General features: G+C 37.5%; 102 protein-coding genes and 1 tRNA gene (2 of these 103 only partly in view). 87 read left to right on the forward strand and 16 right to left on the reverse strand.

Going from position 1 to position 115,343, the window contains the following annotated elements; all coding sequences use genetic code 11:
• The 22 genes from P0092_RS09750 to P0092_RS09855 form a co-directional block, all read left to right on the forward strand.
• Window positions 1-1,795, forward strand: partial view of a YgiQ family radical SAM protein gene (locus P0092_RS09750; RefSeq protein ID WP_004620256.1) — the 3' portion only. It extends 260 nt beyond the left edge of the window; the window shows 1,795 of its 2,055 coding nt (coding positions 261-2,055); the start codon falls outside the window, past its left edge; its stop codon occupies window positions 1,793-1,795.
• Window positions 1,796-1,848: 53 nt separating this feature from the next.
• Window positions 1,849-2,703, forward strand: a complete 855-nt coding sequence (gene folD / locus P0092_RS09755; RefSeq protein WP_004620258.1) for a bifunctional methylenetetrahydrofolate dehydrogenase/methenyltetrahydrofolate cyclohydrolase FolD — start codon at window positions 1,849-1,851, stop codon at window positions 2,701-2,703.
• Between the two features lie 447 nt (window positions 2,704-3,150).
• Complete coding sequence (rny, locus tag P0092_RS09760) at window positions 3,151-4,719, forward strand: ribonuclease Y (RefSeq protein WP_004620259.1); 1,569 nt, start codon at window positions 3,151-3,153, stop codon at window positions 4,717-4,719.
• A gap of 181 nt (window positions 4,720-4,900) precedes the next feature.
• Window positions 4,901-5,695, forward strand: coding sequence for a TIGR00282 family metallophosphoesterase (locus tag P0092_RS09765; protein ID WP_004620261.1), 795 nt, complete (start codon window positions 4,901-4,903; stop codon window positions 5,693-5,695).
• A gap of 11 nt (window positions 5,696-5,706) precedes the next feature.
• Window positions 5,707-6,534, forward strand: coding sequence for a peptidoglycan editing factor PgeF (gene pgeF / locus P0092_RS09770; RefSeq protein WP_004620264.1), 828 nt, complete (start codon window positions 5,707-5,709; stop codon window positions 6,532-6,534).
• A gap of 42 nt (window positions 6,535-6,576) precedes the next feature.
• Window positions 6,577-8,190 carry a peptide ABC transporter substrate-binding protein gene (locus P0092_RS09775; protein WP_004620266.1) on the forward strand — a complete coding sequence of 538 codons (1,614 nt, stop codon included), beginning with the start codon at window positions 6,577-6,579 and terminating at the stop codon, window positions 8,188-8,190.
• 34 nt (window positions 8,191-8,224) lie between these two features.
• Window positions 8,225-8,716 carry a signal peptidase II gene (gene lspA / locus P0092_RS09780; protein WP_004620268.1) on the forward strand — a complete coding sequence of 164 codons (492 nt, stop codon included), beginning with the start codon at window positions 8,225-8,227 and terminating at the stop codon, window positions 8,714-8,716.
• A 29-nt stretch (window positions 8,717-8,745) separates the two neighbouring features.
• The gene (locus P0092_RS09785) at window positions 8,746-9,660 is read left to right on the forward strand and encodes an RluA family pseudouridine synthase (protein ID WP_004620270.1); all 915 of its coding nucleotides are present in this window, start codon (window positions 8,746-8,748) and stop codon (window positions 9,658-9,660) included.
• Window positions 9,661-9,917: 257 nt separating this feature from the next.
• Window positions 9,918-10,454 carry a bifunctional pyr operon transcriptional regulator/uracil phosphoribosyltransferase PyrR gene (pyrR, locus tag P0092_RS09790; RefSeq protein WP_004620272.1) on the forward strand — a complete coding sequence of 179 codons (537 nt, stop codon included), beginning with the start codon at window positions 9,918-9,920 and terminating at the stop codon, window positions 10,452-10,454.
• Between the two features lie 13 nt (window positions 10,455-10,467).
• A complete protein-coding gene (locus tag P0092_RS09795) occupies window positions 10,468-11,409 on the forward strand; it encodes an aspartate carbamoyltransferase catalytic subunit (protein WP_004620274.1) in 942 nt (313 codons plus the stop codon).
• Entirely contained in the window at window positions 11,393-12,679 is a 1,287-nt protein-coding gene (locus tag P0092_RS09800; protein WP_004620276.1) for a dihydroorotase, read from the forward strand. Before P0092_RS09795 ends, P0092_RS09800 begins: the two co-directional genes overlap by 17 nt.
• Window positions 12,680-12,732: 53 nt before the next feature.
• Window positions 12,733-13,671: an orotidine-5'-phosphate decarboxylase gene (gene pyrF / locus P0092_RS09805; protein ID WP_004620278.1), complete on the forward strand. Its 939-nt coding sequence runs from the start codon at window positions 12,733-12,735 to the stop codon at window positions 13,669-13,671.
• A gap of 24 nt (window positions 13,672-13,695) precedes the next feature.
• Window positions 13,696-14,778, forward strand: a complete 1,083-nt coding sequence (locus P0092_RS09810) for a carbamoyl phosphate synthase small subunit (RefSeq protein WP_004620280.1) — start codon at window positions 13,696-13,698, stop codon at window positions 14,776-14,778.
• Window positions 14,779-14,800: 22 nt separating this feature from the next.
• Window positions 14,801-18,016: a carbamoyl-phosphate synthase large subunit gene (carB, locus tag P0092_RS09815; protein ID WP_004620282.1), complete on the forward strand. Its 3,216-nt coding sequence runs from the start codon at window positions 14,801-14,803 to the stop codon at window positions 18,014-18,016.
• A 17-nt stretch (window positions 18,017-18,033) separates the two neighbouring features.
• The gene (locus P0092_RS09820; protein ID WP_004620285.1) at window positions 18,034-18,810 is read left to right on the forward strand and encodes a dihydroorotate dehydrogenase electron transfer subunit; all 777 of its coding nucleotides are present in this window, start codon (window positions 18,034-18,036) and stop codon (window positions 18,808-18,810) included.
• Between the two features lie 15 nt (window positions 18,811-18,825).
• Window positions 18,826-19,749 (forward strand): dihydroorotate dehydrogenase, encoded by a 924-nt coding sequence (locus tag P0092_RS09825; protein WP_004620287.1) that lies wholly within the window; start codon window positions 18,826-18,828, stop codon window positions 19,747-19,749.
• A 53-nt stretch (window positions 19,750-19,802) separates the two neighbouring features.
• The gene (locus P0092_RS09830) at window positions 19,803-20,486 is read left to right on the forward strand and encodes a histidine phosphatase family protein (protein WP_004620289.1); all 684 of its coding nucleotides are present in this window, start codon (window positions 19,803-19,805) and stop codon (window positions 20,484-20,486) included.
• Between the two features lie 24 nt (window positions 20,487-20,510).
• Complete coding sequence (locus tag P0092_RS09835; protein WP_004620291.1) at window positions 20,511-21,368, forward strand: phosphoribosyltransferase; 858 nt, start codon at window positions 20,511-20,513, stop codon at window positions 21,366-21,368.
• A 71-nt stretch (window positions 21,369-21,439) separates the two neighbouring features.
• Window positions 21,440-22,132, forward strand: coding sequence for a DUF1287 domain-containing protein (locus tag P0092_RS09840; RefSeq protein ID WP_004620294.1), 693 nt, complete (start codon window positions 21,440-21,442; stop codon window positions 22,130-22,132).
• A gap of 21 nt (window positions 22,133-22,153) precedes the next feature.
• Window positions 22,154-22,630, forward strand: a complete 477-nt coding sequence (gene ybaK, locus P0092_RS09845) for a Cys-tRNA(Pro) deacylase (RefSeq protein ID WP_004620296.1) — start codon at window positions 22,154-22,156, stop codon at window positions 22,628-22,630.
• Window positions 22,631-22,642: 12 nt separating this feature from the next.
• The gene (locus tag P0092_RS09850) at window positions 22,643-22,918 is read left to right on the forward strand and encodes a hypothetical protein (protein ID WP_004620298.1); all 276 of its coding nucleotides are present in this window, start codon (window positions 22,643-22,645) and stop codon (window positions 22,916-22,918) included.
• A gap of 91 nt (window positions 22,919-23,009) precedes the next feature.
• Complete coding sequence (locus P0092_RS09855) at window positions 23,010-24,851, forward strand: WD40/YVTN/BNR-like repeat-containing protein (protein ID WP_004620300.1); 1,842 nt, start codon at window positions 23,010-23,012, stop codon at window positions 24,849-24,851.
• 46 nt (window positions 24,852-24,897) lie between these two features.
• Here the strand turns inward: P0092_RS09855 and splB are convergent, their stop codons facing one another.
• From splB to P0092_RS09870, 3 genes are all read right to left on the reverse strand, one after another.
• Window positions 24,898-25,917, reverse strand: a complete 1,020-nt coding sequence (splB, locus tag P0092_RS09860; protein ID WP_004620302.1) for a spore photoproduct lyase — start codon at window positions 25,915-25,917, stop codon at window positions 24,898-24,900.
• Window positions 25,918-25,983: 66 nt separating this feature from the next.
• Entirely contained in the window at window positions 25,984-27,234 is a 1,251-nt protein-coding gene (locus P0092_RS09865; RefSeq protein WP_004620305.1) for a YibE/F family protein, read from the reverse strand.
• An 11-nt stretch (window positions 27,235-27,245) separates the two neighbouring features.
• Window positions 27,246-27,599, reverse strand: coding sequence for a DMT family protein (locus tag P0092_RS09870; protein ID WP_004620307.1), 354 nt, complete (start codon window positions 27,597-27,599; stop codon window positions 27,246-27,248).
• Window positions 27,600-27,836: 237 nt separating this feature from the next.
• Here P0092_RS09870 and P0092_RS09875 point away from each other — a divergent pair, with 237 nt between their 5' ends.
• From P0092_RS09875 to P0092_RS09885, 3 genes are all read left to right on the forward strand, one after another.
• Window positions 27,837-30,407, forward strand: coding sequence for an EAL domain-containing protein (locus P0092_RS09875; RefSeq protein WP_004620308.1), 2,571 nt, complete (start codon window positions 27,837-27,839; stop codon window positions 30,405-30,407).
• A gap of 154 nt (window positions 30,408-30,561) precedes the next feature.
• On the forward strand, window positions 30,562-30,945 hold the full coding sequence (locus tag P0092_RS09880) for a DUF134 domain-containing protein (protein ID WP_004620310.1): 384 nt from the start codon (window positions 30,562-30,564) through the stop codon (window positions 30,943-30,945).
• On the forward strand, window positions 30,905-32,218 hold the full coding sequence (locus P0092_RS09885) for an iron-sulfur cluster carrier protein MrpORP (RefSeq protein ID WP_276187184.1): 1,314 nt from the start codon (window positions 30,905-30,907) through the stop codon (window positions 32,216-32,218). The genes P0092_RS09880 and P0092_RS09885 overlap by 41 nt, the downstream gene beginning before the upstream one ends.
• A 73-nt stretch (window positions 32,219-32,291) precedes the next feature.
• On the opposite strand, the gene P0092_RS09890 is transcribed toward P0092_RS09885, so the two are convergent.
• A complete protein-coding gene (locus tag P0092_RS09890; RefSeq protein WP_004620315.1) occupies window positions 32,292-33,299 on the reverse strand; it encodes a YeiH family protein in 1,008 nt (335 codons plus the stop codon).
• Window positions 33,300-33,420: 121 nt separating this feature from the next.
• On the opposite strand from P0092_RS09890, the gene P0092_RS09895 reads away from it, so the two are divergent.
• The 3 genes from P0092_RS09895 (at window position 33,421) to P0092_RS09905 (ending at window position 35,454) form a co-directional block, all read left to right on the forward strand.
• On the forward strand, window positions 33,421-34,320 hold the full coding sequence (locus P0092_RS09895; RefSeq protein ID WP_004620317.1) for a LysR family transcriptional regulator: 900 nt from the start codon (window positions 33,421-33,423) through the stop codon (window positions 34,318-34,320).
• Window positions 34,321-34,429: 109 nt separating this feature from the next.
• Complete coding sequence (locus tag P0092_RS09900; protein WP_004620318.1) at window positions 34,430-35,080, forward strand: 4Fe-4S binding protein; 651 nt, start codon at window positions 34,430-34,432, stop codon at window positions 35,078-35,080.
• A gap of 26 nt (window positions 35,081-35,106) precedes the next feature.
• Window positions 35,107-35,454 carry a C-GCAxxG-C-C family (seleno)protein gene (locus tag P0092_RS09905; protein ID WP_004620320.1) on the forward strand — a complete coding sequence of 116 codons (348 nt, stop codon included), beginning with the start codon at window positions 35,107-35,109 and terminating at the stop codon, window positions 35,452-35,454.
• Between the two features lie 32 nt (window positions 35,455-35,486).
• Here P0092_RS09905 and P0092_RS09910 read toward each other — a convergent pair whose 3' ends face one another.
• On the reverse strand, window positions 35,487-36,290 hold the full coding sequence (locus tag P0092_RS09910) for a PrsW family intramembrane metalloprotease (protein ID WP_004620321.1): 804 nt from the start codon (window positions 36,288-36,290) through the stop codon (window positions 35,487-35,489).
• A gap of 183 nt (window positions 36,291-36,473) precedes the next feature.
• On the opposite strand from P0092_RS09910, the gene P0092_RS09915 reads away from it, so the two are divergent.
• The 4 genes from P0092_RS09915 (at window position 36,474) to P0092_RS09930 (ending at window position 39,982) form a co-directional block, all read left to right on the forward strand.
• Entirely contained in the window at window positions 36,474-37,121 is a 648-nt protein-coding gene (locus P0092_RS09915; protein ID WP_004620324.1) for a TetR/AcrR family transcriptional regulator, read from the forward strand.
• A 152-nt stretch (window positions 37,122-37,273) separates the two neighbouring features.
• Window positions 37,274-38,551 (forward strand): MFS transporter, encoded by a 1,278-nt coding sequence (locus P0092_RS09920; protein ID WP_004620325.1) that lies wholly within the window; start codon window positions 37,274-37,276, stop codon window positions 38,549-38,551.
• Window positions 38,548-39,282 (forward strand): ABC transporter ATP-binding protein, encoded by a 735-nt coding sequence (locus P0092_RS09925; RefSeq protein WP_004620327.1) that lies wholly within the window; start codon window positions 38,548-38,550, stop codon window positions 39,280-39,282. The genes P0092_RS09920 and P0092_RS09925 overlap by 4 nt, the downstream gene beginning before the upstream one ends.
• Complete coding sequence (locus tag P0092_RS09930; protein WP_004620329.1) at window positions 39,275-39,982, forward strand: ABC transporter permease; 708 nt, start codon at window positions 39,275-39,277, stop codon at window positions 39,980-39,982. Before P0092_RS09925 ends, P0092_RS09930 begins: the two co-directional genes overlap by 8 nt.
• Before the next feature lie 83 nt (window positions 39,983-40,065).
• Here the strand turns inward: P0092_RS09930 and P0092_RS09935 are convergent.
• Both P0092_RS09935 and P0092_RS09940 read right to left on the reverse strand, forming a co-directional pair.
• A tRNA-Lys gene (locus P0092_RS09935) sits at window positions 40,066-40,141 on the reverse strand.
• 156 nt (window positions 40,142-40,297) lie between these two features.
• Window positions 40,298-40,420 carry a hypothetical protein gene (locus P0092_RS09940; protein WP_004620331.1) on the reverse strand — a complete coding sequence of 41 codons (123 nt, stop codon included), beginning with the start codon at window positions 40,418-40,420 and terminating at the stop codon, window positions 40,298-40,300.
• 245 nt (window positions 40,421-40,665) lie between these two features.
• Here P0092_RS09940 and P0092_RS09945 point away from each other — a divergent pair, with 245 nt between their 5' ends.
• The 4 genes from P0092_RS09945 to P0092_RS09960 all read left to right on the forward strand — a co-directional run bounded on the left by P0092_RS09945 (window position 40,666) and on the right by P0092_RS09960 (window position 43,984).
• Window positions 40,666-41,433 (forward strand): DUF2087 domain-containing protein, encoded by a 768-nt coding sequence (locus tag P0092_RS09945; RefSeq protein ID WP_004620333.1) that lies wholly within the window; start codon window positions 40,666-40,668, stop codon window positions 41,431-41,433.
• A 64-nt stretch (window positions 41,434-41,497) separates the two neighbouring features.
• A complete protein-coding gene (locus P0092_RS09950; RefSeq protein ID WP_004620337.1) occupies window positions 41,498-42,028 on the forward strand; it encodes a flavodoxin domain-containing protein in 531 nt (176 codons plus the stop codon).
• A 78-nt stretch (window positions 42,029-42,106) separates the two neighbouring features.
• The gene (locus P0092_RS09955) at window positions 42,107-43,141 is read left to right on the forward strand and encodes a threonine aldolase family protein (RefSeq protein ID WP_004620339.1); all 1,035 of its coding nucleotides are present in this window, start codon (window positions 42,107-42,109) and stop codon (window positions 43,139-43,141) included.
• Window positions 43,142-43,219: 78 nt separating this feature from the next.
• Window positions 43,220-43,984, forward strand: a complete 765-nt coding sequence (locus P0092_RS09960) for an SDR family oxidoreductase (RefSeq protein ID WP_004620341.1) — start codon at window positions 43,220-43,222, stop codon at window positions 43,982-43,984.
• 46 nt (window positions 43,985-44,030) lie between these two features.
• Here the strand turns inward: P0092_RS09960 and P0092_RS09965 are convergent, their stop codons facing one another.
• Entirely contained in the window at window positions 44,031-44,576 is a 546-nt protein-coding gene (locus tag P0092_RS09965) for a DUF6512 family protein (protein WP_004620343.1), read from the reverse strand.
• A 192-nt stretch (window positions 44,577-44,768) separates the two neighbouring features.
• On the opposite strand from P0092_RS09965, the gene P0092_RS09970 reads away from it, so the two are divergent.
• From P0092_RS09970 to P0092_RS09985, 4 genes are all read left to right on the forward strand, one after another.
• Window positions 44,769-46,487 carry an ABC transporter ATP-binding protein gene (locus tag P0092_RS09970; protein ID WP_004620345.1) on the forward strand — a complete coding sequence of 573 codons (1,719 nt, stop codon included), beginning with the start codon at window positions 44,769-44,771 and terminating at the stop codon, window positions 46,485-46,487.
• Complete coding sequence (locus tag P0092_RS09975) at window positions 46,487-48,355, forward strand: ABC transporter ATP-binding protein (protein ID WP_004620347.1); 1,869 nt, start codon at window positions 46,487-46,489, stop codon at window positions 48,353-48,355. The genes P0092_RS09970 and P0092_RS09975 overlap by 1 nt, the downstream gene beginning before the upstream one ends.
• 59 nt (window positions 48,356-48,414) lie before the next feature.
• On the forward strand, window positions 48,415-49,056 hold the full coding sequence (locus P0092_RS09980) for an FMN-dependent NADH-azoreductase (RefSeq protein ID WP_004620349.1): 642 nt from the start codon (window positions 48,415-48,417) through the stop codon (window positions 49,054-49,056).
• Window positions 49,057-49,536: 480 nt separating this feature from the next.
• Window positions 49,537-51,231: a S8 family serine peptidase gene (locus P0092_RS09985; RefSeq protein ID WP_276187186.1), complete on the forward strand. Its 1,695-nt coding sequence runs from the start codon at window positions 49,537-49,539 to the stop codon at window positions 51,229-51,231.
• A gap of 66 nt (window positions 51,232-51,297) precedes the next feature.
• Here P0092_RS09985 and P0092_RS09990 read toward each other — a convergent pair whose 3' ends face one another.
• On the reverse strand, window positions 51,298-52,926 hold the full coding sequence (locus tag P0092_RS09990; protein ID WP_004620352.1) for an S-layer homology domain-containing protein: 1,629 nt from the start codon (window positions 52,924-52,926) through the stop codon (window positions 51,298-51,300).
• A gap of 175 nt (window positions 52,927-53,101) precedes the next feature.
• Here P0092_RS09990 and cobU point away from each other — a divergent pair, with 175 nt between their 5' ends.
• The 12 genes from cobU to rpoN all read left to right on the forward strand — a co-directional run bounded on the left by cobU (window position 53,102) and on the right by rpoN (window position 68,809).
• A complete protein-coding gene (cobU, locus tag P0092_RS09995; protein ID WP_004620354.1) occupies window positions 53,102-53,674 on the forward strand; it encodes a bifunctional adenosylcobinamide kinase/adenosylcobinamide-phosphate guanylyltransferase in 573 nt (190 codons plus the stop codon).
• Between the two features lie 20 nt (window positions 53,675-53,694).
• Window positions 53,695-54,447: an adenosylcobinamide-GDP ribazoletransferase gene (cobS, locus tag P0092_RS10000; protein ID WP_004620355.1), complete on the forward strand. Its 753-nt coding sequence runs from the start codon at window positions 53,695-53,697 to the stop codon at window positions 54,445-54,447.
• Window positions 54,448-54,489: 42 nt separating this feature from the next.
• Complete coding sequence (cobT, locus tag P0092_RS10005; protein WP_004620357.1) at window positions 54,490-55,548, forward strand: nicotinate-nucleotide--dimethylbenzimidazole phosphoribosyltransferase; 1,059 nt, start codon at window positions 54,490-54,492, stop codon at window positions 55,546-55,548.
• A gap of 83 nt (window positions 55,549-55,631) precedes the next feature.
• On the forward strand, window positions 55,632-55,817 hold the full coding sequence (locus tag P0092_RS10010) for a DUF4177 domain-containing protein (protein ID WP_004620358.1): 186 nt from the start codon (window positions 55,632-55,634) through the stop codon (window positions 55,815-55,817).
• Window positions 55,818-56,066: 249 nt separating this feature from the next.
• Window positions 56,067-58,130: a methyl-accepting chemotaxis protein gene (locus tag P0092_RS10015; protein WP_004620360.1), complete on the forward strand. Its 2,064-nt coding sequence runs from the start codon at window positions 56,067-56,069 to the stop codon at window positions 58,128-58,130.
• Between the two features lie 362 nt (window positions 58,131-58,492).
• Window positions 58,493-60,091 (forward strand): dockerin type I domain-containing protein, encoded by a 1,599-nt coding sequence (locus P0092_RS10020; protein WP_004620363.1) that lies wholly within the window; start codon window positions 58,493-58,495, stop codon window positions 60,089-60,091.
• A gap of 181 nt (window positions 60,092-60,272) precedes the next feature.
• Window positions 60,273-63,122: a glycosyl hydrolase 115 family protein gene (locus P0092_RS10025; RefSeq protein WP_276187187.1), complete on the forward strand. Its 2,850-nt coding sequence runs from the start codon at window positions 60,273-60,275 to the stop codon at window positions 63,120-63,122.
• A 235-nt stretch (window positions 63,123-63,357) separates the two neighbouring features.
• Window positions 63,358-63,813: an IS200/IS605 family transposase gene (gene tnpA, locus P0092_RS10030; RefSeq protein ID WP_004616633.1), complete on the forward strand. Its 456-nt coding sequence runs from the start codon at window positions 63,358-63,360 to the stop codon at window positions 63,811-63,813.
• A gap of 247 nt (window positions 63,814-64,060) precedes the next feature.
• The gene (gene dgt, locus P0092_RS10035; protein ID WP_004620365.1) at window positions 64,061-65,317 is read left to right on the forward strand and encodes a dGTP triphosphohydrolase; all 1,257 of its coding nucleotides are present in this window, start codon (window positions 64,061-64,063) and stop codon (window positions 65,315-65,317) included.
• 217 nt (window positions 65,318-65,534) lie between these two features.
• On the forward strand, window positions 65,535-66,854 hold the full coding sequence (locus P0092_RS10040) for a sigma-54 interaction domain-containing protein (protein WP_004620366.1): 1,320 nt from the start codon (window positions 65,535-65,537) through the stop codon (window positions 66,852-66,854).
• A 136-nt stretch (window positions 66,855-66,990) separates the two neighbouring features.
• Window positions 66,991-67,371 (forward strand): RidA family protein, encoded by a 381-nt coding sequence (locus P0092_RS10045; protein WP_004620367.1) that lies wholly within the window; start codon window positions 66,991-66,993, stop codon window positions 67,369-67,371.
• 79 nt (window positions 67,372-67,450) lie between these two features.
• On the forward strand, window positions 67,451-68,809 hold the full coding sequence (gene rpoN / locus P0092_RS10050) for an RNA polymerase factor sigma-54 (RefSeq protein WP_004620368.1): 1,359 nt from the start codon (window positions 67,451-67,453) through the stop codon (window positions 68,807-68,809).
• A 99-nt stretch (window positions 68,810-68,908) separates the two neighbouring features.
• Here the strand turns inward: rpoN and P0092_RS10055 are convergent, their stop codons facing one another.
• A complete protein-coding gene (locus P0092_RS10055) occupies window positions 68,909-69,205 on the reverse strand; it encodes a hypothetical protein (RefSeq protein WP_004620369.1) in 297 nt (98 codons plus the stop codon).
• Between the two features lie 90 nt (window positions 69,206-69,295).
• Between P0092_RS10055 and P0092_RS10060 the strand changes: the two genes are divergently transcribed.
• From P0092_RS10060 to P0092_RS10085, 6 genes are all read left to right on the forward strand, one after another.
• Window positions 69,296-69,805, forward strand: coding sequence for a GNAT family N-acetyltransferase (locus tag P0092_RS10060; RefSeq protein ID WP_004620370.1), 510 nt, complete (start codon window positions 69,296-69,298; stop codon window positions 69,803-69,805).
• A 148-nt stretch (window positions 69,806-69,953) separates the two neighbouring features.
• The gene (locus tag P0092_RS10065) at window positions 69,954-72,314 is read left to right on the forward strand and encodes a helicase C-terminal domain-containing protein (protein WP_004620371.1); all 2,361 of its coding nucleotides are present in this window, start codon (window positions 69,954-69,956) and stop codon (window positions 72,312-72,314) included.
• 8 nt (window positions 72,315-72,322) lie between these two features.
• Entirely contained in the window at window positions 72,323-74,410 is a 2,088-nt protein-coding gene (locus tag P0092_RS10070) for an ATP-dependent helicase (RefSeq protein ID WP_004620372.1), read from the forward strand.
• Between the two features lie 83 nt (window positions 74,411-74,493).
• On the forward strand, window positions 74,494-75,060 hold the full coding sequence (locus P0092_RS10075; RefSeq protein ID WP_004620373.1) for a YqeG family HAD IIIA-type phosphatase: 567 nt from the start codon (window positions 74,494-74,496) through the stop codon (window positions 75,058-75,060).
• Between the two features lie 18 nt (window positions 75,061-75,078).
• Complete coding sequence (aroE, locus tag P0092_RS10080) at window positions 75,079-75,963, forward strand: shikimate dehydrogenase (RefSeq protein ID WP_004620374.1); 885 nt, start codon at window positions 75,079-75,081, stop codon at window positions 75,961-75,963.
• Between the two features lie 60 nt (window positions 75,964-76,023).
• Window positions 76,024-76,290 (forward strand): late competence development ComFB family protein, encoded by a 267-nt coding sequence (locus tag P0092_RS10085; protein ID WP_004620375.1) that lies wholly within the window; start codon window positions 76,024-76,026, stop codon window positions 76,288-76,290.
• Window positions 76,291-76,298: 8 nt separating this feature from the next.
• On the opposite strand, the gene P0092_RS10090 is transcribed toward P0092_RS10085, so the two are convergent.
• Together P0092_RS10090 and P0092_RS10095 are read right to left on the reverse strand one after the other, a co-directional pair.
• Window positions 76,299-76,943: a DedA family protein gene (locus P0092_RS10090; RefSeq protein WP_004620376.1), complete on the reverse strand. Its 645-nt coding sequence runs from the start codon at window positions 76,941-76,943 to the stop codon at window positions 76,299-76,301.
• Window positions 76,944-76,961: 18 nt separating this feature from the next.
• On the reverse strand, window positions 76,962-78,092 hold the full coding sequence (locus P0092_RS10095) for an LCP family protein (protein WP_004620377.1): 1,131 nt from the start codon (window positions 78,090-78,092) through the stop codon (window positions 76,962-76,964).
• A gap of 273 nt (window positions 78,093-78,365) precedes the next feature.
• Here P0092_RS10095 and iorA point away from each other — a divergent pair, with 273 nt between their 5' ends.
• The 4 genes from iorA (at window position 78,366) to P0092_RS10115 (ending at window position 82,584) form a co-directional block, all read left to right on the forward strand.
• Window positions 78,366-80,102 (forward strand): indolepyruvate ferredoxin oxidoreductase subunit alpha, encoded by a 1,737-nt coding sequence (iorA, locus tag P0092_RS10100; RefSeq protein WP_004620378.1) that lies wholly within the window; start codon window positions 78,366-78,368, stop codon window positions 80,100-80,102.
• Between the two features lies 1 nt (window position 80,103).
• Window positions 80,104-80,679 carry an indolepyruvate oxidoreductase subunit beta gene (locus tag P0092_RS10105; protein WP_004620379.1) on the forward strand — a complete coding sequence of 192 codons (576 nt, stop codon included), beginning with the start codon at window positions 80,104-80,106 and terminating at the stop codon, window positions 80,677-80,679.
• Between the two features lie 123 nt (window positions 80,680-80,802).
• Window positions 80,803-82,104, forward strand: coding sequence for a phenylacetate--CoA ligase family protein (locus tag P0092_RS10110; RefSeq protein ID WP_004620380.1), 1,302 nt, complete (start codon window positions 80,803-80,805; stop codon window positions 82,102-82,104).
• A gap of 48 nt (window positions 82,105-82,152) precedes the next feature.
• Window positions 82,153-82,584 carry an ACT domain-containing protein gene (locus P0092_RS10115; protein ID WP_004620381.1) on the forward strand — a complete coding sequence of 144 codons (432 nt, stop codon included), beginning with the start codon at window positions 82,153-82,155 and terminating at the stop codon, window positions 82,582-82,584.
• 50 nt (window positions 82,585-82,634) lie between these two features.
• Here the strand turns inward: P0092_RS10115 and P0092_RS10120 are convergent, their stop codons facing one another.
• Complete coding sequence (locus P0092_RS10120; RefSeq protein ID WP_004620382.1) at window positions 82,635-83,327, reverse strand: 4'-phosphopantetheinyl transferase family protein; 693 nt, start codon at window positions 83,325-83,327, stop codon at window positions 82,635-82,637.
• Between the two features lie 196 nt (window positions 83,328-83,523).
• Between P0092_RS10120 and P0092_RS10125 the strand changes: the two genes are divergently transcribed.
• Window positions 83,524-84,231, forward strand: coding sequence for a thioesterase II family protein (locus P0092_RS10125; RefSeq protein ID WP_004620383.1), 708 nt, complete (start codon window positions 83,524-83,526; stop codon window positions 84,229-84,231).
• A 72-nt stretch (window positions 84,232-84,303) separates the two neighbouring features.
• Here the strand turns inward: P0092_RS10125 and P0092_RS10130 are convergent, their stop codons facing one another.
• Window positions 84,304-85,311 carry an SDR family oxidoreductase gene (locus P0092_RS10130; RefSeq protein ID WP_004620384.1) on the reverse strand — a complete coding sequence of 336 codons (1,008 nt, stop codon included), beginning with the start codon at window positions 85,309-85,311 and terminating at the stop codon, window positions 84,304-84,306.
• A gap of 288 nt (window positions 85,312-85,599) precedes the next feature.
• On the opposite strand from P0092_RS10130, the gene P0092_RS10135 reads away from it, so the two are divergent.
• The 17 genes from P0092_RS10135 to ltrA all read left to right on the forward strand — a co-directional run bounded on the left by P0092_RS10135 (window position 85,600) and on the right by ltrA (window position 102,991).
• On the forward strand, window positions 85,600-86,847 hold the full coding sequence (locus tag P0092_RS10135) for a competence/damage-inducible protein A (protein WP_004620385.1): 1,248 nt from the start codon (window positions 85,600-85,602) through the stop codon (window positions 86,845-86,847).
• A gap of 51 nt (window positions 86,848-86,898) precedes the next feature.
• A complete protein-coding gene (gene murJ, locus P0092_RS10140) occupies window positions 86,899-88,491 on the forward strand; it encodes a murein biosynthesis integral membrane protein MurJ (RefSeq protein ID WP_004620386.1) in 1,593 nt (530 codons plus the stop codon).
• Window positions 88,492-88,586: 95 nt separating this feature from the next.
• Window positions 88,587-89,633: a recombinase RecA gene (recA, locus tag P0092_RS10145; protein ID WP_004620387.1), complete on the forward strand. Its 1,047-nt coding sequence runs from the start codon at window positions 88,587-88,589 to the stop codon at window positions 89,631-89,633.
• Window positions 89,634-89,759: 126 nt separating this feature from the next.
• Window positions 89,760-90,380, forward strand: coding sequence for a regulatory protein RecX (locus P0092_RS10150; RefSeq protein WP_004620388.1), 621 nt, complete (start codon window positions 89,760-89,762; stop codon window positions 90,378-90,380).
• A 161-nt stretch (window positions 90,381-90,541) separates the two neighbouring features.
• Window positions 90,542-91,882 carry a 30S ribosomal protein S12 methylthiotransferase RimO gene (rimO, locus tag P0092_RS10155; protein WP_004620389.1) on the forward strand — a complete coding sequence of 447 codons (1,341 nt, stop codon included), beginning with the start codon at window positions 90,542-90,544 and terminating at the stop codon, window positions 91,880-91,882.
• On the forward strand, window positions 91,866-92,486 hold the full coding sequence (pgsA, locus tag P0092_RS10160) for a CDP-diacylglycerol--glycerol-3-phosphate 3-phosphatidyltransferase (protein WP_004620390.1): 621 nt from the start codon (window positions 91,866-91,868) through the stop codon (window positions 92,484-92,486). Before rimO ends, pgsA begins: the two co-directional genes overlap by 17 nt.
• A gap of 261 nt (window positions 92,487-92,747) precedes the next feature.
• On the forward strand, window positions 92,748-93,332 hold the full coding sequence (fapR, locus tag P0092_RS10165; protein WP_004620391.1) for a transcription factor FapR: 585 nt from the start codon (window positions 92,748-92,750) through the stop codon (window positions 93,330-93,332).
• A gap of 57 nt (window positions 93,333-93,389) precedes the next feature.
• Window positions 93,390-94,418 (forward strand): phosphate acyltransferase PlsX, encoded by a 1,029-nt coding sequence (plsX, locus tag P0092_RS10170; RefSeq protein ID WP_004620392.1) that lies wholly within the window; start codon window positions 93,390-93,392, stop codon window positions 94,416-94,418.
• Complete coding sequence (locus P0092_RS10175; RefSeq protein ID WP_004620393.1) at window positions 94,402-95,400, forward strand: beta-ketoacyl-ACP synthase III; 999 nt, start codon at window positions 94,402-94,404, stop codon at window positions 95,398-95,400. Before plsX ends, P0092_RS10175 begins: the two co-directional genes overlap by 17 nt.
• Before the next feature lie 45 nt (window positions 95,401-95,445).
• Complete coding sequence (gene fabD / locus P0092_RS10180) at window positions 95,446-96,378, forward strand: ACP S-malonyltransferase (RefSeq protein ID WP_004620394.1); 933 nt, start codon at window positions 95,446-95,448, stop codon at window positions 96,376-96,378.
• 41 nt (window positions 96,379-96,419) lie between these two features.
• Window positions 96,420-97,157 (forward strand): 3-oxoacyl-[acyl-carrier-protein] reductase, encoded by a 738-nt coding sequence (gene fabG / locus P0092_RS10185; RefSeq protein ID WP_004620395.1) that lies wholly within the window; start codon window positions 96,420-96,422, stop codon window positions 97,155-97,157.
• Window positions 97,158-97,272: 115 nt separating this feature from the next.
• Window positions 97,273-97,500 (forward strand): acyl carrier protein, encoded by a 228-nt coding sequence (gene acpP / locus P0092_RS10190; RefSeq protein WP_004620396.1) that lies wholly within the window; start codon window positions 97,273-97,275, stop codon window positions 97,498-97,500.
• A 109-nt stretch (window positions 97,501-97,609) separates the two neighbouring features.
• Window positions 97,610-98,845: a beta-ketoacyl-ACP synthase II gene (gene fabF / locus P0092_RS10195; protein WP_004620397.1), complete on the forward strand. Its 1,236-nt coding sequence runs from the start codon at window positions 97,610-97,612 to the stop codon at window positions 98,843-98,845.
• Between the two features lie 132 nt (window positions 98,846-98,977).
• The gene (gene rnc, locus P0092_RS10200; protein WP_004620398.1) at window positions 98,978-99,688 is read left to right on the forward strand and encodes a ribonuclease III; all 711 of its coding nucleotides are present in this window, start codon (window positions 98,978-98,980) and stop codon (window positions 99,686-99,688) included.
• 50 nt (window positions 99,689-99,738) lie between these two features.
• Window positions 99,739-100,719, forward strand: coding sequence for an elongator complex protein 3 (locus tag P0092_RS10205; RefSeq protein ID WP_479692163.1), 981 nt, complete (start codon window positions 99,739-99,741; stop codon window positions 100,717-100,719).
• A 136-nt stretch (window positions 100,720-100,855) separates the two neighbouring features.
• Window positions 100,856-101,116 (forward strand): stage V sporulation protein S, encoded by a 261-nt coding sequence (locus P0092_RS10210; protein WP_004620400.1) that lies wholly within the window; start codon window positions 100,856-100,858, stop codon window positions 101,114-101,116.
• A gap of 456 nt (window positions 101,117-101,572) precedes the next feature.
• Window positions 101,573-102,991 (forward strand): group II intron reverse transcriptase/maturase, encoded by a 1,419-nt coding sequence (ltrA, locus tag P0092_RS10215; RefSeq protein WP_004618377.1) that lies wholly within the window; start codon window positions 101,573-101,575, stop codon window positions 102,989-102,991.
• 63 nt (window positions 102,992-103,054) lie between these two features.
• Here the strand turns inward: ltrA and P0092_RS10220 are convergent, their stop codons facing one another.
• Together P0092_RS10220 and P0092_RS10225 are read right to left on the reverse strand one after the other, a co-directional pair.
• A complete protein-coding gene (locus P0092_RS10220) occupies window positions 103,055-103,738 on the reverse strand; it encodes a superoxide dismutase (RefSeq protein ID WP_004622281.1) in 684 nt (227 codons plus the stop codon).
• Between the two features lie 135 nt (window positions 103,739-103,873).
• A complete protein-coding gene (locus P0092_RS10225; protein WP_004622282.1) occupies window positions 103,874-104,269 on the reverse strand; it encodes a hypothetical protein in 396 nt (131 codons plus the stop codon).
• A 221-nt stretch (window positions 104,270-104,490) separates the two neighbouring features.
• On the opposite strand from P0092_RS10225, the gene P0092_RS10230 reads away from it, so the two are divergent.
• The 7 genes from P0092_RS10230 to P0092_RS10260 form a co-directional block, all read left to right on the forward strand.
• Window positions 104,491-105,255, forward strand: a complete 765-nt coding sequence (locus P0092_RS10230) for a nitroreductase family protein (protein ID WP_004622283.1) — start codon at window positions 104,491-104,493, stop codon at window positions 105,253-105,255.
• The gene (locus tag P0092_RS10235; RefSeq protein WP_004622284.1) at window positions 105,249-106,439 is read left to right on the forward strand and encodes an aldo/keto reductase; all 1,191 of its coding nucleotides are present in this window, start codon (window positions 105,249-105,251) and stop codon (window positions 106,437-106,439) included. The genes P0092_RS10230 and P0092_RS10235 overlap by 7 nt, the downstream gene beginning before the upstream one ends.
• 262 nt (window positions 106,440-106,701) lie before the next feature.
• Window positions 106,702-107,157, forward strand: a complete 456-nt coding sequence (gene tnpA / locus P0092_RS10240) for an IS200/IS605 family transposase (RefSeq protein ID WP_004616633.1) — start codon at window positions 106,702-106,704, stop codon at window positions 107,155-107,157.
• A 202-nt stretch (window positions 107,158-107,359) separates the two neighbouring features.
• The gene (gene smc / locus P0092_RS10245) at window positions 107,360-110,932 is read left to right on the forward strand and encodes a chromosome segregation protein SMC (protein WP_004622285.1); all 3,573 of its coding nucleotides are present in this window, start codon (window positions 107,360-107,362) and stop codon (window positions 110,930-110,932) included.
• 85 nt (window positions 110,933-111,017) lie between these two features.
• On the forward strand, window positions 111,018-111,926 hold the full coding sequence (gene ftsY, locus P0092_RS10250; RefSeq protein ID WP_004622286.1) for a signal recognition particle-docking protein FtsY: 909 nt from the start codon (window positions 111,018-111,020) through the stop codon (window positions 111,924-111,926).
• A 27-nt stretch (window positions 111,927-111,953) separates the two neighbouring features.
• Window positions 111,954-114,782: a UPF0182 family membrane protein gene (locus P0092_RS10255; RefSeq protein ID WP_004622287.1), complete on the forward strand. Its 2,829-nt coding sequence runs from the start codon at window positions 111,954-111,956 to the stop codon at window positions 114,780-114,782.
• 253 nt (window positions 114,783-115,035) lie between these two features.
• Window positions 115,036-115,343 carry the start of an APC family permease gene (locus tag P0092_RS10260; protein ID WP_004622288.1) on the forward strand. The gene runs 1,573 nt beyond the window's last position, so the window shows 308 of its 1,881 coding nt (coding positions 1-308); the start codon lies at window positions 115,036-115,038; its stop codon lies off the right edge, out of view.

Consider the following 115,343-nt stretch of genomic DNA (forward strand, 5'->3'; position numbering starts at 1 on the left):
CCACTATACCACCAGTAAAAAGAAAAGATCCTCTGATTTGTATTCTCCGGGAGGAAAAGCCGGATACAGACCTGACAGAGCTGTTATAGTCTATGCAAATAAGATAAAAGAGATATTTAAGGATACTCCCGTTATAATAGGAGGACTTGAAGCAAGTCTCAGGAGATTTGCACATTATGACTATTGGGATGATAAAGTAAGGAGATCAATTCTTGTAGATTCCAAAGCCGATCTTCTGGTATATGGAATGGGTGAAAAGCCTATAACTGAGATAGCCAAATTGCTGAAAAAAGACGTTCCTGTCCATAGTATAAAGAATTTACGAGGCAGTGCTTACCTTGCAAGATACGAAGAACTTCCCGCCGAAATAAGAGAGGCAATTGATTCAAATGGGAATAAGAAAGTAGCTGTATTGCCAGCATTTGAAGCAGTACAGGAAAGTAAAAAAGTATATGCAGAAGCTTTCAAAATTCAGTATAACGAGCAGGATGCAATAAACGGAAGAACCTTGGTACAACCCCACGGTGACAGATATCTGGTTCAGAATCCTCCTATAATGCCTTTATCAACTGCCGAATTAGACAGGGTTTATGCCCTTCCATACGAAAGGACATACCATCCGGTTTACGAAAAGTACGGAGGGATTCCTGCAATTAACGAGGTGGAGTTCAGCATAACAAGTCACAGAGGCTGCTATGGAGGCTGTTCTTTTTGTGCACTGAATTTTCATCAGGGTAGGGTAATTCAAAAAAGAAGTCAGGCATCAATATTAAATGAGGCAAAGAAACTAACCTGGACACAGGGCTTTAAAGGATATATACACGACGTGGGAGGTCCTACAGCCAACTTCAGGAATGTTGCCTGCGAAAAACAGGTTAAAAACGGCGTCTGCAAAGAGAAACAATGCCTGCATCCTGAACCTTGTAAAAACCTCATAGTAGATCATTCTGAGTATCTGGAACTATTACGTAAACTCAGGACACTTCCTGACGTTAAGAAAGTATTTATCCGCTCAGGAATACGTTATGACTATCTGATGCTTGACAAAAATGACGACTTTTTTACTGAATTATGCGAGCATCACGTCAGCGGACAGCTTAAAGTTGCTCCGGAACATGTAGTGGACAGAGTTCTTGATAAAATGGGAAAGCCAAAAAGACAGCTATACGACCGATTTGTAAAGAAATTTTATGAAATAAACGAAAAAATTCATATGGAACAATATCTTGTTCCATATTTAATTTCCAGCCATCCGGGCAGTGATTTGAATGCTGCCGTAGAATTGGCTGAATATTTGAAACAGCAGGGATATATGCCTGAACAGGTTCAGGATTTTTATCCGACACCGGGAACACTTTCAACCTGTATGTTCTATACAGGCTATGATGCAAGAAATATGAAGAAGGTATATGTGCCGAAAACACCCAAAGAAAAAGCCATGCAAAGGGCACTGTTACAATATCGTAAAAAAGAAAATTATCATCTTGTAATAGAGGCGTTAAAGGAAGCACATAGGGAAGACCTCATCGGATTTGGCCCAAATTGTCTTGTAAAACCATTAAGAGGGAAACAATATGGGAATACACCCAATAAGGAAAAAACAGCGGTGGAAGGCGGCAAGGGAAGAACTAAAAGAGGGGAAAATAAGACAAGTAATACAAAAGGCGGGAAATCCACAAAGCAAACATTTAGGGAAAATAGTAACAAAAATAGAAAACAAAGTAGCAAGACAGCCTATTCAAATGCTAAATCAAAATCGGGTGACATGAAAAATTTGACAAGAAAAAAACGATAAAATAAAATGTAATAGTTACAAAAAATACTCAGGAAAAAGGAAAGGAAGAAACCATGTCTGCCAAAGTTTTGAATGGAACTGAGCTTGCGGCAAAAGTTAAGTCTGAGCTAAAAGCAAAAATAGACGAATTGAAGTCAAAGGGTATAAATCCCGGACTTGCAGTTATTATTGTAGGCGATGACCCTGCGTCAAGGGTATATGTAAACCACAAAAAGAACGATTGTGCTGAAATCGGTATTAAATCATTTGAATACGCACTTCCTGCAAGTACTAAAGAAGAAGAATTACTTGGCTTAATAGAAACCTTGAATAATGATGCTGCTGTAAATGGTATACTTGTCCAGTTGCCGATACCAAAGCACATAAATGAAGATAAGGTTATTGCAGCCATAAGCCCCGACAAGGATGCTGATTGTTTCCATCCTATGAATGTTGGAAAGCTCATGATTGGAAAGCCTGAATTTCTTCCATGCACTCCCGCCGGAGTTGTGGAATTGCTGGAAGAAAATGATATAGAAATATCGGGAAAAAACTGTGTTGTAGTTGGCAGAAGCAATATAGTAGGAAAGCCACAGGCGATTTTGCTTCTTGCAAAAAATGCAACCGTAACCATATGCCACTCAAAAACTGCCAATATTCAGGAAGTATGCAGAAGCGCAGATATTTTGGTAGTTGCTATTGGGAAATCAGAGTTTATCAAACCGGAATATGTAAAACCCGGCGCTATTGTTATTGATGTAGGCGTATCAAGAGGAGCAGACGGGAAATTAGTAGGGGATGTACAGTTTGCAGAGGTTTCGGAAATAGCATCTGCCATAACGAAGGTAACAGGTGGAGTTGGGCCTATGACCAGAGCTATGTTGATGAAAAATACCTACAAGGCGGCATTGTTGCAAAACAGTCTGTAATTTCCTTGGTCAATAATTACAAAAACAAAGGAATAGCCTTTGTATTTTTCATTCTTGACATAAAAATTAAATAAGTTTACAATTAAATTGATTATGGAATAAGAGCCAGTTCGTATTGTAGAGTTATATTTAATTGATTATTAAGCTATTTAGGCTAATATATATATGCAGGTTTGTTTTATTAATGTTAGAAAAGCTTCAACTGGGATTATTGTAAAAATTCTGGTATTATGCGTAGTTTAAATGACATATTTAGTAAAACGTCTCATATGTTTGAGTATTATACATTATTTGTATCAGTCATAGCCATATACCGCTTAGTTATTATTATATTGTGCTATTCTACAGTACATAGGCCTTTATAGGTTCATTTCTGCTTTTATTCCAATATTATTATGGTTATTGCGAATTATGAAATTTGAGCTTTGAAAACTGAATAAGGAGGAGGTGTTTAAGATAATAATTAACATTTTAATTGGATTGGCCTGCGGATTAATTATTGCAGTTATTGCTTCTAAAATATTTTATGATAGAGGATTTGAGGCCAGAAAAAAGCAGGCAGAAGCCCAAATAGGCAGTGCCGAGCAAGAGGCCCAAAGAATTGTTGGAGAAGCTTTTAAACAAGGCGAGAATAAGAAGAGGGAAGCACTTCTTGAGGCTAAGGAAGAAATTCATAAAAGCAGAGTAGAACTTGACAGAGATATCAAGGATAGACGAAATGAGTTTATGAGGCAGGAAAGAAGGCTCGTTCAGAAGGAAGAAACACTCGACAAGAAAGTAGAAGCACTTGAACAGAAAGATGAAGCTTTAAATAAAAAGCTGAAGGATATTGAAGTTTTACAAGAGCAATCCCAAGAGCTTGTTAAAAAGCAAACTGAGGAACTCGAAAGAATTGCCGGATTATCTGTAGAAGATGCTAAGGAATACTTGCTTCGTAACATTGAAAACGAAGTAAAACATGAGGCTGCGGCACTTATAAAGGAAATTGAGTCTAACGCCAAACAGGAAGCAGATCGTAAGGCAAAGGATATATTGGCAACTGCAATACAGAAGTGTGCTGCTGATCATGTATCTGAAGCTACTGTTTCTGTAGTACCTTTACCTAATGATGAGATGAAGGGAAGAATTATCGGTCGTGAGGGTAGAAATATAAGGACTCTTGAGACCTTAACAGGAATTGATTTGATTATTGATGATACACCGGAAGCTGTAATATTGTCTGGATTTGATCCTATACGCAGAGAGGTTGCCAGATTAACTCTTGAAAAGCTTATTCTTGATGGAAGAATTCATCCTGCAAGAATCGAAGAGATGGTTGAAAAGGCTAAAAAAGAGGTTGACAACACTATTCGTCAAGAAGGTGACAATGCAGCATTTGAGACAGGCGTGCACGGCTTGCATCCGGAACTTGTAAGACTTTTGGGTAAACTTAAGTTCAGAACAAGTTACGGGCAGAATGTACTTAACCATTCCATAGAGGTATCTCACCTTGCAGGTATAATGGCTGCTGAACTTGGTGTTGATGTTCAACTTGCTAAAAGAGCAGGTTTGCTTCATGACATCGGAAAGGCTATTGACCATGAGGTGGAAGGTTCCCATGTTACTATCGGTGCTGATGTAGCTAAGAAGTACAAGGAAAGTGCTGACGTGGTAAATGCCATTCTTTCTCACCACGGCGATGTAGAGGCAACAAATGTTGTTTCAGTACTTGTACAGGCTGCGGATTCTATTTCAGCTGCAAGACCGGGTGCTAGAAGGGAAACACTGGAATCCTACATCAAGCGTCTTGAGAAGCTTGAAGAGATTGCAAACTCCTTTGAGGGAGTTGAAAAGTGTTTTGCAATTCAGGCAGGAAGAGAAATAAGAATTATGGTTAAGCCTGATGTTGTAAATGACGCAGATATAGTTCTGAAGGCAAGAGAAATAGTCAAGAAGATTGAAGATGAGCTTGAATATCCCGGACAGATTAAAGTTACTCTGTTAAGGGAAACTAGAGCTATTGAATATGCAAAATAATTAATTAAAATAAAATAAAAAAGCGTGGATTCCACGCTTTTTTATTTTTAGCATGTATCTATTAAGTGTTACTTTTTATTGATATATGTATTATAATTGTTATAGATTATGGCATTACGTACTTAAAAATAAATGTCTGTACATAATAATAATAGCTTAATTAAATTTTGGAGGCAAAGAATTGAAGATACTTTTTATTGGTGATATTTTTGGAAACCCGGGAAGAAAGGCTGTAAAAGAATTTGTACCACAGCTGAAAAGGGAACTGGGAATTGATTTTTGTATTGCCAACGGCGAAAATGCAGCTGCAGGAAGCGGCATAACCTATTTAATTGCTCAGGAACTTTACAAGTCAGGTGTTGACTGTATTACGCTTGGAAACCATACTTGGTCAAAGAAGGAAATCCTGAATTTTATAGACTCTGATGAAAATATTATCAGGCCGGCAAACTTACCCGGAAATGTGCCGGGTAAAGGATATACCATATTGAAATCTAATGGTAAAGAACTGGCTGTATTAAATATTATGGGCAGGGTATATATGGATAGCATTGACTGTCCGTTTCAGGTTGCTGACAGAGAATTACAGGAAATAAAAACTAAAACAAAGGCGGTTTTTGTAGACATGCATGCGGAAGCTACATCTGAAAAATGTGCTCTTGCATGGTATCTTGACGGAAGAATATGCTGTCTGGCAGGAACGCACACACATGTCCAAACTGCAGATGAGAGGATTTTGCCATGTGGTACTGCACTGATTTCTGACGTTGGAATGACAGGGCCGTATGATGGAGTAATTGGTGTAGACAAGGAATTGATAATTGAAAGATTTATAACCAGAATGCCTCAGAAATTCGATGTTGCTAAGGGAAGAGTGCAATTTTGTGCTGTTCACTTAGAAGTTGATGAAAAAACAGGAAAATGTATTAGCATTGAGCGTATATTTAAAGTAGCAGATTCCTTTGATGGAAAATAGTGGGGGCATGAATGATAGAAAGCAATGAAAAAATTACTTTGATACAAAAGAATGATTTAAAATATGTTCAGTTTCAAAACCTTAAGCAGTATGAGCACATACTTACACACTGCTTTACTACAAGACTCGGCGGTGTAAGTCAGGGGCCATTTTCTTCTTTGAACCTTAGCTTTAACAGGAATGACGTAAGAGAAAATGTTTGTGAAAACTATAGGCGGCTGGCAGATGCAATTGGAGTTGATTATGATAAAATTGTTCTGTCAAACCAGATACACGACAATAAAATTAAAATAGTTAGTACAGCAGATGCCGGGAAAGGTTTGACTGCAGAAAGCGATATTGTTGGTTTTGACGGGCTTTCAACAAATCAGCCGGGGATTCCTTTGGTAACTTTTTATGCTGATTGCGTACCTGTACTATTTCTCGATCCGGTAAAAAAGGCTATAACAGCAGTTCACTCCGGTTGGAAAAGTACGGTAAAAAATATATCATACGAAGCATTAGTGCTTATGAAAAATACCTACAACAGCAAATATGAAGATATTATTGTGGCAATAGGGCCATCCATATGTATGAATTGCTTTGAAGTGGGTAAGGAAGTATATGACAGCTTTAAGGAGAAATTCCACTGGTGTGATATATATACGGAATACAGAAACGGAAAGTACTACATGGATTTACAAAGAATCATAAAGCATGTTTTGCTAAAGACAGGTGTTCCGGAGAAGAATATTCTCATAAGTGATGTTTGTACGAAATGCAATACTGACCTTTTTTTCTCCTATAGGGGGGATAAAGGGAAAACGGGTGGTTTGGCAGCTGTTATGATGCTTAAATAAAATAAATATGTATTTGATAAGATTATTTGTTGGAGAAAAACAATGACAAAATCCTTGAGACTTATTTCTTTACTGATAATTACAGGGCTGGTGCTTTCAGCATGTACTGTTAATCTTGATAGAAAATCTGCAAATCCCATTGAGGATATTTATGAAGGAAAATATGACGTCTTGGACAAAGGCCCTGAAAAAGGCGGTTCAGTACGTTTGTTCAGTACACCTGTAGATACACTTAATCCAATTGTGACAAAAAACCAGTATGTTCAGGATTTTTTGGGTTTGGTGTTTGAGGGACTTTATAAATTAGATGAGAAACAGCAACCTGTGCCTGTTTTAGCTCAAAGTGCAGTAACCTCGGCTGATGGGCTAAAAATAACAATACCTTTAAGAAATGGAGTTAAGTGGCACGATGGCGCTTCCCTTCAAGCCGGAGATGTTGTGTTTTCAGTAAATAGTATATTGGATGCCAAGAACAACAGTGTGTATGCAGCGGGTTTACAAAATATTGCATCTGTGGCAGCAGGTAATAATAATACGGTTATAGTTAATTTAAAAAAACCTGATGGGCTGACGTTATACAACCTGACTTTTCCAATTATACCGGCACATCCAAAGAAAAATTCTGTAGCTGTGGGTACCGGGCCTTATGCTTTTGTATCCTATAATGCTAAAACAGAGGTGAAGCTAAAAGCCAACGATAATTGGTGGAAAAAAGGTGACTCAAAACTTACGATTCCATATATCCAATCTGTGGAAGTCAAGATATCCCAGAATACCGGAAATGCAACTAATGCTTTTCAGTCCAGAGATGTTGATATTGTAACGGCTGATTACACTGAGTTCAAAAAATATATTGGCCGGACGGATATTTCTCTTAAACGTTACCCCGGTAAAAACTATGAATATCTGTCACTGAATATTGCAAAAGGGCCAATGGCAAATAAGACTTTGAGGAGTGCCATAGCAGGTTTTATCGATAAGAAAAAGCTTATCGATGCGGCCGCATATGGCGTAGCTGTTCCTGCTGAATTACCCGTTTCTCCCAACTCATGGATAAACCGACTGGTAAATAGTGAGCAGTATTCAGATGCAAATAAGGCAAAACAGTTTATGACACAAAACGGATATGTTCTCTCACAGAATAAATATGTAAGTAAGAACAACAGTAAAGCATTTGTATTAAAGCTAATTGTAAATCAGGAAAATTTATTAAGAGTAAATACTGCTAATGCAATAGCCTCTCAATTGGGTAAGAATGGAATAACTGTACAGGTTGAAAAGCTTACTTGGGAGAATATACAGGGTAGAATAAAATCCGGTGCATATGATATGGCGTTACTGGGGTATAGAATTTCAACAAAACCGGATTTATCTTTTGTTTACTCTTCGGAAAACATAAAGACCGGGCTTAATACTGCAAAATACAGCAATCCTGCGGTTGACGGGTATCTTCAACAGATTTTGATTCAACCCGATGTTGAAAAACAGAAAGGTATATATACTAATCTCATAAAAACTGTTTTGGATGAAAGGCCATACATAGGCTTGTATTTTATTAATGAGGGTGTAATGTGCAGTAAAAATATAAAAGGGGCTGTAAATCCTAATACTTGGAGCAGCTATAATGATTTTTCACGGTGGTATGTTCCGCAATAATTATATATTTTGAAGAAATGGATGGAGGACTAATATGCTTTGGGCGTTAATTATTATAGTAGGCTTCGCAATGGACAGACTAACAAAAGTTTGGGTGCTGGATAAAATTGTAGGCAATCCCATAACGGTTATAAAAGACTTTTTTTACTTAAGGCATCTTGAAAATCAAGGGGCTGCTTTCAGTATTTTGCAGGGTAAAACTATTTTTCTTGTTTTAATGGTATCCATAGTATCTTTGGCAATGTTATACTTTCTCGTAAAGCATAAGCATAAGTTTTTACGTCTTTCTTTGTCACTTATTCTTGGAGGTGCCTTGGGAAATCTGTACGACAGGATTTTCAGCAACGGAAGCGTGGTAGATTTTTTGGAGTTTCATTTTGGCTCCTACGTTTTTCCTACTTTTAATGTTGCAGATATATTAGTTGTAGTTGGAACAATTCTTCTTGCCATATATATATTGTTCCTGTACAAGGAAGAAAAGCCTGAAGCTGCTAAACAAGAACAGGTTCAGGATGAAACAAAATAATCAAATCATACATGTTCACGGAGGTTGCTTTGAAAGAATTTATTTTAGAATGTGATACAGATGGAGTAAGAATTGATTCATGGCTTGCGGGAAATCTTGAAGATTATTCAAGATCCTATATTCAGAAGCTCTGTTTGGATGGGAATATATGGGTAAATGAAGTGCAAGCAAAGTCAAATTATAAGGTAAAGCCCGGTGACAATATAAAAGTGAGTGTTCCCGACGCCGAAATTCTTGACGTAGAGCCGGAAGATATTCCTCTTGATATTGTATATGAGGACAAGCATATAATAGTTATAAATAAGCCAAAGGGAATGGTTGTGCACCCTGCTGTGGGAAACTACTCGGGAACCTTAGTTAATGCCTTAATGAAACACTGCGGAGATAGTTTGTCCGACATAAACGGTGTTATAAGACCCGGAATTGTCCATAGAATTGACAAGGATACATCCGGGCTGCTTGTGGTTGCCAAGAGTAACATTGCTCATGAAAGGCTTTCTGAGAAGCTTAAAACCCATGATATAAAAAGGGAATATATTGCACTTGTTGACGGTATCATATATGAAAACAGCGGAAAGATTGATGCACCTATCGGAAGGCATCCCGTTGAACGAAAGAAGATGAGTGTTAATACTCAAAACGGAAGGAATGCTATTACTCATTTCAAGGTACTGGAGAGGTTCCCAAGTGCCACTTATGTTCAATTGAAACTTGAAACAGGAAGAACCCATCAGATAAGAGTTCATATGTCCTATATAAATCACCCAATAATCGGTGATATGGTTTATGGCAGAAGAAAGCAAAAGTTTAAAACAAAGGGGCAGGTGCTTCATGCATGGAGACTTTCGTTCCAACATCCTGTAACAGGTGAAGATATGAAGTTTGAAACTGCTGTGCCGGAATATTTTCAAAGTATTTTAAGTCAATTGAGAGAAAATCTATAGACAATTAGTTATTGTTATGGTATTATTTCATGTAAAAAGAGAGTTACCTTTAAATTAGTCCAGAGAGGCTATAAGGTGAGATATTAAAATATACTTGCATTTATGTATAATCATCGAAAGTATGGTTGTATTTGTATATGTTAAGCTTCTTGCCTAAGGCAGGAAGCTTTTTTAGTACACAGACAAAATTGGCGAATCAATTGCATGTAAAAGTTTATATTAAAATATATGCTGTAAAAATGAGAGGAGACGACCTTATGGGACATACCGAGTTAATGGATGAAAGCGCAATAGCAAGAGCTATAACAAGAATTTCCCACGAGATTATTGAAAAAAATAAGGGAGTGGATAATCTGGTACTGATTGGAATTCAGAGAAGAGGAGTTCCTCTTGCAGCCAGAATAGCAAATAAAATAAAAGATGTTGAAGGCAGGGAAATTCCGGTAGGCATTCTGGACATTACACTATATCGTGATGATCTTAGCCTCTTAAATGAGCATCCCGTTATAAACGGTACAGAAATAAACTTTGATATTGCAGGAAAGAAACTTGTTCTTGTGGATGATGTAATCTATACGGGAAGAACCGTAAGAGCAGCCATAGATGCTCTGATGGACATTAACAGACCTCAGATGATTCAGCTTGCGGTGCTTATTGACAGAGGACACAGAGAACTTCCCATAAGAGCCGACTATGTAGGAAAGAACGTACCTACATCAAGAAGTGAGATAGTACACGTTAATCTCTTTGAAATTGACGGTTTAAATAATGTTACTATAACGGGTAAGGAATAGGAGAAAAAGAAATATGAACTTGAAATCCAAAGATTTACTGGGACTGAGGGATATTTCGGCAGAAGAAATAGAGTATATTCTGAATACCGCTAAAACAATGAAATGTATTGTTACATCAAACAACAAAAAAACAGCACATCTTCAGGGAAAATCAATCATTACACTGTTTTATGAAAACAGTACAAGAACAAGACTTTCATTTGAACTGGCTTCAAAATATATGGGGGCCAGCGCCGCAAATATATCCGCATCCAGCAGCAGCGTACAGAAGGGCGAAACTTTAATAGACACAGGAAAAACAATTGACGCTATGGGTTCGGACATTATAATAATGAGGCATCCCATGTCCGGAGCACCTCATCTTTTGGCTAAAAACGTAAAATCCTCAATAATAAATGCCGGAGACGGTATGAATGAACATCCCACACAGGCTTTGCTTGACATGTTTACGATTCAGGAGAAAAAGGGTACATTAAAAGGCCTGAAGGTGGCAATTATAGGAGATGTACTCCACAGCAGAGTTGCCAGAAGCAATATATGGGGGCTGACAAAAATGGGTGCTGAGGTTAATGTATCCGGTCCCGCTACGCTGATGCCACCTGAGATTGAAAAAATGGGTGTGAATGTTTTCAGTACTGTTCAAGAAGCAATGCTTGATGCTGATGTGGTCATGGGCCTGAGAATCCAGTTGGAGCGTCAAAAGAAGGGCTTGTTCCCCACAATAAGAGAATACGCAAGGTTTTTCGGAGTTGACGATAAGAGGTTAAAGCTTGCCAAGGAGGATGCAATAGTGCTGCATCCAGGCCCTGTAAACAGAGGAGTCGAGCTTTCTACCTCAGTTACTGACGGACAACAGTCTTGTATAAACGAACAGGTAACTAATGGAGTTGCAGTGAGAATGGCGCTGCTGTATCTTTTAACAAGGAGGGGAACCGCAAATGAAGTTACTGATTAAAGACGGAAACATTATGGACGTAAAAACCGGTTTAGACAGTGTTCAAGACATATTGATAGTGGATGGAATTATACATGATATAGGAAGCGAAATAGATGAAGCCGGTTGTGAAGTAATTGACGCAAAGGGCTTGCAGGTAATACCGGGTCTGGTAGATGCCCATTGTCACCTGAGAGACCCCGGATATGAGTATAAGGAAGATATTGAGACAGGAACAAGAAGTGCGGCTAAAGGCGGTTTTACCTCAGTTGCATGTATGCCTAATACCAATCCGGTACTGGACAATGAAGCAATGGTAAAGTATGTAATAAATAAGGCGAAAATCGACGGTATTGTAAATGTATTTCCTATTGGAGCTTTGTCAAAAGGTCTAAAGGGAGAGGAACTAAGTGAAATCGGGGAGCTCAAATTTGCAGGTGCGGTTGCACTCTCAGATGACGGCAGACCTGTAGGTAACTCCTCATTAATGAAAAAGGCAATGCAATACGCCTCAATGTTTGATATAACAATTATTTCACACTGTGAAGACCTTGACCTTGTAGACGAAGGGCTCATGAATGAAGGCTTCCAGTCATCAATTCTCGGGCTGAAAGGCAATCCTGCCCCCGCTGAAGAAGTAATGATTGCAAGAGATTTGATACTTGCAGAATATACAAAGGCAACAATACACATAGCTCATGTAAGTACGGAGTTGGGAGTTGACTTAATCAGAAATGCCAAAAAAAGAGGTGTAAGAGTTACTGCTGAAACATGTCCCCATTATTTTACACTCACTGATAGTGCATGTGAAGGTTTTAACACAAATGCAAAGGTAAATCCTCCATTAAGGACGCAAAAGGACGTTGATGCAATAATTCAGGGCTTAAAGGACGGCACTATAGATATTATTTCAACAGACCATGCACCCCATCATATAGATGAGAAAAATGTAGAATTCAAAAATGCTGCAAATGGAATGGTCGGTTTTGAAACAGCATTTCCACTGGCAATTACTTATCTGGTCAAACCCGGACATCTTACTCTCAAAGAACTTGTATATAAAATGAGTTTTAATCCGTCACAAATGCTGGGTCTTAACAAAGGTACCATTGAAGTCGGAAAACTGGCTGATTTAATGATATTTGATATAGATGAACAATATAAGGTGGATATCACCAATTTCGAATCAAAAGGCAAAAATTCACCCTTTAACGGGTTTTCATTATACGGTCAGCCTCAGTATACCATTGTAGGCGGAAGCCCTGTGGTCAGAAAAAAGGTACTGTTGTAAAATTATTATGCATTGGGTAATAATTTTAATATTGCCCGGAAATGGAGATAAAAATGTTTATTGACAGACTTATTGAGAGTATCCAAGAAAAGAATAATCCAACGGTTGTAGGATTGGATCCCAAAATTGAATATGTTCCGGCATTTATTAAAGAGAGAGCCTTTAAAGAGTATGGCAAGAATTTAAAGGGAGCTTCTGAAGCTATTATAGCCTTTAATAAAATGCTAATTGATTCAATATACGATGAGGTTCCGGCAGTTAAACCCCAGCTTGCTTACTATGAAATGTATGGGATAGAGGGATTAATTGCTTTCGATGAAACCTGCAAATATGCAAAAAGCAAGGGTTTGATTGTTATTGCAGACGGAAAGAGAAATGATATTGGCACAACTGCAGAGGCTTATTCAAAGAGTTTTTTGGGTGAAACGGAAATAGACGATGGAGTAACGCAAAAGGCTTTCGATGTGGATGCCCTTACAGTTAGCCCATATCTGGGAATTGATGGTATTAAGCCTTTTATTCAGGACTGCACCAATTTTGACAAGGGAATATTCATTCTTGTAAAGACATCCAATAAGTCCTCAGGGCAGTTACAAGACCTTGTAACTGAACAATGCAAAAGTATTTATGAAGTTATGGCAGGATATGTACATGAATGGGGAAAACCCCTCACCGGGAAATATGGCTACAGTAGTGTTGGAGCCGTGGTGGGAGCGACATATCCAAATCAGGCCAAATTGCTAAGGTCAATTATGAAAAATGCATATATTCTGGTTCCGGGCTACGGAGCGCAGGGGGGAACAGCGAGAGATTGTGCAAATTCCTTCAACAGAGACGGATTAGGTGCAATAGTGAATGCATCCAGAAGTGTAATGTGTGCATATAAATCGGAAACATGGAAGAATGAATATACAGAAGAGAAGTTTGCAGAAGCCGCAAGGGCAGAAGTTCTGAGAATGAAGGAAGATTTGAATGCTGCACTTGGCAGATAATTAATAAGACACAGAGGTGAAAATATGAAGGCTTTTTTATTACTGGAAGACGGTACGATATTCGAAGGCAACAGCTTTGGAATGGAAGGAAAGGTAGTTGGAGAGGTAGTTTTTAACACAGGTATGACAGGATATCAGGAAGTTCTGACAGACCCGTCATACTGCGGACAAATAGTATGTATGACTTATCCATTAATAGGAAACTATGGTGTGAATATAGATGATATTGAATCTTTGAAACCTCAGGTAAAGGGTTTTATAGTCCGGGAGCTTTGTAAAACTCCAAGTAACTGGAGATCTATCGAAACCCTGAATGAGTATTTGAAAAGAAATGAGATAACAGGTCTTGAGGGTATTGATACAAGAGCCTTAACTAGGATTTTGCGCGATAACGGTACTATGAAAGGTACTATAATTACAGCAGAACAGCTGGAAAATATACAAGAAGAGCTTTCAAACGTAAACAGCTATACAATTAACAACCCTGTATTACAAGTAACAACAAAAGAAATAAAGCATTACAAGGGAGAAGGCTATAAAATAGCTCTTATGGATTACGGTTTAAAGCAGAATATTGTAAGATCCTTGTTAAACAGGGACTGCGAAGTATATATATTCCCTGCAACAGCAACAGCGGAAGAAGTTTTGAAAATAGAACCCGACGGGATAATGCTTTCTAACGGACCGGGAGACCCTAAGGATTGTCAGTTCCAGATAGAGACAATTAAAAAACTCATAGGTAAAAAGCCAATGTTCGGAATTTGCCTTGGACATCAGTTGACAGCATTAGCAAACGGAGCCAATACAGTAAAACTTAAATACGGGCATAGAGGCTGCAACCACCCGGTAAAGGATATAGCAAAGGATCTCACCTACATTACTTCCCAAAACCATGGGTACACTATTGTGGAAGAATCACTCGACAGAGAAACCATGACTGTAAGTCATATAAATATGAATGATGGAACTATCGAAGGAATAAAGTACAAAAATGCTCCGCTTTTTACAGTGCAATTTCACCCCGAAGCATCACCGGGACCGGGTGACACAGCATATTTGTTCGACGAGTTCATTAAAATGATAGATTATTCAAAAAGTAGTATATAAAAGAAGCTGGAGGATATAACACATGCCTAAACGTAATGATATACATAAAGTATTGGTTATCGGGTCCGGTCCGATTATAATCGGTCAGGCCGCAGAATTTGACTATGCCGGAACTCAGGCGTGTCAGGCTCTCAAAGAAGAAGGAATAGAAGTTGTGCTGGTAAACAGTAATCCTGCTACCATAATGACTGATACGAATATAGCTGATAAGGTTTATATAGAACCCCTTAAAGCTGAAGTAGTAAAAAATATAATAAGATATGAAAAACCTGATAGCATTTTACCAACACTGGGAGGCCAGACAGGCCTGAACTTGGCAATGGAACTTGCAGAATCAGGTTTTTTACAGGAGCAGGGAGTAAAGCTTCTGGGAACAGCTACCGAAGCAATAAAAATGGCTGAAGACAGACAGGATTTCAAGGACACAATGGAACGTATAGGCGAGCCATGTATTGCCAGTAAGGTTGTTACCACAATAGAAGATGCAGTAGAATTTGCCCGTGAGATTGATTATCCGGTTATTGTAAGACCTGCATACACCCTTGGAGGTACCGGCGGAGGAATTGTATACAATGAAGAAGAACTGAGGGAAACAGGAGAAAACGGACTAAGACTCAGCCGTGTTCATCAGGTTCTGATTGAGAAATGCATATCAGGTTGGAAGGAAATTGAATACGAAGTAATGAGAGACAGCAAGGGTAATGTTATAACCGTGTGTAACATGGAAAACATTGACCCTGTTGGAGTCCATACCGGAGACAGTATAGTTGTGGCACCTTCCCAGACACTTGCGGACAAAGAATATCAAATGCTTAGAACCTCTGCACTGAAAATAATATCAGCACTGGGAATACAGGGAGGCTGTAATGTACAATACGCCCTGCATCCAACAAGCTTTGAATATGCAGTAATAGAAGTAAACCCAAGAGTTAGCAGATCATCTGCACTTGCTTCTAAGGCTACAGGATACCCGATAGCAAAGGTTGCTTCAAAGATTGCAATAGGCTACGGTCTGGATGAAATAAAAAATGCCGTAACAGGAAAGACATATGCTTGCTTTGAACCTACACTTGACTATGTTGTAGTAAAAATACCAAAATGGCCTTTTGACAAATTTGTAAAGGCAAAGAGAACACTGGGAACGCAGATGAAGGCAACAGGAGAGGTAATGTCCATAAGCAGCTCATTTGAGGCTGCTCTGATGAAAGCCATACGTTCACTGGAACTGGGTATATTTACACTTGAACAGGATATTTACAAAAATCTTGAAGGCAGTGAGATACTAAAAAAACTTCATGATATTAATGACGAAAGAATATTTGTCATAGCAGAAGCAATAAGACGTTCTATAACAGTTGAAGAAATTCATGAAATAACCAAGATAGATTATTTCTTCCTATGCAAGATTAAAGAACTCGTTCTAATGGAAGAAAAGCTTAAAACCGTAAATAAGGAGCAGCTTGATAAGGATGTTTTGAAAAAGGCAAAGAAGATGGGTTTTACAGACAGAATAATCGCCAAGCTGTCCGGAGTTTCCCAAGAAGAAATAACCGAACTCAGAAAGCAGAAAAATATTACTGCGGCGTATAAAATGGTTGATACTTGTGCTGCTGAGTTTGAAGCTGTAACACCATACTATTACTCAACCTACGATGACCATTCTGAGGTTAAGAAATCCGATAGAGAAAAGGTTCTGGTTCTGGGTTCGGGACCAATAAGAATAGGTCAGGGAATAGAATTTGACTACTGCTCCGTACACTCTGTATGGGCATTGAAAGAGCTTGGGTATGAAACAATTATTGCAAACAACAACCCTGAAACCGTAAGTACTGACTTTGATACAGCGGACAGACTTTACTTTGAACCGTTGACGCCTGAGGATGTGGCAAATATAGTTGAAGCAGAAAATCCAAAAGGAGCTATAGTACAGTTCGGCGGACAAACTGCTATCAAACTCACTAAGTCTCTGGATGATATGGGAGTTAAGATATTTGGTACTGAAGCAAAAAATGTAGATGCGGCAGAAGATAGGGAGAAATTTGACGAGATACTTGAAAAGACAGGTATTCCAAGACCTCAAGGAAAAACTATATTTACTCTTGAGGAGGCAATAGCAGCGGCTAACGAGTTGGGATACCCTGTACTGGTAAGGCCTTCCTACGTCCTTGGAGGGCAAGGGATGGAAATAGCCTACAATGACAAGGATGTCAAAGAGTTTATGGAGATAATAACCAGAACTGTTCAGGAACATCCCATACTGGTTGATAAATACATGATGGGTAAGGAAATAGAGGTTGACGCAATCTGCGATGGTGAGGAAATACTTATACCGGGCATAATGGAACACCTTGAAAGAGCAGGTGTTCACTCAGGGGACAGTATATCCGTATATCCTTCACAGACACTTACAGACAAGGTTAAAGAGGTTATTGTAGATTATACGGTAAAACTTGCAAAAGCCTTGAATGTAATCGGAATGGTAAATATACAGTATGTTTTATATAATAATCAGGTTTACGTAATAGAAGTGAATCCAAGGTCAAGTCGTACTGTTCCATATATCAGTAAGGTTACGGGAATTCCAATGGTAAATCTTGCAACCAAAGTCATGATGGGTAAAAAGCTTAAGGATTTCAAGTATGGAACAGGCTTATACAGAGAACCGGGCTATGTTTCGGTAAAAGTTCCTGTATTCTCCTTTGAAAAACTCCATGAAGTAGACACAAGCCTTGGGCCTGAAATGAAGTCTACCGGTGAAGTACTTGGAATAGCTGATAATTTCCCGGAAGCTTTGTACAAAGGTATTATAGCATCAGGAATAAAGCTTCCAAAGCCCGGGGATGGAATACTTATGACAGTCAGAGACACTGATAAGCCTGAACTGATTCATATTGCAGAGGAATTTGAAAAGTTAGGTTTTACTCTCTATGCAACAGGTAAGACTGCAAATATGCTGAATAATAACGGAATTGCAACAAATGCTGTAAGAAAGCTGGATGAAGGCTCACCTAATATAATTGAGCTTATCCATGCAGGTAAGCTGGCAATGATAATAAATACACCGACTAAAGGCAGAAACGCTGACAGGGACGGCTTTAAAATAAGAAGAAAAGCCGTAGAAATGTCAATACCGTGTCTGACTTCACTTGATACGGCAGAAGCAATAATCAAATGCCTCAAGCTCGGGAAAACCGAAGGTGAGCTTGAAGTACTTAATTTAAGCATATTTGACGAGTAAAAATACCGGAGGTAAATATGGGTAAGCTACTAAATGAACAGATTGTAAGTACGCAAATGCTGTGCAAGGATGTTTTTATAATGACTATCAGGTCAGAATATGTTGCTTCTACTGCAAAACCGGGTCAGTTTGTAAACATCAGATGTGGTGGGTTGGATGCAATGCTAAGACGTCCTATAAGCATTTGCGATGTAAATAAAGCTCAAAATACGTTTGATATAGTTATTCAGGTAAAGGGCAGCGGTACCCAAAAGCTTTGCAGTATGTGTCAGGGAGCGGTAGACATAATGGCACCTCTGGGGAACTCCTTTATGCTAGATGATAAGCATAAAAATATATGTGTAGTAGGGGGAGGAATAGGAACCTTTCCCCTCCTGTATCTGTTAAAAGCTTCTCAATCGACTAATAAGACTGCTTTGCTTGGCTTCAGAAGTGGAGAGGCTGTTGTTCTGGAGGATAAATTCAGGGCTACCGCAAATACTGTAGAAATTGCTACAGACGACGGTTCATACGGTAAAAAAGCCTTTGTAACAGAACTTCTTGAAGAGACAATTCAATCTCAAAAACCGGATATAATATATACCTGCGGCCCTGCCATAATGATGCGGAAGGTCGCTGCAATTGCACAAAAGAATGGCATCTCATGTCAGGTATCTATGGAACAACGCATGGGGTGTGGTATAGGAGCATGTCTGGTCTGTGCCTGCAAGACCCAAAAAGGTGATGACTGGGGGTTCAGCCACGTTTGTAAGGACGGGCCTGTATACTGGAGCACAGAGGTTTGCTGGGACTAAATGGGAGGTTTATATATGTCAGATAATATAGATTTAAGTACAAATATTGCAGGAGTACAGTTTGACAACCCCGTTATAATGGCATCAGGTACTTACGGTTTCGGAAAGGAATACAGTGAGTATGTTGATTTGAACCAAATCGGGGGAATTTCAGTAAAGGGACTTACGTTAAAAGAGAGGAAAGGCAACAAGCCGCCGAGAATAGCAGAAACTCCTGCAGGCATACTTAACAGTGTGGGATTGCAAAATCCCGGAGTAGAAGTTTTCATAAAAGAAGACCTGCCGTTTTTAAAAAAATACAAAACTAAAATAATTGCGAACATTGCCGGAAATACTATAGAAGAGTATTGCGAAATGGCAGAGATACTGGGTGACTCCCAAGTGGATGCCATTGAAATGAATGTGTCCTGTCCTAACGTTAAGGCAGGATGTCTGGCCTTTGGGACTTCGCCAAAAGGAATAGAGGAAATTACATCCGCTGTAAAAAAATACTGTAAGCAGCCATTGATAGTTAAATTGACCCCAAATGTTTCTGATATAAAGTCAATAGCAATGGCTGCCGAGGGTGCAGGTGCGGATTGTATATCACTTATAAATACCATATTGGGACTTGCAATTGATATAAATAAAAAGAAACCAATTCTAGCTAACAACTTCGGAGGCTTGTCAGGCCCTGCGGTAAAGCCTATTGCATTACGTATGGTATATGAAGCGGCACACTCGGTTAAAATACCCGTAATAGGGATGGGGGGAATCAGCTCTTGGGAGGATGCCGTTGAATTCATACTTGTGGGTGCATCAGCCGTAATGGTTGGGACTGCAAACTTTGTTAACCCTACAATTCCAATAGAGATTGTTAACGGAATAGAAAAGTATCTTGAGCACCATGGACATACAGGGTTGGATGAAATTATCGGAAAAATGGATTTGAATGACTGATTAATCTGATATAATAATTACTGTTGTATTATATTTATTTTATGGAGGTACTCATGAAAACGAGGCTTATATTTGTAAGACATGCGGAAGCGGAAGGAAATTTCAACAGAGTATTTCACGGATGGTATGACAGCAGGATTACTGAAAAGGGACACAAACAGGCCAAGGCAGTGGCAGAAAGGCTCGCTGATGTGCCTGTTGACATTATATATTCAAGCAGCTTGACAAGAACCCTGCAGACAGCACAGTATATAGCCGATATCAAAAAGCTTCCTATTATCCGAACAGACAAAATGAAGGAAATTAACGGCGGAGATTGGGAAAATATTGCATGGGATGCTATACCCGGATTATATCCAAATGAAAACTATACATGGGAAAACGAACCTCATATGCATCAAATGCCTAACGGCGAAAATATGGAGGAATTCTATAACCGTATTTTAAAAGAAGTTATGGACATAATCCGAAAGAACAAAGGGAAAAATGTTTGTGTAGTTACACATGGCACAGCTATCAGAGCAATGCTGTGCAGGTTTTACGGCAAGTCTCTTAAGTATATGAAAAATATATATTGGCATGACAATACATCAGTAACAATTGTTGATTACAATGACGAAAATGATGATTTTGAGGTAGTACTCGAAGGCGATATTGTACATTTAGGTGTGGAGTTGAGTACTATTCAGAATCAGGAGTGGTGGCAAAGCTACATGGAGTCAATGCGAAAAAAATAACTAAGGTCTTGTAGGAGGTTAACAATGGAAAATAATAATCTGATTAACTGGCTGTTTAAAACCAATGCTGTCAGGATATGTCCTGAAAACAAGCCGTTTTGGTATACATCATCGAAGATAGGTCCTTACTACATAAATACACATTTTCTTTATGGCAGTGAAGAAAAGGCAAACAGTCTTTTGAAAGTAATCGATGTATGCAAAGAAAATAAAATGGACTGCTCGGAGATAATACTTGAACTGGCCCATAAGAATTTTGAAACTGACGAGATATTCAGAGGCCTCATAACAACTATGTGTGAGTATATAAAGAGTAATATTGACATTAAAGATATAGGATATATATCAGGAGGAGAAAGAAGAGACTGGTTCTTTTCACTTATAGTAGCAGATATACTTAAAATACCTCATATAACAATATTCAAGGATTTGACGGCAGTATTGTATAAAGATGGAGTATCTTCAGAGGTAACTGACCTTGGTGGAGCAAATGTGCTTCATATTGCGGACATTATAACAGAGGCTTCCAGCTATGTGCGTGCATGGATTCCGGCTGTTAATAAACTAAAAGGCAATCTGAAATACAGTCTTGTTGTAATAGACAGATTACAGGGAGGGACCGAAAAGTTAAAGGATGCTGATGTTGAGTCCCATGCACTTATGAATGTGGATAAAGGACTTTTTGACGGTGCGCTTTCAGGTGGACACATTTCATCAGAACAATACGGTTTACTGATGAAGTATCTTGATAATCCAACAGGTACAATGAAAGAGTTCTTAATAAACAATCCTGAATTTTTGGAAAATTCTCTTAATGCAGATGCAAAGACTGCGCAAAGGGCACGTATTTGTATAGAAGAGGATATTTATGGTCTGAAATAATTAATTACTGAATACATATACCTTTGAAAGAATATGGAGATTCAATAACTCGAGAGGGTTGGAGTGATTTAATGAAAAGGTTTGTATTTTTTGCATCCGTAATACTGGCAGCTGGTGTTGTAACATTATTATCATACAGCCACTTCGCCTTTAAGGATGCTTTTTTCTTTCTTAGGGGAGAGATTAAAATTGACAGACTAATTTGTCATGGAGATATGGATAAAGATGGAATACCTGACAATGAGGATATCGTACAAGGAGCCAGATTAGAGATATCCAACATGACAAAGTACCAGAGTACCTACTATGAAGGTGGATATCCGCCAAAATCAGAAGGTGTATGTACTGATGTTGTGTGGAGAGCTCTAAAAAACGCAGGATACGATTTGAAGTCACATATGGATGCTGATATCTCAAAGCATACAGATGACTATAAAAGCGGTGTAATTATACCTGACCCTAACATAGATTTCAGACGCGTAAAGAACCAGTATATATTTTTAAAAAAATTTGCTACAAACCTTACAACAGAGGTAAAACCCTTTAACAGGAAAAACTTGTACCAGTGGCAGCCCGGTGATATAGTAATATTGAAAAACAGTGACCATGTTGCTGTTATATCGGACAAACGCAGGAGAGATGGGGTTCCGGGTATAATACACAACTCCAGCACTTTTCCAAAGGAAGAAGACTTGCTTTTAAAATGGAGCAAAAAAGGCCGTATAATAGGACATTTCAGGTTTCCACAAAATGATTTGGAGTAAATATGGAAGAGGGGTATAGGTGTGGCAAATCAAAAGACAAATGTAATGAGAATTTTAGACAGTGGCAAAATTAAATATAATGTGTATACATACGACAGCAAGGGTGGAGCCATTGACGGTGTTTCAGTAGCTGAAAAAATAGGACAGCCTGTTGAAAAAGTTTTTAAGACACTTGTAACCAAAGGCAACAGTAAAAACTTTTTTGTATTTGTAATTCCCGTGAACAAGGAACTCAACCTCAAAGCTGCTGCAAAAGCAGTGGGGGAGAAGTCGGTTGAGATGATACGAGTTGATGAAATCAATAAAGTTACCGGATATATCAGGGGAGGCTGCTCTCCTATTGGTATGAAAAAGGATTATAAAACAGTAATTGACAGTACTTGTGAGAATCTGGATACATTTATTTTCAGCGCCGGCAAAATCGGTTTTCAGGTTGAGGTAAGCCCTAAGGAGCTAATTGAACTTATTAAAGCAGATGTAGATATGATAGCCGAATAGAAGGAGATTATTATGGATTTAAATACAGTAATAGCAATTTTAGCAGTACTATTATCAGTTTACCTTACCATTGAGTTAGTACTTAAATATCGGATAAAGAAGGAGCAAATTAAAGCTGATGTACTGGTTCGTACTGAGGAGGTAAAGGCTAAAAATCAGCTGGAAATTGAAAAACTCATTCATCAGGATAACATTGTAAAAGAAGCTTATACACACGATGACAAACATGACATAAATAATGACGAAAAACAGAATGGTCATAGAAGTCGTATAAATGACAGATTCTAGCTTTGAATAGAATTAGATGTAAAAATTAATGTTTACAATTCTATACAATTATTATAATATATACCTATAATAATTTATTAGGAGGGTATATATGAAAAGACATCTTGTAATTCTCTTGGTGATGTGTATGCTCTTTACCAGTTGTTTTTCTATGCTGGTAATCCAAGCAGAGGGTTTTGAGGATCTTCCTGCACCTCAGGACCGCTATTTGTGGTCAATAACGGCAAATGACAACGGATTGTTTGCGGCTGTTGGAGACTATGGTATAGTTAGGTTGACAGAAAATGGAAAAGATTGGAAGGACATTCAACTTCCTACCGATTCTTTGCTGAATTCGGTTGCAAGCAAAGGAAGTCAGTTTGTAGCAGTTGGTGATTTCGGTGCGATTTATACTTCAGAAAAAGGTTATGATTGGAAAGAGGTTATGCCTCCAAAGTATGATTACAATCTTACTTCTGTAGTATCCAACGGAGATGTTTTCGTTGCAGTAGGAAGCGACGGAACTATTTATTACTCAAAAGACGGGTATAGCTGGGTGAAGGTTGGAAAAATATACACGTCCTACAAAGATATTATCCCAAACATAAAAAAAATCATATGGAACGGTAGTGTATTTTATGGTTTAACTGATGTTGGGACAAGCCTTATATCAGAAAATGGTATTGACTGGAAAGAGCAAAAAATTAGTTTTCCATCTGAGACTAAATATGGTTTGTCATTAAAAAATGTAACTTGGGGTAATGACAAGTTTGTTGCCGTAGGTGAAAAGGGTACAATCGAAGTATCATATGATGGTGTTAACTACAAACCGGTATTTAAGGACGAAAAAGCATCCTTTAGAAATGTAATTTGGAGCGAGTCTGAAAAAGGTTTCTATGCAACAGGAACCCGTGGACTCATTAGTTTCTCAAAAGATGGTTATGCATGGGACAGAATAACAAAGGAAAATATGTCTCACTACGCAATAGAGGATATTGGTATATACAAAGATATTATTATTGGTATCGGCGGAGGCGGATTATTAGCCAGAATTACATATCTGGATCACTCAGTAGAAGTTTTTAACGCAGGGGCAGATGATGGTTTTCAGCTTTATGACGTTACCTATGACGGAAAAACCTTAGTTGCCGTAGGCACTGACGGAAGAGTTAGAAGATCAACCGATGGTGGCTTAACATGGTCATATTTTAACCTTACAACAATAGATGACCTTGTTGATATTGATTGCAACGACAGAGCTTTTGTAGCAGTTGGACCCGGTGGTACACTCATAAGGTCTACTGACGGAGGGAAAAACTGGTATGAACCTGTAAAAGGCTATGGAAATGATTTTGAAGGTGTTACATATTCAAATGGAAAATTTATAGCTGTAGGAAGTAACGGAATTATCCTTATATCCGGTAATTCGGGTGCTGATTGGGACGACAGTGTTGTTTCACCGCCGGTATATTTGAACAAGGGTGAGTACAATGGCAGAATATATGTTGTAGTAGGAAATGGCGGTAAAATATTTACTTCTACGGATGGAAAAGAATGGACTGAACAAAAATCAGGAACCACTAAAAACCTGACAAGTGTTGTTTGGGATGGAAGTAAATTTATAGCTGTAGGCCTTAATGGTACAATACTTACTTCACCTGATGGCATAAATTGGTCATCTTCAGTTTCAGGCTTCAAGGCTAATTTTACCGATATTACTACAACTAATAATACACCGATTAGTGGCGGATATAAAATTATTGCAACAGCTGCTTCCGGTAAGACTTATGGTTCTAATGACGGGAAAAATTGGTTCCCCGTAGCATCACAGGTTTCAACCAATCTGAATGGAACAGTGTGGTGCAACGGTAAATACGTTTCAGTAGGATGTTTTGAATGTATTACCATATCCAAGAATGGTTCAATTTGGACTCAGGTTCTTGGACATTATTAAGAATTGGTTAAGTCTTTATGAAGGCCGACGGCGTAAGCTGTCGGCCTTATATAATATATTTTATGGTACCTTCTCCAAAGATTTGATTTATCTCCTTTGTAAAAAATTCTTTAACTTCAGCAATTGCTTCCTTAGGATACACATATTTACCATAACCGAATTGTCCAAACTTAAATTTACGGTTTTCGTTTATCATATCCAGAGTAGTATCAGGGAATATTTCTAAAATCTTATTTTTAGCTCTTTCTGTATATCTGTGTGTTATAATCTCGAAACTTGCATTCTTTGCGGTATCATCATCAAGAGTATTTCTAAGTTTTATTAATAGGTTCTTATAGTCCTCTTTCCACCCTTCATAGATAAATACCGGCGCAATTAAAAATCCTATGGGATACCCTGCCTTAGCTACTTTTCCCACTGCTTCTATACGTTTCTCTGCAGAAGCTGTTTTGTGTTCGTAGGTACTTATAATATTATTAGTATTTAGACTAAACCGTATTTCAGTATGTTTATTATGCTCGAGGTCAAGAAGACTGTCTATGTCGGTAAACTTGGTTACAAACCTGAAACGCGCATTTTTTTGGTTTGCAAAAAAGTTTATACAGGTCTTTAAAGCTCCGGTATATGGTTCAACGGGTATAGGATCGGAGGTGGCAGCCCCTTCAAATATAGTGCTTTCGGGAAGTCTTTCCTGAATATATTTATCTGCACGATTTAAAATGTCATCAATGTTTACATAAACTCTAACAAAAGGCTTATCACCTAATTGTGTATTGAGATAACAGTATTCACATTGGCCGACACAGCCGCTTACAAGGGGAAGCTGATAATGTGCAGAAGGCTTACAGCTCTGGAAAGAAAGGCTTTTTTTTACGCCTATTACAAGGGTTTGCTTTCCATGCTTGTAAAGTGAACTGAAATCCTCTCCGGGAATACATGACTTTACTCTGTTTAACGCACATTGATTAATCTCAATGCCTGAAGAACTGAAATGACTATACAGGCTTCTGCCAAGTTCATAATCCAGAGTGCCTGTTTCAAAAATTACTCTTTGGGGTTTAAACATAAAAAATCCTCACACGCTTGTTTTTATTATTGTGTGAGGATGTCTATTTTATTATTCATTTTTATATTATTTCCAGCCGTCATTGTAGTCAACATTTTCAGTGGATTTTGTCATATCAAAGTCGGAAGTATCTGCCGGTGGGAGTTTAACTCTTTCAGAATACAGGTACCCGCAAACAAGGGAGGTCAGAGGCATTGTAAAAAGAATACCTATACTTCCTACCAACGATTGAAGAATTTCCACGACTATCATTTCCTTGTTAAGCAGCTCTAAAAGTGAGCTGTTATATGAAACCAAAAGCAAAACAACGGACAGGGAACTGCCGATATAAGCAAGTATAAGTGTGTTGGCCATTGTTCCCATTATATCCTTTCCAATAGCTATTCCAGATTTGACCAGAAGACTGAAGGGAGTATACTCCAGTTTTTCCTGCATTTCAGCAAGTGAAGCTGCAATAGACATCGATACATCCATTATGGCTCCGATTGCTCCTATAAGGATTGAGGCAAATATTATTGCTTTTAAATCAATGGGGTGGTTTGGATTAATACGCAACAGATAGAGGGATTCCTCGCTGACAAAGCCTGTGAGCTTTAAGACCTTGTCCATAATTGTAATTAAAATTCCGGATACGAGGACACCTACCATACAACCAATACCAGCTGCAAGACTTTTCTTGCTGGGGCCGTATACTATAAGTAAAGTCATACAGATTATAAACAGGCAGGTTATTATTGACCAGATATAAATATTGAAGCCCTGTAATACTGCGGGGACAAATACTGCAAATATGGCTGCGAATGTAAATATAAGCGATAATATTGTATTGAAACCTTTGGATCTTCCAAATATCAGAAGCAGGACGAAAAAAGCGATTCCCAACACCAAAAGCGCATTAGTTCTATGGTATTCTGCCATGACCCAAGCGTACTCAGAATCTTTGTTGTCGAGTTTATACAGAATTACTTTATCTCCCGGTTCAATTTCTTTTTGCGAGCCGCTTGAAAATGGGTCTATAGTTTGAAGTGCATTAATCTGCTTGCCTTTGTCTTTACCGGATAAAAGTTTTGCCGAAAAAGCAATGTTCTTACCCTTGTTTGGGGTACCTCCTCCAAGATTATATTCGGTTTTACTTGTTTTAATTATTTTAATAACACTTGCACTCTGGGCTTCAACACCGTCAACACCTTTAAACATATCGAGATTGTTGGTGGTAACCCTGTATCCTATGTATAACAGTACGATGGAAATAACGATAGTAGAGATGTATATGAGCGTTTTTTTGTTTATAAGCTTTTTAAAGTTGTGTGCTTCCATAAATTCTCCTTTTAAAACTTTTTAAAGGCAAAGAAAACTGCACCTAGAATACATATAAAAGATAAGATATAATTGAGTTTAAAGCTTTCTTTAAGATAAAGTACTGAAAAAACACCAAATACTACAAGTGATATTACTTCTTTTATAATTTTAAGTTGAGCTGTGTCAAAATTTTTTGACGCCAGTCTGTTAGCAGGTATCATTAAACAGTATTCGAAAAATGCTATACCCCAGCTTATTAATATAATAAGGGGAAGTGAGGTTGAACTATCTTTAAATTTAAGATTGCCATACCAAGCAAATGTCATAAAAATATTTGAAACTACTAAAAGTAAAAAAGGCCAGAATTTAATAATTGAAGACATATATATAACCCCATTAATATTATGATTTATCTTGTATGCATAAATATCATTATAATCTATTATACATAATTTTCAACAGTCATTATTTGACTCACTAAAATGACAATAAGATTGAAAATTTTAACAAAATTAGTATAATGTTAGTATGGTACTATATTTTACCGGAAAGTATTTTTTAAAAAATATAGAGGATAGCCAACAGCCGGGTGCTGATATATAAGGGCTTAAGGTAGTATAATGACACTAAAAAATATAAAAAAGATTATTTTGGCGGGCTTTGCAGTTGTAATTTTTATATTGTTTTTTGGAAGTACATTTGTAGAGGCAGTAAACAAAGAAGTAATTGAAGATGCACGGCCTAAAAAGAATATATTAATATTGCATTCGTATAATGAAGGCTTGGCATGGACTAGTGATCAGAATACAGGAATAATTGAAACTATTGATAAAGAATATCCAAACGCGAGTACATATGTAGAATACATGGATTGGAAAAATTATCCGACATCCAGTATATTATCTTTTTTAACTGACAACTTTGAATTCAAGTATAAACACAAACATCTTGATTTGATTATTACTACTGACGATGCTGCTTTTAAATTTGCATTACTCAACAGAAAACAATTGTTTTCAGATGCGCCCATTGTTTTTTCAGGAGTAAATCAGGAAAATATTTCAGAAATTGCAGGAAGCTATAAAAATTACACCGGGGTTATAGAAAAAATAGATCCTACAGAAACTTTCAGAATAGCTTTGAGAATAAATCCTCGCTTAAAGAAAGTTTATGTGGTGTTTGATAATTCGGAAAGCGGTTTGTCAACAGGTAACCTGGTAATGGATAAGGTCAAGGAAATGAATCTGGAACCTATACCAATGAATAGAATGAGCTTTCAGGAGGTTTTGCAGCAAGTAAGTAAACTTGATAACACAAGTATTGTATTTTTTGCAACTTATTATAGTGATGGAAATGGAAAAATGCTGGAGTTTAATCTGGCTGCCAGAGAGATAAGCAAGTACACCAGTGTACCTTTATATCACCAATATGACTTTGGCTTGAATAAGGGGGCCTTCGGAGGAGAGTTGTTAAGCGGCCGGCTGTGCGGAAACTATGCAGCAGAGCTTGCCATCAGGATATTAAAGGGAGAAGCTGCTTCTGACATAAAGATTATATCACCTAAGGCAACAAGAGTAGTTTTTGACTATGAACAGATGAAACGTTTTGAAGTACCTGCTTGGAAATTACCTAAATCCGCAGAAATAATAAATAAGCCGTTTTCTTTTTTTGAAACATATAAGCGGTTGGTTTTGGTTGTTATAGGTGCTTTTGCAGTACTGACACTTTTTTTAATTATTTTATTGGTACATATAAGGAAAATCAAGATTATTCGTAAGCAGTTATATCAGAGTAACGAGGAACTTACACAGACATATGAAGAGTTGGTTGCTTCGGATGAAGAATTGAAGCATCAGCTGGATGAAATCCGTTTCATACAAAAAAGCCTGACCCAAAGCGAGGAGAAGTATACTTATCTGGCACTTCATGACATTCTGACAGGTCTTCCCAACAGGCGTTCTCTATTAGAGGATTCTGACAGACTTCTGGAAGGTAATTCAGGTAAAAAGCTTGCATTATTATTCATAGATATGGACAATTTTAAGTACATCAACGATACTATGGGACATGAGTTCGGCGATGAACTAATAAACAAAGCAAGCCAGAGACTGAAAACAGCCCTTAAGGATTTTGGTATACTCTATCGCCTCAGTGGCGATGAATTTATTCTGCTTATTCATGATATTGAGAACAAGTTTAAAGCAGAGGAGTTTATGTGCCAAATTCTTGAAAGCTTCAAGGATGAATTTGAAATCAGAAACAGTGTACTTCATATAACTTTCAGTATAGGAGCAGCTCTCTATCCTGACCATGGGAACAGGATAGAGGATTTGATAAAGTGTGCGGATATAGCAATGTACAAGGCCAAGGAACAGGGCAAAAACAGGTATGTGCTTTACGATAAGGACATGGATAAGGCGTTTTCAGAGAGAATGATTATAGAAAAGCTGCTGCATACAGCTATGGAAAAGGGAGAATTTGAGGTGCATTACCAGCCTCAGTTTGATATACAGACACAAAAGGTAACAGGACTTGAAGCTTTGCTCAGATGGAAAAGTTCAGAGCTTGGAAATGTTTCGCCTGTAAAATTCATTCCGGTTGCGGAGGATACTCATTTAATTATACCTTTAGGGGAATGGGTGCTGAATCAGGCTTGTATATTTATAAAGGAGCTGCATGATAAGGGGTTAAAGGACTTGACAGTATCAGTAAATATATCAACAATTCAAATTCTTCAGTCCGGCTTTACGCAGAAAATAATTGATATAATAGACAGTTATAAGCTCAATCCGGAATGTATTGAGTTGGAGATTACCGAAACTATTTTGATTGAGTCATTTACTACTGTTTTGAAAAAGTTAAACAAGTTAAAAGGAATGGGCATAAGGATAGCATTAGATGATTTTGGTAAGGGTTATTCTTCGTTGAATTATTTAAAACAGCTTCCAATATCAACGTTAAAAATTGATAAGTCTTTTATTGATAGTGTTTCAACAGATGAGGAGGGCAGGACCATTACTCGTCATATAATCACACTGGGAAGATCGTTAGGGATGACGATAATTGCCGAAGGTGTAGAATATACAGAACAATTGGAATACCTTAAAAAATACAATTGTGACAGGATTCAGGGATATCTCTTCTCAAAGCCTTTGCCGGGAGAAGAGGTTAAAAAGCTGTTAAATGTGTAAATATAATAACTCAGACTTAAACGACCATGCTAACCTGTGAGATAGGGTTTGACATGGTCGTTTTATTTTTTTTTGAGTCAATTTATTGACTTATTTCATTTAATTGGTATAATAATTATGTGCATATGCACATAATTATTATGAGGTGAAAATAATGCCAAGACCCAAAAAATGCAGAAGGGTTGGTTTTATACCGGGTAATGTATGCTTTCATCCCGAAATCAAAAGTCAGGTGCAGGTTGTTTTGAGTATTGAGGAGGTTGAAGCCATCAGACTTGCAGACTATCTGGAAATAGGTCAGGATGAGGCAGCAGTTAGTATGAATGTTTCCAGAGGAACTTTTCAGCGGATAATTAATTCTGCAAGGAAAAAGACGGCAGATGCGCTGGTACACGGGAAGACTATCAGAATTGACGGTGGAAATTATCAGGTAGAGTCAGGCAAAAGCTGCTGCAGAAGACAAAGAAGGGAATGCAGCACTATAAATTGTGACAGGTGTGAAGGGTGTATTGATTGTCACAAACCAACAAATATATAACGAGGTGAATTATATGGCAGATAACGGATGTGGTTGTGGCGGAACAGATTGCGGCTCAAGTGATTGCGGAGGAAGTTGTCCTTCAGGAGGAGGCCGTCCACAGAGTTTTTTAGAAAAGACACATGAACTCAATTCAATCAAAAGAGTTATTGGTGTTGTAAGCGGTAAAGGTGGAGTAGGAAAATCTCTTGTAACTTCAACCTTGTCAATAATGATGAGAAGAAAAGGTTATGAGGTGGGAGTCCTGGATGCGGATATTACAGGGCCTTCAATACCCAAAATTTTCGGAATTAATCAAAAGGCACAGGGAAGTGAACTGGGTATTTATCCCCAAACATCCCCAAATGGTATCAAAGTAATGTCAGTTAACCTTATGCTTGATCAGGACGATGCTCCGGTTATATGGAGAGGCCCAATGATAGCAGGAGTTGTAAAACAATTCTGGACTGATGTAATATGGGGTGAAGTGGACTATCTGTTTCTGGATATGCCTCCGGGAACAGGGGATGTTCCTCTGACGGTTTTCCAATCAATTCCTTTGGATGGGATAGTTATTGTTACTTCCCCTCAGGATCTGGTTTCCATGATAGTTAAAAAGGCCTACAACATGGCAAGGGAAATGAATATCCCTATTCTAGGGATTGTTGAAAATATGAGCTATTTAAAATGTCCTGACTGTGGTAAAGAAATAAATATTTTCGGCAAGAGCAAAATCGATGAAATTGCAGCAGGCTTGGAGCTCAAAGTACTTGGTAAAATGCCGATAGATCCGTCTATTGCAGAATTATGTGACATGGGTGAACTTGAAAAAGTAAACCATGAACATTTGGCAGATGCTGTATCTTATATTGAAAATAAATTACCTGTTGGGAAGGAGAATGAAATTATGAAAATTGCAATTGCAACTGAAGGAAACAATATTTCCTCTCATTTTGGAAAGTGTGAGCATTTTACAGTAGTTGAAATAGAGAATAAATCTGTAAAGAACAAGGAAGTAATTAGTACAGAAGGAAATCAACACGCTCTGCTTCCGGGTTTTCTGGCTTCGCGGGGTATAAAAACCGTTATAGCCGGGGGAATGGGAGATGGTGCAAGACAGAATCTTGAAGAAAATAATATTCAGATTATATCAGGAATCAGCGGAAATATTGATGAAACAATACAGGTTTATATTGACGGGAACCTGAAATCAACAAGGTCCGGATGCTCAGGACATGGACATTCACATGGACATAATCACGGTGAGGGCGGCTGCAACTGCGGAAACCATTAATAAATAACATAAATAAAGCATAATGACCTTGAAAATTACTTTCCTCGGTTATTATGCTTATTTTATATGTGCCTTATATCTGCCCGGTCATAAACTGAACTCCAATACTGACGATTGTTACCGTAAACCATACCAGTAACCCCAGAAGAAGAGGTTTTAGGCCGGTTTTTAGCATTTCCTTAAAATTTGCATTTAGTCCCACTGCAGATAAAGCCATAACTATAAAAAACTTACCGGTGCCTGAAAGAAATGAAGCCGCCGAACTGTTAAATACCCCAAGTGTATTTAAGAGTGATGCTGCAAGAAATCCGGCGATAAACCAAGGGAAAATACGTTTGAAGCTGTAGGTTACCGTATCGTCATGTTTTGCAGCTTTTCTTTTTCTGATTATTGTAACTGCTGCATAAATCAATGATATTGGTATAATCATTGTAGTACGGGTTAACTTTACTATTGTGGCATATGCTCCCGCTGCGTTGCTGTAAGCATAACCTGCTGCTACAACGGAAGAAGTGTCATTTATGGCTGTTCCGGCCCATAAACCAAAGGCTGTATCGGAAAAACCCAGCAAATGGCCAAGTGGAGGGAAAATTAATACGGCTAAAATATTAAAGAAAAAAATAGTTGATATGGAATATGCAACTTCCTTTTCTTCGGCTTCAATTATGGGAGATACCGCAGCTATGGCTGATCCTCCACAAATGGCTGTTCCTACTCCGATTAGACTTGTAAGATTAAAAGGTACTTTGAGCAGTTTGCCGAAGCCGTAGGCTGAAATAAAAGCAAAAGAAAGTGTAAATAACATTACATATAAGGATTCAAGCCCTGTTTTCCATACCTGTGTGAGACTTAAACCCGTTCCAAGTAAAATAATTGCATACTGAAGAATTTTTTTTGAAGTAAATTTAACTCCACTGACAGACCAAGCAGGTTTTCCTATTGTATTATTAATTATTATACCCAGCAGTATCCCGAAAACCGGTCCTCCTATAATCGGGAATATACCTCCAAGCCATGTGGCAGCAAGTGCTATGACCAAAGCCAGTAGTATTCCGGCAATATTTTTTCTTATCCATACCATGATTGATTCCTCCGAATGTTTTGATATGTTTATTTTAATATTACATATGCATAAATACAAATTATGATTTATTATATATCTATAAGAAAATTTTATAGATGTTATTCCATGGAGGTTATATATGATAGACCCTAAAATTACTACTTTTATTTGGGCAGCAAAACTAAACAGCTTTACTAAAGCTGCACAAATGCTTAATCTGACACAGCCGGCGGTTACACAACATATCAAGCAACTGGAGGGACACTATAAGGTTAATTTATTTAACAAAGTAGGAAGACAGATACACCTGACAGAGGAAGGAGAGCTTCTTTTTGATTATGCAAAAGAGATTGAGGCCAATTCATTGTTTATAGAAAGAACACTGCATAATAAATCGGCGCTGAACAAGCGATATAATGTGGGAACTACTCTTACAATCGGTGAATTTGTACTTCCCCATATACTGGGACAATATAAAATACAGCACGAAAATATTGATGTTATAGTTCACGTTTACAATACAGATGAGAATTTAAAAAGGCTTACCAGCGGGGAACTTGATTTGAGCATAGTTGAAGGACTTTTTGACAAAAGCAGATTCAAATATAAAAAAATGAGAGATGATGAGCTTGTCTTGGTGGCTTCCCCAGCAAGTACTTTTGCAAGAAAAGGAGAAGTAAGCCTTGAAGATGTTGCGTATAGCGGAAAACTCATTTTGAGAGAAAATGGCAGCGGAACAAGAAGGGTATTTGAAAACAAAATGACAGACATTGGTCTTAGTCTTGCTGATTTAAAGGTTTACATGGAGGTGGGAAGTATAGGTGCCATTAAATCATTGGTTCAGGCCAATCTGGGATATACGGTAGTTTCAAGGGAAGCAGTCAAAAAAGAGGTGAGAGAAGGATTGTTGGTTGTAGTACCTATCCAAGGAATAAAAATAATGAGAGAGTTCAATTTTATATTTATGGATATGAGTCAAAATTCATTTATACAGGAATTCGTGGAATACATTATGAATTTTGGAGAAAATAGGCAATAAACTATATTAATATATCGTAATATTTAAATATATGGATTGACAAATATAAAGTGTTTAAATATAATGATTATATCCTCGAGGTGCACAAAATTTATATAAGGAGTTAAATATGAACACAATAAAAAGTTTTGTACACAAATGGATTTGGTTGATGCTTATTTTATTTTGTATTGGTGGGCTGATATATCCCAGGGTGGGTATTGCTGCAATTATATGTATGCTGGCTCCTGTAGCGGTATCAGTCTTCAGAGGAAGAGAGTGGTGCGGAAATTTCTGCCCCAGAGGAAGCTTTAATGATATATTGCTTTCTAAAATAAGCCGAAACAAAAAAATACCCAGGATAATGAAAAACAAATGGTTCAGATTGTTGTTTGTTGTAGTACTTATGGGAGCTTTTGCGGTACAATTATCATTAGCATGGGGTAACATGGTACAGGTTGGACAGGTATTTGTCAGAATGATATTAATAACCACCGGACTAACAATAATTTTGGGGATTGTTTACAGCCAAAGAGCATGGTGTGTTATTTGTCCCATGGGTACAATGGCCTCATTGGTTACTCGCACCGGCAGTGGTTCAAAAGGCAAGAATGTAACTTTTGATAAGCAAAGATGTGTCAGCTGTAATCTTTGTACAAAATCCTGTCCCATGGAAATAGAAGTACTTAAATACAAAAGCAAGGGAGAGGTTACACACCCAGACTGTCTGAAATGCGGTAAATGTGTAATAAAGTGCCCGAAAGATGCACTAAAATTATAATAAGTAAATTACATGGAGGTTATAATATGTCAGCTATTGAAGCTAAAAAAAATTATATAGGTGCTAACGGCAGTAGAATGAATTGCGCACAAGCAGTACTCAGCGCATTTAAAGAGAAATATAACATTGAAGAAGATTTGGTGGAACGCTTCAGAAACTATGGAGGGGGCAGGGCTCCGGAAGGACTTTGCGGTGCTTACTATGCAGTTAAGTATATTTTAAGTAACTACGATGATGAAAAGGTTGCGGAGCTGGAAAACTATTTTCTTGAAAATGCCGGAGCTTTGCAATGCAGCAATATAAAAGGGTTAAAAAAGCTTTCCTGTGTGGGTTGCGTTGAGAAAAGCTCTGAATTTCTTGAAAAACATGGATGATTTGTTGAGGGTTGTTGCTAAAATTAATTTTGCTACAACCCTTTTTCACTAAATTCCAGTTTTGATTCTCGCCAACGTTTGTATAGAATATAAAGGCCGGTTAAGCCCAACAATATCTGCCCAGTAATAACGGAATATGTCCAAGGGAAAATATAATTGATTACCAATGGGAACCCGTCCCATAAACCATGTAAAACAACAACCGTAATATATGCCTTAATAACTTTTCCATTGATAAAGAATTTTCCTTGCACACTTTCTCGCAAAAGAACGCTGGATAGTATGGCGGTCCAGGTACCATGACCTACCGGGGATGTAATTCCACGTAAAAGAGTAATAAAAACGGTGTGTGTCAGGCTTCCACCACTTTGCAGAAAAGCAGTAAATGCATATCCGGTGCTTTCAAAGGCTGCAAAGCCCATTCCTGCTGCAGAGCCCAGAATAATCCCGTCCAACATTGAATTATAACGTCTATGTCTTGCAATAAGAAATACACCGATAAGCTTTGTGAGTTCCTCAATAATACCCACTGTAAAAGCCGTTGTAAAGGTCAGTTCACTGATGAAAACAGGCTCCAGCAGTGAAGCGGCGATAGTTCCTAATGCTCCGCCAAAGAAAAAGCACATGGCTGTAGCAGACATATTAACACTGAACCATTCCCTTTTTTCATAGAAAAAGGAGACAAAAGCCACAGGCACCAAAAAATTTCCTATAAGAACTATACTGGGAAACAAATTAATATTGCCTGTTAACATAAAAGCAAAAATTGTAGCTGCATAAACTATAAATCCTACAAAAAGTACACGAAGCCAGTATTTGCGTTTTGCTTGAGTCATATTATATATCACACCTGAAAGTTTATTTATTATTATGATTACAATTTATTTAATTTAAATCCTTGGAAAAAACTTGGAATTTAAACGCCTTTACGAAAATAATGTTGCTTGACAACCTGCTAAAAGGGGTGTAAACTCAAATACATACCGTAAGTATGTAATGAGGCTTTGAGGTGATGTTTTATGGCAAGAAACAAATATCCCGAGGAAACAAGGGAGAAAATACTGCAGGTTGCTCAGAGACTTTTCTACGAAAAGGGTTATGACAACACCACCATACAGGACATTATAGATGGTCTGGGAGGTCTTACTAAGGGAGTGATTTACCATCATTTCAAATCCAAAAAGGATATACTGGAACAGGTAATAAACCGGATTGGACTTCCCGAAGGACAGGAAAATTGGTATGAAAATTGGCAGGGCGAAAACGGACTTGCAAAAATTAAGAACCAGTTAAAGCTGTCTGTACAAAATCTGGAGAAAAATGCCATTCTTTATTCTGCGGAAATTTTGGCGAAAAGTCCGCGTATGATTGGAGAACTTTATCTGGAAAGTATGAACGGTGTTGCGCGGTGTCTGCAAACCTATGTCGAGGAGGGTATTGCGGACGGTTCTATCCAAACTGCCTATCCAAAAGAATTCGCCGAGTTTGGCATCTTGGTCATGAATCTATGGCTGGGTTTGAATATTGCCCGTTCCTCCAGAGAAGAGCTTGAAAACAAACTGCTCTTTCTTCGGATTTTATTTGAAAGCTTGAATGTGCCATTGATAGACGATGAGTTGGTTAGCAATGTATTTCACTTGTTTGATTTTATTAATGACAGGAAATAGCTGCTTTTTACAAAAAAGGAAAGGCAGTTTTATTTTTAACAAGATACATACCTTTGGTATATATCAAAAGAAACATCAACGTAAAGGGGAAAAATTTTTTAGCTAAATACATACCGTTGGTATGTTGTTGCTTTCAGAGAGTGAGGTTTTTTATGAGTACGCAAAATAAGCTATGGAGCAGAAATTTCAGTTTGTTGGTTGGGGGACAGCTCTTCTCTGTCTTTGCCAACGCCATCCTGCAATTTACTCTGTCCCTGTATGTACTGGATTTAACCGGCTCGGCAGGAGTTTTTGCGGGGATTATGGCACTGTCCGTCATCCCAAGGGTGGTATTTTTGCCCTTTGGAGGCATTCTGGCAGACAGGCTTCCTAAGAAAAAGGTCATGATTGCGTTGGATTCCTGTTACACAATTTTGACGGTAGTGCTGGGGTTGGGCTTGCTGTACCGTGAGTCGGTTCTTCTTATCGCTGTGATTTCCATTATGCTGGGTGTGGCGTCCGCCTTTGAAACTCCGGTAGTGCAGTCGGCAATTCCGGCCGTTCAACCGAAAGAACATCTGGAGCAGTCAAACGGTATTGTGAGCGCGGTGGCAATGCTTGCAAATCTCCTCGCCCCTGCTCTAGCAGGACTTTTATACTCTGTGCTTGCAGTGCCCGTTCTGTTCATGAGCTGCTGTGTTGTGTTTGCTGTTGCTGTTGTATTGGAAAGCTTTTTGATAATCCCATATCAAAAGAGCGTTGATGATAAAAAAGCCGTTGAAATTGTGGCATATGATGTCAGTGAACTGAATCGCTATCTCAAGACGGAACAGCCTGTCATTGTGAGAATCTCTATTGTGGCGGCTCTCATCAATATGCTTATATCCAGTTTTCTTGTGGTGGGAATTCCCTATATTGCGCGGGTCAGCTTGTCTGTAAGCAGTGAACTGTTCGGCACCATGCAGACTCTGTTTGCCGTTGGCGGGCTGCTGGGGAGTATCTCTGTTGGGGTTATCACAAAAGTACTTGCGCCTGACAAGCTTCACAGGCTTTTGCTGGTAGGTGCCGTTTTATTTTCTTGCCTAACAATACCATTTCTAGCCCCCATGACGGACAATGCTGCTTTTTGGGTAATAACAGTTGTGTCCACAGTTATGCAGGGTGTGTTTGCTGCTTTGTCTGTTTATTTGATTTCCCTAATTCAAAAACTGACAAAGCCTGATATGTTGGGAAGGGTAATGTCCATGGTGCTGATGCTGAGCACTGTTGCCCTGCCAATAGGACAGGGAATATATGGAGCGCTTATGGAAACCCGGATGAACAGGATTGCTTTTGTGATTCTTGCCGTCGGAATACTCTGTGGGGGAATTGCACTGCTTGCAAGGAAGGACTTTGGAAGATTGAACCTACAGCTTGAAAAAGTAAAACAATATGAGGAGGAACATATATGACAGAAAAATACGCTGTTCGCACAAAGGGACTGTACAAAGCCTTTCATGGAAAGGAGGTTATCCGCAACTGTGCTTTAAACGTGGAGCAAGGCAGTATTTACGGCTTTTTAGGTGCAAATGGCGCCGGAAAAACCACAGTTTTTAAGCTGCTGACAGGATTGTTGACGCCCACCATGGGAGAAGTCCTTGTGCTGGGAAAGGATATCACCACACATAAATTCGAACTGCTGAGAAGCATTGGCAGTCTGATTGAAACGCCTATTTTCTATGAGCATCTGTCCGCAAAAGAAAATTTGGAAATCCACCTCGATTATATGGGTATTGAGCAAGCAGACACCGAAGCTGCACTGGTGCAGGTAGGTTTACCGGGAACGGGCAGTCAGCCTGTTTCTGAATACTCTCTGGGCATGAGGCAGCGCCTTGGCATCGCCAGGGCTATTATCCACCAGCCAAAGCTTTTGATATTGGACGAACCCATAAACGGACTTGACCCAATGGGAATTCGGGAAATCCGAGAGCTGCTTAAACGTCTTGCAGCGGAAAAAGAGATGACAATTCTGCTTTCCAGCCATATTCTCTCTGAAATTGAGCATATTGCGGATAAAATAGGCATTATTGCTGACGGAACTGTGGTTCAAGAGGTTATGTTGGAGGATTTGAAAAAAGATAAATCCATTGAGCTTGAGGAATACTTCCTCTCGGTGGTGAAAGGCGGGACGAATCATGCTTAAATTAATGAAACTGGAACTGAAACGAAACCGTATTAAGGGATATTTTATTGCGGTACAAATAATTACAGCTGCTATGCTGGGTTTTACCTATTTATTTGCCTTAATGCCTCAAATAGACCAATCTCAGCGTGACATTGAGCTGTTAATGAGCTACGGTGTATTTACGAGGCTGCTGTGCGTTATCAGCTTACTCTGTTTCACGGTCCTTTCCGCTGTCATGTTCAACCGCTTTGTGGTGGAGGAGTACACAGGTAAAAAAGCGATTTTGCTGTTTTCCTATCCTGTTGACCGTTCCATGATTCTTTGGGCAAAAGTTTTTACTGTATTTCTTTTTACGGTAGCTGCCATGACTTCCAGTGGTTTAATTACCTTTTCAATCTTTTTTATCACTGAAGCAACCTTTCATTTTATGAAGGATACACTGACGTTGAACGTTTTGCTGCAAACTTTTGGGTTTGTTTTGACTTATGCTGTTATAGCCGCATCCTTTGCGACAGTTTCACTATGGTTCGGATACTGGAAAAAATCTTTCTCAGCAACCTTAGTGGCGAATATTATCTTAGTCAGTTTTTTGGGTAACCTGTTGGTGATGGGAATCCCAAATGCGATGGTGTCAATGGGAGTGGCGGCGTTTAGTATTATCATAAGCTTTATTTTTGTAAGGAACCTTCATAGCAAAATCATGAAGCTGGAGGTCTGAGAAAGCTGCAAGATGTATTAAATTTGAAATAAAAAATAATCCGAACTTATCCCAAATAGGGACAAGTTCGGATTATTATGTTTTGGTGCGCCATCACGGGGTCGAACCGGGGACACCCTGATTAAGAGTCAGGTGCTCTACCAACTGAGCTAATGGCGCATATATTTTTTATAAGTGTTTTGTTTCTCAGAGCGTTTTTTATTATAAAAGCAAAAAACAATATTGTCAATACATTTTTAATAATTGCGAGAAAAAATTATGTATTAAAACAGCAGGCAAGTAAAATTAATAGGTGGGCTAAGAGTATAAGCGGCTTTATGCATATTTTCTTCTTCTTTTTTTTCTGGTCGTCTTTTTTTTATTTGAAAAGAGTTTTACTAAAGAAACAACAGTTAAAAGCAGACTCAAAATATCCTTTATAAATTCTAAAAAATTCATATTATTTACCGCCTTTCATAAATATGGGTAACCCCCAAAATACATCGTAACCCCACAAATATAAAGGCGGGCGCCATTATACTATCAGCCCACCGAAATTTATTCTCTTAGTTTAGTAATATTTATGCGGGACAAATTATTTTAGAACTGATTAATTTAAGCTTCACTAAAACATAGTTGACAATTTATTAATGCAAATATAAAATGTTTATATAAACAATAAACATTTTAAGGAGATGTGCAAAATGATTGATAGCATTTTAAAATTGTCCCTGGATGAAATTAAAAAAGGCTACTCCTATAACCAGGACAAAGGCATATCTACATGTCTTACCTGTGGGAAAACATTTGAATCGGGAGAAATGTTTTCTATTGACGGAAGGTTCTACGACGCGTCAAAGGCTGTACAAATCCACATACAAAAGGAACATGAAGATATGCTGGACATGTTGACTTCCTTTGATAAGAAATACACAGGTATTACAGAGAATCAAAAAGAGCTGCTTTTGATGATATATAAGGGGATGTCTGACAATGATATTGCGAAAAAAACAGGGGTTGCTCCCGCTACCGTCAGACGTCAGAGGTTTGTTTTCAGGGAAAAGGCAAAACAGGCGAAGCTGTTTCTTGCCATATTTGAAATTGTAGAGAATAAATATTTACAAAGAAAGGAAAAAGCTGTGAACGATGAATTAATAAATGTCCACGCCGGTGCAAAAATGATTGATGACAGATATTTGATAACGAAATCAGAGGAGGACAAAATCATAGAGTCCCTGTTTGAGTCGTTGGAGCCGCTCAGGCTCAAAATTTTTTCATCGAAAGAGAAAAAGAAAGTTGTAATACTCAGTAAAATTGCTGAACAGTTTGAGAAGAAAAGAAAATATTCTGAAAAGGAAGTAAATGAAATATTGAAGGGTATTTACTCGGACTTTGCCACAATAAGAAGATACCTTATTGAATACGGTTATATGGAAAGGACAAAAGATTGCAGGGAATACTGGTTAAAATAAAAGGTTTCAAAGGGTGTTTTGTTTAAGGTATAATTATATCATAACTCATAAAGGGGGGAAGTTTGTGAAGGCAGTAGTAGTTTACAAATCCAAATCGGGTTTTGCAAAAAAATATGCACAATGGATTGCTGAGGAGCTTCAGGCGGATATTTACGAAGCTTCAAAAATAGATATTAACATGTTGATGCTCTATGACACAATCATATATGGCGGCGGACTTTATGCAATTGGTATAAATGGACTAAAAACTATAACAAAGAACTTTGACAAGCTTAAAGATAAAAAAATTGTGGTTTTTGCTACAGGAGCTACGCCACCAAGAGATGAGGATATTGACAAGGTTAAAACTTCCAACTTTACAGAGGAACAGCAACAGAAGATACGTTTTTTTTACCTGAGAGGCGGTTTTGATTATACCCGGCTTAAACTTATTGACAAAGTACTGATGAATTTGTTAAAGCTGAAAATGAATTCAAAAGACAAAAACAAGTTGATTCCTGATGAGAAAGGAATGCTTGCAGCCTATGACAAGCCCATTGATTTCACTAGAAAAAAGAATATTGAAGAATTGATAATGTATGTGAAAGCAAAATGATTAATTAAAATAATAGCTTGATTACTTTACGTTTACTAAAGAGGGGGAATAGCCGTCATATCGGCGGGTTAGAAGAAAATGATACGATTTAAATGTGATTACAGCGAGGGCGCACACCCAAAAGTATTGGAGACACTTTTACAGACAAATACGGAGCAGACAGTAGGCTATGGAATGGACCAATACTGCATTAAGGCCGCTGGAATAATTAAAGAAAAAATTCAGCGTCAGGATGCAGAAGTACATTTTCTTGTAGGCGGAACCCAGACAAATCTGACAGTTACTTCAGCAGCTCTAAGACCTCATCAGGGAGTAATTGCCGCTTATAGCGGACATATAAGTACTCATGAAACAGGTGCAATTGAAGCTACAGGACATAAAGTTATTGAACTGCCTAGCAGTGATGGCAAGTTGACTGCCTGGCAGGTCGAAGAAACCGTAAAGGCACATTATTCTGATGAGAATCATGAACACACGGTTCAGCCCAAAATGGTATATATTTCGAACCCTACGGAAATCGGAACAATATACAGTAAGAAAGAGCTTACAAAACTAAGCAGTGTGTGTAAGGAAAACGGCCTTATTTTGTACTTGGACGGTGCAAGACTTGGATATGGGTTATGTGCGGAGGACAATGACCTTGACTTGCCAACTATTGCACAGTTATGTGATGCTTTCTATATTGGTGGTACCAAGATAGGTGCACTTTTCGGAGAAGCCTTAGTTGTTTGTAATGCTGAGTTAAAAAAGGATTTGAGATATATTATAAAACAAAAAGGAGGAATGCTTGCAAAAGGCAGACTCCTTGGATTACAGTTTATTTCTCTGATGGAAAACGATTTGTATTTTCAGATGGCTTCCCATGCAAACAAAATGGCAATGTTAATAAAGGAAGCTTTTATTAAAAAAGGTTACAGTTTTTTAATATCGTCAACCACAAATCAACAGTTTCCGATATTGCCAAATGATGTATTAGATAGAATGAAAGTAAATTTTGAATATTCCTACTGGCAGAAAGTAGATGAAAATAAAAGTGCCGTGAGATTCTGCACAAGCTGGGCAACCAGTACCGAAGCTGTAAAGAAACTGATTGAAGAAATAGAAAAATGGTAAGTCTGCAATTCTCTTTTTTGTTTATATTAATAAAAAAAGGATATAAATAAACTATAAATCAAGAAAGAGGTGTATTATATGGACTTATTTGATTTAACCGGAAAAGTTGCGGTAGTTACAGGAGCCTCCTCGGGTTTGGGTGTACAGTTTGCAAAAGCTCTTGCAAGACAAGGTGCTGATTTGGCTATAGTTGCAAGAAGACTTGAGAAACTTAATGATGTATCTGAAGCGATAAAGAAAATGGGAAGAAAATGTCTTGCATTTAAATGTGACGTTACTAATGAACAGGAAGTTAAGGATACAGTTGCTGCTATAATTGAAAAAATGGGTAAAATTGATATTTTGGTTAACAATGCAGGTGTAGCAGAAGTAGTTCCTGCTGAAAATCATACAACTGAACAATGGAATAGGGTGCTTGATACTAACCTGACCGGAGTATTTATGTTTGCAAGAGAAGCAGGAAAAAATATGATAGAAAATAAGTACGGCAGAGTAATTAATATAACCTCTATGTTTGGACATATAGCCAACACAGCAACTCAAAATGCAAGTTATCATGCATCTAAGGGTGCAGTTGTAAACCTCACACGTGCCTTGGCTGCTGAGTGGGCAAAATATGGCATTACTGTAAATGCTATAGGTCCGGGCTTTTTTGAATCGGAAATGACAGGAGATATATTAAGTAATCAGGAGTTTAGTAATTTTGTCAGTTTCAGATGCCCTATGGGAAGAGTCGGAAATATGGGTGAGCTTGACAGTGCTCTGGTATTTTTGGCAGCCAATTCCTCCAGCTATGTTACAGGACAAACTGTTTTTGTAGATGGAGGATGGACAGCGGTATAATAAAAAATGAAATCACCTGCCAGATTATTCACTGACAGGTGGTTTTCTATATTCCATATTTGCCGTCAACTTTGTCAAAGAATAAAGGAATTTGCGGTGGCTGAAATGTCCAGTAGGCAAATATTATGAAAATAAGAGCAATAAGTACAATTGAAAACCCTGCCCCCAAACCCTCTGAATACCTGTAGAAATGAAGTCCCAGTAACTGCCCCATAATACTGACCAACAAAAAGATAAATATATCTACATAAAGTGATTGTATTCCAAAGGCCTGAGTGTAAAAGTAATAAAAAAGCATCATTAAAGTTATGGAAGAGACAAGTGATACTAATAATCCTGTAAACCATAGGTTAGCATCTATCCCGTACTTCTTTTGTTTTGCAATATAATAAGCTACCCACCACAGTGTAGTAGGAACCAACAGCAGTTTTGCATGTTCCCATACACTTTCATTTACCGGAGAAATCAGCCCTACTAAGACGTTCTGTCCTGACCAATCATACAAAAAATGAAAAATAGAACCTACTATGAATACAAACGGGATACCGATTAAAATCCATTTTTCAGGATGAGTAAACTTTTGTTTTTTCATAACGTCACAACCTTTCTTATTATTGCACTATTAAATCTATGGTGAGGTAAACCGAAATATGACATTTGTTTTCCATGGGCATTTGTATAATTGACATAAAAGTACAGATTTATTATAATATGTTAGGATTCTAACAATTTGGGTGCTAAATACTTGTGTTATTATGTTTGAATGCATTTCAGGGGGTAGATTATGAATATTTACCGAAAGTATTTTAAAAAGTACAGGGTAATGTTTTTAACAGCCGTGAGCTGTGTTTTTTTTGAAGCTATTTGCGATTTACTTCAGCCGGCTATTATGTCCCGTATAATAGATAACGGAATTAAGAACAGCAGGGTGGATTCAGTTTTGAAGCTGGGACTGCTGATGCTTATCATAACCCTTTGCGGAGCAGGCTTTGCAGCTACCAGAAACATACTTGCCAGCAAGGTTTCTCAAAGATTTGGAGCCGACCTTCGCTATGATGTGTTTTCAAAAATTATGAAGTTCTCGGAAGAAAGTGTTGATAAAATAGAAAGCGGTTCTCTTATCACAAGGATGACAAATGATACAAGTCAGATTATGCAGTTCGTCAACGGAATGATGAGAATTTTCTTCAAAGCACCTTTGACTTGTATGGGAAGTATAATTCTTGCTGTTATTCTCAGTCCCTTCATGAGTATAGTTCTGTTTTGTGCTATAGCCATAATTGCGATTCTTATCGTAATCAGTATGAAAATGAGCTATTCTCGTTTTGCGAAAGTCCAAACTGCAATAGACAGATTAAATACAACTGTTCAGGAATATCTTCTTGGAATCAGACTGGTGAAGGCTTTTGGACGTTTCAGCGATGAAGAGGAAAAGTTTTCTGCAGTCAATACAGACCTATTTCAAAAGAGTGTTTCCTCTCAATTGGTGGTTTCATATTTTTCCCCCCTTATGTCATTGACAATCAGCACAGGTATTGCATTGATAATATATCTTGGAAGCATTTTGTTTGGTAAAGGATATATTGAGGTTGGAAAGGTAGCAGCCTTTATTAACTATATGATGCAGATACTGACTTCACTGATTATGATAACTAATATTTTCAATACCTTTATAAGGACAAAGGCTTCAACTCAAAGGGTTGTAGAGGTATTAGAAAGTCAGGAAGACTTTTCCGGTTTTGATAATGAAGAAGTTATAAGTGAAAGCAGTCTGGAATTTAAAAATGTTACTTTTGCATATCCTGACGGGAGCGGCCTTCCGGCCCTGAAAAACCTATCTTTCAGGGTGAATGAGGGTGAAACTCTTGCGATTATAGGCCCCACAGGCTCAGGGAAATCTACCGTGGCATGGCTTTGCCTTCGTTTTTATGATGTACCGGAAGGAAGTATATATATTAATGACAAAGATATAAGAGAACTGGCTACAAATTATATAAGAAATAATATTGCACTGGCACCCCAGAAAAGTATGCTTTTCACGGGTACAGTTTTTGATAATATAGTCTGGGGGATGCAGGAGGAAAATAGTGAAAAAATGCTGAATGCCGCAAAACAAGCCCAGGCAGACGAGTTTGTTCAAAAAATGTCAAATGGATATGACAGCTTGCTTGGGCAGAACGGAGTTAATCTTTCAGGAGGACAAAAGCAAAGACTGTCAATTGCAAGAGCACTTGCAAAGGATTCTCCAATAATGATACTGGACGACTGTACCAGTGCACTTGATGCTGTTACCGAGGCAAAGGTAAGACGGGCTTTGAGAGATACCGAGGCTAAGAAAACCATTATAATGATAACTCAAAGAATCGGTACTGCAATGACTGCTGACAAAATTCTTGTTATGGACAATGGTATAAATGCAGGTTTTGGAAGCCACAAAGAATTGTTGAGTACTTGCAAGACTTACAGGGAAATTTATGATTCTCAGATTGGAGGCGACTTATAATGGCTGGTGCAAATAAATCCGGAAACATACCCAATATGCCACGATTAGGGAACAGAATGGGCGGGTCGCCTCATCAGAGATTTCAACCAATGGCTAAACCCAAAAATAGTAGAGGTACTATGCTAAGGTTAGTTCGTATGTTTGGAAGATGGAAAAGTTCGCTTATAGTTGCTACTGTACTTACTATTATTTCAGCCTCTGTCTCACTTACAACGCCTCTTTTGATTGGAAAGGCAATAAATACATTTAATACTAAGAAAGGAACTGTAGATAAAAATGTATTAACTGTAATACTGACTGCACTTGTTATCTGCTATATTGTGAGTTGGATAATAGATACTTCAAATGGTATTCTTATGGCAAGGGTTACTCAAAATCTTGTAAAAAGCATTAGGACGGACTTTTTTTCGAAGCTCCAGAGAATTCCTTTGAACTTTTATGATACAAGAGCCCATGGGGATACTATGAGCAGAATAACCAATGATGTTGACAACATCAGCAGTACTGTGGCTCAGACAACTACTCAGCTTATATCCAGCATATTTTCAATTACAGGGTCGTTTATAATGATGCTGTATTTAAGTCCTGTTTTAACCCTTGTTGCGCTGATTACCATACCACTTGTTTTTATGCTTACAAAAACAATAGCCCGACACAGCAGGAAATATTTTAAAAGTCAACAGAATATGCTTGGGGTACTTAATGGCGTAATTGAAGAAAACATTGTGGGATTAAAGATGGTTAAATCCTTTAATCGTCAACAGAAGGTTTTGGAGGAGTTTAAAGAGGTTAATGGCAAACTTTGCGAAGATTCCACCAAGGCTCAGATTTGGGCGGGTTTCCTTATGCCTTTTATGAATGTTATTAATAATTTGAGCTTTACTTTTATTGCCTGTGCAGGTGGCGTGCTTACAGTTAATAAAATATTAACTGTTGGTGTTGTAGTGAGCTTTCTCACGTATTCAAAGCAATTTGGTATGCCACTTAACAATATCGCAGGAATGTTCAATACTATTCAGTCAGCTTTGGCGGGTGCCGAAAGAGTTTTTGAAATATTAGATGAAGAAGAGGAAGCAGCCGACAAACAAGATATAAAGGAATTTGCAGATATTAAAGGTAAAGTTGAGTTCAGAAATGTATCCTTTGCATATAATTCCCACCGCAATGTTTTAAATAACATCAGTTTTCAGGTTGAACCGGGAGAAGTTGTGGCACTTGTAGGCGAGACCGGAGCCGGAAAAACTACTATTGTAAACCTGCTAACCAGATTTTATGAGACCAATGAGGGAGAAATATTAATAGATGATACCAGTATTACCGATATTTCAAGAAAAGACCTGAGAAGTTGTTTTTCAGTGGTTTTGCAGGATACTTGTCTTTTTACGGGTACTATAATGGACAACATAAGGTATTCAAAGCCTGAGGCAACAGATAAGGAAGTTATAGAAGCGTCAAAAATGGCTCATGCCCACGAGTTTATCTCGAGGCTTCCTAAAAAGTATAATACACACATTACGGGAAGCTCGGACAATCTAAGCCAGGGACAGAGACAGTTAATTGCAATAGCAAGAGCAGTTTTATGCAATGCCCCAATACTTATTCTGGATGAAGCTACAAGCAGCGTTGATACTAAAACAGAAAAAGAAATTCAAATGGCTTTGCTCAGGCTTATGAGTAATCATACCAGTTTTTTGATTGCACACAGACTCTCTACAATACGTGATGCTGACAGGATTTTTGTTATAGGTAATGGTTGTATCCTGGAACATGGAACTCATTGGGAACTTATGAAAATAAAGGGTATTTACTATAATATGGTGATAAATCAAATGGGCTTTGGAGAAAAATTTAATGATGGTGTATGCTGAATGAAAAACATTTTATATGCAGATATTATAAATATCCAAAAAACGTTGGGGGGATATTTATGAAAAAGCTGCTATATATCAGTGTTAATACAAAACCGGAAGAACTGTCTTCTTCAAAAACTGTTGCAAGAAGGCTCATCAACAGAATACTTGAAAAACATCCAAGTATGGCACAAGAAGAGGTAGATTTGTACAAAGAGCATATACCACAGTTAAAATACAGTTATTTTGAAAGCAGGAGTGCTATTGTAAACTCAGAGGCGTTGGCAAAGCTGCCAATGGATGAACAGAATGAAGTAAACCAGATAATAAAACTGTGTGACCAGTTCAGAGATGCTGACATTTATGTAATTGCAGCTCCCATGTGGAGTTTGTCTTTTCCGGCACCGCTGAAGGAATACATTGATTGTGTAATTCAGACAGGAAAGACAATTGCTTTTGATGAGAATAAGCCTTATGGTTTACTAAATGATAAAGAACGTACGTTTATATATGTACAGTCGTCAGGAGGAAATATTCCATGGATTATCAGACCTGCTCTGAATAAAGGCTTAAACTATATACATGATATTATGAGGTTTTTAGGCATAAGCAAGTTTGAGGAATTGTTAGTGGATGGAACGGGAACTACAGAATTAGAGCGGCAGGAGGCAATTGAGAAAGCAGCCTCAAGAATTGAAACTATGGTGGAGCAAATATAAGTCTTATCACAAAATCAAATATTTTCTTTTTAAAACAGGGATTTCTTGAATCCCTGTTTTTTTACGATTTATCATTTTGTATAAATTATCAAAATTTCCAAATATTCCAAAAAATATATTGACATCCATATATTGGAAGTGTTATATTATTTTAAAGAGAATAAGGACGCATGCTTTATTCATTTACTCTATAGGGTTATCCTGAACGGTCAGGAAATATCTTTACACAACGTTGTGCAAACATAAACGTGCAGTATCTGTAAGTAAAAAATTCACACTATGCCATTTTCATACGTATGATGCAAAAATGCAAGTATGTATTATTGCGTAAGAGTTCCAAGAGAGGAGCCGTGCTATTAGTTGGGATACAATTGCGTAGTTTTAATAATTATGTCATCAAATAAAATACAAGTCAAATTATGTAAATATATGGCACGGTATACTAAATAACTATAGCAAAAATAGAGGGGAGAGACATATATGAAAAAAAGTAAATTAGTAAAACTATTTTTTATTTTAACATTGGCGGTTACAATCGTAGGTACACAAACACTTGCTTTTGCTAAGCCATTAAACGAAGCAGCAAAATCTGAAAGTCCGATGTTTCAACTTACCAAAAGCCCCGATAGCAAATTATTTGTAAATTTGAAAGAGAAAATTGGCGAATCCTCTGATAATGATGAAATACCGGTTACGGTGATATTTAACAAAAAGCTCTCTGATACTGAATTTTCATCAATTGAAAAGCTCTTGGGTAATCCCAAGCTAAAGCATAAATTTGATATTATTCCCGGCGTTGCTTTAAATTTAACAAAAAAGCAAATAAGCCAGCTTGAAAAATCAGATTTAATTCAGCAGGTTGAGTATGATGCACCTGTTCATGCTACTTTGGACACTGCATCAAGTTCATTTGGGGTAACTAAGGCCAGAACTGATTTTAATGTAAACGGTGACGGCAATAATGCGCCTACAACCTATAGTACCAGTGACGTTGTAGTTGCGGTTATTGACTCAGGTATTGACTCAAGTCATGTGGACCTTGATGGTGGTAAGGTAATAGCATGGAAGGACTGGGTTAACAATAGAACAACTCCTTATGATGACAACGGCCATGGCTCCCATGTGGCAGGTATTGTTGCAGGCACTGGAGAGGGAAACCCGAGCTATAAGGGAGTTGCACCGGGTGCTGCCCTCATTGGTCTGAAAGTTCTGGATTCCACAGGACGTGGTACTATGAGTAACGTTACTGCTGCAATAGATTGGGCTGTAACAAACAAAGCAAAATACAATATCAGAATTATAAGTCTGAGCCTTGGTACTGATGCAAGTTCAGATGGAACTGATTCTACATCTGTAGCAATTAATAACGCTTTTAATGCTGGAATTGTACCTATAGTCGCAGCAGGTAATGCAGGACCGGGAAAGGCAACTATTGGTTCTCCTGGAGCAGCAGCAAAAGCTTTGACTGTTGGTGCTTTGGGAGATTTAGGAGAAAAAGGGTATTTTCTTGCAGATTTCTCCAGCAGAGGTTTGACAGCTGACGGCAGAGTTAAACCTGATATAGCTGCTCCAGGTTATCAGATAACATCTGTACAGGCTAATTCAACCCATAAATACATAGCATACAGTGGTACAAGCATGGCAACACCTTTTACATCAGGAACCGCAGCATTGATTCTGGATGCAAACCCAAGTCTTACGGCTTCACAGGTTGTTAATCTAATTATAAGCACTGCTCAGGACTGGGGTCCTGCCGGACAGGATTTGGATTATGGTTTTGGAAAACTGGATAGTTATGAGGCAGTTAAGCAAGCCGGTAATTTTACCGGAACCGGACCTGCCAATCCAAACCATATTTATAAAGCTGATTCATTAGCAAAGACCGGTAGTTACGATGAATATACAATATCTGTACCTAATACTACATATCCTATAGCCATAACATTGATTCATCCAAACTGGACATCCTCTCAGGATTTTGACTTATATCTGTATAATCCTGCCGGAACTCAAGTCGCTTCATCAGAAACAGCAGACAGACAGGAAACTATAAGCTTTACACCAACTACTGCGGGAACATACAAAATAAAGGTTCAATCATACAGAGGAAGCGGTTCATATTTCTTTGATGTAAGCTCAGGCGCAGCAACTATTACGCAGACTACTAACCAATAAATATTTTTAACAAAAAACAGCGGAGAGTTCTTTAATTTAGAACTCTCCGCTGTTTTTTGTTCCAACTTATCTCGGTGGTACGGGTGTGGGATTCTGAATATTGGTCGGTGATATTGTAAATCCACCGGGATATTCCAGCAAAGCAGCTATTACTCTGGTTGCCTCTGCTCTGGTTATTGTTTTTTTAGGTCTGAATGTGCCATCCGGATAACCGGAAAGTATATTATTCATTGAAAGAACAATGATTGATTTATTTGACCATGAGTTGCTTTCCGGACTAACGTCACTGAAAATTCTTTGCGAGAAATCTACAGTGTCGGGATTAAATAGTATTTTGTCGCATACTACAGCAAATTCCTCTCTGGTAATTTTTCTTTCAGGGTAAAACAGGTTTCCTGAGTATCCGCTGAACATACCTTTTTCCTTGACAATTGCAATTTGTTTTGCTGCCCAGTGGGTTTTTGTGTCGGCAAAAGAAGCTGTTGCCGTTTCATTCTGAAGGCCAAGGGCTTTTACAAGCAATGCCGCTGCTTCGGCTCTGGTAAGATTGCCGTCGGGTACAAAACGCTTTCCGGGCATACCACTTACAATGCCTTTTTGAAATAAATCAATAATGTAGCTTTGTGCCCAGTGATTTGAAATATCTATAAATGGTTTACCAATGAGCCACTGGCTGTAATTATTCCAGAAACGCTGAGGTTCCTGCCCCAACGCCCAGCTGCCTGCTCCTAAAAGGTTATATTTGGAAACAAGAGACAGCTTCTTTTCAAGAGAGGTTTCATTCTCGTACCATATATCATAAGTACCTGCTGAAAGTTTGCTGCTTCCCCAGATAACCGCATTATCTGTGGAAGTTACTGTCACAGTTGCACGGGCACATTGTGTGGTACTGTCATACCAGGTTTTAGATTTACAAGTAGATACCAGACGTTCCACATCAGAAACAGTTACCCCGTAGCCGCCACTTGTTGAACCCTGTTTCCAGTACCTGCCGTAAAAGGGTATACCTAAAACTATTTTCGTAGAAGGAATATATTTCAGTGCTTCCTTTACGCTTTTTTCAACAAAAGAAAAACCGGCTACCGCTCCCGGCGCACTTCCTGTGTAATGCTCGTCATAGGCCATTATGAATATTTGGTCGCATGTGGTGCCTAATGCAGCATAATCATAGGAACCCTGCCACCCAATAGTTGAACCCCAGGGATTAGCCGCCACGCATACGGAGAGTATTTTTGTTTTTGGCATATAAGAGCGTAAAAGTTTTAAAAAGGCAGTATATGCATTCCTATCTGTTTCTGTAAGGTTTTGAATGTCTATATTTACACCGTCACATCCAAGACGTTCAATTTCGGCGCTCAAACCTGCTGCAAATGAGGTTTGATTAGCCAACGCCGCTCTTCCTAGGGCTCTTTCCCAGTTATTGCTCAGATAAGGCACCACTTTTATACCCTTTGCATGCATGCTCTGTACGAAAAGAGGGTCCACTTTTACGGTATTTTTTAAAGTTCCGTTACTGTTTATTTCAAAATAATCAGGAGAAACTGTAGTTAGATTTGAGCCTGAACGATTAACATTATTTATATAGGTTGTTGTATTTCCTGCATATAGGTAACTTATGCTTTCATAAGCGGAAGTGCTTGTCTGAAAAAGGATTAAAAATATAAACATTGATACAATACATTTTTTTAGTCCCATGTTGTTTTCCTTTCAAATATTCGTTTACATATAATATGCGTTACAACTAAATAAATTAAACGTACTTAACTTATGAGAAACTACATAAATAAGTTACTTGACAGTACCGGCAGTAAATGGTTTATAATTTTAGGTATGCATTTGGAAATATTGGAAGTCTGTTGGGAGGATAAATATGGAGAATGAAGCTTTAAGCAGTATTATATTAGTAACAGGCGGGGCAAGGAGCGGTAAAAGCACACATGCAGAAAAACTGGCTAAGGAATACGGTAAAGATGTTCTTTACGTGGCAACAGCAATAGCTTTTGATGATGAAATGAAGTTAAGGATAAAAAAGCACCAAGAGCAACGTCCATCTAATTGGGAAACAGCTGAGGCATATAAAGACATGGATATATTACTTGAGGATAAGTGCCGAAATAAAACGGCTGTTCTTCTGGACTGTATAACAGTAATGATTACCAATATAATGTTTGAAGTGTGTACTGATTTTGATAAAATGGTTAATGAGGATATGATTGCAGTGGAAGAGGCTGTTAATATTCAAATGAATAAACTTATCGCGGTTGCAAAGAATTCAGGAATTCCATTTATTCTGGTTACAAATGAAATCGGAATGGGTATAGTGCCGGACAATAAGAGCTCAAGACTTTTCCGTGATATTCAAGGCAGAGTAAATCAGAAACTTGCCTCTGTTGCCAAAGACGTTTATTTATGCGTTTCAGGCATTCCTGTAAAAATAAAATAATCTTGAAAGAAGAATAAAAGATGATAATTTTAAAACGTTTTTTACTTATGCTTCAGTTTATGACTACTATTCCCATACCTGTGAATTTGGATGTAAACGATGAAGACTTTGGTAAGGGACTGGCCTTGGCTCCTTTGATTGGTTTGATAATAGGAGGAGTGGTTGCAGGTGCGGGCTATATACTGAATATGTTTTTTGCCCCCGCTATATCTGCTGTGCTTGTGGTTATTACTTACATACTATTAACCGGGGGAATTCATCTGGATGGCTTAGGTGATACCTTCGACGGTATTTTCTCCAACAGGCCAAAAGAGAGAATATTGGAAATTATGAGAGACAGTCGAGTAGGAACATATGCGGTATTGGTTACGGTTTGTAACTTAGGTCTGAATGCGGTACTAGTGCATTCTATAATTTCAGCTCATATGTATTTTACTCTGATACTGATGCCTGTGGCAGGCAGAATAGGCTCTGTTGCGGGAGCAGCCGTTTCAAAATATGCAAGAAGCGGACCGGGCTTGGGAAAATCCTTTATTGATTACTGTGGTTTAAAAGAGCTGTTGGTATCAGCCATAATCAGTATTATAGCATTTACGGCGGTTAGAGGGGTTACGGGTGCTTTTCTCTGCATTTTCATGTATATATCAGCAGCACTGCTGGTTAAATTTCTCGGCAGAAAAATCGGAGGTGCAACCGGAGATGTTCTGGGGGCTGTCTGTGAATTAAATCAGACCATATTTTTAATAGTAACGTATTTACTGGTATTTCGTTAATAATATTTTATTTTGACAATATTTTTTTGAGGGGGTTGTATAATGACTTTAATAGAAGCATTGAATGCCATTGGAGAGCTTGATGCTGAAATGATGCAGAAGGCACAAATAAGATTGGACAGCCTGACTAAACCATTGGGCAGCTTGGGCCGTTTGGAGGAAATCGTGAAACAGCTTGCCGGAATAACCGGAGAGTTGCTTCCTTGTGTGAAAAATAAAAAAATTATAATTATGTGTGCGGATAACGGGGTAGTGGAAGAAGGGGTCAGTTCATGTCCTAAAAGCGTTACTTCCAGTGTTACACAAAATTTTCTCAAAGGTTTTACAGGAGTGAATGTTCTTTCAAGACATTCGGGAGCCGATACCGTTGTTGTAGATGTTGGTGTTGACGATGATATTGACTGTGAGGGGATATTTGGCAGGAAAATAAGAAAAGGTACATGGAATATTGCCAAAGGCCCTGCAATGACAAGGGACGAGGCCATAAAAGCAATTGAGACGGGAATTGAAATAGTAGGAATACTGAAGGAGCAAGGAGTAAATCTTCTGGGCACCGGTGAAATGGGGGTAGGAAACACAACTACAAGCAGTGCCGTAGCATCTGTACTTACCGGATTCGAAATAGGTGAAATGGTAGGCAGAGGTGCAGGCCTGACTCAAGAAGGTCTTATCAATAAAGCAGAAGTTATAAAGAAAGCTATTGATATAAACAAGCCTGATGCGACCGACCCTATAGATGTACTGGCAAAGGTGGGAGGCTTTGATATTGCTGCACTTACCGGATGTTTCCTTGGAGCTGCTGCCTACAGGCTTCCTATTATGATTGACGGATTTATCTCGGCTGCTGCTGCTTTAGCAGCTATAAAAATAAAGCCCCAGTGCAAAGACTATATTCTTCCTTCACATGGTTCTGCGGAACCGGGCAACAAGAGAATAATGGAAGTACTTGGCATGACTCCAATGCTTATGCTGGAAATGCGTTTGGGAGAGGGGTCCGGTGCGGCATTGGCTTTCCATGTTATAGATGCTGCTGTTGCGGCTTACCGTGAGATGGGGACTTTCGGGGATGCTCAAATTGAGCAATACAAGCCATTGGCTTAGGAATTTGGAATTAAATAATTGAAAAAAATGGTAACCCGGTGTAATATATATAAATGAGCAAAAACATTTATAGGGGGCCGTTTATGTTTGAATATAAGTTTGTGCAGGCTACTTTAGGGGGCTTTTTTACTGAAGCCAATCACCACGAATTAATTGATGAATATGCAAAACAAGGATGGAGATTGGTGCAGGTTCTGCCTATGTATTATAATTCACATGGAAAACCCACGGATTATGAAATAATCTTTGAAAGAGAAGCAGGAAATTAAAAGACAAGTCGCTATGACTGGTCTTTTTTTTATGCAGGTAGCAAAATTTGTAACTAAATATTTTCTAGAATTTTGTCGATTAATATGTAAGAAAAACGGTAAAATTCGACATATTAATAAAGAATAAAATGTTATTGAATAAAAGCATCAGCTAACGTTAAAGGAGGGATAAGCTTTAAGAAGAGCAAGTCAAGCAATTTGATTTCAATTTTTAAAAAATTATAATTATTAATCCAAGGAGAAAACTATATGAAAAAAAATGTAGGGATAAAAGGAAAGCTATTAATATCATCACTATTAGTTGTTTTAATAACTCTGGCAAGTATTAGTGGTATTGTCATATACCAAGTTAATCAAAAGGCTTATGATGATTATTATAGTAATTCTACAGAACAAATGACGACTGTTTCCAGTGCTATAAACATTTTCTACGAGCAAATAGACAAGAACATTGAGATGTTAGCAACAAATCCTACGGTTATGATGGCTGATGACAGCATTACAACTTACAAAAATACAACTGACAGTACTCAAATGAATCCTTCAAAGAATAAAGGCATTGAAAAATCAATCTATGAAGTATTTGAGCAGTATGCAAATAGTCATAAAGGGACAAGTTATGTATACCTTGGAACAGAAAATGGAGGATATATACAATGGCCGGAAGAAAGTACCGAAGCGGGTTTTGATCCTACAAAAAGACCTTGGTTTAATGAAGCTGCGAGTAAAAACGGAAGTATTATCAGGACAGCTCCATATACTTATAAATCTCAAATGCTTACAAGCAACGCTCGTTCCTTTACTGATAAAAATGGAAAATTTATTGGTGCAATCGGAATCGATGTACAACCATCCGCGATTAGCAATATGTTAAGTCAAATGAAAATTGGTAAAACAGGGTACTCCATAATTGCTCATAAAACAGGAGTAATTATGGCTGATGGAAAAAATCCTGAAAACAATTTCAAAAACTTAAAAGAAATAAATATTAACGGTATAGAAAAGCTGTTGGCTGATAAGTTGGTACCGTTTGAAATTCTTATTAGTGGTGAAAAATATGTTGTCAGTCCACATAAAGTAGAAGGAACTGATTGGATATTAGCATCATTCATTACAAAAAACGAGCTGGAATCCAGTTCAAAAGGGATAATAGATGTAGTAATGCTTTCTGCAATAATTATACTAATACTGGCAACAACTTTGATTACTTTTCTTTCAGGTAGTATAACAAAACCTATTTTGACAGTTACAAAGAAAATACAAGAATTTTCTCAATTAAATTTTTTAGCAGATGAAAATTCAATGAAAGCGAAATACCTAAACTCAAAAGATGAAACAGGAGATATGGTAAGAGCTCTTAGAATTATGAGAGACAATGTAGCAGAGTTTATCCTAAAAACCGCCGATGCGACTGAACAGGTTGCTGCATCATCAGAAGAATTAACTGCTATTTCTCAACAAGCGGCAATTTCGTCAGATGAGGTAGCTAAAACTATTGAAGAAATCGCAAGAGGGGCCGGTGATCAGGCTAAAGACACTGAAAAGACAGCTGTCAATATAGAAGAGCTTGGTAATTTATTGGAACAAGATACAAACTATATAAAAGAACTTAATACTGCGACCTTTCAAATTGAAAAGGAAAAAGAAGAAGGTTTCATTATTTTGAACGAGCTCATACATAAGACTCAAAAAAATAACGACGCAACAGAGAATGTTTATCAGATAATAAAAAATAATAATGAAAATACAGAAAAAATCGAAAGCGCAAGTATTATGATTCAAAGTATTGCAGATCAAACCAATCTTTTAGCTTTAAATGCTGCAATAGAGGCTGCAAGGGCAGGAGAAGCTGGCAAAGGCTTTGCGGTTGTTGCTGAGGAAATAAGAAAGCTTGCGGAGCAGTCAAATAGTTTTACTAATGACATTAAAGCTGTAATAAATGAGTTGAAGAAAAAATCTCAAAATGCTGTTGACTTAATGAAAGAAGCGAAGCAGATTGGCGAGGAGCAAACCAAAAGCGTTGTAGCAACTGAAGGGAAATTTGATGGTATAGCAGAGGCAATAGATGCAGTAAAAGCTATAATTAATAAACTTAATAAATGTTCAGACCTAATGTCTGAGAATAAAAATAGAATAGTTGATTTGACACAAAATCTTGCGGCAGTCTCACAAGAAAATGCCGCTGGAACAGAGCAGGCGGCTGCATCAATGGAAGAACAAGCGGCTACAATTCAAGAAATTGCTAACTCAGGTAATAACTTAGCCACAATTGCAGAAGAATTAAAAGTATTAATTTCAAGATTTAAGGTCTAATTTTATGGTGTTCAAGTTTTATTAAAAATTTAGCTTAAATATTACAATACCCATTATTATCAAAGTTTTGATTATAATGGGTATTGTGTGATATAATGGACTAAATTGGTTAATACGAACATTGACAATTGGATAATTAGATTAGTTACACATTAGCACCACATATGAGTTACATTCCTTTTTTACAGTAAAAAGAGGTTCTCTCTTCTTATTTTTCCAATGAAATTTCCGAATTCTATTCAAAATTATCCAATACTGTCGTACAAATGAGCAGGTTTAAAATTTTTATCAGGGGGGTGAGTTCTACTTAAATATTTAGGGCAATTTATAAAAGTAAAAGAGAAAGAATAGGAGGATTTTATATGAAAAAAATCATTCGTTTATTAGGGTTAACTATGGTTTTGATGCTTGTATTTACAATGGTATTACCATTAAATCTTTATGCAGCATCAACAGTTACGGTGGATTGGAATACAAATTATCAAGGAATTGATGGTTTTGGTGTTTCAGAAGCTTTTCATCAGTCAAATAATATTGCTCTTTTAGGTGATTCAAAGAAAAAAGAAATTTACGACTTGTTATTTTCAACTTCAAAAGGTGCAGGATTCTCTATTTTCCGTTCTATCTTGGGTGACGGAGGTACATGGGGAAATGCAACAGACGGACCAAATAAGACAATGCAACCTTCTGAGACGACTTGGGACTGGAAAGAATCAAATGATGACCAGATATCCATGATTAGAGAGATACAGTCCGGCTACGGAATCAATAAAATTCTTTACACTGTATGGAGTCCGCCTGCATGGATGAAATCAAACGGGTCAACTTCAAGAGGCTATCTAAAGACCGATAAATATCAAGCATATGCAACATATTTAGCAGAGCATATAAAAAACTACAAATCAAAATTCGGAATTGATATTACTCATATAGGGATTTCGAATGAGCCTAACCTTGAAACAGACTATTCTTCATGTACATGGACATCAGCTCAATTCAAAACCTTTATGAAGGATTATCTGGTACCAACTTTTGATAAAGAAGGTATTACTGCAAAAGTTATTATGGGTGAGCCAATGTCTTGTACGGAATCCTTTGCTATAGACAGTTTAAATGATTCAACTGCAGTAACCAGAACAGATATTGTAGGCTGTCACAATTACGGCTCCTCATACACAACTTTTCCCACTACAAAGGCAAAAGGAAAAGGAATATGGCAGACAGAAATATCAGATATGAATGGAAATGATATTACAATTAATGATGGCCTGAAGTGGTCAAAACAAATTTTTGATTTTATGACAATTACTCAGGGAAATGCATGGAATTACTGGTGGGGTGCCTGCTATAAAACATATAACGGAGAAGGCCTCATACAGTTGGATATGAACTCGAGAACTTATAAAATTGCCAAAAGGCTTTATACAATCGGTCAATATTCAAGATTCATAAGACCGGGCTGGCAAAGATTCTCCGCTACTTCAAATCCTGTATCAAATGTATATGTTACCGCATACAAAGACACTGCTACCGGTAAATTTGCTATTGTTGCCATGAATGACGGTTCTTCAAATCAATCAATTACATATACATTAAAGGGCTTTACTCCTGACTCGGTTACTCCGTATACAACATCTTCAACACAGGATTTGGCTGAAGGTTCAAAAATAACTGTTAACGGAGGCAGCTTTACTGCAACTCTGGCTGCAAATTCAATAACTACATTTGCAGGGGGAGACAATATGAATCCAGCCATCTATGGTGATGTTAACGGTGACAAGGTTGTTGATGCAATCGATATTGTACTTTTCAAACAGTATCTGATAAATCAGATAAGCACATTTCCGTCGCCGGATGGAATGAAGCTTGCTGATGTAAACGGTGATAGCAGCGTTGATGCAATTGATTTTGCGTTAATCAAGAAGTATTTGCTGGGCTTAATACCTAAATTGCCTGTTTAAGGCTAGTTTATTAAAAATATATATAAGAAAAAAGGGACAAGGATAAATCCTTGTTCTTTTTTTACACTTTAGGAGTTTTGCGCATATAAAAGTAATTGCAAATACTTGGATTAATATCGGAATTCATTTATAATCATCATTATGTATCGTTACCTTAGGAATGGGAGATAAATTTTTAAAAATGATAAAAACAAATGAATTCACTATTGTCAAAGATAAAAATGCGGACAGGATATATATTGATGCTAAAGGCCGGGACTACGACGGACTGAGCCTTGTAGCAGCGTCTTTTGCAAATGATATTAATTTGGTTGCTGATATAGTACCGGAGGTTACAACAGATATTTCTCTACTGGATAATACAATAATTGTTGCCGGTTCTATTGGAAATAACGATTTAATTGATGCTCTGATATCAGAAGGCAAGATAGATGTATCATATATAAAAGGCAAGAGAGAATGTTATAGGATTTGCGTTATAGACAGGCCTGTTCAGGGAGTGGACAGAGCTATGGTAATCGTAGGAAGTGACAAGAGGGGAACGATTTACGGCATTTATCACATATCGGAATTGATTGGTGTAAGTCCTTGGGTGTATTGGGGAGATGTACTGCCTGAGAAGAAGTCCTCCCTTGATATTTCAGAAGATAAACTGAATTTTACTTCAAAGGAACCGTCTGTAAGATATAGAGGTATTTTTTTGAACGATGAGTGGCCTTCTTTAGGTACATGGACAACAAATAAGTTTGGTGATTTCAACGAATATTTATATGTGAAGGTATTTGAATTACTTTTAAGACTTAAAGGAAATTTTCTATGGCCAGCCATGTGGACGGCAATATTCAGCGAAAACGGAAAAAGCAGCAGTATCGCCAACGCAAAATTAGCTGATGCATATGGAATTGTAATGAGTACTTCACACCATGAGCCAATGTTCCGAGCCGGTGAGGAGTGGCAGAAGCATTATGAAAGTTACGGAACAAGCAACGAATGGAATTTTGCAAAAAATAAAGAAGCTATAACTAAGTTCTGGGAAGACGGTGTTAAACGAAACAAAGATTACCAGAATGTAATTACACTTGGTATGAGGGGAGAACGTGATTCTTCTTTAGGCGGAGGTTTGCAGGAAAACATTGACCTGCTGAAAAGTATAATTACCACGCAAAAAGAATTATTAAAAAAGTATGGCCTTGAAAATGCTCCACAGTTACTTACCGTATATAAAGAAGTTGAAGAGTTCTGGTATGGAAACGAAACCGTAGAAGGTTTAAAAACTTGGGATGTACTTGATGATGTAATAATTATGCTGGCAGAGGATAATTTCGGTAATATGCGCACCCTTCCAACTATTGCTGAAAGAGACAGAGAAGCGGGATGGGGCATGTATTACCATTTCGATTACCATGGAGGACCAATATCCTATGAATGGGTTAATACAATACCTTTAGAGAAGGTTTGGGAACAGATGTCCATGGCATATGAATATGGTATACATAATATTTGGATAGTTAATGTTGGAGATTTAAAACCAATGGAATTCCCCATATCTTATTTCCTGAGTCTGGCCTATGACTTTGAAACATGGGGAAGAAACGGATTAAACAGAACCGGGGAATTTACAAAAAAATGGGTTGAACAGCAGTTTGGCAAGGTTGCAGGCAGTGAGACATTAAAAGGGATAGAAAATGTATTGACGGGTTATACCAGAATGAACGGAATCCGTAAGCCGGAAACACTGACTTCGGATACCTACAGTACTACATATTATTATGAAGCCCAAAGAGTACTGGAAAGAGCAATCAGTCTTGAAAATGATGCAAAGAAATATTACAACAGAATGCCGGAGAACTTTAAGGATACCTACTATCAGTTGGTTTTCTACCCTGCGGTTGCATCGGCTAATGTTGTAAAAATGCAAATCTATGCAGGCCTAAATAAAAAATACTATAATCTTAAAAGTGTTTTGGCTAACATATATGCTGAGTTAGTGAAGGAAACAATTACGACTGATAAGCAAATGCAGAGCTATTACAATGATACTATGTCAGAAGGAAAATGGCAGGGTATAATGGGCTCTGCACATATAGGATATGTAAACTGGGATGCAACCGGATGGCATTATCCTGAAGTGAACTGTATAATCCCATCAGCTTTTGCCCGTATGATAGTGGATACAGAAGGGGATGAAAAAGGATATAGCTCAGGAACAGCAGTGCTTCCGACATTTTCAAATTTATTAAAAGAGACTTACAGTATTACTATTAGCAACGGTGGAACCGATAAGTTCGATTTTAACATAGAAACAAGTGAAGATTGGATTAAGGTTGACATAGTTGCGGGTAGTATAGTCCTTGTAGAGACAATCCGGGTTTCAGTAGATTGGGATAAGGTTGTAGAAACCACAAAAGGTTTAATTAAAATTACAGGTGCGGGACAGACTGTGAATGTAGACATAAATGCCAAAGTAATTAATACAGACAGCTTACCGCAAATGACTTTTGTTGAAACCAATAACGTTGTATCAATTGAAGCTGAACATACGTTTAACCGTGTTGCAAAATCCGAGGTTGAATGGAAAGTTATTGAAAATTACGGACGTACCCTGTCAGCGGTTAAAATGTTTCCTATAACCATTTCCTTTGAAAAGGCAGAGGAGGCACCGTATGTTGAATATATGATTTACTTGGAGCAGGAAGGGGAGTTTGCATTGACAGCTTATTTTGCTCCAACAAATAATCTGTCTAAAGAAAGCCGTTTAAAATTTGGCATATCCTTTGATGATTCGGCTCCCAATGTTGTAGATACGCTCCCTGACAATTTTGCTGCCGGTAATCATGACAATGAAGCTTGGTGTAAAGGAGTTCTGGAAAATATTCATACTGCAACAACTTCTCACACATTGGAAAAAGGTTTACATTTACTGCGTATTTATGGATTGGACGCAGGATTAGTATTACAAAAACTTGTTTTATCAAAAGGAACTCTTCCATACTCATATTTTGGTCCGAAAGAGAGTTATTTTAAAAAGTAATATTAAGATACGAGCTGCTGTCCAATGGATTTAATAATATTCATGGGGCAGCAGTTTTTTGTTATGGGCTTTAGCCTGTTGAGCATTAGGCGAGTTTCTCGCAAGAGAAATGAGTCATGCGAAACAATAAACCACCTGCTATGCGGGTGGCGACAAAAAGTTATACAAAAAAATCACCTAACCGTTAAAATAGAGTTGTTCAAGCTACTAGTTTAACTAAAGAAAGGTGATTTCAATGGCAATAAAACAAAATAATTTAGCACATACCAAATGGATGTGTAAGTATCATATTGTGTTCACTCCAAAGTATAGACGAAAAGTAATTTATAATCAATACAAGCAAAGTATAAGAGAAATATTAAAGAGACTGTGCAATTACAAGGGAGTTGAAATAATAGAAGGGCATCTAATGCCAGACCATATACACATGTTAGTAAGTATACCGCCTAAAATAAGTGTATCAAGTTTCATGGGATATCTAAAAGGAAAAAGTGCATTAATGATATTTGATATGCATGCAAACTTAAAATATAAGTTTGGAAATAGACACTTTTGGGCAGAGGGATTTTATGTGAGTACTGTAGGACTCAATGAGGCAACTATTAAGAAGTATATACAAGAGCAAGAAAAGCACGATATTATGGTAGATAAACTAAGCGTGAAAGAGTATGAAGACCCCTTTAAGGGGTAGCCAGTAGTACGTTTGTCCCTTCAGGGGTAGCAAAAGCGGCAAGGGCAATAATAGCTTGAACAAAGTGAAAGCCAGCGTCTTTAGGCGCTGGCCGGTAACAAGCCCTTATAGGGCTATCACAAGCCACCCGTTTTACGGGTGGTCATGACTTTTACTAACATTATTTGTACAATGTAGGAATTTATGGTGGTTGATGGTATAATTAATATATTACTGATTAATTAATAAACTCGAATGGAGTGGTGATATGGTAAAAATCAATGGGTTGGAACTTCCACGGAACAGAGGATTAATTGAAGATTCATATGCGACAATTCTAGCTCCATTTGCGGTTGTAAAACCTAAAGAAGACAGCAGAGAACATGAGGATAAATTGCCAGAGAATGAAAACAGAGGCTCATTTCAGCGAGACAGAGACAGAATTATTCATTCAAAGGCTTTCAGAAGACTTATGTACAAGACTCAGGTGTTTGTAAATCATGAAGGTGATCATTTCAGAACGCGATTGACACATACCTTGGAAGTCGCTCAATTTGCTCGGGGGATTTCAAAATCACTGGCTTTGAATGAAGATCTTGCAGAGGCAATAGCTTTAGGACATGATTTAGGACATACCCCCTTCGGACATGCAGTTGAGAGATTTTTAGACGAAGAACTTAAAACCAGAGAAATGGGTCGTTTTTATCATAATGAGCAAAGCGTGAGAGTAGTTGATTTTATTGAACGGCGGAGCGACGACTATTTCGGATTAAATTTAACCAGTGAAGTAAGAGAAGGAATTTTAAAACATAATACTGACAGCAGCGGTATTTATAAAAGTCTGAATCCCCGTAAGCCATGTTTTTCTCTGGAAGGTCAGGTAGTACAATTAGTTGATACTGTAGCTTACTTGTGTCATGATTTACAGGATGGTATCGAATCGGGTTTAATTGAAAACGCCATTTCTAAAAATGTGGATTTTAAAAGAGATATTGATGAAATTGTTGCTATAATAAATGATTTATTAGTGTCTGAGAATAAAGAGATAGGTGTCACAAAATATTCCAATACCTATTTTATTGATAGTTTGATTCACAAACTCATTATGAGTGTTACAGAACAAAGTGTTGAAAATTTAGCAGCGAAAAAAATTCAAACTTTAGAAGATGTCAAGTCTTTAGCAGTAAAAGGAGAGAGCCTTATCACACTTAGAAAAGATGATGAGGACAGGTTTGAAAAGCTCAAAAGTTTAATATATAAGTCGGTATATGGCATACATACCATTCAAACTATGGACAGTAAGGCAGTAACTGTTGTCAAGGACTTGTTTGAGACTTTTGTAAACAATCCGAGGCTGTTACCCCCTGAAGAATTAAATAAATATATGCATATAGAGGAACTCCCGAATTATAGTGGCTTTACCAACAATGAAATACATGTAATTTGCGACTATATTGCAGGAATGACTGACAGGTTTGCATTAGAGGAACATGAAAGGATAAGAAATCCTCATATTAAAATTTAATTTTGATTTTCATATAATTATAAAATAACGCACTTCTTTTATAACAAATCTTTGTTACGGAAGAGGTGCGTTTTTATGTGTTATCTTCATGGTTACAATTTTTACAGCTTGCAGTTTTTTGTCAGGTGTACTAAAATGGGACATACGATTCTTTTCTTTTAATCATAAAAATTAATAACCAGAAATCCTTTACTTACAAATCGCTATGGGGGTAAAAATGTTTATTCACAATATTATTAAGTCAAGCGAGAGTATTTTGGAATCTATACACGATGGAATTGCTATAGCAGACAGCGAAGAAAATGTTATTTATGTTAACGAAGCCAATTACCGTATTACAGGTATTCAGGCAAGTGAATTTCTGGGTAAAAAGGTAAGCGAGGTTGTTCCCGACTCTCATATTCCTCAGGTTCTTACAACGGGAAGCAAGCTGATAGGTATAAAAACGAGAGTAAATGATAAGGACGTAATATCTAATATTGTTCCCTTTGTTTACAAAGGAAAGATTGAGGGTGCAATATCTATATTCAGAGATATCTCTGAAATCAGAGAACTAAACCAAAAGTTAAAAGATGCAAAATCGACAATTAAGCACCTCTACGAAGAATTGGATTTTCTTACTGATGCAGACAGTAATATTGTGGTAGGGAATAATATTGCTATGGTACAGACCCTGAAAACATCGCAAAAAGCCTCAAGGGTAAGTTCAACAGTACTATTACAGGGTGAGAGCGGAACAGGAAAAGAAGTAATAGCCAGATTTATTCACAAACACGGTACAAGATCAGCAAAACCATTTATTACAGTTAATTGTGCTGCTATCCCGGAGAGCCTTCTGGAAAGCGAACTGTTCGGATATGAAGAAGGAGCCTTTACGGGGGCTAAAAAAGGAGGAAGACCCGGTATGTTTGAGTTGGCTGATACGGGTACTATCTTTCTTGATGAAATAGGGGATATGAATTTCCACCTTCAGGCAAAACTGCTCAGGGTGCTGCAAAGCCGTGAGATTATGAGGGTTGGGGGAACACGTCAAAAGCAGATAGATGTAAGAGTAATAGCTGCTACAAATAAAAATCTGATACAAATGGTTCAGGATAATACCTTCCGTGAAGACTTATATTATAGATTGGCTGTCATAAAAATTTTAATACCATCCCTTCGTCAAAGGAAAGAAGATGTACACCTTTATATACAAAATGCGGTAAACAAAATCGGTAAACGCCTTGGAAAGAATGTTTCCGTAACACCAAGAGCAATAAAAATACTTACCGAATACTCATATCCGGGGAATATCAGGGAGCTGGAAAATATTATGGAAGTTTGCATTGTAAGCGATGAAGATGGGATTATAGATATAAACGATTTACCGGATAGCGTTATTCCAATAAAAAAAGAAGTTAAACACAATATAAACCTATCTTTTAATGAATTTCCTTCGTTAAGTGAAGTAGAAGCCTTGATTTTAAGAAAGGCAATAGAGGCATATCACTCCAAATCTGATGGCAATGATTATTGTTCTTATGGCAATCATGCCTGATTACAGAATAGCAGTTGTTATTGGACCAATATGGATATTAGTTTTATATATTGCATTTAAATTAAAAAAAGGTTCAAGTAAAAAAGCATAGTAAACAATAAATATCAAATTATAATAAATTACAAAGGAGAAGTAAATGCAAAAAGAAATAATTTATACACAAAAAGCTCCTGCAGCAATCGGGCCTTATTCACAAGCTGTTAAGCTTGGGGACATGGTTTATACTTCGGGGATGATACCAGTGGTACCTGAAACAGGTGAAGTGGCTCCTGGAGATGCGGCTGCACAAACTGAACAGGTTTTGAAGAATCTTAGTGAGGTGCTGGCTGCAGCAGGTACTAATTTTGATAATGTTATAAAGACAACAGTATTTATCAAGAATATGGGAGATTTTGCCCCAATAAATGAAGTATACAAAAAATACTTTACCGCGAATTTTCCTTCAAGGTCTTGTGTGGAAGTAGCAAGATTACCAAAGGATGTATTAGTAGAAATTGAATGTATAGCCGTTATATAAGTTTAGAAAACTGATTAACCAATAGTCTGGGGCTTAATAGCTCCGGACTATTGGTTGTTGTAATTACCGGAGGTAATGTATGAATATTGAAATAAATCTGAATCAGAAAATGGCTATATCTCCGCAGATGCAACAATCTATGGAGATTCTGCAGATGAGTACACAGGAATTAATGGATTATGTTAAACAATTAGCTGTGGACAACCCTGTTGTGGAGTTTGACGACCAACCCTATGATAATGACAGATCTGAGATACTTAGAAAAAAACTCGAATGGCTTGACTCTGTAAACAAAGAGTACAGAGTTTACAACCATGACCTTGAAGAGGATGAAGAAAATAAAGACGTGGCACATTATATGCGGGGGGATGAGGAGGATTTATATCAGCATTTGCAATCGCAATTAAACTTAATGAAAGCACCAAAGGAACTCTGTAAGACAATTCAATATATGATAGGCTGTATTGATAAAAACGGGTATCTTCAAGAGAAAACAGATGATATGGCAAAGGCTCTCAGAATTGATGAAAAGAAGGCAGAAATGGCTTTACACCAGCTCCAATTAATGGAGCCCGCCGGTGTAGGTGCAAGAAACTTAAAAGAATGTCTTCTACTCCAATTAGAGAGATTGAATCAAAATAATCCACTAGTGATTACACTGGTAAACTGTTATCTTGAATTACTTGGAAAGAATCAACTGAATCTCATAGCTAAGACATTGGGTGTTTCAATAGATAAAGTTAATGATGCATTTAAAATTATTAAAAAGTTGAATCCCAGACCCGGAATGGGGTTTGGGGCAAAAAGAGATATTCATTACCAAACACCGGATTTGGTCATAGTAAAATTCTGCGATTACTATGAGGTGCTTTTAAATAATTTCTCAGATCCTCATATTTCAATTAGCAGCTACTATCGGAATGTCCTTTCACAAAATCCTTCCGATAATGTCAAGAACTATATATCAGATAAATTGAAAGAAGCTGATTGGGCTATCAAATGTATAACCCAGAGAAATAACACCTTGCTAAACGTTACAAAAATGCTTGTGAACCAACAAATTGGCTTTTTTGATAAGGGTCCAAGTTACCTTATACCTATGAACCAGAAATGTATTGCAGATAAGCTGCAAATACACGAGTCTACTGTGAGTCGTGCCATAAGAGGAAAATATCTTCAATGCTCATGGGGGATATTTGGGCTTGATTACTTTTTTACAAATGGGCTTTCTATCGGTTATGATTCTCAAATAGTGCCGGATGCTATAAAATCAGATATTAAAAAGATAATTACGGAAGAGGACAGAAAGAAACCTTATAGTGATCAGAAGATTGCAGAAATACTGAACAAAAAAGGAATAAGTATTGCCAGAAGAACGATAACCAAGTACAGAGAGGACATGGAAATACCAAAGGCAGGGATGAGAAAGGAATACTAGGATACTTTAAGTGGCAGTAATATAAAAACTTGACTTTGCAAAGTGAATTGTAATAGAATGTATGGAATAATTAAAAGTAATCCATTTGTATAACACACATTACAACGGATTGTGGGGTTGATGCTGGCTGATTGCTTCTTGTAAAGCTTTTAGCCCTATTTTATTATCCCATTGATTAAAGTAGCACCTGAACTGCGAACCGCAGGTAGTACATTCAACGAATTGTTTTGTGTCCTTCTGTTCCCGGTTATCAAACATAAAAGGAAGGAATTCATTTTTATTTCTAAGGCCGGGAGCATCGGAATCGATTATATATGAGTAGACATAAGTTGCTTCATATTTAATTAAAAAATTACTGTTATTACAAACAGGGCATATTAAACTGTTTTCAGACATATGTGCCTCCAAATTAGATTTATTATTAAAATTGCCAGTTAATTAATTTGTTATTCATAGTTTATTTTATAAATAAAAGGAGGCTGAAATATGGATTATACTATAAGGCCCATACGTATTGAGGATGCACCATACATAAATGAGATGTACACAATGGATAGGGTGAGAGAAAATCTTCTAGGTTTATTCAGTGAAAGAATAGATCAAACAGAAGAGTTTATTAAGTCTCTTGGTCAAAATCAATATCAAATGGTGGCTGAGACAGATGAAAACGGGGCTAAAAAAGTAGTTGGTACGGTTTCTCTGATTGTAAGCCAGACTCCGAGAACCAAGCACACTGCATCTATAGGGATAATGGTACATAAGGATTATCAGGGAAAGGGAATAGGGACAGCATTATTAGAGAAAATTCTGGATTTGGCAGATAACTGGCTGATGCTTGTACGTGTGGAATTAACTGCATTTGTAGAAAATGAAACGGCTGTAGGCTTTTACAAGACCCATGGTTTTCAGATAGAAGGCACAAAAAAGTATATGGCTGTAAGAAATGGTAAATATGCTGACGGATATTTAATGGCAAGGTACAGAAATCTGAAGTAAAGTATAATAGATGTGACATTGAAAAAGAAATTATTTATTGATATAATAAGAACTGACGTTCTCTGATGAAGCTGATTGGTTTACCGGTCAGCTATTTTACTGATTATCAATTAATATTTTTTGCAGATGGAGGCTAATATACAAAGATATGGGCAAACCCGAGATAAAAATTTCAATCAGAAATCTTGTTGAGCTGGTCTTGAGGTCCGGTGACATTGATAACAGGCTTGTTTCCTCGGGCAGAATGCTGGAAGGGACAAAAATACACCAGAGAATTCAAAAACAGGGCGGGGAATTATATAACAAAGAAGTCTCCCTTGTCCACGATTTTAACACAGACGACTTTATATTCAGACTTGAGGGTCGTGCTGACGGTATAATAGCTGAACCGGGCGGAGCTGTAATAGATGAAATAAAATCAACAATCCGTCCGATTGAATTTATTGATGAAGATTTTAGTTTTCTGCATTGGGCACAGGCTAAGTGCTATGCTTATATTTATGCCGTGCAGAATGAACTTGACAGTATATATGTACAATTAACATATTTTCACATAGAAACAGAGGAAATTAAGAGAATCAGGAAACAGTTTTCTCTTGAAGAGCTGACGGTTTTTATTGAAGAATTGTTGGACAAATATGTAATTTGGGCCCGTATATCGGATTCATGGAGTAATAAAAGAGATACTTCAATAAAAACTCTGGAATTTCCCTTTAAAGAATACAGAAATGGACAGCGGGAGCTTGCAGTTGCAGTATATAAAACAATAGCTCAGGGCAAAAAATTGTTTGCTCAGGCCCCTACAGGTATTGGTAAAACCATATCAACACTGTTTCCAGCGGTCAAAGCTTTAGGCGAACAACACATTTCAAAAATATTTTATCTCACTGCAAAAACCATTACAAGGCAGGTGGCCGAAGAGGCATTTTCAAAAATGAGAGAATGCGGTTTGGCATTCAGAACCATAACACTTACGGCAAAGGATAAAATATGCTTCAACAAAGAAGGAAGCTGTAATCCCGATTTTTGTGAGTACGCCAAAGGTCATTATAACCGGGTTAACAATGCACTGGAAGATGTGCTGAAAAATTCTGAGAACCTGTCCAGAGATGTAATAGAAGAATATTCCCATAAACATACGGTATGTCCCTTTGAATTCAGTCTTGACCTTTCCTTGTGGGCGGACGGCATTATTTGCGACTATAATTATGCATTTGATCCAAGGGTATATCTAAAAAGGTTTTTTCTCAACAATACGGGAGATTATGCTTTTTTGGTAGACGAAGCTCATAATCTGGTGGATAGAGCAAGAGAAATGTTTTCTGCTCAAATATATAAATCCGGTTATCTAGAAGCAAAAAAGCTTATGATGTCAAGAGTTCCTAAAGTTGCAAGAATATTAAACAAGATAAATTCCTATATGGTGGCTCTTCGTAAACAATGCAAGGACGAAGGCTTTATTATCAGCAAAGCAGAGCTGACTGACCTGTATAGAATGTTGAACAGTTTTATATCGGAAGCAGAAGAATGGATACTTAAAAATCAAAATAGCAACATAGATGGTTTTGACCAGCTTTTAGAGACTTATTTCAATTCAATAGCTTTTACCAGAATGGCTGATTTTTACGATGAAAGATATGTTACATTTATAGAAACAAAATCAAATGATGTCAGAGTAAAGCTTTTTTGTCTGGACCCTTCTTTTTTACTTGCAGATGCAGTAAAAAGAGGTAAAACAGCGATTTTTTTCTCTGCAACTCTTACACCCTTAAACTACTTTATGGATGTATTGGGAGGGGACAAAGAGGATTATAACATAAATCTTGCTTCCCCTTTTAATAAAGAAAACCTATGTCTTATTGTTAATGATAGTATTTCTACGAGATATAAAAACCGGGATAAAAGTTATGATAAAATAGTAGACATAATATGGCTTACTATAAGCAAAAAGATTGGGAATTATGTAGTGTTTTTTCCTTCATATAAATACATGAACGAGGTTTATGCACGCTTTACAGAGCAATATCCCGAAACTGATACAATAATTCAGGAAGCTTCCATGACAGAGGAAGAGAGAGAGTGCTTTCTAAGCAATTTTCAATCGGGCAGAGAAAAGAGTCTCGTATCTTTTGGTGTACTTGGAGGGATTTTCTCAGAGGGTATAGATTTGAAGGGAGACAGACTAATAGGAGCCGTTATAGTAGGGGTAGGGCTTCCTCAGGTTAGCCCCGAACAAGATATAATCATGAATTATTATCAAAGCATAAACCGAATGGGTTTTGAAAATGCATATATGTATCCGGGAATGAACAAAGTTCTACAGGCAGCAGGCAGGGTAATTCGCTCGGAACAGGACGTGGGGTTAGTAATACTGCTGGACGAAAGATTCTCAAATGGCAGCTACAGGCGGCTGTTTCCGAGACATTGGGAACATGCATTGCGTGTACAGGATACGGGACTTCTGGGAAAAAAGTTGGAGCAATTCTGGATTGATAAAAATATTGAATAGGTGAATAAATGACACAATCTGAAATAGAAATGGAATTTAAAGATTTAAGTCACGAACAACGAGAAGCGGTACTTACTGTTGAAGGGCCGGTTTTACTTATCGCCGGTCCCGGCAGCGGAAAAACAACTGTTATTGTAAACCGCGTTTATAATTTAATTAAATCAGGCATTAATCCAAAAAGTATTCTGACGCTAACCTTTAATAAGGCCGCTCAGCTTGAAATGGACAGGCGTTTCAAAAAGTACTACGGAAGCAGGATAAATGAAAAAGTACAATTCGCCACTCTTCACAGCTTCTGTAATAGAGTAGTCCGAGGCTATGAGACAATGAAGGGGCAGAGCTTGAGGCGTATTGAGGGTACGGAAGAAGATATTAATAAAAAAATGCTGTTAAAGGATATGTATTACAGCATATACAGTGCGAAAATAAGCGATGATGAGCTGGATAATCTTATAAATGAAATAAGCTATATAAAAAATAAAATGATAAAAAATGCTGATGACAGCTTTTTTAGCTCAAAGAAATTCAAAAAGGTCTATAAAACCTATGAAGATTACAAGAAAAAGAATCTCATGATAGACTTTGACGATATGCTTACATATGCCTATAGTATTCTTTCAAGATATCCGCAGGTATTAAAAGAATATAAAAGACAATATAAATATATACAAGTTGACGAAGGCCAGGACTTGTCCAATATACAGTTTGCCATTCTCAAGCTGTTGGCAGGAGCGGACGGGAATATATTTATTGTGGCTGACGATGACCAGTCAATTTACCGATTCAGGGGAGCCGAACCCCAGTATATTCTTAATATAAGTAATGAATTTGAAAATCTCAGGCTTTTCCGACTTGAGAATAACTACAGGTCTTCCGGTAATATAGTAGACCTTACCAGCAAATTCATAATGAAAAATGACAAAAGGTATGTAAAAGCGCACAAAACCAATAATAAAAGGGCTGATGACCCAATGATTATCAGAGCTGATAATGAGAGTGGCCAGCAGGATTTTTTACTAAAAAATATACAAGAACTCCTTAAAGGAAAAAAGCAAAAAAGCGCTGGGATTTTGTACAGAAACAACCTCTCGTCAATTCTTGTTTCGGATAAACTGCAAAGGAATGGAATATCCTTCAGAATCAGGCAGAACAGACTGTTTTTTTTCAAACACTGGCTTGTACAGGAAGTATGTGCCTTCCTGCTCTTTGCACTTTATGGTTGTGACACGGAAGCATTTGCAAAAATATGCTTCAGAATGAATAGATTTATATCAAAATCCATGCTGGATTGTGCCTTGCAGGGTGATGACAATGAAAATGTAATTGACAGAATAATAAATAGTCATGACTTAAAACCCTTCCAGCTAAATGCAATGAGGGAACTAAAAGGAGAATTTGCATCGTTAGCAAAGAAGAATCCTTGGGCGGCATTGGAGTATATAAAAAATAACTTCAGGTATCTGGAAAGTATTAATGATTACAGTACCATATCCGGTCAGTCCTTTGATTACCTCAACAAGCTTTACGGGATTTTACACGGAATATCAGCTGATTGTCCTACTATTTCTTCATTTCTCATGCGGCTACAGGAGTTGGAGCAAATATTTCTGGATGGGGGCTATAGGCACGAGGATGAAAAAAATGAAATAACTCTGAGCACTTTGCACTCATCAAAGGGACTTGAATATGACAATGTATTTATGATAGACCTTGTAAACAGTGAGATTCCGGGGGACAAGGTTATTGAAAACTCTGAAAAAATCGTACTTGAAGAAGAACGGAGACTTTTTTATGTTGGAATGACAAGAGCAAGAAAAAAACTTTATCTCCTCCATCCCGGATTAGTCAATAATGAAAAAGTTTTACCTTCTGTTTTTGTAAATGAGGTTGTACAACTTTTGCAAAAGGACATAATAGATAATATAGATGAAGGGAAATTTGTAAACCATGCCAAATTCGGCAGAGGCGTAGTACTTTCAATAGTGGAGGACCCTTCAAACCATAAGAAATTAATAGAAATAAAGTTTTTCAAGGTGGGTTGCAGAAAATTTGACTTACAGCTTTGCCTTGAAAATAAACTATTACAATTTGAGTAGTACACACAACATAATAAGAAGCTTAAAATGGTTTGCAAAACATAATACCTTTTGCTATCATAGTTTGATATGGAGGAATTTACATGATTGAAAAATATTATCCTGACTTATATTTTGATAGTATAAGACATATTGATATAAATATACTTAAAGAAAGAGGAATAAAAGGGGTTATACTTGATATAGATAATACCCTTGTACCTATGCATACATTGGATGCTGACGAAAATGCAATAAGCTGGGTGGCTGAACTGCAAAAAATAGGCTTCAAGGTTTGTATACTTTCGAATGCTTCACTTAAAAGGGTAACGAGGTTCAACAAAGAAATGTCGGTAATGGCAATACACAGAGCATACAAACCGGCAGGAAAAGCTTTTCTTGCGGCGGCGGAAAAAATGGGGCTTGAGCCTGAAAGTGTAGCGGTTATAGGTGACCAGATATTTACAGATATATATGGGGGAAATAAAGTAAATATGCTAACTGTACTTGTAAAGCCCATAGATAAAAAAGAGATTTTGTATGTCAGATTAAAAAGGCATATAGAAAAAAGAGTCTTAGGTCGTTTTAGCAATGTACAAAAGTCCGGACTGGAAGTAAGAAATGAATGGAAAAAGAATAGGCTTCAAATAGAAAGAAGCCGTTTAAAATAACATTTGGGGGGCAAGCCAATGAACTTGGTTGAATTTGTTAACGGAAAAACACAGTTGTATGGTGTGCTTGGTAATCCAATTGAGCATACTAAGTCACCTTTTATTCATAATACACTATTTAAAAAATTTGGAGTAAATGGTGTTTACTTACCTGTACTTGTTGAAACAGGAAAGTTGGAACAGGTCATGAATGGATTAAAGGGTATAAACTTTTTAGGTTTTAACGTAACTGTTCCATATAAAAAGGATGTTATAAATTATCTGGATGAGGTTTCAGCAGAAGGTATGCTTATGGGTGCAATTAACACCGTAAAAAAGCAAAACGGAAGATTCATAGGTTCTAATACCGATGCCGAAGGTTTTGTCAGGGATTTTTGTGATGGTTTTGGAACCACATTTAAAGGTAAGAGAGTAATGCTATTGGGGGCAGGAGGAACGTCAAGGGCTATAGCTGTCAGGCTTGCAATGGAAGGCATAGAACATCTGACAATAGTAAACAGGACAGAGGCCAACGCAAAAAGTATTTCTAATCTTGTAAACGGCAATTTCGGAAACCTTGTTAGTACAATGCTTCCTGAGAAAGACAAACTTGATAAAGCAATTGAAAACAGCCAGATTGTTATAAACACAACACCTGCCGGAATGAGTACGTATCTTGATTCAACTCCTTTTGATATCGATTTCAACTTCAACGGAACTCAACTGGTTTACGACGTTCTATATGTACCTAAAAAAACAAGATTTTTAATACAGGCAGAAAATGCAGGATGCAAGATAAGAAATGGATTTGGGATGCTGATTAATCAAGGAGTTTCATCTTTTGAGATTTGGACGGGTATTAAGGTTGAAAGAAAAGAAACCAATGAACTTTTAAAAATTATTGAAAATATAGAGGGATTTTAAAAATATTAACGAAATGATTAATGTATGTCATTTTATAAGTTGGTATAAGGGGATGAAAGTATGGTAACGTTGAAAAATTATATGGAAGAAGTTGTATTCAATCTGATAGACGGCGTTCTGGACGATATCAGCATGTGCAAATGCGAATTGTGCGTTAAGGATATAGCTGCTCTTGCTCTTAACAGCCTTCCTCCGAAATACATTGCCTCTGAAAAAGGTGAGCTGTATTCAAAGGTAAACAGTTTAAGAAATCAATTTGAGGTAGACGTCATTTTAGCTATTACAAAAGCAGCAGTTCTTGTCAAAAAAACACCCAGACACGAATAACTCAATAACTACTTATCTCCCATAGAATTATTGCTTTCTCTGCGGGAGGAAATAATCTTGTGAATTATAAATAGGACAATACAGATTAAAATCAGCGCTATTACTATATTTTCAAAACCCTTAAAATACGGCCTGATTTTAGTCTCGTAATCCTTTCCGAAGACATAACCCAGATAAATCAAAGTAAAGTTCCATGGAAGCATTCCTATTGTTGAGAAAATAAAAAACTTTAATTTATTTATTTTAGCAATTCCGGCAGGTAAAGAAATAAATGTTCTGATTACAGGAAGAAGTCTTCCCAAGCACACAGCCAGCATACCTCTTTTTCTGAATACCTCTTCTGCTTTATAAAAATTCTTTTCTGATACAAAAAAGTACTTTCCGTATTTCAGTATGAAAGGTCTTCCGCCGTAGGAACCAACCAAATATGCAATCATAGAACCAATAAGACTGCCCACGGCTGCAGCAATATTTGCTTCAAGAAGAGTAATGCTCCCCTGAGAGGCCATCATTCCTCCAAAAGGCAGTATAATTTCACTCGGAAGAGGAATACAACTGCTTTCAAAGAGCATCCAAAGCCCAATCCCCCAGACTCCCATACCCTCTATAATATCTATTAAAGGCATTAAAATATTGTGAATAACAGTAGTCATTTTTACACTCCTTAAAATTTATCCCTTTGATGTTCCTTTAGTATCAGTTTTTGAATTTGAGGGATTATGCTTTTTAGTAACAGACTTTTTTGTAACAGGAGGGGACTTAACTTCGTCCTCATTATTGCTACTTTCATCAGGGACATAGAGTTCACCTGATGGTGTCGCTATACCGTTGGCAGAATAGAAATAATTCTCAACTACCTCAGCCGACGGAAGAGACTCTTTTGATTCAATATTGATTAAATTACCATTGTATAAGTAGTACCATCCTCTGTTTATATACTTGTCTTCACCGTCAAGACGGAAAGAGTTAAAGTTGTCAGGGGAAATACTTATGAGTCCGGTGGACATCTTTAACGCATCTGATAAAGTCATATTTGTTATAATATTTTGAAAAGCATAATTAATCACAGGATTTAGCTTTGGAATATTCTGTACCTTTAGCTTTTGTTTTATAAATTCTTTTATAAACTTCATCTGCATCTCGGTTCTCTTTATATCACTACCGTCATAAAATTCTTTTAACTCTTGCGAATAATGCTCGCCGTTTGGTTTTCTGAAACGCAGCAATTGTTCAACCCCGTCACCGTCCAGCAACTGAGAGCCTTTTTTCAAATTGATATGAAGATTTTGAGTAGGGTCATCATACTTCATATCAACAGGAACGTCAAAATAAACTCCTCCAAGCATATCTGTAATCTTCTTGATTGCGGAAATATTGATATGAACATAATAGTTGATATTGATTCCTGTTAATTTACTAACAACCTCAGCTGAATATTTTGCACCTTCATGGTTCCTTCCTCCTGCAGCATAAGCCGCGTTGATTTTTGGAAGTATATTATTTTTTAATTTAACCCTAGTATCTCTCGGTATTGTAACGATGCTTACCTGTCTTTTTTCGGGATTATAGTTTGCTACCATCATTGAATCCGTATTACCGCTTGACTTGTCACCTACCATCAGGAAGAAGTTCATAGGTTCCTTACTGGTGGTGGAGTTAAGTCCTTGGAGTATGGCAGGAACAGCATTTTTACCGTCTGCTCCTGTTACGCTGTTAGCGTAGTAAAGCAATACTGCTCCCATTCCAAAAAGAAATATGCCTACTACTATAGTAATTATATAAGTGAATTTTCTAGTGTTCATCTTAAGACCTCTTAATAGTTTATAGTTTACAGTCAGCAATTATTATATCATATATTTATTGAAAATTTATATAAATAATCTGTTCTGGTGTATAATTAAAAGTTTGTTCAAATTTTACATACTTAAAACACTGAAAAAACCCCCTGTAAAGTGCTAAACGTGTCGAATTTCTTCATTTACTTTACACTGATAATACTTTATAATAATAAACAATGTATGCTGATTGTAATCAAGTATTACAATAATTAATCAAAAAGAGACGGGGGAATATCAATGAAAAAGCTCATGCTCGGCAATGAAGCCGTGGCAAGAGGAGCATATGAGGCAGGTTGCTCAGTAGCAGCTGCTTATCCGGGAACTCCTAGTACTGAAATTACTGAGTACATATCAAAATATGACGAAATATATTCCGAGTGGGCACCGAATGAAAAGGTGGCGCTTGAGGTTGCTATAGGTTCATCCATCGGAGGAGCAAGATCCATATGTTCCATGAAACACGTAGGACTTAATGTTGCAGCAGACCCTCTATTTACAGTATCTTATACCGGCGTAAACGGAGGTCTTGTTATAATGGTTGCTGATGACCCTGGGATGCACAGTTCCCAGAATGAACAGGACAGCAGGTTCTATGCAAGGTCATCAAAGGTTCCAATGCTTGAACCTTCTGACTCTCAGGAATGTAAGGACTTCGTAAAACAGGCGTTCTCCATAAGTGAGACATATGACTGTCCTGTAATCGTCAGACTATCCACCAGGGTATCCCATTCCCAAAGTGCTGTTGAAATGATGGATAAAGAAGATTACAAGTTAAAACAATATTCCAAGGATGCAAACAAGTATGTCATGATGCCTGCTATGGCAAGAAAAAGACATGTTGTAGTTGAAAAAAGAATGGCTGCTTTGAGAGAATTCTCAAATGATAGCGGACTAAACAAAGTTGAAATGGCAAGCAAAGACATTGGGGTTATAACCAGCGGAATTTCATATCAGTATGTAAAAGAAGCCATGCCCGATGCATCTGTATTAAAAATAGGTATGGTACACCCAATTCCTGAAAAACTTATTGCTGAGTTTGCGGCAAATGTAAAAACTCTGTATGTAGTAGAAGAGTTGGAGCCATTCTTTGAAAATCAAATTAAGAAAATGGGCATAAAAGTAATAGGTAAGGAAAAGCTTCCTGTAACCGGTGAGTTTAGCGCTCAACTGGTTGCGGAAAAACTACTTGATAAAAAGTTTGATTCCAAGGAAGCTTCCAATAATGCCGTTCCGGTAAGACCTCCCGTAATGTGTCCGGGATGTCCTCACAGAGGCATGTTCTACGTTATCAAAAAATTGGGCCTGACCGTCAGCGGAGATATCGGCTGTTACACCCTTGGCGCGTTGCCTCCTAACGAAGCAATGGACATATGTGTCTGTATGGGAGCAAGCATTGGTGTTGCACACGGGCTGGAAAAAGCACGTGGAGCCGAATTCAGAAAAAAAACCGTTGCAGTTATCGGTGATTCAACATTTATACATTCAGGTATTACAGGTTTAATAGATATCGTATATAATAAAGGTAACTCCACTGTAATCATTCTTGATAATTCAATTACAGGAATGACTGGTCACCAGCACAACCCGACAACGGGATTTACAATCAAGGGTGAACCTACAAAACAGGTAGATCTTGAACTTCTTTGCAAATCAGTTGGTGTTGACAGAGTTACCGTGGTAGATCCTTTTGATATAAAGGAATTTGAGAAGGTTGTAAAAGCTGAAACTGATGCAGACGAGCCTTCGGTAATAATTTCTCAGCGCCCCTGTGCACTTTTGAAGCATGTTAAATATGAAGGAAGCCACAGAATAATCCAGGATAAATGTAAAAAGTGCAGAATGTGCATGAAAATAGGATGTCCGGCCATAGTTGAGAAGGGCGATCACCTTGAAATAAACCCTGCACTTTGTGTAGGTTGCAAGCTCTGCACCAAAATATGCGGATTTGGTGCTATTGAAAGGGCGGGTGAATAAGGTGAAAAAATTAAATCTACTTATAGTTGGTGTTGGCGGACAGGGAACTCTTCTGGCCAGCAGAATACTGGGAACAGTTGCATTGAAACTGAATTTTGACGTTAAGGTCTCAGAGGTACACGGTATGTCCCAAAGAGGCGGCAGCGTTGTTACATATGTAAAGTATGGGGAGAAGGTATATTCACCTCTTATTGAAAAGGGCGAGGCCGACCTCATTATTGCCTTTGAACAGTTAGAAGCCCTAAGGTGGGTGGAGTATCTTCATAAAGACGGCAAGATGATAGTTAACGAGCAGGAAATTGATCCAATGCCTGTAATTATAGGAAAGGCTAAGTATCCTGAAAAAATACTTGACAACTTAAAGACATCATATAGCATTTACTCACTTGACGCACTAAAAATAGCCAGAGAATGTGGGACGATAAAGGCTGTAAATATTGTTCTGCTTGGAGTAATGGCTAAATTAGCAGGTATTGATAAAAAAATATTTATGGAAGCCATAAATGAAGTTGTTCCTGCAAAGGTACTTGATGTAAATATCAAAGCCTTTGAGGAAGGCTACAATTATCATAATTAAGAATTTAAGCCTATTGCTTTTGTGTGGGGCTACATTTTGTAAGTAAACCCTGAAAGCCATTCCGCGTGGGATGATGGCAAAGAATATATAAATTTATATTTATTCTTGGGAGGGTGAAAGTTTATGTTATATTGGAATAAGGCATACGAATGTATGTCCAGAGAAGAAATGCGTAAGGTTCAATCGGAAAGATTAATTAAAACTGTAAAGCTGGTATATGATAATGTACCTACTTACAGAAAGAAGATGCAGGAAAAGGGAATGTTGCCCGGAGATATCAAGTCTGTTGATGATTTGAAAAACTTACCCTTTACCTATAAGCAGGACCTGAGAGATACATATCCATACGGACTGTTTGCAGTACCTATGAGTGAAATTGTCAGAGTCCATGCATCTTCGGGAACAACCGGTAAGAAAACGGTTGTAGGCTACACCAAAAATGACCTTGATGTTTGGTCTGAGGTTATTGCTCGAACCTTTACGGCTGCCGGAGCAGTAAAGGACTCATTCCTGCAGATATCTTACGGTTACGGATTATTTACCGGAGGCCTGGGTGCTCATTATGGCGGTGAGAAACTGGGAGCTACAGTTATACCTACTTCATCAGGAAACACAAAGCTGCAGCTTTCAATTATGCAGGATTTCGGTACAACTCATCTTGCATGTACGCCTTCTTATGCTTTATATTTGGCTGAGGAGATGGAAGAGCTTGGAATCAAGAGAAGCGATTTAAAGCTGCAGGCCGGCATTTTCGGGGCGGAGCCTTGGTCGGAAAGTATGAGGCAGGAAATACAGGACAGACTAAAAATTAAAGCCTTCGATATATATGGGCTAAGCGAGGTAATAGGGCCTGGAGTTGCATGTGAATGTGATTATCAGAGCGGCATGCATATACCGGAAGATCATTTTATTCCGGAAATTATTGATCCTGATACAGGGGAAGTACTTCCTGAAGGCTCAGAAGGTGAAATTGTATTTACGACTATTACAAAAGAAGGGCTTCCTTTAATAAGGTACAGAACCAGAGACCTTTCTTCGTTGAATTATGATAAATGTGAATGCGGACGTACAGAAGTAAGAATGAACAAGGTTGCCGGCAGAACTGACGACATGCTTATAATCAGAGGTGTAAATGTTTTCCCTTCACAGGTGGAAAGTGTTCTGTTATCAATTGGCGAGACTGCACCTCATTACATGTTGGTAGTGGATAGAAAAGATAATCTGGACACACTGGAAATTCAGGTTGAAATAACTCCAAGCTTATTCTCAGATGAAGTAAAAAAGCTGGAAGATGTAGAAAAGAAGATTTCTAAGGAAATCAACAGTACTTTGGGAATAGGTGCAAAAATCAAGCTGGTTGAACCTAAATCCATTCAGCGCAGCGAAGGTAAGGCAAAAAGAGTTATTGATAAAAGGGTTATATAATAAGGGTTAAGTTAATTCATTAACAATTATAAAGGAGGCCTGTTAACCATGCTTGTTAAACAAATTTCAGTTTTCTTAGAAAATAAATCAGGAAGGTTGGCTGATGTAACCAGAACACTTGCGGATAATGACATTAATATCTGCGCCATGTCTATAGCTGATACTACGGATTTTGGCATATTAAGACTTATTGTTAATAAGCCGGAAGATGCTGAGCGTTTTTTGAGTGAGCAGCAGTTTACGGTAAGCTGTACCAGCGTTATTGCAATTGGAGTTGAAGATAAGCCGGGAGGACTTGCAAAGTCATTGGACATTCTTCGTGATAATGGCATAAGCATTGAATATATGTATGCTTTTGTAGGAAAAACAGGTAATGAAGCATTTGTAATTTTGAGAGTTGAAAACCCAGAGACGGCAATAGAAACTTTAGTGAAATCCGGAATAGAAATACTACCAAGCGACAAGATTTATTGTGCATAAATAGCACAGCTATAAAGGGCTGCCTCTTATATTTTTGAGGCAGCCCTTTATCAGCGTAAAGTATTTAAAATATCCTGAACTGTTACAAGACATATGTTATCAGGAATATTGTCTTCCTTAGAACATACGGAAACAATGTGGCTATTGTCAATTTCAAATTGACTGAAAAAGCAATTTGAAAGGTTATTGTTGTCTTTTGCGGATACACATATTCTGTCCGACCCTATGTTAATGGAAAAAGAATCTAAAGGCAGTGACAAACCCCTTCCATCAGCTTTTATGTAACTTTCCTTCAATGTCCAAAGCATAAAAAAGTATCTGGTACGGTAATGCTCCGGTTGGCTCATAAGGCTTTCATATTCATTCTGTGAAAAAAATCTTTTTGCTATGCCAAAATCCGCTTGTTTTATAAGTTCCACGTCTATTCCACAAGGTTTATCTGAAATAATACAGACAACCCATTCTCCGGAATGGGATATATTGTAAAGAACAGATTTGTCCGCAATTGGCAGGTATGGTTTATTAAAAGAGTCCGTTTTGAAACTGATATCTTCATTTTTTATGTTTAAGTCTTTACTTATGGCATATCTGGCAATAATTTCACCAAGAAGACATCTTATAGAATCCTCCTTAAATAAAAACTTTTCCATTTTTGCTTTTCTCTCATCAGAAATTAATCTTTTTAGTAAATTTATATTATCATCAGTACATGCAGAAATGTTAATTCCATATAAATTAATCAAGAAACCCCAACCTTTCATAAAACAGCATACATAGCTTATACACCGAATTCTATTCTAACAGAGATTTACATATTTGTGAAGTTTATATAGGGATTAAGCAGGAACTATGGAAATCCAAAACTGTATAATATATAATATATTGGGTTAAGAGTAAAAAGTTTATAAAATATTGAAACTATTTATCAAGAGGAGTAATATGAAGAATACAATTAATCTTTTTTGCTTTCCATATGCCGGGGGTTCCTCAAGCATATATTCCAAGTTAAAACATTTTGCCGACAAAAATATAAAAGTAATGCCTGTGGAACTTGCAGGGAGAGGACATAGGATAAGCGAGCCATTATACAATAATATGGAAGAAGTAATAAATGATGTTTACGGCAAAATATCATCGTCAATTGATGAACAGCCCTATGCTTTGTTGGGACATAGTATGGGAAGCTCCATCGTACTTGAACTGGCTCAGAAAATTCATAAAAACAAAAAAACAGAGCCGCTGCACCTTTTTTTCTCAGGCAGATGCCCCCCTGCACTTTATAATAATGATAAAAAAATATATAATTTACCCGATGAAAAATTTATAAATGAGGTTTATGAACTGGGAGGTACACCAAAAGAGGTTTTTGAAAATATGGAATTGCGGCAATTGTTTTTGCCAATATTAAGGTCTGATTATAAACTGATAGAAGAGTATATTTATATAGATAAAGATGAAAAATTAAGCTGTGACATAACAGTCTTTAACGGGAAAGAGGACAAAATGACCAGCTTTGAAGGAATGAAGGGATGGGGAGAATATACATCAGGCAGAACAGAGGTAATTGAGTTTGATGGCGGACACTTTTTTCTGCATAATCAAATGGAGCAAATCATGAATACAATTAACAAAACTTTGAATCGTTAATTAAAAAAAATAGATGTCGGAACCATAAACTGTCCTTTGGTTCCGACATTTTAGTGTGTCAGGAAGAAACAATTACTTCTTTATGGAATTCATATAATTATAGATAACTGTATCACACCAGTCATCAAATTCTTTGTCTTGGGTCTGGAGTTCCGGATGTGAAAGAATATTTTCCAAAACAAGTCTGACCCCCTGATCAAAGCGCACAGTTGCATTAAAACCCGGTACCAACCTTTTTATTTTTGAATTGTCGAATACAACCGTATTTGATTTATCCCCCAAAAGGGAGCCTGTGAAATCATAGTCGCCGGATGCTGCAAGATAATCAGTCGCAATGTGTACAGCATTAAGTTTTACTCCTAAAGCAGAAGCAATTATCTCGTAAATCTGGTTCCATGTAAGGCTTTCATCGGAAGTAATATGAATTGCTTCGCCAATGGCATGTATATTGCCCATTAAGCCAATAAAACCTTTAGCAAAATCAGTGTTATATGTTAAAGTCCATAGAGAGCTACCGTCACCGTGAATAATCACAGGTTTGTTTTCCAGCATTCTCTTAATTACCTGCCAACTGCCATTATTTCCATGAACACCCAAAGGGATGCTGCTGTCATCATAAGTGTGGCTGGGGCGTACGATAGTTACCGGAAAGCCATTGCTGCGGTATTGGGACATTAGAAGCTCCTCACAAGCAATTTTATTGCGTGAGTATTCCCAATAAGGGTTTGCAAGTGGAGTTGATTCTGTTATACGAAAATCAGACAAGGGCTTTTGATAGGCTGAAGCAGAACTAATAAATATGTACTGCTTTGTTCTGCCTGAAAAAAGTCTGATATCACGTTCAACCTGTGAAGGTACAAAGGCAATAAAATCTGCCACAACATCAAAATTCTCATCTTTTATAAGAGAACACACAAGTTCTTCATCATTTATATCAGCCCTTAGAAGTTTTACTCCTTCAGGAAGTCTTTCGGTTCTGTTACCTCTGTTAAGCAGATAAAGCTCCCAACCCTGTTCAACTAAAGCGGACGATATTGCCGAACTAATAATGCCGGTTCCACCAACAAATAATGCCTTCATAATTGGTCTCCTTTGATTTTATTATTTCAATCATTTGTACTGGTAAATAATATATAAAAGTATTATATAACGATAATAAAAATAAATACATAATCATATGATGAAAAAAAGTACTTGAAAGCCTACATAAATATGTTATAATTATATTGATTAATTGAACTCAAATTTCTATTCTTGTAATTCCATTTCTTAAATTAATTCCTTTTTTTAAATGTTTGCTTACTATTTTGTTTTCATGTTGTATAATAAATAAATACGGTTTATTTACTTTATAACGGAGGCACAAATATGAAAGCAGAAATATTAGCCGTTGGTACAGAGTTGCTCATGGGGCAGATTGTTAATACCAATGCACAGTATATATCTTCAAAACTGCCTGAAGCGGGAGTTGGAGTGTATTATCACAGTGTAGTAGGTGATAACCCAGATAGATTGGAAGATTCTTTAAAACTGGCTTTGGAACGGTGTGACATTGTTATTACAACAGGTGGTCTGGGACCTACGCAGGATGACTTGACAAAGGAGACTATTTCTCGGGTCTGCGGAAAAAAGCTGGTTATTCACGAAGAGAGCCTGAATAAGATAAAAAACTATTTCAGCAGGCTTGGAAGACAGATGACCCCAAACAATGAAAAGCAAGCCTATATGCCCGAAGGTTGTATAGTGCTCAAAAATAATAATGGTACTGCACCGGGATGTATAATAGAAATGGGAGAAAAGGCAGTTATAATGCTCCCGGGCCCTCCTGTTGAGATGAAACCTATGTTTTTGGATTATGTTATGCCCTATTTCAAAAATAAGGGGGCTTATTCTCTGAAATCAGTAATTTTAAGGGTTTTTGGCATTGGTGAATCAGCCATGGAAACTAAAATTATGGATTTGATTGATGGACAAACAAACCCCACTATTGCCACATATGCCAAGGAAGGCGAAGTTACCATAAGGATAACGGCAAGTGTTCCAATGGGACAAAGTGCAGAGCAAATACTCATGCCTGTTGTAAATGAGATTAAGAGAAGAACCGGAGAGAATCTGTATTCTGATAAGGATGAAACTTTGGATTCTGTGGCTGCAGGACTTCTTTTCGAAAACAATATCACAATTGCAACTGCCGAGTCCTGCACAGGAGGTCTTATTTCAGAAATGCTTACTGATGTACCGGGTATTTCCAAGGTGTTTATGGGTGGAGCAGTGACTTATTCCAATGAAGCGAAAATGGAATACCTTGGAGTAAAAGAGCAGACACTTAAGGCTCATGGAGCTGTCAGCCGTGAAACAGCCGCAGAGATGGCAGAGGGCATCAGAAAGAGGTTAAAGACAGACATTGGTATATCTGTTACCGGAATAGCAGGCCCGGGCGGAGGTACTGATGAGAAACCTGTCGGATTAGTTTACGTAGGTCTTTCCAGCGAAGGTGGTACAATCACAAAAGAGCTGAGACTATCAGGTAATAGAAAAAAAATCAGAACGATTACGGCATTAAATGTGTTTGACTTAATAAGAAGACATGTCTTAAAGCTGGAAATAGATCTTTGATAATTGATATACACAGGAAAAGGACTGCAATGGGCAGTCGGGAGGGTTAAGTTGAGTTCAAATAATAAAAAATTAACAGGTGCCGCAATAATAGTAATGGCATCTTTGGTTGTAAGCAGAATAACCGGCTATTTAAGAACAATACTGATTAATAATCTGCTTACGGCAGCACAGTCGGATTCATTGCTGGCAGCTTTCAGAACCACTGACTTGATGTACAATTTATTAATCGGCGGGGCAATTTCTGCCGCACTTGTTCCCGTACTATCGGGGTATATTGCCAAAGATGAGGAAGAGGACGGCTGGAAAGCTATCGGAACTTTTGTAAACGTTGTATTTATAACCATGATTGGTGTTTGCATACTTGGAGTGATTTTTGCTCCTGCTGTTGTATCCATGACTGCGTCAGGTTTAACAGGGGAAAAAAGGGAGCTGACAATACAGCTTACCAGAATACTGTTCCCGTCAGTTGGTTTTATGATGCTTGCAGGAATAACAAATGGAGTTCTTTACTCATATAAGAGATTTGCTTCCGCTGCATTTGCACCATCAGTATATAACCTTGGAACTGCACTTAGCATACTCATACTTAGCAGATTTGGCGTAAGATACGTTGCATATGGTGTATTGGCAAGTGCAATCATATATTTCATAATGCAGATATCCTTCGCATGGCCGAATTTAAAGTATTACAGACCTGTAATTCTTTGGAAGAACCAGGGGTTCAGAAGGTTGTTCAGACTTGCAATACCATCTCTTGCAGCTTCTGCCATAGCACAAATAAATATACTTATATCACTGAATTTTATATCAATGTTTAAAAATGACGGGAGTATCACAGCATACTATAATGCAAATGATTTATGGCAACTGCCCTACGGCATATTTGCAATGGGGCTCGGAACAGCAATTCTTCCTACCCTTTCAGAAAAACTGGCACTAAAAAAGGTAGGGGAATTTAAGGAAATACTTAATAACGGTTTTAGAACAATTCTGTACCTTATAATACCGTCATCAGTGGCATTCATTGTACTTTCTCAACCTGTCGTCAGTGTTGTTTACAAATGGTCGCAAGTTATAGGAAAAGACAGAATAATAACGGCAGGCAGCATATTATTGCTGTTTACGGCAGCTATGATTGCCCAGTCGATGCTTGCTCTTTTAAACAGAGCTTTTTATGCGGATAATGATACCAAGACGCCTCTTTACATTGGTACAATATCTATTGCACTGAACTTTGTTTTCTGCTACATATTCTTGAAAGCCACAGACCTTGGGCCCGCCGGAATGTCATTATCATATTCCATACAAAGTGTGGTAAATATGGCTATTATGATGGTGATAATATCAAAACGAATGAATGGAATGGGATGGAAAAAACTGTTTGACTATGCATTAAAGCTTTTGGGAGCTGCGGTTATAATGGGGGTAGTATTATTCATTTTAAATAAGTTCATCCCTATTGATTTTACAAAGCCTTTTGCAATGCACTCAAAGCTCATTGAAATAGCAGCATTGGGAATTGAGATTTTAGTGGGAGCCTCAGTTTATTTTGCATTTACCATGTTGTTTAAAATTGACGAGGCAGTTGCAGTTAAGAATAAGCTTGTTGGGAAAATCAGGGGCTTAGTAAAAAAAGCATAAGTATCAAAATATTTTAAATTTAACAGTTGACTGTAGATAAAATAAAATATATAATAAAAAAGAACAAACGTTCGAACGATAAAGGAGGTCACCCCGTGTTAGAAAAGAAAAAAGCATTAGAGATGGCTTTGGGCCAGATAGAGAAACAGTTTGGCAAAGGTGCGGTAATGAAGTTGGGCGAAAACTCACATATGAATATAGAGAGTATTCCTACAGGGTCAATGAGCCTTGATTTGGCACTCGGAGTCGGAGGAGTTCCCAGAGGAAGAATCGTAGAAGTTTTCGGACCTGAGTCATCAGGTAAGACAACAGTTGCACTGCATATTATTGCAGAGGCTCAAAAAGCCGGAGGCGAAGCTGCTTTCATTGACGCAGAACATGCCCTTGATCCTGTGTATGCAAAGAAACTTGGGGTTGATATAGAAAATTTGATAGTATCACAGCCTGATACAGGTGAACAGGCTCTTGAGATTACAGAAGCACTTGTAAGAAGTGGTGCCATAGATATTATTGTAATTGACTCTGTTGCTGCTCTTGTTCCTAAGGCAGAAATTGACGGAGAGATGGGAGATTCCCATATAGGATTACAAGCAAGGCTTATGTCACAGGCGCTTAGAAAATTAGCCGGTGTTATCAGTAAGTCAAGGACAACCGCTATATTTATTAATCAGCTTCGTGAGAAGGTTGGTGTAATGTTCGGTAATCCGGAAACTACCCCGGGCGGTAGAGCATTAAAGTTTTACTCTTCCGTAAGGCTTGATGTCAGAAGAATAGAAGCTATTAAACAAGCAAACGAAGTTGTGGGTAACAGAACAAGAGTAAAGGTTGTAAAAAACAAAGTTGCTCCTCCTTTCAAAGAAGCGGAGTTTGATATAGTTTATGGTCAGGGTATTTCCAGAGAAGGAAGTATACTTGATATTGCTGTTAGTATGGAGATTGTCAACAAGAGCGGAGCGTGGTTTTCATACAACGGTCAGCGTATAGGGCAGGGTCGTGAAAATGCAAAACAATATTTAAAAGAAAATTCTGCTATGTGCAGTGAAATTGAGAAACTTATAAGAAATAATTTTGTTGTAACTGCTGTTCCTGAGAATGAAGGAGCATCAGAAGAGGAAGACAATTCGCTTGATGAGATTGAATAAGTGATTATACATTTAAAAGAAGACTAAGTTAGATTTATTATAAGGCATGCCGGCGGAGTATATCCACAGGCATGCCTTATATAATATATTATAGATGGACTTTGTAAATACTAAACGGAGGCTGTTATGAGGATTACATCAATAGAGAAAAGTAATAAAAACAAATCCATGGCAAGCATATGCATTGATAACAAGCAAGAATTCGTATTGCCCTTAAAACGTATTGATGCTCTTAACCTTACCCTTGACAAAAACATTGAGCCGGAAACACTGGATTATATACTTAAATATGAGGTCTATGCTGCTGCAAAGAATTCTGCGGTAAAATTTCTTTCACTAAAGCTCAGAACTTCCTTTGAAGTAAAAGAAAAACTTAGTGAACTCGGGTATGAGGAAAATACAGTAAGCCAAGTGATAAATGATTTAACTGAAATAGATTATATAAATGATTACAAATATGCCACTAAATACATATCTGAAAAGACAAAGCTGAAACCAAAGTCCATAAAGCTAATGGAAATGGAACTGGATAACAAAGGGATTCCTAATGAAATAATAAGCAGTGTTATTGAAGAATTAAACCCTGATGATGATTTGGTAGCTTTGGAATTACTTAAAAAGAGGTATTCCAAGTATAGTGAGTATGACGAAAATCTTATAAAAAAGATGAAATCGTATCTCGCAGGAAGAGGGTTCAGCTACAATCAAATTTCCAAAGCAATAAGTAAATACTTACCAGAAGACTGATGTATTGCCGATTTCAAGTGTATTAAAAATTAATTATTTGCAAATTATTTACCTAAAACATTGACAATCTGTAATTATTATTAAATAATTTTCATAGAACTTTTTTAGAGTATCAGAACAACAAATATACGGTCTTTAAATCGACACATGGAGGGTTTTGGGTGAAAAAAAAGATAGGCATCGTCTCATTGGGGTGCCCCAAAAATTTAGTAGACAGCGAGATAATGTTGGGTATGCTGTCACACGCAGACTATGAAATTGTAAATAATAAGGAAGACGCTAATGTACTTATAGTAAATACATGTGGGTTTATCGAATCTGCTCAGCAGGAATCCATTAATACAATTTTAGAAATGGCAGATGAAAAGGGACACAATTGCGAGGTACTTATAGTTACCGGTTGTATGGCAGAAAGGTATAAAGAAAAAATACTTGAACAAATACCGGAAGTAGACGCAGTTCTGGGCACTGGCAATTATAAAGAAATAGCTGAAGTAATTAATCTTGCTTATATGGGTGAAAAGACAGTGGCTTATGGAAAGCTTGACGAAACTGATTACCTTGACCAGGAGAGAGTAATTTCATCAGCCAAACAATCTGTATACTTAAAAATATCAGAAGGTTGCGACAATCGCTGCACATACTGTATAATACCGTTTCTCAGAGGTAAATACAGGAGCCGCAAGATGGAGTCGTTAGTTAGAGAAGCTGAGCTTTTGGCTCAAAAAGGTGCAAAGGAAATCATTATTGTTGCACAGGACAGTACCAGATACGGTATTGACCTATATGGCAAAAAAATGCTTCCCGAGCTAATAAGAAATATTTCGGATATTAATGGAATAGAATGGATAAGACTTTTATATTGCTATCCCGAGGAGATAAACGATGAGCTTATTGAAGAAATAGCTAAAAATCCAAAGGTGTGCAAATATCTTGACATTCCTATCCAGCATGCATCTGACAGAGTATTGAAGCAAATGGGTAGAAGAGGCACTATTTGCGATATTAAACAGGTGCTGAATAAGTTGAGAGAAAAGGTCAGTGGTATTACTATCAGAACATCGCTGATTGTTGGATTTCCCGGTGAGACAGAGGAAGATTTTGAAGAACTGATTGCATTTCTTAAGGAATACAGGTTGGATAGAGTCGGCGTATTTACTTATTCAAAAGAAGACGGTACTGCTGCAGCGAAGCTGAAAGGCCAAATACCAAAGCGTATTAAGCTTAATAGGCAAAAAAAGATTCTCGAGCTTCAAAATACAATCAGCAGAGAAATAAATCAAGATAGGAATGGGAAAGTCTTCAAAACGATAGTTGACGGTATTGCTGATGATGGTATATTCTATTATGGACGTACTTATGCTGAAGCTCCTGAGATTGACGGTGTTATTTATTTTACCAGTGCAGAAGAGCTTTCAATAGGTAGTTTCACAAATGTAAAGATTCTTAATTCCGAAGATTATGATTTGATAGGAGAGGTCATAAATGAATTTACCAAATAAAATAACTATATCAAGGATATTTTTAGTTCCGTTATTTATGATTTTTGTCATACCAATTCCTGATGCTACTGTTAATTTTCAACTTTTGTCTTTCATGAAAGACGAAATGTTGACAGTAAATAGTTTTATAAATAGTTATGGAAGTTATGTTGCTGCTGTGTTATTTATATTGGCTGCAAGTACTGACGGAGTTGACGGATATATTGCCAGAAAGCATAAACTTGTTACTGCTTTTGGAAAATTCCTTGATCCAATAGCCGATAAGTTACTGATTACTGCAGCATTGATTGCGTTGGTTCAGCAGCAGGTTGTAACAGGGTGGGCAGCTATGATTATAATCTCCAGAGAACTTTTAGTTACAGGATTGCGTTTGGTTGCGGCGGGAGAAGGTCAGGTTATTGCAGCAAACAAGTCGGGAAAAGTTAAAATGGTATTCCAGACTGTTGCAGTTTCGGTTTGTCTTTTAAAGAATTGGCCGTTCTCAATATTTACAGATTTGCCTGTTGACTCCTATCTTATGTTTGTAGCTGTTATAATAACAATATATTCAGGAATAGACTTCTTTGCAAAGAACTTAAAAATACTTAAGTCCGGTGGTATGTAAAACCGATCTTCTATATTGATACACAAAGGTAGCCGTAGGAAACTGCGGCTATTTATTATGCTTTAGGTCTTAGTGACTGAAAGGTTAGGATAGTCAAAAATAAAACTAGATATTTTTATGTAAATTTAATTTTAGTACATGCGGGAAATCTAATAAAATTAGAAAATAGTTGCAATAATACTAAAGTTAATATATAATCCTATTATCAGCAATTAGTATCTGGTAATAATTATAGACAATAATCATAAGGGGTGGTTGTAAGTGAGCAGATCGTCTTCTCACAAACAGCAAAGGCAAAAGACTCTGCTTGAAAAAATTAAGTACGACCCATTTTTGACAGATGAAGAATTGGCTGATTATTTTAAAGTGAGCGTACCAACAATCAGACTTGACCGACTGGAGCTTTCAATTCCAGAGCTGCGTGAAAGAATTAAAAATGTTGCAGAGAGTAATCAGGAAAAATTAAAGTCACTTAAAAGCAAGGAATTTATCGGAGAACTGATAGATTTACAGCTTGGGCAAAATGCAATTTCACTTATGGAAACCAATAGTACAATGGCGTTTGAAAAAACACATATAGTACGCGGACACTATATTTACTCATTGGCAGAAACCCTAGCCATTGCGGTAATAGATTCACAGGTAGCCTTAGTTGGAGTGGCAAATATAAAGTACAAGATTCCTGTTTATGCGGGAGCAAGATTAATAGCAAAAGCAGAAGTCAAGGAGTCTAAGGGAAACAGGTTTATTGTCTGGGTTAAAATATACGAAAAAAACGTTGAAGTATTCAGAGGAAAATTTATACTGGTATCTCTTAATGAAAATACAATTAAAGAAAAAATATGAAATTGTTTACGTATATTCTGAATATTTATTTAATGATACTTTTGGAGAGTGACAAAGATGATTAACATTATTGTTGATGCGATGGGTGGGGACAATGCACCTGATGCTATAATAGACGGTTGTATTGAAGCTATAAATATGAAAGAAGGCTTCAATATTACTCTTGTTGGTAAAAGCGAAATTATAGATAATAATTTAAGCAAAAAAGAATTTAATAGAGATAGAATAAGCATTGTAAATACAACAGAGGTTATAACAGGTGAGGATACTCCTACAAAGGCTATAAGAAGCAAAAAGGATTCCTCCATGGTTGTAGGTATGAAGCTCTTAAAAGAAAATAAGGGAGATGCATTTATATCAGCAGGTAACACCGGAGCTATTATGACCGGTGCACTTTTGATTGTAGGTCGTATAAAGGGAATTGACAGGCCGTCACTTCCTGCGTTGGTTCCATCAAAAAAAGATATGGTTCTTATAATAGATGCAGGGATGAATACCGTTTGCAGACCAATAAATTATTTGCAGTTCGGCATAATGGGTTCTATTTATATGAAACTGATTTACAAAAAAGAAAATCCAAAGGTTGGCCTTTTGAATGTAGGGTCGGAAGATGCAAAGGGAAATGATACTATCAAGCAGGCGTTCAGTATTTTATCTTCTTCTAAAGTCAATTTTGTGGGGAATACCGAGGGAAATAATATCCCCGGCGGTGATGTTGATGTAGCTGTTTGTGACGGCTATGTTGGAAATGTAGCTTTAAAGCTTTATGAAGGTGCAGGGTCTCTCTTTCTTGGAGAACTAAAAAAAATATTTACATCTAATTTTTTTACTAAGCTTTGTTATCTAACGCTCAAACCGTTTTTTAAGAATTTTAAAAGTAAATTCGATCCTGATGAACTTGCAGGAGCTCCTGTTTTAGGTGTTAACGGATTGGTAATAAAGAGCCATGGTTCGTCAAAAGCGAAAACAATACGATATGCAATTTTAAATAGAGCTATACCTTTAATAGAAAATGGCGTAGTAAATGAAATTAAAGAACAATTCAAGAACATGGAGGTGAACTCTTCCGATGATAAAATCGACTAAGAGTGTAGGGATAATTGGTACAGGAAGTTTTGTACCTGAAAAAGTACTTACCAATAATGATTTAGAAAAGATGGTTGATACATCAGATGAATGGATTATAAAGAGAACAGGAATATCTGAGAGGCGTATTTTAGATCATGACACCCCAAACTACACAATGGGAATTGAAGCAGCCAATAGGGCTTTGGAAGATGCGGGCTTAAAGGCTGAAGATATTGACCTGCTAATTCTTTCCACCGAAGCCCCTGACTATATGTCGCCATCAATGTCATGTATTATTCAAGGAGCTATAGGAGCTGTAAATGCCATTGCTTTTGATCTGAATGCAGCTTGTACCGGTTTTATTTATTCTTTATCAGTTGCACGCCAGTTCATTGCAAACGGAGTTTATAGGAATGCTTTAGTAATAGGCTGCGAAGGTTTGTCCAAGATTGTTGACTGGAAAGACAGAAATACCTGTATTCTTTTCGGGGATGCTTCCGGGGCGGTAGTGCTTGGGGAAGTTGATGAAGGATATGGCATACTTGATTCGTTCCTTGGTTCGAATGGGGCTGAAGGTATGAATATAACAATTCCAAACCTTTATTTATCAGAAGAAGAAAAGGCAAAGAGAGTAAACGAAAAATACAATACATTATGGATGGATGGCAAAGAGGTATTTAAGTTTGCTGTAAAGGCTATGTCATCTGCTACAATGCATGTTTTAGATAACTTAAATATGGATATAAAAGAGCTTGATTTCATTTTTCCACATCAGGCTAACACCAGAATCATTGATGGTGCTATAAAGAAACTTGGAATTACAGATGATAAAATACATTACATTATAAATAAATACGGTAATATTTCATCAGCATCCATCCCGGTAGCAATGGATGAAGCCAAAAGAGACGGAAAATTGAAAAAAGGCGACAATATGGTTCTTGTTGCTTTTGGCGGAGGACTTACCTGGGGCTCAATGGCAGTTAAATGGTCTAAATAACAACCGGTTAATGTATTATTCTTTATAATAAGCAGGAGGATTTATATGGGAAAAGTAGCTTTTTTATTTCCTGGGCAAGGTGCTCAGTACGTAGGAATGGGTAAGGAAATCGCAGACGAGTATAAGAGCGCAGGAAAAATATTTGACGAAGCAACAGAGGCATTGGGCTTTGATGTCAGGGAAATGATATTCAACAGTGATGATGAAACATTAAAGATTACTGAAAACACCCAGCCAACTATTGTTACTACAAGTATTGCCTGTATGCAGCCTCTTTTGGAAAAGGGTATAAAGCCGGATTTTGTTGCTGGTTTAAGCCTTGGTGAATATGCTGCCCATGTTGCAGCAGGTACTGTCAGCTTCAAGGATGCCGTTTCTCTTGTTAAAAAAAGAGGAAAGTATATGCAAGAGGCTGTACCTCTAGGAGTTGGAGCTATGGCAGCAATTATAGGTCTTGAAAATGATGATGTAATCGAGTGCTGTAAAGAGGCTTCAGAAATAGGTATTGTTGAACCTGCTAATTTCAATTGTCCCGGACAGATAGTAGTAGCAGGAGAAACTGCTGCTGTCGAAAAGGCAGCGGAGCTGTGCAAGACTAAAGGTGCTAAGAGAGCAATGTTATTGCCTGTTAGTGCACCCTTCCATTGCAGTCTGTTAAAACCTGCCGGAGAGAAACTTGCTGCTGAACTTGAAAAGGTATCCTTCAAGGACATGAAGATTCCTGTGGTATCAAATGTTACAGGTGATGCTGTTACAGATAAAAGTATGGTTAAGGAGCTTCTAATTAGACAGGTTAGCACCTCCGTACTTTGGGAAAAATGTATAAGTACAATGCTTGACAAAGGTGTGAATACATTTGTAGAGATTGGCCCCGGAAAGGTTTTGAGTGGCTTTGTAAAGAAGATTGACAAGAATGTGACAGTAATAAATATTGAGAATTTGGAAACTTTGAATAAAGCGTTGGAAGTACTGGCTTAAAAAAATATTTAAATGTTATTTGGGGTGGAGGTGTACACAAAATGCAATTTGAAGGGCGAACTGCTGTTATAACCGGGTCATCAAGGGGAATAGGCAAAGCCATTGCTGAAAAACTCGGTAAACACGGAGCTAATGTTGTTCTCAACGGAACAACAGATAAAGTTCTGGAGACGGCTAAAGAATTGGAAGCCATGGGAATAAAGGTTGCAGCAGTTGTAGGGGATATAAGAAATACTGAAGATGTAAAGACTTTGATAAATACTGCGGTAGATACCTTTGGTGGTATTGACATTCTTATAAACAATGCAGGAATAACAAAGGATAAGCCAATGGCAATGATGTCAGAGGACGATTGGGACAGCGTGCTTGACATTAATCTAAAGGGTGCTTTTCTATGTACTAAAACTGCAGCAAAACTAATGCTGAAAAAAAGGTACGGCAGAATAGTAAACATTTCATCTGTAGCGGGTAATTACGGTAATCCCGGACAGGCAAATTATTCAGCATCAAAAGCAGGACTTATCGGTTTAACAAAAACCACCGCAAAGGAGTTTGCACCACGGGGAATTGTCTGTAATGCAGTGTGTCCGGGCGCAATACTAAGTGACATGACGGAAATATTACCGGATGATTTAAAGAAGAAGTTCATAGAAAAGATAGCTCTCGGAAGGTTTGGGACGCCGGAAGAAGTAGCTAATGTTGTGGCTTTTCTAGCTTCTGAAGAAGCCGGTTATGTAACAGGGCAGGTTATAGATATTGACGGTGGACTAGTTATGTAATAATATATTGTTTGGGTATGCCGGAGTTAAGGCTGTCCGACTTACAATTATTTGATTGCATACTATAGTTAAAAATGTATGCATATAGATTCATCCTTTGGAAGGAGGTGAATGTATGGTTTTCGATAAAGTTAAGAAATTGATTGTTGAGCAGTTGGGTGTTGAAGAAGAAGATATAACTATGGAAGCTTCCTTCATAGATGATCTTGGAGCCGATTCTCTTGATATAGTTGAACTTATAATGGCTCTTGAAGAGGAATTTGGTCTTGAGATACCTGATACCGAAGCAGAGAAGATCACAACAGTTAGTGATGTTGTTGAATACATCAAAAGTAATACTTAAAAAAGTCCCCAATAGGGGCTTTTTTAATATTATATAACCTAACATAAATTTTTCTAATGTCTTAAAGACGTTTTGATATATAAAATTCACCTTTTGGAGGTTTATGAAAATGAAAAGACGTGTAGTTATAACAGGGGCTGGTGTAGTATCTTCACTTGGTTTTGGATTGGATCAGTTTTGGGGTTCTATAAAAGAGGGAAGAAATGGTATCAGTGAAATAACCAGAATTGATGTTTCTGAGATGTCAACAAAGGTAGGTGCTGAAATAAAGGATTTTGACCCTACTCAATTTATTGATAAAAAAGAAGCAAGAAGAATGGATAGATACAATCAGTTTGCTATGGCTGCTTCAAAATTGGCTGTAGAAAATGCAAAGCTTGATTTGGACTCTTTGGATAAGGATAGATGCGGCGTTATTGTTGGCTCCGGAATTGGAGGAATAGGAACTTTCGAAGAACAGCATAGCGTTCTTATCAGCAAGGGACCCGGAAGAGTTAGTCCGTTTTTTATACCGATGATGATTTCAAATATGGCTTCCGGACGTATAGCTATACAATACGGCTTCATGGGTTTCAATGAATGTGTGGTAACAGCTTGTGCAACATCTAATAATGCCATAGGTGATTCATTCAAGGTTATACAGCGTGGAGATGCTGATTTAATGCTGTCTGGTGGTGCGGAAGCATCCCTTACACCTATCAGTTTTGCAGGCTTCTGCAATATGGGAGCAATGAGTAAAAATCCTGATCCTGCAACAGCTTCAAGACCTTTTGACAAGGACAGAGACGGGTTTGTTATGGGAGAAGGTGCCGGAATTTTAGTACTGGAAGAACTTGAACATGCACTTAACAGAGGCGCAAATATACTGGCAGAAGTTGTCGGATACGGATGTACTTGTGACGCTTACCACATAACTGCTCCTCATCCGGAAGGAGTAGGCGGTATAAAGAGTATGCAGATGGCGATTAAGGATGCAGGGATAAAGCCTGAAGAAGTTGGCTATGTCAATGCTCATGGAACTTCTACTCCTTTAAATGACCCCAGTGAAGTAAAGGTTATAAAAGCAGTATTTGGCAGTCATGCAGATAATATTGCAATGAGTTCAACCAAGTCAATGACAGGACACTTATTGGGTGCAGCAGGTGCCATTGAAGCAGTAGTTACGGCAATGGCTATTCATGACAGCTTCCTGCCACCAACAATCAATGTTCAGAATCAGGACCCCGAATGTGATATTGATTGTGTACCAAACAAGGGAAGAGAAGGCAGCATTAAATATGCGATTTCAAATGCACTTGGCTTCGGTGGCCACAATGCTACAATTTGCTTAAAGAAATACGAATAATTGCAAAGTGTTGATGATATTAATATAAAAGTGTAAAATAACAGGTGGGGTTTTCCCTCCTGTTATTTTTTTGAATAATATTAATTATATGATAAAATGAATTACGATTTGAGCGTTTATTGGAGGACTATAATGGAACAAACCGATTATAATAATAGAATATCTGAGCTTGAAAATATAATAGGACATAATTTTAATAATAAAGATATTATATTTGCTGCTATTACCCACAGCTCATATGCAAATGAAAAGAAGGCAAAAAAGTTAAAATATAACGAGAGGCTCGAATTTCTTGGAGATTCTGTATTAGGACTTGTAATAAGCGAATACCTGTTTCAGAAAAAGCCAAATTTGCCGGAGGGAGAGCTGTCCGTAACAAGAGCTAAAATTGTATGCGAAAACTCATTATCCCAATGTGCCACTGACATAAGCCTTGGAAAGTATCTTTTACTTGGAAAAGGCGAAGAGCTGTCAGGAGGCAGAGAGAAAATTTCCTTGCTTTCAGATGCATTTGAGGCACTGATAGGGGCATTATATATTGACGGCGGTTTTGAAACTGCCAAAGGATTTGTGCACAAATACATGGATAAAATCATAAGGTCATGTATTGAAGGAAAGCTATTTTATGATTATAAGACCCAACTGCAGGAATTGGTTCAACAAAACGGTGAACAGCAAATTTCATATAGTGTTACCGACCAATTTGGCCCTGACCATAACAAAACTTTTGTTACAGAAGTAAAAATAAATGGTGTCACTCAAGGGCAGGGAAAAGGGCATTCTAAAAAAGAAGCCGAGCAAAATGCAGCAAAGGATGCCTTAAATAATCTGAAAACCAAATAAGGCAAAAGGAGTGTTTGCAAATTAAGAAGCATATAATAATTCCCATTTTCGTGCCACACAAAGGTTGCCCTTTTGATTGTATCTTCTGCAACCAGAAAATTATTAGTGGTCAAACCAACGAAGCCAGTGAAAAAGATATCCGCAGTACTATTGAAAGCCATTTAGAAACCAGCGGTAACGCTTTTACTGAAATCGGTTTTTACGGCGGAAGTTTTACAGGAATATCACTTAGTGAACAGGAATGGTATCTCAAAATTGGTTACAGCTACATTAAGTCCGGAAAAGTAAATCAAATAAGGCTTTCAACCAGACCTGACTATATAAATTCAGAAATTTTGGATTTACTTGAAAGCTATGGTGTAAGAACTATAGAATTGGGTGTTCAGAGCCTTGATTACCATGTTTTGAAATGCACCAACAGGGGACACGACATTGAAGCGGTAATAAATGCTGCAAAAATGATTAAGGACAGAGGCTTTTCTCTTGGTATTCAAACCATGATAGGGCTTCCCGGTGACACCGGAGTAAAGGCAGTTGCAACTGCCCGAAAAGTTGTGGAACTGGCTCCCGATATTGTACGTATTTACCCAACACTCGTAATTGAAAATACTTATTTACAGAAGATGTACAACGAGGGACGATACCAACCCCTTACAGTGGAAGAAGCGGTAGACATTTCAGCCGAACTGCTGGATATATATGAGAGAAACAATATAAATGTTATAAGAATAGGCCTGCAACCCACAGACAATATCAGCGAATCAGGAGAGGTTGTTACAGGGCCTTTTCATCCTGCCTTCAGACAGCTTGTGGAGTCAAGGCTTACTCTGAATAGAATTAAACAATATATAATCAATAATAAGCTTGATAACTTATCTGAAATAATTATTCATTGCAATCCCAGATATATTTCAAATGTAATAGGTCAAAAAAGGGTGAATATAAATGCAATTAAAAAGGAGTTTAATATTATAAATATTCGGATTATGGAGAAGCTTAATGTCGAAAAATTCGAAATTATAGGAACATAAATAAATAAACAAAATTTTTTAAAAAATTTTAAATGTAAAAAGCAGGAATTCGATGAAATATATAGAATAGATATAAGTACAATTATATTTTATTTTTTTGCTTTTTTTAAAGCATTTTTTTAGGAGGATGTATAATATGGAAGTACTAAAGGTTTCAGCTAATTCACAACCCAAATCAGTTGCTGGAGCGTTGGCTGCAGTTTTAAGGGACAACAATTATGCAGAGATTCAGGCAGTAGGAGCCGGCGCAGTAAATCAGGCAGTAAAGGCAATAGCAATAACAAGAGGTTTTGTAGCACCAAATGGAATTGACCTTGTGGCAGTTCCTGCATTTGCTGAAGTGAATATCGATGGAGAAGAAAGAACAGCAATAAAATTCTACATACAACCTCGATAATTCAGTTTATTGAAGTTAAAGGCTCGCTTATATAGCGGGCCTTTTTTTATGTGCGCCCAGTATGGGCGCAATCTAACGGGTGAAAGTCCCGAGTGCGGGCTAGTAGTGCCAAGCACATAGCCAAGAGCAAGGGTGTCCTTGGTGACGAGGAATCTGAAGAAAGCTGGAGGCAAACTTCTGGTCTGACGAACAGAAATCACATCAGGCATATTTAGGTCGGGTAAGGCTGCATAACAAGCCGAAGCCCAATAACTACTCGGAGCCTATGGTGTATATGTGGCAGGTAGATGGAAGGAAAGATTGCGCTCTTACCTGGGGAGGTCTCACGGACATGCAGAAACATAAAGTATGAAGCATGATTGAAATAAGATTTATCGTGAGAAGTCAGCCGAGGTCGTAGTACCAGATGAAGTCGACGCCATTTGGGAAGGACTGAACTTTAGGAGGTGAAAGTAAATGAATGTTACCAGAAGTGAATATAAGGACAGACAACCACAAAATAAGGGCTATCTGCAAAAGGTATCTGCGGAACAGAAAGAGTATGCAGAAGCGTCCGCTCACAAGAGGATAACTGAAAACAACATCACCAATACATACCTGTCGACAGATGATTTATTGAAAAAGATATTGGGCAAAGACAATTTAAATGCGGCATTCAAGAAAGTAAAATCCAATAAAGGTGCTGGAGGAATTGATGAAATGGAGGTAGATGAACTTCTGCCGTATCTCAGAGAAAACCGAGAGCAGCTAATTCAAACAATCAGGGATGGCAAATACCATCCTAATCCGGTAAGAAGGGTAGAAATACCAAAAGAAGAGAAAGGAAAAGTGAGAAAGTTGGGTATACCCACTGTTGTTGACCGAGTAATCCAACAGGCAATTTCGCAAATACTTTCACCGATATTTGAAACACAGTTTTCAGAGTACAGCTATGGCTTTAGACCGAAAAGGAGTGCGCATGATGCAATAAACCAATGCCAGAGGAATGTGAACGAGGGGTACAAATATGTCGTAGATATGGACTTGGAGAAATTCTTTGACACAGTGAGCCAAAGCAAGCTGATAGAAGTACTATCAAGAACCATAAAAGATGGCAGAGTAATATCACTTATTCATAAATATCTGAGGGCAGGAGTTGTTGTAAGGCATAAATTTGAGGAAACAGAAGTCGGCGTACCTCAAGGAGGACCACTAAGTCCGCTGCTCAGTAACATAATGCTGAATGAACTGGATAAGGAACTGACCGCGAGAGGACATAAATTTGTCCGCTATGCAGATGATAGTATGATATTCTGCAAAAGCAGGAAAAGCGCAGAAAGAACCCTGAATAACATCATACCGTTTATCGAAGGAAAACTTTTTCTGAAAGTAAACAGAGATAAGACAACGGTTGCACGCTACAAAGAGGTGAAATTTTTAGGATTTGCTTTTTATTGGAGCAAAGGGGAATACAGAGTCAGAATACACCCAAAATCAATCAGCAAGATGAAGCACAAAATAAGAGGACTCACAAGTCGCTCAAACGGCTGGGGAAATGAACTCAGGGCGAATAAACTAAAACAGTATATTCAAGGCTGGATAAATTATTTCAGAAAAGCCGATATGAAAGGCTTGATGAATCAGACAGATGAGTGGATGAGAAGAAGGATAAGGATGGTATACTGGAAACAGTGGAAGAAAATCAAGACAAGAATTAAAATGCTCATGCACTTCGGAATTGAAAAGCAGAAAGCATATGAGTTTGCGAATACAAGAAAAGGCTACTGGAGGATTTCCTGTAGCCCTATACTTAGCCGAACTCTTAATAATGATACTCTAAAGAAATTAGGGTACATCTTCTTTTCGGATTACTATAAACAAGTACGTGTAAACTAGAGAACCGCCGTATACCGAACGGTACGTACGGTGGTGTGGAAGGTCGGTAGCTGAAATAATCAGCTACCTCCTATCCGATGGGGTTTTATAACCCATTGAATTTATTGTTGTTAGCGGCAACTGACCATTGGAGGCAAAAATCAGCCTGTTTTCCACCTCATTCCAGTTTATGATGCCCCACCATGAATCTATAAACTTTCTTCGCTCATTCTGATAGTCCAGATAATAGGCGTGTTCCCAAACATCACAAACCAAGATTGGAATACCTCCCCACTGAGTAAGGTTCTGGTGCTTTTCGGACTGAAGTATTTCAAGTCTTCTCCATGCAGGCTGCCAAATAAGTACTGCCCATCCGGAACCTTCCACTTTTTCTGCTGCACTTGTAAACTGCTCCGTAAAGGCACCAAAGTTACCGAAATAATTATTGATATAATTGACGGTTTGCATACCAGGATTTCCCCCCATACCGGGTGGAGCCATAATAGTCCAGAAAATACTATGCAGAATATGGCCTGAACCATTAAAAGCAAGCTCTTTTTCCCAGTACTTTATATACTCGTAGTCGCTTTTTCTCCTGACATCTGAAAGGCTGAGTTCAGCTTTGTTTAATCCGTCAACATAGGCCTTGTGGTGCTTATCATGGTGTATTCTCATTGTTCTTTGACTTATAACTGGCTCAAGGGAATTATAAGAGTACGGCAGAGGAGGCAATTTGTGTTGTCCTGTGGGTATATAATTATAGTTCATAAATGTATGTACTCCCAAAGTATATGCTAATAATATTATATTGTTTTCCTTCAGAAAAATGTGATAAATATAAGGAGACATGAAAAAACAGGCAGTTTTACCTAGACGTTGGACAGCCTGTTTTTAGTAAAAGTGTTAATACCCGTAGCCCCATGGATGGTGTGGAGGACGGCGATTCAAAAGACTTCTTAATAAGAGAATGGAAATCAAATCGCGTCTAAAACGTCTTCTGCCTCCTCCAAATTGTCTGTTTTCACACCCATCAAAATCCTGATAATCCATATCGACATCTGCTCCAACCCTATTGTCAATATCATCGACCATGGAGTCCAGCATCTGACGGCTGGGATTAAACATAGGTCCGTATTGTGCACACATTCTATCGCACATACGTGCAACTTCAGGCATTATAACATGGTAACATCTGGGGAACATTGTCTGTAATTGGTCTTGAGGCATCTCCATCATAGGTGAATACTGGTTGGGTACATTCATCATTTGCATATAATTTCTATAAGCATAATCTTCCACAGCGACCTCCAAAAAAAATATTATATAAAATATTATATGAAAAATTCCTTTGAATGGTTACTATTCTTGATTATTATGTAAATCGAACGGGAAATAACAATCCTTTTTTATTGACACTCCAAAACCAGAAATATATACTGAAAACTATAAATATACTAATTTAGGCAGAACTATAAGGATACTGATGAAAAGAGATATTATTTATATTGGAGGCATGTTATATGATTAACGAAGAACTCTACAAAACCATTTTTACCAGAAAGTCTATCAGAAAGTATGATATGACATCCCTGACAGATGAAAAACTAATAGAAATAAAGAACTTTGCTGATAATGTTAAGAAACTCTTACCAAATATAAAGTGTGAATTTTCTTTTCTTACCGATGACAAAGTAAAAAATATTCTGCCTATAAAGGCTCCTCATTACATTTCAATTTACTCTGAAAAAAAAGAGGGATATTTATTGAACGCAGGTTTTATGCTTCAGCAGGTTGACTTGTTCCTTTCATCAGTTAATTTGGGAAGTTGTTGGCTGGGTATGGCAAAGCCTTCTAAAGAAGTTCCGGCTTCTAAAAATGGCTTGGATTTTGTTATTATGATTGCCTTCGGCAATACGCAGGAGAAGCTACACAGGGCTGATAAATCTGAATTTAAAAGAAAGGGCATTTCAGAAATAACATCGATTAGTGGTGGAGACCAATTACTGGAAGCAGCCAGACTTGCACCTTCTGCATCAAACTCTCAGCCTTGGTACTTTAGCGGTAATATAGATGAAATCATTGTTTGCCGTGAAAAGCTGAATTTATTGAAGGCTCCTCTTTACAATAGAATGAATCAGATAGATACGGGGATTGCTTTATGCCATTTATGGCTTTCAATTGAGCATCAGGGTAAAACGGCGTGTTTTGATTATGCAAATTCAGGTGCCCCGAAAGGGTATGAATATATGCTGAAAGTGAAAGTTGAGGGAGATACATCATGCTAACAAGAATAAACCAGAAAAACGGAGAAGAGCTGTCTATTTTGGGATTCGGGTGTATGCGATTTCCAACCAGAGCAGGGGGAATTGATGAATCAAGAGCAATCGGGATGATACACAATGCTATAGAAAAAGGTGTAAACTATTTTGATACGGCATATATTTATCACGGAGGCAAAAGCGAAAGTCTCTTGGGAAAGGCTCTGGTGGGAGGCTACCGTGAAAGAGTAAAAATAGCTACAAAATTACCGCCATTTATGGTAAAGAATCTGGATAGTGCAAAAAAAATATTCAATACACAATTAGAACGCCTTCAAACTGACTATATTGACTATTATCTCCTTCACATGCTGACAGACAAGGCAGGTTTCGACAGACTCTCAGATATGGGAGTATTGGCATGGATAGAGGAGCTTAAAGCAAAAGGGACTATAAAGAATATAGGCTTTTCTTTTCACGGAGCCAAAAGTGACTTCGAACAGATACTTAGGGCTTATCCATGGGAGTTTTGTCAGATTCAATATAATTACATGGATGAAAATAATCAGGCTACAAAGGATGGATTAATTCTTGCAAATGAGCTGGGGATTCCTGTAATTGTCATGGAGCCTTTAAGAGGAGGAAAACTGGTCACAAACCTTCCGGAAGATGTAAAAAAGGCCTTCGCAGAATGCAATCGTGACAGGTCTCCGGCAGAATGGGCCTTGAGGTGGATTTGGAATCATCCTCAGGTAAATGTAGTTCTATCAGGTATGAGCGATGAGGCACAGGTTGAGGATAACATAAGAATTGCCTCGGATTCACACGCCAATTCCCTTAGCTCGGAAGAACTTGGTGTTTTTGATAATGTTAAAAGAATATTGCACGAAAGAACAAAAATACCTTGTACCGCTTGCGGTTACTGCATGCCATGTCCTGCGGGTGTTGACATACCCGGATGTTTTTCACACTATAACGATAAGTATCTTATAAGAGATAAGGGAATAAGATTTCAATATTACAGGAATTTGGGAGCGGTTGCAGCACAGCCGTCCTATGCTTCTCAGTGCAAAGACTGCGGAAAATGTGAAAGCCACTGTCCTCAGAAAATCAGTATAAGGGCTGAACTAAAAACCGTAAGTAAGGAAATGGAAAGTATACTATATAAAGCAGGAATAGCAATTGCAAGGAAAGTTATGAGAATTAAATAAAAATGTTAACCTTCCAATAAATCACAAAGTATGCTAGAATTATTGAATATTAAGTCATTTCTTTTATAGAAATGACTTAATATTTATATTATGGGCTTTAGCCTGTTGAGCATTAGGCGAGTTTCTCGCAAGAGAAATGAGTCATGCGAAACAATAAACCACCTGCTATGCGGGTGGCGACAAAAAGTTATACAAAAAAATCACCTAACCGTTAAAATAGAGTTGTTCAAGCTACTAGTTTAACTAAAGAAAGGTGATTTCAATGGCAATAAAACAAAATAATTTAGCACATACCAAATGGATGTGTAAGTATCATATTGTGTTCACTCCAAAGTATAGACGAAAAGTAATTTATAATCAATACAAGCAAAGTATAAGAGAAATATTAAAGAGACTGTGCAATTACAAGGGAGTTGAAATAATAGAAGGGCATCTAATGCCAGACCATATACACATGTTAGTAAGTATACCGCCTAAAATAAGTGTATCAAGTTTCATGGGATATCTAAAAGGAAAAAGTGCATTAATGATATTTGATATGCATGCAAACTTAAAATATAAGTTTGGAAATAGACACTTTTGGGCAGAGGGATTTTATGTGAGTACTGTAGGACTCAATGAGGCAACTATTAAGAAGTATATACAAGAGCAAGAAAAGCACGATATTATGGTAGATAAACTAAGCGTGAAAGAGTATGAAGACCCCTTTAAGGGGTAGCCAGTAGTACGTTTGTCCCTTCAGGGGTAGCAAAAGCGGCAAGGGCAATAATAGCTTGAACAAAGTGAAAGCCAGCGTCTTTAGGCGCTGGCCGGTAACAAGCCCTTATAGGGCTATCACAAGCCACCCGTTTTACGGGTGGTCATGACTTGGCACATACAAAAGAAAAATTACTACGCTTAATCAATTACAGGGGTGCAGCATGTATTTAAGAAAACTTGAAATACAAGGATTTAAATCTTTTGCAGATAAAATATCACTTGATTTTCATAGCGGTATAACGGCAGTTGTAGGACCAAACGGCAGCGGAAAAAGCAATATTGGTGATGCTGTCAGATGGGTACTCGGTGAACAGAGTGCAAAGACGTTAAGAGGAAGCAAAATGGAGGACGTAATTTTTGCAGGTACTGAACACAGAAAACCGGTTGGCTTTGCAGAGGTATCTTTGACCATTGATAATGACGATAATTATCTTCCCGTATCCTACAGCGAAGTAACCATTACAAGAAGAGTATACCGTTCGGGAGAAAGTGAGTATTACATAAATAAGACATCCTGTCGTCTTAAAGATATACATGAATTGTTTCTGGATACAGGAATAGGCAGGGACGGATATTCAATAATTGGACAAGGTAGAGTTGATGAAATACTGAGTTCCAAATCAGAAGACCGAAGGCTTATATTTGAAGAGGCCTCAGGCATAATGAAGTATAAAGTTAGAAAACAGGATGCAGAGAGGAAGCTTAACCTAACTGAGCAAAACCTTGTACGCATAAATGATATTATTAATGAACTGGAATCTCAATTAGAGCCTTTAAGAGAACAGTCTGAGGCAGCAAAAAAATATCTTACCTTACGTGAAAATCTTAAAGAACTTGAAGTTAATGTCTATCTTAATAATATAGACAAGTTAAAGGAAAAAATAAAAGAGTATGAGATACAATTTAAAGATATAAGAGATAATATTGAGGCAGAAGAGCGAAGACTGAGGAGTATTACCACTCAGAATCAGCAAAAGACTGAACTTCTGAAAAAGCTTGATGAGCATATTACAGAAGCAAGAGGAAAGTTCTATCTTATTGAAGCGAACCTTGAAAAAAACAGTTCAGAGGTTAAGCTTAAAAATGAAAAAATAAACAGTCTTAACACGAACATTGTACGAATAAAGGAAGAAAACTCGGAAATCAGCTCAAAATTGGAATTATTGAACACAGAAGAGAAGAACCGCCAGAAGAAAATAGAATACTTAAATGGCCAGTATAGTGATTTTTCCAAAAAACTTGAGAAATATCAGGCTGAACTTGACGGGATTCTGTCTACTCTGGATGAAAGCGAAAGACAAATTGAAATGCTTAAATCCGGTATTATGGACAAGCTTGATATTCAATCTGACAAAAGGACTCAGATTAATAATATAAAAAATCATATAGAAAACTTAAGAAAAAGGCAAAATTCCATCGGTACGGAAGTTTACTCCCTGAAACTAGAAAAAGACAAGGACAATATGAAAAAAGAGGACTTGATTGAGAGTATAAGAAATACTTCAATTCTTATAAAGCATTCAAGTGAAAAAATAAATGAATTAAACAACGAGAAGACAGAACTCAAAGGAACTCTGTCTGATTTGGAAAAACAACACGGAAACATTAGAACTGATATACAAGTAAAAACCTCCAGACACAAGATGCTTAAAGATATGGAAAACAGTATGGAGGGATACAGCAGGAGTGTAAAGGAAGTAATGACGGCCTGCAGGCAATCACCGGAGCTTGGCAAAGGGATACACGGCACAATTGCACAGTTGGTAGAAGTAGACAAGAAATATGAGACCGCTATAGAGATGACTCTTGGAAGCGCATTGCAGAATATAGTTACATCCTCTGAAGATGACGCAAAGAAAGCCATAGAATTCCTTAAAAGGAATAGAGTGGGAAGAGCTACTTTTCTGCCTATTACATCAGTAAAGGGAAAACGTCTTGATGACAATACTTTACGAAGATTGGAAAGCTGTCAGGGTTTTTGCGGTGTCGCTTCTGACCTTGTAACCAGCGATTCGGCATACAATGGGATTGTTTTAAACCTGTTAGGAAGGGTTGTAGTTACGGAAAATTTGGATAGTGGAATCAGCATAGCCAGAAAATTCGGCTATACCTTTAGAATTGTAACTCTGGAAGGGGATATATTAAGTACAAGCGGTTCAATGTCCGGAGGAAGCAACGACCACAGGAGTTCCGGTATACTAAGCAGAAGCAGAGAAATTTCAGAGTTGGAGAACATAATAGAAGGACTAAAAAAAGATGAAATCAAATACGGTGCAAAGATAAACGATGTCAGGCAAATGCTTTTGGAAATAGACACCGAATTTAACGAGTATAGCAATAAGCTCAGGGATAATGAGCTTATAAAAACCAGAGACGAGAATCACCTGCAGATGATTGAGGATAATTTAAGAAAGACAGACGCCAAAATTGGGATGCTTATAAATGATAAAGAGAAAATGGCCAAGCAGGAACAGGAAACATTATTGGAACAGCAAAAATATGAAGTTGAGCTTGAAGCCATAGAAACCGACATATCCGAAACAAAGGCAGTAATTGCCGAGCATCAGGAGAAGTTCAAGGCAGATCAGACCGTTAGAGATGATTTACATCAAGAGATAACTGATTTTAAGATATCTGTAAATTCAATAACGGAGAGTATACAGAGTGTAACAGAGAATCTTGACAGAATAAAAGGAGAAAGAGAGGCCTTAACCAGAAGTCATACACGCAAACAGGAAGAAATAAACAAAGCAAACAATGAAATTGAGCTATTAAAGCAGGAGATAAATGGTCTGGACAACTCAACCAGAAGCTTACAGGATGAAAAGACAGGAAAGACCTTGGAGATTGACAGGCTGGTTGAAGAGAAAAAAGTATTGGAGGAAGAATCCACCGACTTTATTGAAAAATTGAATACAACTAACAAGACAATCCATCTTCTGCACGAAGAATATAACAGAATAGACATAAAAAAAGCCAAGGCAGAAGCAGAAATGAAATCAATCCAGGACAGAATGTGGGATGAGTATGAGCTTACCTACAGTAATGCAGTTGAGCTTAAAAAAGAAATAGAGAACATATCTGAAGCTCAAAGGAACATATCCGAATACAGAGCTCAGATAAAGGCACTAGGCCCTGTTAACGTATCATCCATAGATGAATACATTAAGACAAAAGAACGTTTTGAATTCATGTCTGTTCAGAAAAATGATATGGAGCAGGCCAAAGATAAGCTTCATAAAATCATACATGAGATGGTGCAGGTAATGAAAAAGCAGTTCGTTGAACAGTTTAAGCTTATTAATGAAAACTTTGGAATAGTGTATAAGGAACTGTTTGGAGGAGGAAAAGCCGAGCTTATAATTTCGGATGAGGACAATGTGCTTGAAAGCGGTATAGAGATTGAAGTTCAGCCCCCGGGAAAGAAACTCCAGAATATGATGCTATTATCGGGTGGAGAACGTGCATTTACTGCAATAGCGTTGTTGTTTGCAATACTCAGGCTGAAACCTACACCATTCTGCCTACTTGATGAGATAGAAGCAGCTTTGGATGACGCAAATGTATACAGGTTTGGAGAGTACCTGAAAAAGTATTCTCATAACACACAGTTTATAATGGTTACACATCGTAAAGGAACGATGGAGTCAGCCGATACCATGTATGGAGTAACCATGCAGGAGCATGGTGTATCCAAGGTTGTTTCAATGAAAATGGGTGAATTGGCAAGTTAAGCAAAAATAAAAACTTATTTTAAAAGACATTTATATAGTAAAGAGAGTACATTATAATATAAAAAATATCTTACGGAGGCTGTAAATGGGATTTTTTGACAAACTTAAAGAAGGACTTCAAAAAACACGTAAAAGCATAACTGAAAAAATAGACCAAGTACTTGTTTCTTTTGGAAAGGTTGACGAAGAACTCTTTGATGAACTTGAGGAGATTTTGATTACTTCTGACATTGGAATAGAAACAACAATGAAAGTTATAGAAGATTTGAAAGAAAAAGTAAAAGATAGGAAGATAATTGACCCGAAAGATGTAAAAGGCCTGCTCAAGGAAACACTTAAAGAAATACTTGAAAAGGGCGGTAATGAAATGAATCTCAATACAAAACCGTCTGTTATTATAGTAATAGGAGTAAATGGAGTCGGTAAGACAACCTCTATAGGTAAAATTGCAAATTTGTATAAAAGTCAGGGTAAAAAAGTGCTGTTAGCAGCAGGAGATACCTTCAGAGCAGCAGCTATTGACCAACTGGAGGTCTGGGCACAAAGAGTGGGTACCGAGATAATAATGCAAAAGGAGGGTTCAGACCCGGCAGCTGTTATATTTGATGCTGTGCAGGCTGCTAAGTCCAGAAATGCAGACCTTTTGATATGCGATACTGCAGGAAGGCTTCACACCAAAAAGAATCTTATGGAAGAACTTAAAAAGGTTTCAAGAGTACTTGAAAGGGAACTTCCGGGAGCAGACAGAGAAACGCTTCTGGTTCTTGACGCAACTACAGGTCAGAATGCCATTGCACAGGCAAAAACCTTCAGCGAAACCTCTGATATTACAGGTATAGTATTAACAAAATTGGATGGAACCGCCAAAGGAGGAATAGTTGTAGCCATTAAATCAGAGCTTGATATACCTGTAAAATTGATAGGCGTAGGAGAACAGCTGGATGACTTGCAGAAATTTGATGCAGGGGAGTTTATAGAAGCCTTGTTTTCATAAAATATGAATGTGAAGGGAGAAGAATAAATGGAAGAAGTATACGATTACTACAAAGAAAAGGAAAAAATGCAAAAGAGTCACAAAGGCGGCAAGGGAAAAATTACTGCATTGATAGTTTTTGCATTAATAGTAGTTGCTGCAATAATAGGAAGTTCTATATACATGGAATTGATTCAGCTAAAGGAATTAAATCCAAATGCTGATTACACTACCGTATTCACAAAAAACATTTTATACAAAACGGTATTCTTTATAATCAGTTTTGTATGCATTACTTTATTTGTATTTATTACAAATAAAATGATTAGGAGAAATCTAAAAAAGTACTTTACAAGCAATAACCTTGAGCAGAGGAAACTGATTAATGCTCCTGTTGCGTTGGTAATAGGTATATTGGGAGCGTTTCTCACTAAGGAGTTCTTTTTTAATAAAGCACTTCTGTTTCTAAATTCAGCAAATTTTGGTATAAAAGATCCTCAATTCGGACAGGATATTGGCTATTACATGTTTCAGAGACCATTTTATATGTCCCTGTTTAGTTTTATATCTAATTTGTGGCTATTCCTTGTATTTTACACAGCTGCATACTATTTGATTGTCCTGATGTCGGCGTTAAACGGCACTTTGTCGGGTAAAGATTTAAAGGACAAAACTATTTTAAGACATAATCTCATAAATGTAGCAATTTTCTTTATACTAAAAACAGTTTCCTTCAAGTTTCAAAGGGAGTCACTGCTCTTTACAAATTTTACCAGTAAGGATATAACAGGAACCGGCTATGTTGATACAAATATATGGATTAAATACTATACAATAGCTCCGGTAATTCTTCTTGTAATTGTTTTATTGGCAGGCTTCTTTATGTGGAAGGGAAAGTTAAAAAAGTCAGCTTTTGTAATTGCAACTTTTCCTGTATTATTTATTTTACTTACTTTTGCTTCAACAATAATACAGAAAGCTATTGTAGGGCCAAATGAAATTGAATTTGAAGATAAATATCTAAAGAATAATATGACTGAAACCAGAGCGGCTTTTGGGCTGGATAAAATTCAACCCTACGATTTCAGTAAAATAGATGAACTGACTCCTGAAATAATAAACAATAACAGAAACACAGTGGACAATATACGTGTAGTTGACTATACACCTACTTTGAACAGCAACAAACAGCTTCAGAGTAATACGAACTTCTACACCTTCCATAACGGAGACATTTTAAACTACACAGTAAACGGAAAAGAAATACCTGTACTGATTTCTGCCAGAGAAATAAACTCAAATTATCTCAGTAATCAGAACTTTGTAAATAAAACCTTCAAATATACACACGGTTACGGTGTTGTTGCAAATCCAATAAACAAATTGACAGCACAGGGGCAGGTAGATTTTTTGATAAGCGGACTTAAAATGGATACTGTTGACAAAGTAAACCTGAAAGTTACACAACCAAGAATTTATTACGGTCAGCTAACCAACAACTATGTAATAGTAAACCCAAAGAGTGCCGGAAAGCTTTCAGAAATAGACTATGACGGAACAGCGGTCAGTTATTTTGATGAGCAAGGAGACAAGTACAACAAAATAAAAATGAACTTTTTAAACAGGGTACTTTTTGCACTTAAATATGCGGATACTAACCTTTTGGTCTCAAGCAATATATCATCTGACTCTAAAATTCTACTTAACAGAAATGTTGTAGAGAGAGCTCAGAAGGGAATACCATTTTTAAAAGTTGATACCGACCCTGCACTGAACATAACTGCTGACGGAAAGCTTGTATGGGTTCTGGATGCGTATAGCGTATCCGACAACTATCCGTACTCACAGTATTATTATGCGCAATCAGATGACAGCGACCTTCAAGGACTCAACGGTATCAATTATATAAGAAACTCCGTAAAGGTAACTGTTGATGCTTATGACGGCACAGTGAAGTACTACGTTATAGATAAGGAAGACCCTATAATAAAAGCTTATCAAAGTGTATATCCGGGACTTTTTGCAAAAGAAGCATTTCCTGCGGATCTTGCATCCCACGTAAGGTATCCTGAAACACTTTTCAAGCTTCAAACCGAAGTACTCAAAAAATACCATTTAGACCCTAAAAAGGAAGAAAATATATCAACCTTCTATACGGGACAGGACGAATGGAGTATTGCAAAATATCCTGATACAAAAAACGAAGGCGGTGCTAGGGATATTGATGCATACTACAATATGGTAAAACTGCCCGGAGATATCGGCAAAAATGAAGAACTCATTCTTATGAGGCCTTTCACTCCTTCAGGAGAGAAGCACAACATGGTATCGTGGCTGGCAGTTCGCAATGATATAGAAAATTACGGGAAAATGATACTGTTTAACTTCCCTAAAAATACTAATATTCTTGGCCCTGATCAGTTTGAGGTAAATATAAATCAAATTAGTGAAATATCTGAGGATATGACACTTTGGGGTCAGGGTGGTTCAAGGGTGTTCAAGGGAAGCCTTCTCGTAATACCTATAGAAAACAGCATTTTGTATGTAGAACCAATATATATACAGGCAAACAGTGCTTCATCCATTCCACAGGTTAAAAGGGTAGTAGTGGGATACCAACAGGGAGCAGATTTTAAACACGGAATAGGGGATAACCTTGAAAGTGCACTAAACAATCTTTTCGGGGGTAATGGAAAACCTGCAGATGGAAAACCTACTACTAATAACCAAGGTCAGCAAGGCAATACAACAGCACCTTCAACTGATGCATCACAAAGTGTAGACAAACAAAAACTGGATGAATTACAGCAAAAATTGGATCAGCTTATGAAACAATCTCAAGAGATAAATGATCTTTTAAAAACTCTTAGAAAGTAATATTTGTTAAATGGTTTGGGAATAGCTTCCTTAAATGGAGCTATTCCCATTTTTATTGTAGAAAAATGTTGCTAAATTATAAAAAATGTATATAATACTATCTTATGCAGCAGGATATTATTTATTAAATTTGCTATTGAAAATTAGTTAGAAAAGTATTAGAATACAATAAGCGTTTTGCCATAATATTCCTTGTGGCAAATGCAGCAATGTAAATAATAAAACTAAATAACTTAAAAATGGTGAGGCATTTATGTTTAAGAAGGTAAGAAGAATATTGGTCGGCAAACCGTTAAAGAACGAAGCATTGCAGGATCAAAAAATGGGAGTTCTCTGGGGGCTTCCGATTTTGTCCAGTGATGCTATTTCTTCGGTAGCCTATGCAGGTCAGGAAGTTTTGATGGTTTTGATACCTGCGGTGGGTATGTTGGCTTTTAGACAGTTGTCGTATATATCTATTGCAATTATATGTCTGCTTATGATATTGATGTTGTCATACAGACAGGTTATTGACAGTTATCCAAATGGCGGCGGCGCGTATGTTGTTGCAAAGGAGAATCT

Origin of the sequence: Ruminiclostridium papyrosolvens DSM 2782, assembly GCF_029318685.1 — a bacterium.
GTDB classification, from domain to species: domain Bacteria; phylum Bacillota; class Clostridia; order Acetivibrionales; family DSM-1351; genus Ruminiclostridium; species Ruminiclostridium papyrosolvens.

What these genes read in the sequence shown, in the direction of transcription:
- folD (WP_004620258.1), top strand. Translation starts at nt 1,849, where the DNA reads ATGTCTGCCAAAGTTTTGAATGGAACTGAGCTTGCGGCAAAAGTTAAG.
- pgeF (WP_004620264.1), top strand. Translation starts at nt 5,707, where the DNA reads ATGATAGAAAGCAATGAAAAAATTACTTTGATACAAAAGAATGATTTA.
- P0092_RS09775 (WP_004620266.1), top strand. Translation starts at nt 6,577, where the DNA reads ATGACAAAATCCTTGAGACTTATTTCTTTACTGATAATTACAGGGCTG.
- lspA (WP_004620268.1), top strand. Translation starts at nt 8,225, where the DNA reads ATGCTTTGGGCGTTAATTATTATAGTAGGCTTCGCAATGGACAGACTA.
- pyrR (WP_004620272.1), top strand. Translation starts at nt 9,918, where the DNA reads ATGGGACATACCGAGTTAATGGATGAAAGCGCAATAGCAAGAGCTATA.
- P0092_RS09795 (WP_004620274.1), top strand. Translation starts at nt 10,468, where the DNA reads ATGAACTTGAAATCCAAAGATTTACTGGGACTGAGGGATATTTCGGCA.
- P0092_RS09800 (WP_004620276.1), top strand. Translation starts at nt 11,393, where the DNA reads ATGAAGTTACTGATTAAAGACGGAAACATTATGGACGTAAAAACCGGT.
- pyrF (WP_004620278.1), top strand. Translation starts at nt 12,733, where the DNA reads ATGTTTATTGACAGACTTATTGAGAGTATCCAAGAAAAGAATAATCCA.
- P0092_RS09810 (WP_004620280.1), top strand. Translation starts at nt 13,696, where the DNA reads ATGAAGGCTTTTTTATTACTGGAAGACGGTACGATATTCGAAGGCAAC.
- carB (WP_004620282.1), top strand. Translation starts at nt 14,801, where the DNA reads ATGCCTAAACGTAATGATATACATAAAGTATTGGTTATCGGGTCCGGT.
- P0092_RS09820 (WP_004620285.1), top strand. Translation starts at nt 18,034, where the DNA reads ATGGGTAAGCTACTAAATGAACAGATTGTAAGTACGCAAATGCTGTGC.
- P0092_RS09825 (WP_004620287.1), top strand. Translation starts at nt 18,826, where the DNA reads ATGTCAGATAATATAGATTTAAGTACAAATATTGCAGGAGTACAGTTT.
- P0092_RS09830 (WP_004620289.1), top strand. Translation starts at nt 19,803, where the DNA reads ATGAAAACGAGGCTTATATTTGTAAGACATGCGGAAGCGGAAGGAAAT.
- P0092_RS09835 (WP_004620291.1), top strand. Translation starts at nt 20,511, where the DNA reads ATGGAAAATAATAATCTGATTAACTGGCTGTTTAAAACCAATGCTGTC.
- P0092_RS09840 (WP_004620294.1), top strand. Translation starts at nt 21,440, where the DNA reads ATGAAAAGGTTTGTATTTTTTGCATCCGTAATACTGGCAGCTGGTGTT.
- P0092_RS09850 (WP_004620298.1), top strand. Translation starts at nt 22,643, where the DNA reads ATGGATTTAAATACAGTAATAGCAATTTTAGCAGTACTATTATCAGTT.
- P0092_RS09855 (WP_004620300.1), top strand. Translation starts at nt 23,010, where the DNA reads ATGAAAAGACATCTTGTAATTCTCTTGGTGATGTGTATGCTCTTTACC.
- splB (WP_004620302.1), bottom strand. Translation starts at nt 25,917, where the DNA reads ATGTTTAAACCCCAAAGAGTAATTTTTGAAACAGGCACTCTGGATTAT.
- P0092_RS09865 (WP_004620305.1), bottom strand. Translation starts at nt 27,234, where the DNA reads ATGGAAGCACACAACTTTAAAAAGCTTATAAACAAAAAAACGCTCATA.
- P0092_RS09870 (WP_004620307.1), bottom strand. Translation starts at nt 27,599, where the DNA reads ATGTCTTCAATTATTAAATTCTGGCCTTTTTTACTTTTAGTAGTTTCA.
- P0092_RS09875 (WP_004620308.1), top strand. Translation starts at nt 27,837, where the DNA reads ATGACACTAAAAAATATAAAAAAGATTATTTTGGCGGGCTTTGCAGTT.
- P0092_RS09880 (WP_004620310.1), top strand. Translation starts at nt 30,562, where the DNA reads ATGCCAAGACCCAAAAAATGCAGAAGGGTTGGTTTTATACCGGGTAAT.
- P0092_RS09890 (WP_004620315.1), bottom strand. Translation starts at nt 33,299, where the DNA reads ATGGTATGGATAAGAAAAAATATTGCCGGAATACTACTGGCTTTGGTC.
- P0092_RS09895 (WP_004620317.1), top strand. Translation starts at nt 33,421, where the DNA reads ATGATAGACCCTAAAATTACTACTTTTATTTGGGCAGCAAAACTAAAC.
- P0092_RS09900 (WP_004620318.1), top strand. Translation starts at nt 34,430, where the DNA reads ATGAACACAATAAAAAGTTTTGTACACAAATGGATTTGGTTGATGCTT.
- P0092_RS09905 (WP_004620320.1), top strand. Translation starts at nt 35,107, where the DNA reads ATGTCAGCTATTGAAGCTAAAAAAAATTATATAGGTGCTAACGGCAGT.
- P0092_RS09910 (WP_004620321.1), bottom strand. Translation starts at nt 36,290, where the DNA reads ATGACTCAAGCAAAACGCAAATACTGGCTTCGTGTACTTTTTGTAGGA.
- P0092_RS09915 (WP_004620324.1), top strand. Translation starts at nt 36,474, where the DNA reads ATGGCAAGAAACAAATATCCCGAGGAAACAAGGGAGAAAATACTGCAG.
- P0092_RS09920 (WP_004620325.1), top strand. Translation starts at nt 37,274, where the DNA reads ATGAGTACGCAAAATAAGCTATGGAGCAGAAATTTCAGTTTGTTGGTT.
- P0092_RS09925 (WP_004620327.1), top strand. Translation starts at nt 38,548, where the DNA reads ATGACAGAAAAATACGCTGTTCGCACAAAGGGACTGTACAAAGCCTTT.
- P0092_RS09930 (WP_004620329.1), top strand. Translation starts at nt 39,275, where the DNA reads ATGCTTAAATTAATGAAACTGGAACTGAAACGAAACCGTATTAAGGGA.
- P0092_RS09940 (WP_004620331.1), bottom strand. Translation starts at nt 40,420, where the DNA reads ATGAATTTTTTAGAATTTATAAAGGATATTTTGAGTCTGCTTTTAACT.
- P0092_RS09945 (WP_004620333.1), top strand. Translation starts at nt 40,666, where the DNA reads ATGATTGATAGCATTTTAAAATTGTCCCTGGATGAAATTAAAAAAGGC.
- P0092_RS09955 (WP_004620339.1), top strand. Translation starts at nt 42,107, where the DNA reads ATGATACGATTTAAATGTGATTACAGCGAGGGCGCACACCCAAAAGTA.
- P0092_RS09960 (WP_004620341.1), top strand. Translation starts at nt 43,220, where the DNA reads ATGGACTTATTTGATTTAACCGGAAAAGTTGCGGTAGTTACAGGAGCC.
- P0092_RS09965 (WP_004620343.1), bottom strand. Translation starts at nt 44,576, where the DNA reads ATGAAAAAACAAAAGTTTACTCATCCTGAAAAATGGATTTTAATCGGT.
- P0092_RS09970 (WP_004620345.1), top strand. Translation starts at nt 44,769, where the DNA reads ATGAATATTTACCGAAAGTATTTTAAAAAGTACAGGGTAATGTTTTTA.
- P0092_RS09975 (WP_004620347.1), top strand. Translation starts at nt 46,487, where the DNA reads ATGGCTGGTGCAAATAAATCCGGAAACATACCCAATATGCCACGATTA.
- P0092_RS09980 (WP_004620349.1), top strand. Translation starts at nt 48,415, where the DNA reads ATGAAAAAGCTGCTATATATCAGTGTTAATACAAAACCGGAAGAACTG.
- P0092_RS09985 (WP_276187186.1), top strand. Translation starts at nt 49,537, where the DNA reads ATGAAAAAAAGTAAATTAGTAAAACTATTTTTTATTTTAACATTGGCG.
- P0092_RS09990 (WP_004620352.1), bottom strand. Translation starts at nt 52,926, where the DNA reads ATGGGACTAAAAAAATGTATTGTATCAATGTTTATATTTTTAATCCTT.
- cobU (WP_004620354.1), top strand. Translation starts at nt 53,102, where the DNA reads ATGGAGAATGAAGCTTTAAGCAGTATTATATTAGTAACAGGCGGGGCA.
- cobS (WP_004620355.1), top strand. Translation starts at nt 53,695, where the DNA reads ATGATAATTTTAAAACGTTTTTTACTTATGCTTCAGTTTATGACTACT.
- cobT (WP_004620357.1), top strand. Translation starts at nt 54,490, where the DNA reads ATGACTTTAATAGAAGCATTGAATGCCATTGGAGAGCTTGATGCTGAA.
- P0092_RS10010 (WP_004620358.1), top strand. Translation starts at nt 55,632, where the DNA reads ATGTTTGAATATAAGTTTGTGCAGGCTACTTTAGGGGGCTTTTTTACT.
- P0092_RS10015 (WP_004620360.1), top strand. Translation starts at nt 56,067, where the DNA reads ATGAAAAAAAATGTAGGGATAAAAGGAAAGCTATTAATATCATCACTA.
- P0092_RS10020 (WP_004620363.1), top strand. Translation starts at nt 58,493, where the DNA reads ATGAAAAAAATCATTCGTTTATTAGGGTTAACTATGGTTTTGATGCTT.
- P0092_RS10025 (WP_276187187.1), top strand. Translation starts at nt 60,273, where the DNA reads ATGATAAAAACAAATGAATTCACTATTGTCAAAGATAAAAATGCGGAC.
- tnpA (WP_004616633.1), top strand. Translation starts at nt 63,358, where the DNA reads ATGGCAATAAAACAAAATAATTTAGCACATACCAAATGGATGTGTAAG.
- dgt (WP_004620365.1), top strand. Translation starts at nt 64,061, where the DNA reads ATGGTAAAAATCAATGGGTTGGAACTTCCACGGAACAGAGGATTAATT.
- P0092_RS10040 (WP_004620366.1), top strand. Translation starts at nt 65,535, where the DNA reads ATGTTTATTCACAATATTATTAAGTCAAGCGAGAGTATTTTGGAATCT.
- P0092_RS10045 (WP_004620367.1), top strand. Translation starts at nt 66,991, where the DNA reads ATGCAAAAAGAAATAATTTATACACAAAAAGCTCCTGCAGCAATCGGG.
- rpoN (WP_004620368.1), top strand. Translation starts at nt 67,451, where the DNA reads ATGAATATTGAAATAAATCTGAATCAGAAAATGGCTATATCTCCGCAG.
- P0092_RS10055 (WP_004620369.1), bottom strand. Translation starts at nt 69,205, where the DNA reads ATGTCTGAAAACAGTTTAATATGCCCTGTTTGTAATAACAGTAATTTT.
- P0092_RS10060 (WP_004620370.1), top strand. Translation starts at nt 69,296, where the DNA reads ATGGATTATACTATAAGGCCCATACGTATTGAGGATGCACCATACATA.
- P0092_RS10065 (WP_004620371.1), top strand. Translation starts at nt 69,954, where the DNA reads ATGGGCAAACCCGAGATAAAAATTTCAATCAGAAATCTTGTTGAGCTG.
- P0092_RS10070 (WP_004620372.1), top strand. Translation starts at nt 72,323, where the DNA reads ATGACACAATCTGAAATAGAAATGGAATTTAAAGATTTAAGTCACGAA.
- P0092_RS10075 (WP_004620373.1), top strand. Translation starts at nt 74,494, where the DNA reads ATGATTGAAAAATATTATCCTGACTTATATTTTGATAGTATAAGACAT.
- aroE (WP_004620374.1), top strand. Translation starts at nt 75,079, where the DNA reads ATGAACTTGGTTGAATTTGTTAACGGAAAAACACAGTTGTATGGTGTG.
- P0092_RS10085 (WP_004620375.1), top strand. Translation starts at nt 76,024, where the DNA reads ATGGTAACGTTGAAAAATTATATGGAAGAAGTTGTATTCAATCTGATA.
- P0092_RS10090 (WP_004620376.1), bottom strand. Translation starts at nt 76,943, where the DNA reads ATGACTACTGTTATTCACAATATTTTAATGCCTTTAATAGATATTATA.
- P0092_RS10095 (WP_004620377.1), bottom strand. Translation starts at nt 78,092, where the DNA reads ATGAACACTAGAAAATTCACTTATATAATTACTATAGTAGTAGGCATA.
- iorA (WP_004620378.1), top strand. Translation starts at nt 78,366, where the DNA reads ATGAAAAAGCTCATGCTCGGCAATGAAGCCGTGGCAAGAGGAGCATAT.
- P0092_RS10110 (WP_004620380.1), top strand. Translation starts at nt 80,803, where the DNA reads ATGTTATATTGGAATAAGGCATACGAATGTATGTCCAGAGAAGAAATG.
- P0092_RS10115 (WP_004620381.1), top strand. Translation starts at nt 82,153, where the DNA reads ATGCTTGTTAAACAAATTTCAGTTTTCTTAGAAAATAAATCAGGAAGG.
- P0092_RS10125 (WP_004620383.1), top strand. Translation starts at nt 83,524, where the DNA reads ATGAAGAATACAATTAATCTTTTTTGCTTTCCATATGCCGGGGGTTCC.
- P0092_RS10130 (WP_004620384.1), bottom strand. Translation starts at nt 85,311, where the DNA reads ATGAAGGCATTATTTGTTGGTGGAACCGGCATTATTAGTTCGGCAATA.
- P0092_RS10135 (WP_004620385.1), top strand. Translation starts at nt 85,600, where the DNA reads ATGAAAGCAGAAATATTAGCCGTTGGTACAGAGTTGCTCATGGGGCAG.
- P0092_RS10150 (WP_004620388.1), top strand. Translation starts at nt 89,760, where the DNA reads ATGAGGATTACATCAATAGAGAAAAGTAATAAAAACAAATCCATGGCA.
- pgsA (WP_004620390.1), top strand. Translation starts at nt 91,866, where the DNA reads ATGAATTTACCAAATAAAATAACTATATCAAGGATATTTTTAGTTCCG.
- plsX (WP_004620392.1), top strand. Translation starts at nt 93,390, where the DNA reads ATGATTAACATTATTGTTGATGCGATGGGTGGGGACAATGCACCTGAT.
- P0092_RS10175 (WP_004620393.1), top strand. Translation starts at nt 94,402, where the DNA reads ATGATAAAATCGACTAAGAGTGTAGGGATAATTGGTACAGGAAGTTTT.
- fabD (WP_004620394.1), top strand. Translation starts at nt 95,446, where the DNA reads ATGGGAAAAGTAGCTTTTTTATTTCCTGGGCAAGGTGCTCAGTACGTA.
- fabG (WP_004620395.1), top strand. Translation starts at nt 96,420, where the DNA reads ATGCAATTTGAAGGGCGAACTGCTGTTATAACCGGGTCATCAAGGGGA.
- acpP (WP_004620396.1), top strand. Translation starts at nt 97,273, where the DNA reads ATGGTTTTCGATAAAGTTAAGAAATTGATTGTTGAGCAGTTGGGTGTT.
- fabF (WP_004620397.1), top strand. Translation starts at nt 97,610, where the DNA reads ATGAAAAGACGTGTAGTTATAACAGGGGCTGGTGTAGTATCTTCACTT.
- rnc (WP_004620398.1), top strand. Translation starts at nt 98,978, where the DNA reads ATGGAACAAACCGATTATAATAATAGAATATCTGAGCTTGAAAATATA.
- P0092_RS10210 (WP_004620400.1), top strand. Translation starts at nt 100,856, where the DNA reads ATGGAAGTACTAAAGGTTTCAGCTAATTCACAACCCAAATCAGTTGCT.
- ltrA (WP_004618377.1), top strand. Translation starts at nt 101,573, where the DNA reads ATGAATGTTACCAGAAGTGAATATAAGGACAGACAACCACAAAATAAG.
- P0092_RS10220 (WP_004622281.1), bottom strand. Translation starts at nt 103,738, where the DNA reads ATGAACTATAATTATATACCCACAGGACAACACAAATTGCCTCCTCTG.
- P0092_RS10230 (WP_004622283.1), top strand. Translation starts at nt 104,491, where the DNA reads ATGATTAACGAAGAACTCTACAAAACCATTTTTACCAGAAAGTCTATC.
- P0092_RS10235 (WP_004622284.1), top strand. Translation starts at nt 105,249, where the DNA reads ATGCTAACAAGAATAAACCAGAAAAACGGAGAAGAGCTGTCTATTTTG.
- tnpA (WP_004616633.1), top strand. Translation starts at nt 106,702, where the DNA reads ATGGCAATAAAACAAAATAATTTAGCACATACCAAATGGATGTGTAAG.
- smc (WP_004622285.1), top strand. Translation starts at nt 107,360, where the DNA reads ATGTATTTAAGAAAACTTGAAATACAAGGATTTAAATCTTTTGCAGAT.
- ftsY (WP_004622286.1), top strand. Translation starts at nt 111,018, where the DNA reads ATGGGATTTTTTGACAAACTTAAAGAAGGACTTCAAAAAACACGTAAA.
- P0092_RS10255 (WP_004622287.1), top strand. Translation starts at nt 111,954, where the DNA reads ATGGAAGAAGTATACGATTACTACAAAGAAAAGGAAAAAATGCAAAAG.